This is a genomic window from Microbacterium oxydans (assembly GCF_000956405.1).
In the GTDB taxonomy this organism is placed as follows: Bacteria; Actinomycetota; Actinomycetes; order Actinomycetales; family Microbacteriaceae; genus Microbacterium; species Microbacterium oxydans_C.
In genome coordinates this window covers 1-113779 of record NZ_JYIV01000024.1, presented here as the reverse complement: position 1 = coordinate 113779, position 113779 = coordinate 1, and the positions used below count along the sequence as shown (strand labels likewise).

The 113779-nt window shown below is 65.9% G+C and carries 114 protein-coding genes, 3 tRNA genes and 1 pseudogene (1 of these 118 cut by a window edge); 42 read left to right on the top strand and 76 right to left on the bottom strand.

The features are described from left to right. From RN51_RS08415 to RN51_RS08400, 4 genes are all read left to right on the top strand, one after another. Positions 1-1387, top strand: the 3' portion of a protein-coding gene (locus tag RN51_RS08415) for a helicase C-terminal domain-containing protein (protein WP_045263600.1). The gene continues 1214 nt to the left of window position 1, outside the view; the window shows 1387 of its 2601 coding nt (coding positions 1215-2601); its start codon lies beyond the left edge, outside the window; it ends in the stop codon at positions 1385-1387. 95 nt (positions 1388-1482) lie between these two features. Next, positions 1483-1833 (top strand): helix-turn-helix domain-containing protein, encoded by a 351-nt coding sequence (locus RN51_RS08410; RefSeq protein ID WP_045263599.1) that lies wholly within the window; start codon positions 1483-1485, stop codon positions 1831-1833. Positions 1834-1904: 71 nt separating this feature from the next. Beyond that, positions 1905-2492 carry an RNA polymerase sigma factor gene (locus tag RN51_RS08405; RefSeq protein ID WP_045263598.1) on the top strand — a complete coding sequence of 196 codons (588 nt, stop codon included), beginning with the start codon at positions 1905-1907 and terminating at the stop codon, positions 2490-2492. Between the two features lie 8 nt (positions 2493-2500). After that, a complete protein-coding gene (locus tag RN51_RS08400; RefSeq protein WP_156149144.1) occupies positions 2501-2974 on the top strand; it encodes a hypothetical protein in 474 nt (157 codons plus the stop codon). A 2-nt stretch (positions 2975-2976) separates the two neighbouring features. On the opposite strand, the gene RN51_RS08395 is transcribed toward RN51_RS08400, so the two are convergent. Further along, positions 2977-3540 (bottom strand): hypothetical protein, encoded by a 564-nt coding sequence (locus tag RN51_RS08395; protein WP_156149143.1) that lies wholly within the window; start codon positions 3538-3540, stop codon positions 2977-2979. Positions 3541-3781: 241 nt separating this feature from the next. After that, on the bottom strand, positions 3782-4015 hold the full coding sequence (locus RN51_RS08390) for a hypothetical protein (protein ID WP_045263595.1): 234 nt from the start codon (positions 4013-4015) through the stop codon (positions 3782-3784). 45 nt (positions 4016-4060) lie between these two features. Between RN51_RS08390 and RN51_RS08385 the strand changes: the two genes are divergently transcribed. Beyond that, positions 4061-4468 (top strand): hypothetical protein, encoded by a 408-nt coding sequence (locus RN51_RS08385; RefSeq protein ID WP_045263594.1) that lies wholly within the window; start codon positions 4061-4063, stop codon positions 4466-4468. A gap of 42 nt (positions 4469-4510) precedes the next feature. Next, on the top strand, positions 4511-5002 hold the full coding sequence (locus RN51_RS08380; RefSeq protein ID WP_045263593.1) for a hypothetical protein: 492 nt from the start codon (positions 4511-4513) through the stop codon (positions 5000-5002). Between the two features lie 52 nt (positions 5003-5054). Here RN51_RS08380 and RN51_RS18205 read toward each other — a convergent pair whose 3' ends face one another. From RN51_RS18205 to RN51_RS08355, 4 genes are all read right to left on the bottom strand, one after another. Further along, positions 5055-6071 carry a DUF4236 domain-containing protein gene (locus tag RN51_RS18205; RefSeq protein ID WP_082066520.1) on the bottom strand — a complete coding sequence of 339 codons (1017 nt, stop codon included), beginning with the start codon at positions 6069-6071 and terminating at the stop codon, positions 5055-5057. A 59-nt stretch (positions 6072-6130) separates the two neighbouring features. Then, positions 6131-6481, bottom strand: coding sequence for a hypothetical protein (locus RN51_RS08365; RefSeq protein ID WP_045263590.1), 351 nt, complete (start codon positions 6479-6481; stop codon positions 6131-6133). A gap of 119 nt (positions 6482-6600) precedes the next feature. Continuing rightward, the gene (locus RN51_RS08360) at positions 6601-8004 is read right to left on the bottom strand and encodes a hypothetical protein (RefSeq protein WP_045263589.1); all 1404 of its coding nucleotides are present in this window, start codon (positions 8002-8004) and stop codon (positions 6601-6603) included. A 131-nt stretch (positions 8005-8135) separates the two neighbouring features. Beyond that, positions 8136-8218 (bottom strand) — tRNA-Leu (locus tag RN51_RS08355). 145 nt (positions 8219-8363) lie between these two features. On the opposite strand from RN51_RS08355, the gene RN51_RS08350 reads away from it, so the two are divergent. From RN51_RS08350 to pknB, 7 genes are read left to right on the top strand one after another with little or no spacing between them, the layout of a single operon-like run. Continuing rightward, positions 8364-9089 carry an FhaA domain-containing protein gene (locus RN51_RS08350; protein WP_045263588.1) on the top strand — a complete coding sequence of 242 codons (726 nt, stop codon included), beginning with the start codon at positions 8364-8366 and terminating at the stop codon, positions 9087-9089. Continuing rightward, on the top strand, positions 9086-9610 hold the full coding sequence (locus tag RN51_RS08345) for an FHA domain-containing protein FhaB/FipA (protein WP_045263587.1): 525 nt from the start codon (positions 9086-9088) through the stop codon (positions 9608-9610). Before RN51_RS08350 ends, RN51_RS08345 begins: the two co-directional genes overlap by 4 nt. Before the next feature lie 7 nt (positions 9611-9617). Then, complete coding sequence (locus RN51_RS08340; protein ID WP_045263586.1) at positions 9618-10919, top strand: PP2C family protein-serine/threonine phosphatase; 1302 nt, start codon at positions 9618-9620, stop codon at positions 10917-10919. Beyond that, positions 10916-12301 carry an FtsW/RodA/SpoVE family cell cycle protein gene (locus tag RN51_RS08335; protein ID WP_045263585.1) on the top strand — a complete coding sequence of 462 codons (1386 nt, stop codon included), beginning with the start codon at positions 10916-10918 and terminating at the stop codon, positions 12299-12301. The genes RN51_RS08340 and RN51_RS08335 overlap by 4 nt, the downstream gene beginning before the upstream one ends. A gap of 1 nt (position 12302) precedes the next feature. Then, positions 12303-13757, top strand: coding sequence for a peptidoglycan D,D-transpeptidase FtsI family protein (locus tag RN51_RS08330; protein WP_045263584.1), 1455 nt, complete (start codon positions 12303-12305; stop codon positions 13755-13757). Continuing rightward, positions 13754-15487, top strand: coding sequence for a protein kinase domain-containing protein (locus RN51_RS08325; protein ID WP_045263583.1), 1734 nt, complete (start codon positions 13754-13756; stop codon positions 15485-15487). Before RN51_RS08330 ends, RN51_RS08325 begins: the two co-directional genes overlap by 4 nt. Before the next feature lie 46 nt (positions 15488-15533). Next, on the top strand, positions 15534-17222 hold the full coding sequence (gene pknB, locus RN51_RS08320) for a Stk1 family PASTA domain-containing Ser/Thr kinase (protein WP_045263582.1): 1689 nt from the start codon (positions 15534-15536) through the stop codon (positions 17220-17222). A gap of 34 nt (positions 17223-17256) precedes the next feature. Here the strand turns inward: pknB and RN51_RS08315 are convergent, their stop codons facing one another. The 3 genes from RN51_RS08315 to RN51_RS08305 are packed head-to-tail and all read right to left on the bottom strand — an operon-like array spanning position 17257 to position 18861. Next, positions 17257-17889 (bottom strand): anthranilate synthase component II, encoded by a 633-nt coding sequence (locus RN51_RS08315; RefSeq protein WP_045263581.1) that lies wholly within the window; start codon positions 17887-17889, stop codon positions 17257-17259. Further along, on the bottom strand, positions 17886-18041 hold the full coding sequence (locus tag RN51_RS18525; protein ID WP_045263580.1) for a hypothetical protein: 156 nt from the start codon (positions 18039-18041) through the stop codon (positions 17886-17888). Before RN51_RS18525 ends, RN51_RS08315 begins: the two co-directional genes overlap by 4 nt. Positions 18042-18069: 28 nt before the next feature. Then, positions 18070-18861, bottom strand: coding sequence for a class E sortase (locus RN51_RS08305; RefSeq protein ID WP_045263579.1), 792 nt, complete (start codon positions 18859-18861; stop codon positions 18070-18072). Positions 18862-18965: 104 nt separating this feature from the next. Here RN51_RS08305 and RN51_RS08300 point away from each other — a divergent pair, with 104 nt between their 5' ends. Further along, positions 18966-19205, top strand: a complete 240-nt coding sequence (locus RN51_RS08300; RefSeq protein ID WP_045263578.1) for a cell division protein CrgA — start codon at positions 18966-18968, stop codon at positions 19203-19205. A gap of 144 nt (positions 19206-19349) precedes the next feature. Here RN51_RS08300 and RN51_RS08295 read toward each other — a convergent pair whose 3' ends face one another. Together RN51_RS08295 and RN51_RS08290 are read right to left on the bottom strand one after the other, a co-directional pair. Further along, complete coding sequence (locus RN51_RS08295; protein ID WP_045263577.1) at positions 19350-20240, bottom strand: rhomboid family intramembrane serine protease; 891 nt, start codon at positions 20238-20240, stop codon at positions 19350-19352. A 21-nt stretch (positions 20241-20261) separates the two neighbouring features. Beyond that, entirely contained in the window at positions 20262-20819 is a 558-nt protein-coding gene (locus RN51_RS08290; protein WP_045263576.1) for a peptidylprolyl isomerase, read from the bottom strand. Between the two features lie 147 nt (positions 20820-20966). On the opposite strand from RN51_RS08290, the gene RN51_RS08285 reads away from it, so the two are divergent. Both RN51_RS08285 and RN51_RS08280 read left to right on the top strand, forming a co-directional pair. Next, on the top strand, positions 20967-21473 hold the full coding sequence (locus RN51_RS08285; protein WP_045263645.1) for a hypothetical protein: 507 nt from the start codon (positions 20967-20969) through the stop codon (positions 21471-21473). 56 nt (positions 21474-21529) lie between these two features. After that, positions 21530-21985, top strand: a complete 456-nt coding sequence (locus RN51_RS08280) for an aminoacyl-tRNA deacylase (protein ID WP_197073214.1) — start codon at positions 21530-21532, stop codon at positions 21983-21985. Positions 21986-22010: 25 nt separating this feature from the next. On the opposite strand, the gene RN51_RS08275 is transcribed toward RN51_RS08280, so the two are convergent. After that, positions 22011-22433, bottom strand: coding sequence for an NUDIX hydrolase (locus RN51_RS08275; RefSeq protein WP_045263575.1), 423 nt, complete (start codon positions 22431-22433; stop codon positions 22011-22013). A gap of 159 nt (positions 22434-22592) precedes the next feature. On the opposite strand from RN51_RS08275, the gene RN51_RS08270 reads away from it, so the two are divergent. From RN51_RS08270 to RN51_RS18685, 6 genes are all read left to right on the top strand, one after another. Continuing rightward, entirely contained in the window at positions 22593-23039 is a 447-nt protein-coding gene (locus tag RN51_RS08270; RefSeq protein WP_045263574.1) for a DUF1801 domain-containing protein, read from the top strand. A 45-nt stretch (positions 23040-23084) separates the two neighbouring features. After that, entirely contained in the window at positions 23085-24209 is a 1125-nt protein-coding gene (locus RN51_RS08265; protein ID WP_045263573.1) for a M24 family metallopeptidase, read from the top strand. 103 nt (positions 24210-24312) lie between these two features. After that, positions 24313-24597 (top strand): HNH endonuclease signature motif containing protein, encoded by a 285-nt coding sequence (locus RN51_RS08260; protein WP_331454209.1) that lies wholly within the window; start codon positions 24313-24315, stop codon positions 24595-24597. 31 nt (positions 24598-24628) lie between these two features. Beyond that, positions 24629-25075, top strand: a complete 447-nt coding sequence (locus tag RN51_RS08255) for a GNAT family N-acetyltransferase (RefSeq protein WP_156149141.1) — start codon at positions 24629-24631, stop codon at positions 25073-25075. Between the two features lie 280 nt (positions 25076-25355). After that, positions 25356-27032, top strand: coding sequence for an N-6 DNA methylase (locus RN51_RS08250; protein WP_045263570.1), 1677 nt, complete (start codon positions 25356-25358; stop codon positions 27030-27032). Continuing rightward, positions 27019-27750, top strand: a complete 732-nt coding sequence (locus RN51_RS18685) for a hypothetical protein (RefSeq protein ID WP_045263569.1) — start codon at positions 27019-27021, stop codon at positions 27748-27750. The genes RN51_RS08250 and RN51_RS18685 overlap by 14 nt, the downstream gene beginning before the upstream one ends. Before the next feature lie 7 nt (positions 27751-27757). Here RN51_RS18685 and RN51_RS17965 read toward each other — a convergent pair whose 3' ends face one another. The 27 genes from RN51_RS17965 to RN51_RS08120 all read right to left on the bottom strand — a co-directional run bounded on the left by RN51_RS17965 (position 27758) and on the right by RN51_RS08120 (position 50952). Then, entirely contained in the window at positions 27758-29002 is a 1245-nt protein-coding gene (locus RN51_RS17965) for an RES domain-containing protein (RefSeq protein WP_052674639.1), read from the bottom strand. Between the two features lie 24 nt (positions 29003-29026). Next, a complete protein-coding gene (locus RN51_RS08235) occupies positions 29027-30499 on the bottom strand; it encodes a HEPN domain-containing protein (protein WP_156149140.1) in 1473 nt (490 codons plus the stop codon). 30 nt (positions 30500-30529) lie between these two features. Beyond that, entirely contained in the window at positions 30530-30787 is a 258-nt protein-coding gene (locus RN51_RS08230; RefSeq protein WP_045263567.1) for a hypothetical protein, read from the bottom strand. Beyond that, a complete protein-coding gene (locus RN51_RS08225) occupies positions 30784-31134 on the bottom strand; it encodes a hypothetical protein (protein ID WP_045263566.1) in 351 nt (116 codons plus the stop codon). The genes RN51_RS08230 and RN51_RS08225 overlap by 4 nt, the downstream gene beginning before the upstream one ends. After that, positions 31134-31652, bottom strand: a complete 519-nt coding sequence (locus RN51_RS08220; protein WP_045263565.1) for a hypothetical protein — start codon at positions 31650-31652, stop codon at positions 31134-31136. Before RN51_RS08220 ends, RN51_RS08225 begins: the two co-directional genes overlap by 1 nt. A gap of 82 nt (positions 31653-31734) precedes the next feature. Continuing rightward, positions 31735-32076, bottom strand: a complete 342-nt coding sequence (locus tag RN51_RS08215; RefSeq protein WP_045263564.1) for a hypothetical protein — start codon at positions 32074-32076, stop codon at positions 31735-31737. Next, positions 32073-32462 carry a hypothetical protein gene (locus tag RN51_RS08210; protein WP_045263563.1) on the bottom strand — a complete coding sequence of 130 codons (390 nt, stop codon included), beginning with the start codon at positions 32460-32462 and terminating at the stop codon, positions 32073-32075. Before RN51_RS08210 ends, RN51_RS08215 begins: the two co-directional genes overlap by 4 nt. A 187-nt stretch (positions 32463-32649) precedes the next feature. Beyond that, positions 32650-33846, bottom strand: a complete 1197-nt coding sequence (locus RN51_RS08205) for a hypothetical protein (protein ID WP_045263562.1) — start codon at positions 33844-33846, stop codon at positions 32650-32652. Between the two features lie 287 nt (positions 33847-34133). Then, positions 34134-34886, bottom strand: coding sequence for a hypothetical protein (locus RN51_RS08200; protein ID WP_156149139.1), 753 nt, complete (start codon positions 34884-34886; stop codon positions 34134-34136). Further along, positions 34867-35421, bottom strand: coding sequence for a hypothetical protein (locus tag RN51_RS18405; RefSeq protein ID WP_156149138.1), 555 nt, complete (start codon positions 35419-35421; stop codon positions 34867-34869). The genes RN51_RS08200 and RN51_RS18405 overlap by 20 nt, the downstream gene beginning before the upstream one ends. Further along, entirely contained in the window at positions 35418-36002 is a 585-nt protein-coding gene (locus RN51_RS08195) for a hypothetical protein (protein ID WP_045263560.1), read from the bottom strand. The genes RN51_RS18405 and RN51_RS08195 overlap by 4 nt, the downstream gene beginning before the upstream one ends. A 66-nt stretch (positions 36003-36068) precedes the next feature. After that, positions 36069-36509, bottom strand: a complete 441-nt coding sequence (locus RN51_RS08190; RefSeq protein ID WP_045263559.1) for a hypothetical protein — start codon at positions 36507-36509, stop codon at positions 36069-36071. A gap of 68 nt (positions 36510-36577) precedes the next feature. Then, positions 36578-38368, bottom strand: coding sequence for a hypothetical protein (locus RN51_RS08185; RefSeq protein WP_045263558.1), 1791 nt, complete (start codon positions 38366-38368; stop codon positions 36578-36580). Between the two features lie 361 nt (positions 38369-38729). Continuing rightward, positions 38730-39497 (bottom strand): hypothetical protein, encoded by a 768-nt coding sequence (locus RN51_RS08180; protein ID WP_045263557.1) that lies wholly within the window; start codon positions 39495-39497, stop codon positions 38730-38732. 65 nt (positions 39498-39562) lie between these two features. Further along, positions 39563-41143: an FtsK/SpoIIIE domain-containing protein gene (locus RN51_RS08175; RefSeq protein WP_045263556.1), complete on the bottom strand. Its 1581-nt coding sequence runs from the start codon at positions 41141-41143 to the stop codon at positions 39563-39565. Positions 41144-41227: 84 nt separating this feature from the next. Then, the gene (locus RN51_RS08170; protein ID WP_156149137.1) at positions 41228-42136 is read right to left on the bottom strand and encodes a hypothetical protein; all 909 of its coding nucleotides are present in this window, start codon (positions 42134-42136) and stop codon (positions 41228-41230) included. After that, positions 42133-42300 (bottom strand): hypothetical protein, encoded by a 168-nt coding sequence (locus RN51_RS18400; protein ID WP_156149136.1) that lies wholly within the window; start codon positions 42298-42300, stop codon positions 42133-42135. Before RN51_RS18400 ends, RN51_RS08170 begins: the two co-directional genes overlap by 4 nt. Then, positions 42297-43403 (bottom strand): hypothetical protein, encoded by a 1107-nt coding sequence (locus tag RN51_RS08165; RefSeq protein WP_045263554.1) that lies wholly within the window; start codon positions 43401-43403, stop codon positions 42297-42299. The genes RN51_RS18400 and RN51_RS08165 overlap by 4 nt, the downstream gene beginning before the upstream one ends. Positions 43404-44056: 653 nt before the next feature. After that, on the bottom strand, positions 44057-44323 hold the full coding sequence (locus RN51_RS08160) for a hypothetical protein (RefSeq protein ID WP_045263553.1): 267 nt from the start codon (positions 44321-44323) through the stop codon (positions 44057-44059). Continuing rightward, entirely contained in the window at positions 44320-44589 is a 270-nt protein-coding gene (locus tag RN51_RS08155; RefSeq protein ID WP_045263552.1) for a glutaredoxin domain-containing protein, read from the bottom strand. Before RN51_RS08155 ends, RN51_RS08160 begins: the two co-directional genes overlap by 4 nt. A gap of 362 nt (positions 44590-44951) precedes the next feature. Then, entirely contained in the window at positions 44952-47375 is a 2424-nt protein-coding gene (locus tag RN51_RS08150) for a hypothetical protein (protein WP_045263551.1), read from the bottom strand. A gap of 79 nt (positions 47376-47454) precedes the next feature. Then, on the bottom strand, positions 47455-47706 hold the full coding sequence (locus tag RN51_RS08145; RefSeq protein ID WP_197073210.1) for a hypothetical protein: 252 nt from the start codon (positions 47704-47706) through the stop codon (positions 47455-47457). Between the two features lie 8 nt (positions 47707-47714). Continuing rightward, positions 47715-48446: a hypothetical protein gene (locus tag RN51_RS08140; protein ID WP_045263549.1), complete on the bottom strand. Its 732-nt coding sequence runs from the start codon at positions 48444-48446 to the stop codon at positions 47715-47717. 89 nt (positions 48447-48535) lie between these two features. Beyond that, positions 48536-49516 carry a hypothetical protein gene (locus RN51_RS08135; protein WP_045263548.1) on the bottom strand — a complete coding sequence of 327 codons (981 nt, stop codon included), beginning with the start codon at positions 49514-49516 and terminating at the stop codon, positions 48536-48538. Further along, complete coding sequence (locus RN51_RS08130) at positions 49509-49808, bottom strand: hypothetical protein (RefSeq protein ID WP_045263547.1); 300 nt, start codon at positions 49806-49808, stop codon at positions 49509-49511. Before RN51_RS08130 ends, RN51_RS08135 begins: the two co-directional genes overlap by 8 nt. Positions 49809-49957: 149 nt before the next feature. Further along, positions 49958-50587 carry a recombinase family protein gene (locus RN51_RS08125; RefSeq protein WP_045263546.1) on the bottom strand — a complete coding sequence of 210 codons (630 nt, stop codon included), beginning with the start codon at positions 50585-50587 and terminating at the stop codon, positions 49958-49960. Further along, on the bottom strand, positions 50587-50952 hold the full coding sequence (locus RN51_RS08120; protein ID WP_045263545.1) for a hypothetical protein: 366 nt from the start codon (positions 50950-50952) through the stop codon (positions 50587-50589). Before RN51_RS08120 ends, RN51_RS08125 begins: the two co-directional genes overlap by 1 nt. Before the next feature lie 180 nt (positions 50953-51132). Between RN51_RS08120 and RN51_RS08115 the strand changes: the two genes are divergently transcribed. Further along, entirely contained in the window at positions 51133-51606 is a 474-nt protein-coding gene (locus tag RN51_RS08115; protein ID WP_156149135.1) for a hypothetical protein, read from the top strand. 7 nt (positions 51607-51613) lie between these two features. Here the strand turns inward: RN51_RS08115 and RN51_RS08110 are convergent, their stop codons facing one another. The 3 genes from RN51_RS08110 to RN51_RS08100 all read right to left on the bottom strand — a co-directional run bounded on the left by RN51_RS08110 (position 51614) and on the right by RN51_RS08100 (position 54414). Then, the gene (locus RN51_RS08110; RefSeq protein ID WP_045263543.1) at positions 51614-52129 is read right to left on the bottom strand and encodes a hypothetical protein; all 516 of its coding nucleotides are present in this window, start codon (positions 52127-52129) and stop codon (positions 51614-51616) included. A gap of 477 nt (positions 52130-52606) precedes the next feature. Continuing rightward, positions 52607-53278 carry a hypothetical protein gene (locus tag RN51_RS08105; RefSeq protein WP_045263542.1) on the bottom strand — a complete coding sequence of 224 codons (672 nt, stop codon included), beginning with the start codon at positions 53276-53278 and terminating at the stop codon, positions 52607-52609. Positions 53279-53475: 197 nt separating this feature from the next. Beyond that, positions 53476-54414 carry a hypothetical protein gene (locus RN51_RS08100; RefSeq protein WP_045263541.1) on the bottom strand — a complete coding sequence of 313 codons (939 nt, stop codon included), beginning with the start codon at positions 54412-54414 and terminating at the stop codon, positions 53476-53478. Between the two features lie 53 nt (positions 54415-54467). Here RN51_RS08100 and RN51_RS08095 point away from each other — a divergent pair, with 53 nt between their 5' ends. Then, a complete protein-coding gene (locus RN51_RS08095) occupies positions 54468-55127 on the top strand; it encodes a hypothetical protein (protein ID WP_156149134.1) in 660 nt (219 codons plus the stop codon). 1 nt (position 55128) lies between these two features. On the opposite strand, the gene RN51_RS08090 is transcribed toward RN51_RS08095, so the two are convergent. From RN51_RS08090 to RN51_RS08050, 8 genes are all read right to left on the bottom strand, one after another. Further along, a complete protein-coding gene (locus RN51_RS08090) occupies positions 55129-55701 on the bottom strand; it encodes a GIY-YIG nuclease family protein (RefSeq protein WP_156149133.1) in 573 nt (190 codons plus the stop codon). Positions 55702-56125: 424 nt separating this feature from the next. Next, positions 56126-56989 (bottom strand): hypothetical protein, encoded by an 864-nt coding sequence (locus RN51_RS08080; RefSeq protein WP_045263538.1) that lies wholly within the window; start codon positions 56987-56989, stop codon positions 56126-56128. Between the two features lie 31 nt (positions 56990-57020). Next, positions 57021-58859 (bottom strand): tyrosine-type recombinase/integrase, encoded by a 1839-nt coding sequence (locus tag RN51_RS08075; RefSeq protein ID WP_045263537.1) that lies wholly within the window; start codon positions 58857-58859, stop codon positions 57021-57023. 151 nt (positions 58860-59010) lie between these two features. Then, positions 59011-59083: transfer RNA gene (locus tag RN51_RS08070), tRNA-Ala, on the bottom strand. Positions 59084-59108: 25 nt separating this feature from the next. Continuing rightward, positions 59109-59182 (bottom strand) — tRNA-Ile (locus tag RN51_RS08065). Between the two features lie 85 nt (positions 59183-59267). Beyond that, the gene (locus RN51_RS08060; protein ID WP_045263536.1) at positions 59268-60185 is read right to left on the bottom strand and encodes a hypothetical protein; all 918 of its coding nucleotides are present in this window, start codon (positions 60183-60185) and stop codon (positions 59268-59270) included. Beyond that, entirely contained in the window at positions 60182-60871 is a 690-nt protein-coding gene (locus RN51_RS08055; protein WP_045263535.1) for a LuxR C-terminal-related transcriptional regulator, read from the bottom strand. Before RN51_RS08055 ends, RN51_RS08060 begins: the two co-directional genes overlap by 4 nt. Beyond that, entirely contained in the window at positions 60859-62127 is a 1269-nt protein-coding gene (locus tag RN51_RS08050; RefSeq protein ID WP_045263534.1) for a sensor histidine kinase, read from the bottom strand. Before RN51_RS08050 ends, RN51_RS08055 begins: the two co-directional genes overlap by 13 nt. A 127-nt stretch (positions 62128-62254) precedes the next feature. Here RN51_RS08050 and RN51_RS08045 point away from each other — a divergent pair, with 127 nt between their 5' ends. From RN51_RS08045 to RN51_RS08035, 3 genes are all read left to right on the top strand, one after another. After that, complete coding sequence (locus RN51_RS08045; protein ID WP_045263533.1) at positions 62255-62965, top strand: VIT1/CCC1 transporter family protein; 711 nt, start codon at positions 62255-62257, stop codon at positions 62963-62965. Positions 62966-63053: 88 nt separating this feature from the next. Then, on the top strand, positions 63054-63338 hold the full coding sequence (locus RN51_RS08040; protein ID WP_045263532.1) for a hypothetical protein: 285 nt from the start codon (positions 63054-63056) through the stop codon (positions 63336-63338). Between the two features lie 147 nt (positions 63339-63485). Continuing rightward, on the top strand, positions 63486-63821 hold the full coding sequence (locus RN51_RS08035; protein ID WP_045263531.1) for a hypothetical protein: 336 nt from the start codon (positions 63486-63488) through the stop codon (positions 63819-63821). 1152 nt (positions 63822-64973) lie between these two features. Here RN51_RS08035 and RN51_RS18680 read toward each other — a convergent pair. The 8 genes and pseudogenes from RN51_RS18680 to dnaA all read right to left on the bottom strand — a co-directional run. Next, positions 64974-65087, bottom strand: a pseudogene (locus RN51_RS18680) (IS481 family transposase); the annotation flags it as partial. Positions 65088-65259: 172 nt separating this feature from the next. Further along, complete coding sequence (locus tag RN51_RS08020) at positions 65260-65664, bottom strand: DUF3566 domain-containing protein (RefSeq protein WP_017829919.1); 405 nt, start codon at positions 65662-65664, stop codon at positions 65260-65262. After that, on the bottom strand, positions 65661-68216 hold the full coding sequence (gyrA, locus tag RN51_RS08015) for a DNA gyrase subunit A (RefSeq protein ID WP_045263528.1): 2556 nt from the start codon (positions 68214-68216) through the stop codon (positions 65661-65663). Before gyrA ends, RN51_RS08020 begins: the two co-directional genes overlap by 4 nt. 43 nt (positions 68217-68259) lie before the next feature. Beyond that, complete coding sequence (gyrB, locus tag RN51_RS08010) at positions 68260-70329, bottom strand: DNA topoisomerase (ATP-hydrolyzing) subunit B (protein ID WP_045263527.1); 2070 nt, start codon at positions 70327-70329, stop codon at positions 68260-68262. A gap of 118 nt (positions 70330-70447) precedes the next feature. Continuing rightward, positions 70448-70966, bottom strand: coding sequence for a DUF721 domain-containing protein (locus RN51_RS08005; RefSeq protein WP_045263526.1), 519 nt, complete (start codon positions 70964-70966; stop codon positions 70448-70450). Beyond that, positions 70959-72152: a DNA replication/repair protein RecF gene (gene recF / locus RN51_RS08000; RefSeq protein ID WP_045263525.1), complete on the bottom strand. Its 1194-nt coding sequence runs from the start codon at positions 72150-72152 to the stop codon at positions 70959-70961. Before recF ends, RN51_RS08005 begins: the two co-directional genes overlap by 8 nt. 36 nt (positions 72153-72188) lie before the next feature. Next, the gene (gene dnaN, locus RN51_RS07995; protein WP_045263641.1) at positions 72189-73331 is read right to left on the bottom strand and encodes a DNA polymerase III subunit beta; all 1143 of its coding nucleotides are present in this window, start codon (positions 73329-73331) and stop codon (positions 72189-72191) included. Positions 73332-73827: 496 nt separating this feature from the next. Continuing rightward, complete coding sequence (dnaA, locus tag RN51_RS07990) at positions 73828-75099, bottom strand: chromosomal replication initiator protein DnaA (protein ID WP_419865795.1); 1272 nt, start codon at positions 75097-75099, stop codon at positions 73828-73830. Positions 75100-75537: 438 nt separating this feature from the next. On the opposite strand from dnaA, the gene rpmH reads away from it, so the two are divergent. From rpmH to RN51_RS07935, 11 genes are all read left to right on the top strand, one after another. Beyond that, positions 75538-75675, top strand: coding sequence for a 50S ribosomal protein L34 (rpmH, locus tag RN51_RS07985; RefSeq protein ID WP_013584598.1), 138 nt, complete (start codon positions 75538-75540; stop codon positions 75673-75675). 6 nt (positions 75676-75681) lie between these two features. Beyond that, the gene (gene rnpA, locus RN51_RS07980) at positions 75682-76038 is read left to right on the top strand and encodes a ribonuclease P protein component (RefSeq protein ID WP_045263523.1); all 357 of its coding nucleotides are present in this window, start codon (positions 75682-75684) and stop codon (positions 76036-76038) included. Beyond that, a complete protein-coding gene (gene yidD / locus RN51_RS07975) occupies positions 76035-76385 on the top strand; it encodes a membrane protein insertion efficiency factor YidD (RefSeq protein ID WP_045263522.1) in 351 nt (116 codons plus the stop codon). The genes rnpA and yidD overlap by 4 nt, the downstream gene beginning before the upstream one ends. Positions 76386-76388: 3 nt before the next feature. After that, a complete protein-coding gene (gene yidC / locus RN51_RS07970; protein ID WP_045263521.1) occupies positions 76389-77459 on the top strand; it encodes a membrane protein insertase YidC in 1071 nt (356 codons plus the stop codon). Continuing rightward, positions 77456-77947 carry a protein jag gene (locus RN51_RS07965; RefSeq protein ID WP_045263520.1) on the top strand — a complete coding sequence of 164 codons (492 nt, stop codon included), beginning with the start codon at positions 77456-77458 and terminating at the stop codon, positions 77945-77947. Before yidC ends, RN51_RS07965 begins: the two co-directional genes overlap by 4 nt. A gap of 36 nt (positions 77948-77983) precedes the next feature. After that, on the top strand, positions 77984-78607 hold the full coding sequence (gene rsmG / locus RN51_RS07960; RefSeq protein ID WP_045263640.1) for a 16S rRNA (guanine(527)-N(7))-methyltransferase RsmG: 624 nt from the start codon (positions 77984-77986) through the stop codon (positions 78605-78607). Positions 78608-80039: 1432 nt separating this feature from the next. Beyond that, the gene (locus tag RN51_RS07955) at positions 80040-80915 is read left to right on the top strand and encodes a ParA family protein (protein WP_231579254.1); all 876 of its coding nucleotides are present in this window, start codon (positions 80040-80042) and stop codon (positions 80913-80915) included. After that, a complete protein-coding gene (locus RN51_RS07950) occupies positions 80915-81886 on the top strand; it encodes a ParB/RepB/Spo0J family partition protein (RefSeq protein ID WP_082066519.1) in 972 nt (323 codons plus the stop codon). Before RN51_RS07955 ends, RN51_RS07950 begins: the two co-directional genes overlap by 1 nt. A 60-nt stretch (positions 81887-81946) precedes the next feature. Beyond that, on the top strand, positions 81947-83395 hold the full coding sequence (locus RN51_RS07945; protein ID WP_197073209.1) for a sugar porter family MFS transporter: 1449 nt from the start codon (positions 81947-81949) through the stop codon (positions 83393-83395). Between the two features lie 9 nt (positions 83396-83404). Next, entirely contained in the window at positions 83405-83740 is a 336-nt protein-coding gene (locus RN51_RS07940) for a hypothetical protein (protein ID WP_021201393.1), read from the top strand. 1 nt (position 83741) lies between these two features. Continuing rightward, positions 83742-84272: a GrpB family protein gene (locus tag RN51_RS07935; protein ID WP_052674637.1), complete on the top strand. Its 531-nt coding sequence runs from the start codon at positions 83742-83744 to the stop codon at positions 84270-84272. Positions 84273-84362: 90 nt separating this feature from the next. Here the strand turns inward: RN51_RS07935 and trxA are convergent, their stop codons facing one another. The 4 genes from trxA to RN51_RS07915 form a co-directional block, all read right to left on the bottom strand. Further along, a complete protein-coding gene (trxA, locus tag RN51_RS07930; RefSeq protein ID WP_021201395.1) occupies positions 84363-84686 on the bottom strand; it encodes a thioredoxin in 324 nt (107 codons plus the stop codon). A gap of 65 nt (positions 84687-84751) precedes the next feature. Then, positions 84752-85732 (bottom strand): thioredoxin-disulfide reductase, encoded by a 981-nt coding sequence (gene trxB / locus RN51_RS07925; protein ID WP_045263516.1) that lies wholly within the window; start codon positions 85730-85732, stop codon positions 84752-84754. A gap of 119 nt (positions 85733-85851) precedes the next feature. Then, positions 85852-87468, bottom strand: a complete 1617-nt coding sequence (gene murJ, locus RN51_RS07920; protein ID WP_045263515.1) for a murein biosynthesis integral membrane protein MurJ — start codon at positions 87466-87468, stop codon at positions 85852-85854. Then, positions 87461-89665 carry a DUF6049 family protein gene (locus tag RN51_RS07915; RefSeq protein ID WP_045263514.1) on the bottom strand — a complete coding sequence of 735 codons (2205 nt, stop codon included), beginning with the start codon at positions 89663-89665 and terminating at the stop codon, positions 87461-87463. Before RN51_RS07915 ends, murJ begins: the two co-directional genes overlap by 8 nt. Before the next feature lie 97 nt (positions 89666-89762). On the opposite strand from RN51_RS07915, the gene RN51_RS07910 reads away from it, so the two are divergent. The 3 genes from RN51_RS07910 (at position 89763) to RN51_RS07900 (ending at position 93133) form a co-directional block, all read left to right on the top strand. Beyond that, positions 89763-91274, top strand: coding sequence for a DUF7059 domain-containing protein (locus RN51_RS07910; protein ID WP_197073208.1), 1512 nt, complete (start codon positions 89763-89765; stop codon positions 91272-91274). A gap of 28 nt (positions 91275-91302) precedes the next feature. Beyond that, positions 91303-92358, top strand: coding sequence for an LLM class flavin-dependent oxidoreductase (locus RN51_RS07905; protein WP_045263513.1), 1056 nt, complete (start codon positions 91303-91305; stop codon positions 92356-92358). A gap of 124 nt (positions 92359-92482) precedes the next feature. Continuing rightward, a complete protein-coding gene (locus RN51_RS07900; protein ID WP_045263512.1) occupies positions 92483-93133 on the top strand; it encodes a dihydrofolate reductase family protein in 651 nt (216 codons plus the stop codon). Between the two features lie 47 nt (positions 93134-93180). Here RN51_RS07900 and RN51_RS07895 read toward each other — a convergent pair whose 3' ends face one another. The 10 genes from RN51_RS07895 to RN51_RS07850 form a co-directional block, all read right to left on the bottom strand. Then, a complete protein-coding gene (locus tag RN51_RS07895) occupies positions 93181-94947 on the bottom strand; it encodes an alkaline phosphatase family protein (protein ID WP_045263511.1) in 1767 nt (588 codons plus the stop codon). Between the two features lie 40 nt (positions 94948-94987). Further along, positions 94988-96031: an ABC transporter ATP-binding protein gene (locus tag RN51_RS07890; protein ID WP_045263510.1), complete on the bottom strand. Its 1044-nt coding sequence runs from the start codon at positions 96029-96031 to the stop codon at positions 94988-94990. Continuing rightward, positions 96031-96831 (bottom strand): ABC transporter permease, encoded by an 801-nt coding sequence (locus RN51_RS07885; protein ID WP_045263509.1) that lies wholly within the window; start codon positions 96829-96831, stop codon positions 96031-96033. Before RN51_RS07885 ends, RN51_RS07890 begins: the two co-directional genes overlap by 1 nt. A gap of 2 nt (positions 96832-96833) precedes the next feature. Then, the gene (locus RN51_RS07880; protein WP_045263508.1) at positions 96834-97661 is read right to left on the bottom strand and encodes an ABC transporter permease; all 828 of its coding nucleotides are present in this window, start codon (positions 97659-97661) and stop codon (positions 96834-96836) included. Continuing rightward, positions 97658-98740: an extracellular solute-binding protein gene (locus tag RN51_RS07875; RefSeq protein WP_045263507.1), complete on the bottom strand. Its 1083-nt coding sequence runs from the start codon at positions 98738-98740 to the stop codon at positions 97658-97660. The genes RN51_RS07880 and RN51_RS07875 overlap by 4 nt, the downstream gene beginning before the upstream one ends. A gap of 42 nt (positions 98741-98782) precedes the next feature. Next, the gene (locus tag RN51_RS07870; RefSeq protein ID WP_045263506.1) at positions 98783-99253 is read right to left on the bottom strand and encodes a DUF3830 family protein; all 471 of its coding nucleotides are present in this window, start codon (positions 99251-99253) and stop codon (positions 98783-98785) included. After that, a complete protein-coding gene (locus RN51_RS07865; RefSeq protein ID WP_045263505.1) occupies positions 99250-100008 on the bottom strand; it encodes a gamma-glutamyl-gamma-aminobutyrate hydrolase family protein in 759 nt (252 codons plus the stop codon). The genes RN51_RS07870 and RN51_RS07865 overlap by 4 nt, the downstream gene beginning before the upstream one ends. Then, positions 100005-101495 (bottom strand): aldehyde dehydrogenase family protein, encoded by a 1491-nt coding sequence (locus tag RN51_RS07860; RefSeq protein ID WP_045263504.1) that lies wholly within the window; start codon positions 101493-101495, stop codon positions 100005-100007. The genes RN51_RS07865 and RN51_RS07860 overlap by 4 nt, the downstream gene beginning before the upstream one ends. A 115-nt stretch (positions 101496-101610) precedes the next feature. Then, positions 101611-102636 (bottom strand): Lrp/AsnC family transcriptional regulator, encoded by a 1026-nt coding sequence (locus RN51_RS07855; RefSeq protein WP_045263503.1) that lies wholly within the window; start codon positions 102634-102636, stop codon positions 101611-101613. 248 nt (positions 102637-102884) lie between these two features. After that, on the bottom strand, positions 102885-105449 hold the full coding sequence (locus RN51_RS07850) for a purple acid phosphatase family protein (protein ID WP_045263502.1): 2565 nt from the start codon (positions 105447-105449) through the stop codon (positions 102885-102887). 284 nt (positions 105450-105733) lie between these two features. On the opposite strand from RN51_RS07850, the gene RN51_RS07845 reads away from it, so the two are divergent. Continuing rightward, on the top strand, positions 105734-107161 hold the full coding sequence (locus RN51_RS07845; protein WP_045263501.1) for a CCA tRNA nucleotidyltransferase: 1428 nt from the start codon (positions 105734-105736) through the stop codon (positions 107159-107161). A gap of 27 nt (positions 107162-107188) precedes the next feature. Here RN51_RS07845 and treZ read toward each other — a convergent pair whose 3' ends face one another. The 4 genes from treZ to RN51_RS18520 all read right to left on the bottom strand — a co-directional run. Further along, positions 107189-108940: a malto-oligosyltrehalose trehalohydrolase gene (gene treZ / locus RN51_RS07840; RefSeq protein WP_045263637.1), complete on the bottom strand. Its 1752-nt coding sequence runs from the start codon at positions 108938-108940 to the stop codon at positions 107189-107191. A 76-nt stretch (positions 108941-109016) separates the two neighbouring features. Further along, a complete protein-coding gene (treY, locus tag RN51_RS07835; RefSeq protein ID WP_045263500.1) occupies positions 109017-111365 on the bottom strand; it encodes a malto-oligosyltrehalose synthase in 2349 nt (782 codons plus the stop codon). Continuing rightward, entirely contained in the window at positions 111362-113536 is a 2175-nt protein-coding gene (gene glgX / locus RN51_RS07830) for a glycogen debranching protein GlgX (RefSeq protein WP_045263499.1), read from the bottom strand. The genes treY and glgX overlap by 4 nt, the downstream gene beginning before the upstream one ends. After that, positions 113533-113779 (bottom strand): hypothetical protein (locus RN51_RS18520; RefSeq protein WP_045263498.1); only part of this gene is annotated, 247 nt, incomplete at its 5' end. The genes RN51_RS18520 and glgX, both read right to left, overlap by 4 nt.

Below are 113779 nucleotides of genomic sequence, written 5' to 3'. Positions count from 1 at the left end.
CCGGTACGACGGCATCGACCTGCCTGGTGACGCCTGCCGAGCGGTGACCCTGTACGGATTCCCCGGCACCACGAACCTGCAGGAACGCTTCTACAAGTCCCGTGCACGTTCCAGCTCGGTCACGGACGAGCGAGTGCGCAGCCGCGTCGTGCAGGGGATCGGCCGCTGCACCCGACACCGCAGCGACTGGGCTCTCGTCGTCATCGCAGACTCGGAGACCACCACCTACCTGTCCCGGCCGGAAGTGACACGCGCGTTCCCTCCGGAGCTGCAGGCCGAGATCCAGTTCGGCCTTGAACAGTCGGAGACAACACCCGACGAGGTTCTCGAGAACGTTGATGCGTTCCTCGAACAGGGCACCAATTGGCGAGACAACGCCGAGAAGGACATCACCACCAACCTCACCTCCGTTCGGCAGGTTGTGCCGGCGGCCGCTGATGCCCTCGCCCGCGCTGCGCGCTTTGAGGTGGAGTCGCTGGAAAGCCAGTGGCACGAGGACTGGAAGACTGCAGCTGACAAGCTGCACGACGCGGCCACCGCGCTTGGTAGCGCTCGGGACGCTCGCGGCTACCGCGCGACGCTGCTGTTCCGGGCGGCTGTGCTCATGGACAAGGCAGGCAGGCTGAGGGAGGATCCCGCACTGGCGAGCGCCGCCGACGCCCTCGCAGATCAGGCAGTCCGCGCAGCGACCCCGGCCACCTGGATGAACTCGTATCTGCCTTTCGCGGGGAGAACCGCGATGACGGCGAGCCCGGCGTTCACCAGCGCCGTGGTGAGACTGTCGGCGTACATCGGCGATGTCGGCACCCCCGCCCGGCTGTCGCAGATCATCTCCGAAACCATCTCCGGTCTCGGCGCCATCGACCACGGCACGTATGAGCCGGCACTGAGCGCTCTCGGAAAGCTCGTGGGCGCCGACGCCAGCAAGCCGACCGGTGATGCTCGAACGGACTCGCAATGGTGCTGGGATGACCATCTGTGGCTCAGCCTCGAGGCGAAGAGCGAGCACGTTCCGGAGGGACTCATCGGCGCGGAGGACGTGCGGCAGGTCAACGGACATCTGGGGCTTGTCGCCCACGACCGCGACGTCGCAGCGATCCCCACGGGAAGCGCCGCAGTGATGATCTCCCCGCGAACTCTCGTGAACCGGACAGCCATGGCTCTCGCCGAGCCCGGCACATGGCGAGTCACGCCGGCAAACGTGCTCGCGCTGGCCGTCGACGTGGAGCGTTTGTGGTCTCACCTCCAGACGCTGCGAACCTTGGACGTCAAGGCGCGGCGCGCGCCGGTTGCCGAAGCATTGAAGAATGCTCGGCTGACACCGGAGGACATCGTTGACCGCCTGACGCTGACGCCGCTGGGCGACGAGAACAGCGCCAGCGAATAGCCCCACCACTGTGGCCCCGACTGCCTCGCAGCCGGGGCCACAGTGTGTCTGCGTCGAATATGGAACCAGCCTGCGACTGCCGGACATCTCGAAGTATGGGGTCCACTGATCTAGTAGCTCTTCGGGAGCAGTGCTTCGCCCTCATCGAGGCGCACTTCAAGCGACCGGATGTCAATCCGGTCTGGCTCGCCCAGGAGTTGTTCGTGTCCCGACGGCAACTGGACCGGGCGTTCGCGGGAGGTCCCGGAGTCGCGGAGATCCTCGGGCGCCGCCGCCTGAAACAGGTGGTGATCATGGCCGCCCGAAACCCCACAGTGGCGATGTCGGTCATCGCCGTCCATTGCGGCTACGGCACGTACGAGACGTTTCGTTCGCAATGCCACCGGTACCTGCACCGGAGCCCGCGTCAAGCGCGCCGCGACCTCAACGTCACCCTCGCCGCCTGAACCGTGCTTCTCACACGCGTCATAGACTCGATGAAGGTCTGGATGTCGACCGGAGTGTGTGAGGTGAGATCGTGTCGGAGTCGGGTGGATCCACAGACGGCGAGCTCCTCTTCCGACTATCCCGCGGTGACGAGCCGGCGTATCGGTTACTACACGACCGCCATCAGGCGCCGGTGTTTCGGATGTCGCTCGTGCTGATGCAATCCACGTGGGACGCCGAGGAGGTCGCCGCCACCGCATTCTTCGAACTCTGGCGCAAACGCGACAAGGTCCGCGTCGTGGACGGCTCGGTCTTGCCGTGGTTGCTCGCGACGACGTCGTTCGCCGCAAAGAACAGCCAGAGAAGTCGCCGCCGATACCAACGCCTGCTTCATCGGATCCCCCATGACGACCACGTGCCCGACCATGCCGACGAGGTCGCTCAGGCGATGGATTCCCTGAAGATCTCGCAGAGCGTGCGCAACGCGCTCTTGCAGCTGAACAGCCGCGAAGCGAGCGTCGTGATCCTCTGCGTCATCCAGGAGATGCCGCTTGCAGACGCCGCCGTCGTCCTCGGTGTGCCTGAAGGGACAGTGAAATCGCGGCTATCTCGAGTGAAGACCCGACTGCGAGGAGCGCTGGAGCAGTACGCTCCGACATCAGAGGAGGCCCGCGCGTGACAGACCGCATGCCGCATCATCGCGAAGTTCAAGATCTGCTCATCGAGCAGATGCGCCGCGACCTTTCCCGACCTAGATGGTGGAAGACCATTTGGGGCCGTGCTGCCATCGCAGGCGGTGTTCTCGCTGTCGCCGGCGCAGGTGTCGCCGCTGTGGTGCTGCTCGAGGAGAAGCCTGTGAGTGAGACCAGCGTCGTTCACTGTCTCGAAGGCCCGTACCGCAACTCCGACGGCACGCTGTCTGGTGCAGCAGCGAGCATCGCCACACCAGACGGCGTTGTAGCCATCACAGATGCTGAGGCAGTTTGTGTGCAGATGTGGGAAGGGGGCGCCTTCGAAGAGCATGACCCGTTGGTCGCCACCCCTTCCCCTGCAATCGCGCCCACGGAGTTCACCATGTGCGTCACCGACGAAGGCGAAGCCGCGGTCGTGCCCGGGGTCATCGAGTGCTCAGTGCTGAGACTGCATCCGTTCCAAAGCTGACATCATCCCCATGTTCCGGTGGGGCGATAGACGATGGATGAGGTCTTCGCAGCGAAAGATCCGAGGGTGGCGCAGTACGGCGTGCAGTTCAGCAGCGCGCCCGTGTAGCTGGTCCCGTCGTATTGCGTTGACCAGCAGTTGTTGAGACCCTCCGCGGAGCGAACGTTGTTGTTCCAGGTCGATGCGATGGTCGGGAAACCGAACGAGACGCCGTAGCACCCGGTGCCAGAGCCGTAATGGATGAGTACGGTGCCCGAGCGTGACGTGCCCGTCCACGCTTTTCCGACGATGACTGTCGCAGCTGCCGCGCGTGCAGCGAGGTTCGTCTGCTCAACCTGCTCGAGGTCGCCGGGCGCACCGTCTTCGATGAACTGTTCGGCTTCCTCGACAGAGTCGAAGCACGAGATCACCGTCGGGATCTCCTCGGGCAATGGATTGCCTTCTGGAACAGCGACGCCGGCGACGGTGCAGGCATCTGGTTCAGCTGTTGCGAGGGCGGAGGTGGGGGTGGCGAACGCAAACGTTGCGATGATTGCAGCGGTCGCGAACCATGGGCGTAGGGACACGGGAAGCTCCTCCGATAGGGGTTGGATTCGCTTCGGTATGTCCAACCCGTGTTCGGGGGTTCCGGCGTGACCGGAGGGTTCTGCTGTGGTGCCGCGGAATTACGCGGGAACGTCAGGTAAACCTGGCGGGATTCCTGCATTCCCGAGGCTGACGGAGACACAGAGTTTGAGACAGCTCTTCATGTGTTCACGCGGGCCACCACTCCTGCTGCGCATCGCGTGCCACGATGACGTGGCAGCGTCACTCGAATCGGCGGTGCCACTCTGCGATGGCGTCGAAGGTGTAGTAGACGACGCCCTCGAAGAGGATTGCGCTCGGGGCACATCCGCTCCAGCGGAGAAGACGCAGACGCGCTCGGCTGATCCCGAGATCGTCCGCGAGCATCCACTCCGTGCGGGCATTCTCCGCGAGGCGCAGACGCTGTGCCGCAGGATCACGGACGACATAGGCGTTCGAGTTGAGCAAGTGAGGCATGGGACTCCTATCTGTGAACGGAAGCCCTATGCGCGAGGAATCAGGATGAGGGATATCAATACCGGGGGCAACCTGTACGGGGGAATCCACGTGCATGACCAGCAGCAGCAGTACGTCCCGTACGAGCAGTGCAGCGACGAGCAGCTTGACGTCGAAAGCGCTCGTCTCCGTGGGAGCCGCAGCCATCTGCAAAAACGGAGACTGATCAAGCTCGGAGTTTTCGGCACGCCAGGCATCGGCGTCGGGTTCTTTGGTCTGTGGCTCCTCAACGGCGTCGATACATCACTCCCGGGGATCGTCGGCGTCGTGATCGCCGGACTCACTCTCTACTTCTCCTATGACGCGTGGGCAAGGCCCAATGACCAGGAGGCGGGGTATACAAGTTCGCTTCGACACATTCACCAGATCCAGCAGCACCGCGAGGATCCGAGGAAGAAGCGAAAGAACAGGTAGAGCGCGGCCAGCGCTTCGGTCCTCCCGGAACCCTATGAACCAGTGACATCCGACGTCACCCTGTGGCGCGACGCTCTCATCGAGCTCTCCACTCTCGAGAACGTCCGACCCGAGAACGGTCTGCTGCAACGGATCGACCTCGGGCCCGTTGAACTGGGCGTGACGCTGACAACCGGGCAACAGTTGATGGTGCGCGCCACTGCATCACGGGATGAGATGGCAAGCGCCATCTCGGCGGTGCTGGGTGAAACAGTCGACGCGAACGCCAGCCCGGAGTGGGCGCCACCGTTCAAGACGGAGAACTTCTGGTGGGCGGAGACGTTGTACAACTTCGGTGTTCTCGCACCGAACGGCATCGTCATGAAACCCGATGTGCTGTTCCACCACATCTCGCGGCGCAATGGTGTGGCGACGATTGAGGCCAGTGACAACCGCCGGCGAGTGGCCGTCCACTTCGACCTGATGGCCGACGCTCCACCGGTCGACGTTGTCACCGACGTGCTCGAGGCTCTGACCAGCTCTCCGTCGGCTTGATGCGAGCGATGGGTGCCTCGGTACTCACTGAGGTGCCCACCGCTTTCGCGACTCAGCTGGCAGCGGCTTCGAGCATCTCCTTGAGGCCCGGGTATGCGGCGTTGTCAGCCATCACCCGCTCGTAGTCCTTCCGTGCCATCGCCTTCTTGCCTTCCGCGAGATACGTGTGCCCGCGCGCGACCAACGCGAGGTGCCTCAGCTCGACAGGTCGTGACCGTGGCCGCAGCGCCTCTTTCAGCGCCTCGCGTGCAGCCTCGAAGTAGCCCTGCTCTCGAAGCGCGGTCCCGCGCTGGATAAGAAGGAAGGCCGCAGCGACATCGTCGTTGCTCAGGCCGTTGGTGAGATCGACGACATCAGCCCACCGCTCAGCTTCGGCATAGAGCTCCGCCAGTGACACGGCGGCGACCGTGGTCGGGTCCAGGCTCTCGACGACCGCGATGGCACGTGGGAGGTTCCCGCTCGCCTGTTCCAGTTCTGCGACGAACAGTCCCATCGCCTGCCGGTCCCAGGGCATCTCTGCGGTCACTCCCGTCGCCACCGGAATGCTGATCTCGGGGCTTTCGAGGTACTTGATGATGAACGGGTCCCGGGACGGGTCATAGCCCGTATCAAACAGCCATCCGAGGAGCACGCGGGCACGCCCTGCATCCTTGTTGGGTCCCACGACCCGAAGAATTTCCACCATCGCTGCGGTGGCCACAGCAACAGGGTGTTGCTGCCCAACGGCGTGAATCGCAGTCGTATCCGGGGTGCCCGAGAGCTGTTTGAACAGCTGCTTCTCCCACGCCGGAGCGGTGAGCCCGGGTTTGATCTTCTTGGGCACCGGCGGGCGAACGGGCTGCGGTGCGCGTACCGGCTGTCGAGCGGAGGAAGCGCGCTTCTTCGTCGATGTCGTGGACGTGTGCGAGATGCCGGTGCCCGGAATCCCGACGGTGCGCGTCGTGCGCCCATTGGTATTCACGCTCACGCGCGCTCCCCGCACACCTGCCGATAGCCCGACGTTCTTGCTCGAGACGTTCAAGCGCACGCCGGGCGCGATCTTGATGGATTTACGGACCTTGAACCCCATGGTCACCCTCACTGGTTGTCATGTCTTCAGATGCACCCTACTGGCGGTCGACGGGTCGTCTAGAGCGCAGTGATTGGCAGCGTCATCTGGACTCGCGCGGTCTCCACGTTGCAGTCCACGACGATGTGCGTCGCAGCATTGCGAAGAAGAACAGCTACGGCTCCGTGCCCGCCCATGTACTCCTGCAGATCACCGTCTGCCGTGACCGTCATGTCCGTGGGGCGGACGTTCCGCGGCTTCAACACCACAAGCGCTGCGTCCCCGTTCCAAAAGGACTCAAGGTGCAGCGCCTGCCACCGGTCCGGGTGCGACTCCTTCGCCGCCCGGATCTCGGGGAGTCTCGCTTCCACCGCATTGACCGCGGCCCGAATGGTCGGCTCGAACGGGTGCATGTTTCCGTTGTCCGTCATGCGCCAAGGCTATCGAGGCGTGCGGCGGGTCCAACTACAGAATCATGGACCGATGCGATGTGCCGCAAGGTATCCGTCGACGGCCCGCCTACGAGGACCCCCAAAACCGCCGAACGTAACTACTGGTGTGCCGGGACTCGCGCGAGGGAGCGCAGAGCATCATCTCTAACAGCTTCCGGAAGCAAGACTGACCGCTCAGCCTGCGCACGCTCCGGCAGGCGGCGAAGCAGCGCCGTCAGGATGTCATCGACCGAACGGAGCATCCATGGCAACACGAACTCATAGAAGATATGTGGGTCAATCAGATGACCGTCGGTGAACACCTGCCGGACTCCGTAGTTCCGCTGATCAACGAGCGTGTCCAGCGACGCCCGTACCCGCGACCCGACGTCGAAATGGAAAGCCAATCCCACTTGGGCAGCTCCGTGCTCATCTCTGAAGGGGACGATGGACGGCGCGACATCGTGAATCTCGTTGCGTATGACCCGCATGGCGTGATTAAGGCGCTTCGCGTACCCGTCCGCACTCCAGAGAGCCCGGAGCTCAGGGAACTGATCAATAGCCCGCTCGCACCACGCATGGTTCTGCCACTTGATCCGCTGAGGTTCGGTCTCTGGCTGCTTCAAGCACTCGTTGACGACACGTGCGAGAACATCATGGAACGCGACCATATCCACGAGGGCGTGGGTGAAGGTGAGCGAGATCTCCTCCGCGATGTCCTCCGTCGCCGGCTCGCTCGTCAGAAGGGCGATGCGATCCCGGGCCGCAAACAGCGAGCGTGCACGACTCAGCACAGTCAGGAGTCGGGCTGCAGTTACACGACCATCCCCGCGACGAACGAAACCCGCGAATGACGGAATGTGCGCCTCCGCCATCTGCTGGTAGAAGCGTGTCGGTGTGGCCGTGAAGCTCCATGAATCGAGCTTCGCGGTGATGAACTCTCCGGAAGCCCGGAGGTAGAGGGCGACCAGCGCCAGTGCGTCGGCCGGCCCTGCGACCTGACAGTTCCCCCTCTCCAACAGTCGAGTGTCGAGGAGGGAGGCGCGTTCTGTGATCAGCAGATCGGCGCCGACCTCCTGAGCCACGGTAATGAGTAGAGCATCGCGTTCATCTGCCGCATCCCGCTCTTGTCCAAGAATCATTCTCGCTTCGAAGACCTGGCCCTCGAAGAGAGCCCCACCCGCAACCCGCTTGGTGGTGGCTGTCGTGATCTCGTACGGGACCGTCTGGTCGTCTGTCTTCGTGACGACTGTCCAGCCGATTGCTTCCCCGCCGCCGAACAACGAATCCATCGGCCGACGCTCGACCCCATCCGGCGGGCCATCGTCTCCATAGAGGGTCATGGTTATCCGCTCGCTCAGAACCAGCGTTCGAAGCAGGATGTCGGGAAGGTCGTCGCTCTCTTGGACCCTCACCCAGACTGATGCGTCCACGAGCACCCTCAGTGCTCGCGCCGCACGGCCATCGCGAAGCAGCGGGTCGTCACTGGCGTGGTGTGCCCGAAGCTGGAACGGCGGGTTCACTGTCTCCGCATGCCTCTCGCTCGATCACGACCAACTTCACCGGATACAGAAAAAGCCGGTCAGATTCTCGACCTGACCGGCTCTTTCATTCACGAACAGATTGCCCTGTAAAAACGAACAGGGCCTCGCTGTGCGCGAGGGGGGACTTGAACCCCCACGTCCATAAGGACACTGGCACCTGAAGCCAGCGCGTCTACCATTCCGCCACTCGCGCGAGTCGTCTCGTTCCGAAGAACTCAACTTCCCAAAGATATCATGCGTTTTCGGGCTCGTTGCACACTCGACGGGGGTCTTCGGCGGCGTTCCCCCAGGACACCTGGCTACGATGTCCCTACCAGCCGGCATGCCAGAGGAGCCCAGTGGGACTACTTGACAGCTTTGAGAAAGGTCTCGAGCGCGCAGTGAACAGCGCGTTCGCCAAGACCTTCCGCAGCGGCATCCAGCCTGTGGAGATCGCTTCGGCGCTGCGGCGTGAGGCCGATACGAAGGCTGCGGTCGTGAGCCGCGACCGCATCATCGCGCCCAACAGCTACATCGTTCGCCTCAGCGCCGACGATGCGGAGCGGATGCGTGGACTCGGCGGCGCTCTCACCGACGAGCTGCACGCTCTGCTGACCAAGCACGCCTCGTCGCAGGGGTACAGCTTCGCCGGGCCGCTCTCGATCACCCTCGAGGCCGACGAGAAGGTCGCCACCGGCACGGTGCGCGTCAGCTCCGGAACGGTCGAGGGCCGCGTCAGCTGGCAGGCCGTGGTCGACGTCGACGGCCGCCGCCACTCGATCTCGCGCGCCCGTACGGTGATCGGACGCGGTTCGGATGCCGACATCACAATCGCCGACGCCGGTTCCAGCCGCAAGCACATCGAGATCCTGTGGGACGGGGAGCGCGCCATGATGCGCGACCTCGGTTCCACCAATGGCACGAAGGTGAACGGTCAGAAGCTGCGCGAAGCCGCGCTCCCCACCGACACCACGATCACGATCGGTCGCACCGATCTGGTGTTCCGCATCGTCCCCGTGGCCGCACCGTCGCGTCCAGCCCCCAGGGACGACGACGCCACCCGAGCGTTCGGAGCCCTCGGTTGAGTGAACTGATCCTCCTTCTGCTCCGCATCGGGTTCCTGCTCCTGATGTGGTTCTTCGTGTTCGGGGTGGTGTACTCGCTCCGGGCAGACCTGTTCGGCGTGCGCGTGCGCAAGCTCCCGGCCGAGGCGGCGGCGGGAGCCCCCGCTGCAGCGCCGACGGCGGCACCCGCGGCACCCGCCGCGAAGCCCGCCTCCGCCCGCCCCTCCACAGGCCCGGCGACGGTCGCGACCGCCAAGCGGCTCGTGATCACCTCGGGCCCCAAGGCGGGCCTGGAGCTGCCGCTGAGCGCCGACTCCCTCACGATCGGCCGCTCCAGCGAGTCCGCCCTCGTGATCCGCGACGACTACACCTCCAGCCACCACGCGCGCCTGATGCTGCGCGGCGACGCCTGGGCGATCCAGGACCTCGACTCGACCAACGGCACCTTCGTCGCCGGTCAGCGCGTCTCCGGCTCGCCGGTCGCCCTCTCGCTCGGCACCCCCATCAAGGTGGGCGCCACGACCTTCGAGCTGCGAGCCTGACGCCGGCATGGTCTTCGAGGGCTCGAGCGTCGCGATCTCCCATACCGGGAAGGTCCGCTCCAACAACCAGGATTCCGGCTATTCCGGGGCGAATCTCTTCGTCGTCGCCGACGGCATGGGCGGGCACGCCGGTGGTGACGTCGCCTCCAGCATCGCGATCCAGCGCCTCGAGCCCCTCGACCAGGCCTATGCGACGACGGAGGACGCGCAGGCCTCGCTGCAGGCCGCGGCGACCACGGCCGCGGGCGACCTCATCCGCGCCGCGAAGGACCGTCCGGAACTGGCAGGTCTCGGCACCACGCTGAGTGCGATCATCATGGTCGACGAGTACGCCGTCATCGGCCACATCGGCGACTCGCGCATCTACCTCTATCGCGACGACGCCCTGACGCAGATCACCGCCGATCACACCTTCGTGCAGCGTCTGGTCGACTCGGGCCGAATCACCCCGGAGGAGGCGCGCTACCACCCGCGCCGCTCCGTGCTGATGCGCGTGCTCAGCGACATGGACTCCGACCCCGAGCTCGACATGTTCGTCATGCACACGCAGCCCGGCGACCGCTGGCTGCTCTGCTCCGACGGACTCTCAGGAGTCGTCGACGAGCCCCACATCCTCAAGGCCATGCAGCTCGGCCTCGCCCCGGGGCGCACGGCCGACATCCTGCTCAAGCAGGCACTCGACGGCGGCGCACCGGACAACGTCACGATGGTCTTGGTCGACGTCGGCGGGCAGCACCCGATCCACTCGGGAACCCCCACCATCGTCGGCTCCGCCTCGAACCCCGACGGCGTGTACGTGCCTCCGGTCCGGGCTCCGCGCAGCAACTGGCTGCACCCGGTGCGGCAGGCCGCGAACGAACCCAGCCACTTCGAGCCGGCACCCGAGTACCTCGAGGAGCTCATCGAAGAGGATCGCCGCCGCGCCAAGCGCCGCCGTCTCGGGTGGATCGCCGGCGCTCTCGTGGTGATCGTGATGCTCGGCGTCGCAGCTTTCGCCGCCTACAGCTGGACCCAGACCCGGTACTTCATCGGAGCCGATGAGGACAGCGTCGTGATCTTCCAGGGCGTGCAGCAGAACATCGGCCCGATCACGCTGTCGACTCCGATCCAGGACACCGACATCCTGCTCGCGAACCTGCCGCCGTATCAGCGGGCATCGGTGGAGCGCACGATCACCGCACGTTCGCTGTCCGACGCGATGGCGATCGTCGACCGGCTCAAGGCCGGTGCGGACGCGAACGTCATCGAGACGCCGCTGCCCTCGCCCATGCCGACTCCTGTCGACACCCCGGCGGGGGGTGAGGGATGAGCACCGACGTCGCGGCCGACACCAGCGTCATCAAGGCCCTCAAGCGCATCCGGATGCCGCAGAGCCAGCGCAACCGCGAATTCTGGCTGCTGCTGTTCGCGTGTGTGATCAGCGGTGCCGCGCTCACACTCGTGCAGTTGGGCGCGCTCGGTGTGATCGACCCGATGATCCTCGCGATCGGCGGTGGCCTCGCCGCCCTCGCGTTCGCCCTGCACATCGTGCTGCGCTTCGTGGCGTCGGACGCGGATCCGTTCGTGGTGCCGATCGCGACGCTGCTCACCGGCCTCGGCATCGCGATGATCTACCGCATCGACATCGCCTTCAAGAACACCGGCTGGAACGCCTACTCGACCAAGCAGCTCGCGTGGACGGCGATCTCACTCGCCGGTGCGATCGTGGTCGTCATCCTGCTGCGCAACTACCGCGTCCTCTTCCGGTACACGTACATCTTCGGCCTCGCCGGAATCCTGCTCCTGCTGCTGCCCTTCGTCCCCGGGCTGCGCATCCCCGACGCGAACGCGGCCGTGTGGGTGTCGCTCGGCGGAGCTTTCGCGTTCCAGCCCGGCGAGCTGGCCAAGATCTGCCTGGCCATCTTCTTCGCCGGGTATCTGGTCCGCACGCGCGAGAGCCTGACATCGGTCGGCAAGCGGGTGCTGGGCATCACCTGGCCCCGGATGCGCGAGCTCGGCCCCGTGCTCGTCGTCTGGCTCATCTCGCTGGGGATCATCGTGTTCCAGCGCGACCTCGGCACCGGAACCCTGATCTTCGGGATGTTCGTCGCGATGCTCTACGTCGCGACCGGGAAGACCAGCTGGGTACTCATCGGCCTGGCCCTCGTCGTGGCCGGTGTCGCACTCGCGACGCAGATCCTCAGCTACGTGCAGGGTCGCTTCACCAACTGGCTCTTCCTCTTCGATGCGAACAAGGTCGACCCCGATGGCGCCGGCTACCAGCCCATGCAGGGTCTCTTCGGTCTCGCCCGTGGCGGTCTCATGGGCACCGGTTGGGGTCAGGGCCGTCCTGAGGTCACCCCGCTGGCGCACAGCGACTACATCATCACCAGCCTCGGCGAAGAGCTCGGACTGATCGGACTGTTCGCGATCCTCTGCCTCTACATGGTGTTCGTCAGCCGCGGCATGCGCATCGGCCTCGCAGGTCAGGACGACTTCGGCAAGCTGCTCGCCACCGGACTCTCGTTCACGATCGCCCTGCAGGTGTTCATCATGGTCGGCGGTGTCACCCGCCTCATCCCGCTGACCGGTCTGACCACCCCGTTCCTCGCAGCGGGTGGATCCTCCCTCGTGGCCAACTGGCTCATCGTGGCTCTGCTGCTGCGTATCTCCGACGGTGTGCGGCGCCAACCCCGGGTGGTGATCGGCTGACATGACGAAGGAACTCCGCCGCCTCAGCATCATCATGCTGTTCATGTTCATCGCACTGTTCGCCGCGACCAGCTGGATCCAGGTCGTCGAGGCCGATGCTCTCGCCCAGAACGGCAACAACAAGCGCACCCAGCTCGACAGCTACGAGATCCAGCGCGGATCGATCATCGTCGACGGCGTCGCGATCGCGAGCTCGGTGCCCAGCGACGACCGCTACCAGTTCCAGCGCACCTACGCGGATGCCCCCATCTGGGAACCCGTGACGGGATACTTCAACCCGGCTCTGGGATCGAGCACCGGCATCGAGAAGGCCATGAACGCCGAGCTCTCCGGCACGGGATCGAACGCCTTCCTCGGCGAGGTCGAGCGCATCCTCTCCGGTCAGCCGCAGCGGGGGTACAGCGTGGAACTCTCGCTGAACACCGCGGCGCAGCGAGCGGCCTATGAAGCCCTCGGCGGCCTCAAGGGCGCCGTCGTGGCGATGGACCCGAAGACCGGACGAATCCTCGCCATGGTGTCCACGCCGGGATTCGACACCAACCTGATGGCGACGCACGACGCGGACGCCGCGAATGCCACGTACGACCAGCTGGTGGCCGATGCGAACAAGCCGCTGTCCAACCGTGCGATCGCCGGAGATCTGAACCCTCCCGGTTCGACCTTCAAGGTCGTGGTCGCGGCTGCGGCATACGCGAGCGGCAAATGGACGCCGGAGTCGACGCTGCCCAACCCGGCCGTCTACACCCTTCCCGGGTCGTCCAATCGAGTCTCCAATGCCTGGGGCAGTGCCTGCGGCCCCGGCGAGACGGTCACGATCGCCGAGGCGATCCGCCTCAGCTGCAACATCCCCATGGCCGAGCTCGCGGTCGAACTCGGCGACGACGCGATCCGCGAGATGGCCGACAAGCTCGGCTTCAACCAGTCCTTCGACACGCCGCTGACGTCGACGCCCTCCAGCTACCCTCGTGCTCTCGACGACGCACAGACCGCACTGACCGGCTTCGGTCAGGGGAAGGTCACCGCGACCCCGCTGCAGATGGCCATGGTCTCCGCAGGTCTCGCGAACGACGGCATCGTGATGAATCCGCGGATGGTCGATGCCGTGATCGGCAACGACCTCTCTGTCATCAAGGCGTTCCAGGACAGTGAGTTCGGACGCGCGATGGAGGCCGATGTGGCCAACGACGTGACGGCCGCGATGGTCGCGAGCGTCGCAACGGGCGCGGCCCAGGGTGCAAGAATAGACGGGATCGACGTGGCCGGTAAGACGGGCACCGCAGAGAACGGAAACAGGCCGCACACGTTGTGGTTCACCGGCTTCGCGCCGGCGAACGACCCCGCGGTCGCAGTAGCGGTCGTCGTCGAAGACGGCGGCGGACAGGGACAATCAGGCAGCGGCGACACCATCGCCGCTCCGATTGCGAAGAAGGTCATAGAGGCGGTGCTGGGCAGATGAGGCCGACGCAGGGTGTGTCGTTCGGTGGTCGTTACGAGCTGCAGTCGCGTATCGCGATCGGTGGCATGGGCGAGGTGTGGGAAGCGACGGATCACGTCATCGGACGTACCGTCGCGATCAAGATCCTCAAGGACGAGTACATGGGGGACCCCGGGTTCCTCGAGCGTTTCCGTGCCGAGGCCCGGCATGCCGCTCTCGTCAACCATGAGGGCATCGCCAGCGTGTTCGACTACGGCGAGGAGAACGGCAGCGCCTACCTCGTCATGGAGCTCGTGCCAGGCGAAGCGCTCTCGACCGTTCTCGAACGCGACGGAGCGCTGAGCGCCGACAAGACGCTCGACATCGTCGCTCAGACGGCATCCGCTCTGCAGGCTGCGCACGCCGCCGGCCTCGTGCACCGCGACATCAAGCCCGGCAACCTGCTGATCACCCCGGACGGCCGCGTCAAGATCACGGACTTCGGCATCGCCCGCATCGCCGACCAGGTTCCGCTCACCGCGACCGGACAGGTCATGGGCACGGTGCAGTACCTCTCCCCCGAGCAGGCATCCGGTCATCCGGCATCCCCCGCGACAGACACCTACTCGCTCGGCATCGTCGCGTACGAATGCCTGGCGGGCAAGCGTCCATTCACGGGCGAGTCGCAGGTGGCCATCGCGATGGCGCAGATCAACGAGCAGCCGCCGCCGCTGCCTCCGACCGTGCCGATCCCGGTGCAGAACCTCGTCATGGCGATGATCGCCAAGAAGCCCGGCGATCGCCCCTCGTCGTCCGCGACCGTGGCACGGGCCGCCCAGGCTCTTCGCCGAGGCGACCTGAACTCGGCGGCCATCGCCGTGCCTGCGATCGCGACGGGCGGCGTCGCCGGTGGAGACGACGCGACCCGGATACTGACCGCGACGGGCGACGACGGCACCACGCGCATCCTTCCCACGACGGCGCAGCTTCCCACCGAGGAAGAAGCGGAAGAAGAGAAGAAGAAGAAGAAGCGCAGCCCCTGGACGTGGCCGCTGATCGCTCTGATCGCACTGCTGGTGATCGTCCTCGGCGGAACATTGTGGGCGATGCTGGCGAACCAGGGCGGCGACGCGGATCCGACGAAGTCCCCGAGCAACACTCCCACGGTGACGCAGACCACTCCCCCGCCGCCCTCGCCGACGCCGGAGGTGACCCGAGTCAACGTCACCGCTCTGGGCCTGAACGGCATGGACTGCGCGACCGCCACCTCCACGCTCAAGGATGCGGGCTTCGACAGTGAGATCACCTGCGTGGACGGCGACCCTGCGCCGAGCGACGCGGAGGTCGGCCAGGTCTACCGTGTGGCCCCTTCTGGCAACGTGGAGACCACTCAGGCGATCACTTTGACGACCTACGCCGCGCGGGCCGGGGTTCCGACTCCGACCGATGCTCCGACGATCACCGGCAACCCGGTCGCCGGCTCCACCGTGACGATCTCCTGGGGAACCGGCTTCACGTGCCCCAGCGGAACGACGCTCTCCGGCTACGTCGTCTCGGTCCAGAACGGCACCTTCGTGTCCGGCGGGCCGAACTTCCAGCCGACGCAGCGCAATGCGCAGGTGAAGATCGCCGATGCCGAAGGGCAGCAGCTCATCGTCACCTACCAGGGCATGTGCTCCGGCGGCGACCAGCGCACTTCTGCCGCATCGCCCCCGCTCTCGGTCACGATCACGGCGGCTCCGGGAAACGGGGACAGCGGCACCGACGGGTAACCTGTAGTTCAGTTCAGCAAGCGACGTTTTTTCCAGGGGGTCATCCGTGTCCACAGAGCCACGAGTCATCGCGGGCCGGTACCGCGTCGACGAGCTCATCGGGCATGGCGGGATGGCGAAGGTGTACCGCGGGTACGACCTGACACTCGGTCGCGAGGTCGCGATCAAGATCCTCGACGCCGAGCTGGCCCGCGACACGACGTTCCGAAACCGGTTCCGACTCGAGGCGCAGGCCGCGTCGCGCATGTCGCACCCGTCGATCGTCCGCGTGTTCGACGCCGGTGATCCTTCCACGAGCGACGGCGGTTCCGACGAGCCGCCCTACATCGTGATGGAGCTCGTCAAGGGCACCCTGCTCAAGGACATCATCGCCGCCGGTCCGGTTCCCGCGGCCGACGCCGTGCGCTACGTCGACGGCATACTCGAGGCGCTCGACTATTCGCATCGTGCGGGAGTCGTGCACCGCGACATCAAGCCGGGCAACGTGATGGTGACCGACAAGGGTCAGGTCAAGGTCATGGACTTCGGCATCGCCCGGGCCGTCTCCGACTCGTCCTCCACTGTGGCCGAGACGACCCAGATCATCGGCACCGCCGCCTACTTCTCGCCGGAGCAGGCGAAGGGCGAGCCTGTCGATGCGCGAGCCGACCTCTACTCCACCGGTGTGGTCCTCTACGAGCTGCTCACCGGACGCCAGCCGTTCCGCGGCGAATCGCCGGTTGCTGTCGCCTATCAGCACGTCAGTGAGACGCCGGTCCCTCCGACCGAGGTCAACGAGGACGCTCCCCGTACGCTCGACCCGATCGTGCTGCGCGCACTCGCGAAGGATCCGTACCAGCGGTACCCGGACGCCGCGCACTTCCGCGCAGCCCTCGACTCCGCCATGACGGGAAACGCCCCGACGCGCAAGGAACTCGGAGCGCTGACGAGCGAGCTGTACGGCGCGAGCCCGCGGCAGGCCCAGGAGACCGCGCGGTCGCTGCGTCAGCTGAGCACGGACACCACCATGACCAGGACCCAGTCAGGGCCACCGGTCGCGTGGATCTGGGCCGGAGTGGCGCTTCTCGCCGTGCTGCTGGCATCGGTGCTGTTCTGGGTGGTCACGATCAGCATGCGCCCTCCCGAGGTGTCGAGCACGTCGCGAACGGTCCCGAACCTCGTGAATGTCTCGTCCGAGCGTGCACAGGACGACCTCGCTGATCTCGACCTGTCCTCGAAGATCGTGATCGAGACGAGCTCCGAGGTCGCCGAGGGCAACGTCATCCGCACCGACCCCGAGGCGGGAGTGTCGGTCGAGGAGGGTTCCACGGTCACCCTGTACGTCTCCAAGGGTGAAGAGACGGTCGTGATGCCGAAGATCGAGGGGATGGCACTCGACGACGCCACCAAAGCCCTCGAAGCGGCCGGCCTCGAACTCGGAACGGTGATCCAGCGCAACGACAAGTCGTTGGCTACGAACACCGTCATCTCCGCCAGCGAGAAGGCTGATGCCGAGCTCGATCCGGGAACCGTCGTCAACCTGGTCGTGGCCAGCGGCAAGGTGACGCTCACCGACCTCGTGGGGTGGACGGTGGATGCCGCCACGGCCAACCTCACCGATCTCGGGCTCGTGGCCGTGCCGACCGAGACAGCGGAATGCCCCGCCACGGAGCCGCGGACCGTGCACTCCATGTCCGTCGCGCCTGGCGATGTTCCCGTCGGCTCGTCCGTCCAGATCTTCTTCTGCACCGGTTGACGGTGGCGGGTCGCTGAATCTGCGCGCCGCCGCCTCAGCGTGACAGCGGGTGCAGGGTCTCGGCGCGCGCGACGGCGTCGACGTCACCGCACAGTTCCAACCAGTTCGCCAGGAGTCGGTAGCCTCCCTCGGTGAGCACGCTCTCCGGGTGGAACTGCACGCCCCACAGCGGCAGGTCGCGATGGGCCAGCGCCATCACCGTCCCATCCTCGGTCCAGGCGGTCACGACCACCTCGGGCGGCAGATCGGACCCCGCGAGCACGAGCGAGTGGTAGCGACCCGCGTCGAACGGCGACGGGATTCCGGCGAACAGCGCGGAAGAATCGTGCGTGACGGCCGAGACCATGCCATGCATGAGTGCAGTTGCGGGAGTGACAGGAGTCCCGAACGCCTCACCGATCGTCTGATGCCCGAGACACACTCCGAGGGTCGGCACCCGCAGCCGCGTGGCGATGCGGACGGCATCGATCGAAGCCCCGGCGTCGACAGGCGAGCCAGGTCCCGGCGAGAGCATCATCGCGTCGTACTCCGACACGATCCTCTCCAGTTCCGCCGCGTCCGTTGCATCCGACTCGATCATCCCGGTGTCGGCTCCGAGCTCACGCAGGTATCCGACCAGGGTGTGCACGAAGCTGTCGTGGTTGTCGACCACGAGCACCCGGGTCATTCGACGTCGACCTCGCCCGGGGCGATGATCGGGCTCACCCAAGGGAACACGTACCAGAAGAGTCCGTAGAGGACCGCGGCGACCACGATCACGAGGATGAGCACGCGCAGCCACCACGGACCGGGCAGCAGGCGCCAGAGGGCGGCGTACATCAGTCTTCTCCCTTGCAGACGTCCATGATCACACCGAAGGCGCGGCCGGGGGAGGCGGCGGGTCGGTCAGCGCGGTCGGCGGGCCCTCCGCGCGCGGCTGGAAGCCCTCGAACACCCCGTAGGCGACGATGCGCTCCGCCAAGGAGTACAGAGGAGAACAGGCCGTGAGCGTGATGTACTGCTCCCCGGTCTGCTGCTCCGGCATCTGCGGCACGTCGGCGAGCACGTCGGTCTGACTGGGCTTCACGTACTCGAGCGTCCGGAAACGGTAGGTGTACCAGCCGTCGGGGGTTTCCACAACGATCGCGTCGTTCAACTGCAGCTTGTCGAGCTGATTGAACGGCTTTCCCCACGTCGTCCGATGCCCGGCCAGCGAGAAGTTGCCGACCTCGCCCGGCATCTTCGAGTTCGTGTAGATCCCGATGCCCTGCTGGTCGAGCGTGCGCGCACGGCTCGTCCCGCCGAAGATCCCGAAGTTGTAGTCCGCGCCGAAGCGGGGGATGTGCATCTGTCCGAACCACTGCGCATCGGCAGGAGCTGCGGGCACAGGGGGCACGTACGCTGTGGTTCCGTCGTCCCCTTCGACGACGGGCGGGAGCGCTGGGGGATTAGCCTGCGCGAGCGCCTGCGACACAGCGGCGCCCTCGTCGTTCTTCTGGGCGCTGATGATGATGTCGCCGATCCACATCTGCCATGCGACGAAGAGCAAGACGATCACGCCGGCGGTGAGGAGCAGCTCTCCGAGCACGCTCGCGAACGTGGCACGCGAGCGCGGTCGCTGTCGCCGCGGACGCCCCCCAGGCACGACGGATGCACTCATGCGGTGATCATATCCGGGAACACTGAGCGCGTGCCGTGGCTTCGCCGTTCGCGAGGGGCATCCCCGCCTCGGCGGGGGACAGGTCTCATGGGTACAATGACGGAATGGCACGTGACCGCAAGACAGAAGAACCCGCCGTCGAGCGCGCCGAAGGCGACGCCGCTCCCAACGCCGTGTGGTTCAAGCCGGTGATGATCGGCTTCATGCTCCTGGGGCTCGTGTGGATCCTGGTGTTCTACATCTCCGGCATGCAGTACCCGATCCCCGGTCTGTCGAACTGGAACCTGGCGATCGGCCTCGGCATCGCGCTGATCGGCTTCCTGATGACCACACGCTGGCGCTGACACCTCTCTCTTTCTAGAAAGGCCCCCTCGCATCGCGAGGGGGCCTTTCTCGTACCTGGAGTTATCCACAGGTCCATCCACAGCCTGGGGAGAATTACACCGGTGTTATTCACAGGGGTTAACAACCCTGTTAACAACTCGCGATCAGGACAAAAGGATGAGCGGCGGCACGAAGGCCACGACGACGATCAACAGGACGACCAGCGCAGACAGCAGAACGATCTGCAGGGTCCGCTGGTCGCGGCGCTTGGTCTTGACCAGGATGAGGGCGACGAGGGCGCCGACGATGGCGCCGCCCAGGTGCGCTTGCCAGGAGATTCCCCCGGCGAAGAAACCGAAGGCGAAGTTGATGCCGAGGATGACGAGGATCCCGGTGACGTTCGCACCGATGTGGCGCCCGATGATCAGCAGCGACGCCAAGAGTCCGAAGATCGCCCCGGATGCTCCGACGGTCAACGAGCCGGGCGCCAGAATCGCGACCATCACGGAACCGCCGAGGCCGCTGATGAGATACAGCGCGAGGTAGCGGACGCGGCCGAGCATGGGCTCGAGGCTCTGCCCGAGCATCCACAGCGCGAGCATGTTCAGCGCGAGGTGGACGAACCCTCCATGGACGAAGAGCGCGGTCAGCAGACGCCAGGGCTCGAAGGGGAGCCCGAAGAGATTCGGGTACAGGTATGGCGCGTAGAAGCCCAGCGCCTGCGCGATCGGATCATTGAGCCCCGGGATCAGCTGAACCAGCCCGATGAACGACGTGACCGCGAGAAGAGCGTAGGTGACGACCGGCTTTCCACCGCGCCCCAGCGCCATGGTCGCGCCGCTGCCACCCCACCGACGAGCGGCCTTCTTCTGGGCAGGGGTACGGTTCTTCCGATCCTCGTTCATGCACTCGGGACAGATGACGCCGACGGCCGCCTGCGTCTGGCACTCGGGGCAGATGGTGCGCATGCACCGCTGGCAGAGCACGAAGCTCTGCCGATCCGGATGGCGATAACAGAAGTTGTCGCTATTGCCCGTGAACTCTGGCGTGGTCATCCGGATCGGCCGCAGCTGTCGTCAGGCCGCGACGATGTCGATCGACTGCAGCACGACGGGCTCGACCGGACGGTCGCCCGGGCCGGTCTGCACGGCACCGATCGCGTCGACGACGGCGCGGGAAGCGTCATCCGCGACCTCGCCGAAGATCGTGTGCTTGCCCTGCAGCCACGGGGTGGGGTCCGTCGTGATGAAGAACTGCGAGCCGTTGGTGCCCTCGGGCTTGCCGGTGATGGCGTTGCGGCGCAGGCCGGCGTTGGCCATGGCGAGGATGTACGGCTTGTTGAAGTCGAGCTCCATGTTGATCTCGTCGTCGAAGTTGTAGCCGGGGCCGCCGACGCCCTGTCCGAGCGGGTCGCCGCCCTGGATCATGAAGTTCGGGATGATGCGGTGGAAGATGACGTCCTTGTAGAGGGGTCCCTCGCCGGGCTTGCCGGTGGCGGGGTCGGTCCACTCCTGGGTGCCGTCAGCGAGGCCGACGAAGTTCTTGACCGTCTTCGGTGCGTGATCGCCGAAGAGGTTGATGACGATGTCACCGTGGTTGGTGTGCAGGGTTGCGACATGAGAAGCGTGAGCCATGCCTTCATTCTCGCAGAGCTTCCGGTGAGTTGGCCGAGGCCTGTACCCCTGATCAGGCGAAGAAGCAAGGGTCGGGCGATTCCCTCCCCCCTTCCAGCCTGTCGTGGCAAGATGGGGAACCCGTACTCCAATGGACAGGAGAGCATCGTGAGCCTCAGCCGCAAGCGGAAGAAGGAACTGCGTCGTCTTCAGAAGGAAGCGAACCAGCTCTGGGAGAACCAGCAGGTGCTCGTCGGCCACGCCGCCGATGTCGCCCGAGAGGCCGGACGTCAGCTCGGCAGCATCAATCGCGAGCAGGTCGTCCCGGTCATCCAGGACACGTACAACCGTCGCGTCGCCCCCGTCGTCGACCGCGGCGTCAAGATCGGCAAGCACGTCGTCGATGACAAGGTCGTCCCGATCGTGGGCGGGGTCGTCGGTTCCGCTCTCACCGCGTGGGACGTCGCCAACGCCAAGCGCCACGGTGTGGCCGTCCCGGCACCCCGCGGTGCCTTCGGGAAGAAGCAGAAGTCGGGCCCGGGTCTCGGCTCCGTCATCGCTATCGTCCTCGGCGCCGCCGCGGCCGTCGGCGTTCTCTACGCCGCCTGGCAGGCACTGCGCGCCGATGACGAGCTCTGGGTCGCGGACGACCCGCTCGCCGCACCCGACGCGTGACCCCGTCCGATATCGCCTCCGTCGCCCCGGGTGACGGAGGCGATCGGCATGCGCGGGTGCGTGAAGCCGCCGCAGCTCGCGGTCTCGAGATCGAGATCCGGGAGCGCCCGGCGGCAGGCAGCCTGTTCGAGGCAGCCGAGCTCCTCGGCATCCCGCCGTCGGGCATCGTCAAGACACTCGTCGTGAAGCGCTCGGACGACACGTTCCTGTTCGCGCTGATACCGGGTGGCCGCTCGATCTCCTGGCCGAAGCTCCGCGCTCTCGTCGGAGTGAACAAGCTGCGGCTTCCGGAGGCCGAGTTGGCCCTCGCAGCGACCGGATACGAGCGCGGCACCATCGTTCCGATCGGCAGCACCACCGACTGGCCGATCTACGCCGACGAGTCCATCGTCGGTCAGCGCATCGCCATGGGCGCGGGTGCTCACGGATACAGTCTGTTCGTCGATGCCGACGACCTGATCTCTGCCTACGGAGCGACCGTCGCCGACATCTCCGTTCCCGAAGAGCGCTGATCTCCTCCGCCGGCGATGGTCCGGTTCAGAGGATCCCGGCCATCCGCATGGCGATGTCGACCAGTCGCACCCGTTGCAGCTCGGCGACCGCCTTCACCGGAAACCACTCGGCCATGTCGGTGGAGCCGCCGGTCTCGAAGCGCAGCTTCCCGCCGGTGACCTCGGCCCGGTACAGGATGCGCAGCGTGTGCAACGGCTCCGCGGCCTTCTGCACTCGTCGCCCTGCGGGGATCACCCGGGAGTGGATGCCGAGGAGCTCGCCGACCTTGACCGTGTAGCCGGTCTCCTCGCGGAGCTCCCGACGTACGGCGTCTTCCGGTGCCTCACCCGCCTCGAGTCCGCCACCGGGCATCGTCCACGCGACTCGGCGCCCCTCCGTCCAGCGCGCCAACAGCAACCGTCCGTCGTCATCGGTGACGACCGCGTACGCCGCGACACGCAGGTCCATGGATCACACACTATCCGTCGGCGGGGATGCTCGATGACCGTGCGTCACCGTCGGAACACTCGATGGTCCGCCCCGATCGATCAGGAATCGAGAAGCGCACCGTGGCGCGGTATCCGTAGTGTGATCTGCACACCGGACAACACCTCGAGAGGACGGATCATGGCCGAGAACGAGAAGAACTTCAGCGCCGAAGAACGTGAGGCCATGCAGGCCGCCGCGAAGGAAGCGCGCACACGACGCTCCAGGGCGAAGAAGTCCCCGGAGGAGCTTCGAGCCGCGGGGGAGGCCGACATCAAGGAGGCGATCGGCAAGCTCGTCGCCGAGGATCAGGCGCTGGCGAACAAGCTGCACGCCCTGGTCTCCGACGTCGCCCCCGACCTGGTTCCGCGCACCTACTACGGGATGCCGGCGTGGGGGCGCGACGGCAAGGTGCTCTGCTTCTTCCAGCCGGCCAGCAAGTTCAAGGTCCGCTACGGCACATTCGGCTTCGAACCGATCTCGAACCTCGACGACGGAACCGTGTGGCCGACCGCCTATGCGGTGACCGACCTCACCGAGGCCGACCTGGAGTTCCTGGCCGACCGCATCCGTCAGGCGATCAGCTGACCACATCCTGATACCTTCTGGCCACTCGCGCAGTAGCGTTGATGCGTGAGCACACTGCCGTTCCCCGCCGCCATATACGCCGCCCGCCTCGCCGCTGCCGCATCACGCGCGCGTGAAGCAGGAATGGATGCCGTCGTCGTGGGCCCAGGGCCCGACCTGCAGTACCTGCTGGGTGTGGAAGGCGACACGATCGAGCGACTCACCGCACTCGTCCTCGGTCCCGACCTCACGCCGACGGTCGTCGTGCCTCGGATGGAACTCGCCAAGGTGCGCACCACCTCCGTCGGTGAGCTCGGCCTCCGCGTCGCCGACTGGGTGGACGGCGAGGATCCCTATGCGCTCGTCGGCGAGGCTACGGGCTCCGTGACGCATGTCGGTGTGTCCGATGCCCTCCCCGCACTGCACGTCATCCCGATCGGTGAGCGCCTGGGCGTGCGTCTCGAACTCGCCACTCCCGTCCTGCGTGAGGGCCGCATGTTCAAGGATGCCGTGGAGGTCGCCGAGCTGCGTCGCGCCGGAGACGCCATCGACGCGGTGCACCGGCGCGTGCACGAGTGGCTCCGCTCCGGGCGCACCGAACGCGAAGTGGCAGCCGACATCGCCGAGGCCATCGTCGCCGAAGGACACCGCACGGTGGAGTTCGTGATCGTCGGATCGGGCCCGAACGGGGCAGACCCGCACCACGAGGTCTCTGACCGTGTGATCGAAGAGGGCGACGTGGTCGTGGTCGATATCGGGGGAGCGGTGCCGAGCGGCTACAACTCCGACAGCACCAGGACGTACGTGGTCGGAACCCCCGACCCCGTGGCAGCGGAACGCATCGAGGTGCTGGTGCGCGCACAGCAGGCGGCGGTCGATGCCGTGCGCCCCGGAGCCACTGCCGCCGAGGTGGACGCCGCCGCGCGAACCGTGCTCGAGGAGGCCGGCCTGGGGGAGGCCTTCCTGCACCGCACCGGCCATGGCATCGGGGTCTCGGTGCACGAAGAGCCGTACATCGCCCCGGGCAACGACCTGGTGCTCCGTGAGGGCATGGCGTTCAGCATCGAGCCGGGCATCTACTTCCCCGGCGAATGGGGTGCCCGCATCGAGGACATCGTCGTCGTGACGTCCGACGGCGCGGAGCGGCTGAACGTCGCACCGCACGAGTTGACCTCGGTCGGCTCCGACTGAGACGCGCCCGGGCATGCAACGTCGTCGCAAGGTCTCTTCCGCCAACGCGTCACCAGCCACTCGCGCCCGCTATGCGAAGCGCCGACAGAATCGGCTCGCCCGCGTGGACAACGATCTCACCGACGAGCAGTGGTACGCGCTGATGGATGCCTGGGGCGGGTGTGCGTACTGCGGCGGAGACGGTGCCGCGCTGCAGCGTGACTGCATCCAGCCGGTTTCTCGCGGCGGCCGCTACACGCTGGAGAACGTCGTCCCGGCATGCGCCTCCTGCAATGCGAGCAAGCACAATGACGAGGTCACCGGCTGGCTGCGCCGCAAGAAGCTCGACGAGCGGAGCTTCCTCGTGCGGCATGCCACGATCCTCCAGGTGCTTCGACCGGTTGAGTGAAGCGGGTTCGCACACTCGCTACTCTCGACTCATGACGACGATCGCTGCGATCACTGCCGAGGACCGCCCCGAGTGGGAGGTGCTCTGGAAGGGGTACCTGTCCTTCTACGAGACGGACCTCGATGACGCGACCACGGCGGCGACCTTCCGAAGGCTCGTCGACCGCGGGTCCGGCATCCACGGCGCGATCGCCCGCGACGACAGCGGTGCGGCGGTAGGCATCGTCCACTGGCTCACGCACCCCGGCACCTGGACCGTCGCCGACTACTGCTACCTGGAAGACCTGTTCGTCGCCCCGAACCTGCGCGGAGGCGGCGTCGGCCGAGCACTCATCGCTCACGTGCGCGCCTGGGCGGAGCGACATGGCTCGTCGAAGCTCTACTGGCTCACGGCGGAGTCGAACACCACCGCGCGCGGCCTCTACGATCGTGTCGCCTCGCGGTCGGGCTTGATCCACTACGAGATCGACCTCGACTGAGCGGGCATGGAAACGAAGAAGCCCCCGGCAGGTGCCGGGGGCTTCTTCTTCCTGTGGAGCCTAGGAGATTCGAAGCAGTCTGACCAGATGCCCTGTTGTGCCGCGTATTTACGCGGTTTCAGCTCAACTTCATCGCCTCAGGGATGCCAAGTCACACCTATGGTCACACCTATAGGCACCAAATCCGCCCCACAAGATGTAGGGGTCTGATGCCGTCCGGACCACATGAAGGGGCGCGGCGCTGGTCCCCCGTGTCAGACCTTCACCCCACAATAGGAACATGCGTCCGAACCTTGCCGTCGTCCCCGACACCGCGACGCTACGGAAGGCTCGCGGAGCCTTCTTTACCCCCGACGCCATCGCCGAGTTCACGACGAACTGGGCTGTCCGCTCAGCCGACGACCTCGTCCTGGAGCCGTCCTGCGGTGAAGCCGCATTCCTGACGCAGGCAGTCCGACGACTCACTGAGCTTCAGCTCGCCACCAGCGCGCTCCCCATGCCTCCGCGCGTGGACGGCGTCGAGATTCACGAAGCCAGCGCCGCCGAGGCTGAGCGTCTGGTGCGCGCTGCTGGCGGCGACCCGAACATCACGGTCAGCGACTTCTTCATCGTGAGGCCGGAGCCGAAGTACACGGCTGTCATCGGCAACCCGCCGTATATCCGGTACCAGGATTTCTCCGGTGAAGCCCGGACCCGCAGCCGGGAGGCAGCACTCCAGGCCGGTGTGAACATGAGTGGCCTGGCCTCGTCGTGGGCCGCATTCACGGTTCATTCGGCGCTCATGCTCCGCAAGGGCGGACGCTTGGCGCTCGTGGTTCCCGCCGAGCTGCTCAGCGTGAACTACGCGGCCGAGGTACGGCGCTTCCTCTTCGACCGCTTCGCGCATGTAGACCTGGTCCTGTTCACCGAGCGGGTGTTCGCTGAGGTGCAGGAAGAAGTTGTCCTGCTGCTCGCGGACGGGTATGAGGAGGGGAGCGCGAAGCACGCCTCCATCTACCAGGCGCAGAACGCAGCAGCGCTCTCCGAGACGCTCGCGGCGACCACGTGGACGCCGACCGACCCGGCCGAGAAGTGGACGCCCTCGCTGCTCTCCGCTGATGCGCTCGGTGTGTATAGCGGCCTGCTGTCCAGCGGTGACTTCACCACGCTGGAGACCTGGGGCGACACGACCCTTGGCATGGTCACCGGGAACAACAAGTACTTCGCGATGTCGCCCGAGAAGGTGGCTGAGTTGGGGTTGGCTGAGTCGGACCTGCTGAAGCTCAGCCCTCCCGGAAGCAGCCACCTGCGTGGACTCGTGTTCTCGTCTGACGCTTGGCGGGCGCTGGGCAAGAAGGGGAGCGCGACCTACCTGTTCCGCCCCAACGGGGAGCCGAGCGCGGCGGCGTGGGAGTACATCAACGCTGGTGAGACCGCCAGCGTGAACACCGCGTACAAGTGCCGGGTCCGCAAGCCCTGGTGGCGCGTGCCGCTGGTGAAGCCTGCCGACCTGTTCTTGACGTACATGAACGCGGACACCCCGCGCATCACCACGAACGAGGCGAAGGCTCTGCACCTGAACTCGGTACACGGTATCTACCTGCGGCCGGAGCACAGCAAGGTCGGACGCAAGTTCCTGCCGCTCGCTGCGCTGACCTCGATGACGCTCGTCGGTGCTGAGACCGTGGGCCGCTCGTACGGCGGCGGGATGCTGAAGATTGAGCCGCGTGAGGCTGACCGCCTGCCCGTGCCGTCGCCTGAGGTTGTCGCTGCCGCGAGTGACCCTCTGACCGCGCTTCGGCCGCAGCTTGCCACGCGGCTGCGGTACGGTCGGCTGGTAGAGGCGGCCAAGCTGGTCGATGATGTCCTCCTCATTGGAGAGCTGGGTATGAAGAGAAGTGAAGTGAAGGCGCTCCGTGATGCGCACGCCGAGCTGACAGCCCGACGCACCGCACGGGGTCAGCGTGTCGAGGTTTGAAGACCGGCTGTTAGCCGCCATCAAGGCGACCGGGCCGAAGCCTGCTGACACCGATACCCAGGCGAACAAGAAGAACTGGAACCAGCGCCTCTCGGACGGGCTTGCTCTCGCCATCGCGGCTGAGCTTCGGGACCGTGGAATGTCTGGCGCGCTTCCAGCTGAGCCGGGCCAGCTCGGGCTGAGCGGCGCTGAGCGGCGGCTGGCTGGCGGCATCGGCGCTAAGAAGGTCGATGTCTCCTGGGCAACCGAGGAGAGCGGCCTCATCTTCGCGGTGAGCGTGAAGACCATCATGTTCCGCGACAACAGCACGAAGAACTACCAGAAGAACCTCACCAACCGGCGTGGTGACCTCCTGGTCGAGTCAGTCACGCTGCACCGCCGGTTCCCGTACGCAGTGCTCGCAGCGTTCCTGTTCCTGGATGCTGGCGCTGAGCACGACGGCACGGCCCGAAGGAAGAGCACGTTCGAGAACGCGTTCCCGCGTCTGCGCCTGTTCACGAAGCGCCCCGACCCTTCTGGCCGTGAAGAGCAGTTCGAGCGGTTCTACGTGTTCCTGCTCGACTCGAACAGCTTCCAGCCGTCACTGCGTGCGTTCGAAGTGGACGATGAGACCGTGCAGGTAGACCTGGACAGTGCGCTGGACGACCTCATCGAACTCATCGGCGAGCGGAACTTCGACCTGTACGACGGCACCGACGGCGAAATCAAGAAGATTTAGCTGACGCTCACCATCGCGAAGCCGTGACAGCAACCGTCCGCTCCGCGCGGTAACGCTTCACCGACTTTGGGTCGATGAGGAACACGGCCTTCTTCTCACCGACCGTTCGCTTCCACAGTTCGTGCACTTCCGGCTCTGGCTCCTCCGTCGAGCGCATCGCAGTGTCCGGACCGAAGAACAACACCACGTTCTTGCCGCCAGGTGCGACCTGCGACTCCCAAGCGATGCCATCGAACTGCACCCCGGTACCCCATCGGAGGAACTCGGTGACCATCTGCGTGGGCGCGTAGTCCACGGGATGCTTGTCATCCAGGATGACCGGCTGCGTAATGGCGTCACGGAAGTAGTCGAAGAAGGCGATGAACACGAATGATGCCCTCACCGACTCGTCGAACAGGCTCGGGCGAATCGGCACGCGGGTCAGGTCAAGCACGCGCATCGGACGCTGAAGCACGAACTCCCCAACCACCGCTTCGCTGTAGGGGCTGTGTGCCACCACTTCGGCGCAGGCTGTCTCCGGGTCGCTCGCGGTGTAGAACAGAGAGATTCCCTGCGCGTTCATACGACCGGCCGACGCGCTGCCAGCCGGTGCGGGACCAAGCTCACCAGCGGGGTCTTTCAGTACCTTCGTCTCCAGTTTGCGGGCTTCTCGCTCAATGCGAGCGCGGTACACCGGAGTGCCCTGCGGCAAGGTTTCCATCAGTCCGGTTTCGTCCCGCACGAATCCCGAGAGTGCATTGAGGAATGAGAACAGCCGCTCCGGCGGCGTGAGGCCAGACTTGCTCCCTTCGGCGCGGGGAAGTGCGAACCGAGCTTCATGCTTCACCGTCTGAGCGAAGCTCTCCCACCCGAACTCCACATACGACATGTCGTCTCGCTCGACCCAGTAGGACGGTTCGCTGATGAGTCCCGACACTTCCTCGGCGATGGCGTCGAGCATGCTGCTCGGGACTGCATCGTCTATCAAGTTGTAGACGACGGTCAGGGTATCCATCTCCTCGCTGAGGGTCTCACCGTCGATTCGCGGAGCGTTGTTCGAGTCTTCATAGAGGTCGCACGCCACTTCGTAGATGACCTCAGTGAACTGTTCCAGGTTCACCGCGAAGGGGACCGCGTCCTCAGGAGAGGTCCGCCCGCAGAACGAGCACTCGCGCTCGTTCGCTTGCCCCTGCACTCGCTTCAGCAGGTGCTCGTCTTCGATGTGGTCAAGGCAGAGCGCCTTGTCCGTCCAGCCGATGATGGGGAACTCCATGTGCACATCATGGCATCGCCACCCTTACTCGACCGCGTTGTCGGGTACCGCAAAGTGCAGTCGCGCAAGCCGTCGAGCGTAGTTGACTTCAGGATGGTACTTGACTGCATCAAGCAATCGTTCCTCGCTCTGTCCGAGCTGGCGCAGAAGTACCAAGACGACGACGGCTGAGGACACTTCGATGACCGCGTGCAACTCCTCCAAGTCGAAGTCAGCCGCCCCAGTGTGCGCCAGATGGTTGCGTGCTTTCACGCTCCGCTCAGCCCAGACCTCGGCGCTCGGGAGCAGCGCATCCCGAACAGCCTCCCCCATCAGGTCTGCCAGAGCGACAAGTCGGTTCATCAGCTTCGGCTTGTTGTCGGCGATGCGTTCGCTGACCCACAGCTTGCGCTCGGCCGGGACGACATCCAGGATGGCGCGGCGAAGGTTCCTGTGCTCAGCGCGAGGCATCTCCGTCGTCTTGTCAAGCGATTGATGGAGCGCCTCAGCCGCCCCGACCGCCGTGACAACCCTAGGTTCGACAAAGCCATCAGGCAGGTAGCGCAGCCCGAGCACCATCCCGATGACCGGTTCGAGTGACCGATGAAGCGCCAACCAGCGTGGGATGAGCTCTTCGAACGGGATGTCGTCGAGGTCTAGCAGGAATCTCGGTCGTCCCTTCGCCACGCCAAGCGGGGGCACGATGTGCTCTCGATACACCTCAACCCGGCGCACCTTGTCCTGGAGGAGATGGCCGTCCGGCCACAACTCCGGCGCTGGCGGCAGTGTCAGCGATTCGGAGACGATGCCGCAGTTCTCCAGGGCTGAGAGCGAGACGAGGTGCGACAGACTCGCCAACGGATGCAGAGCGTCGGTGAACGACACGGGCGCGGGGAACGACGCGGTTGCGCTCACAGCTTCCCATGTCCGCGCGAACGTCCGGCTTGGCTGCGAATCAAAGTCCGGAACCATGAAGGTGTGGAACAGGCCGAAGCTTGTCTCCCCTGTCCTGACCGAGAGGCTCTGAACGGAACGCGTCGTGATGGCCGTAGAACCCGTCAGGCGGTTGGTCTCGGCATCAGATTCCTCAGTGATTTCGTATGCCGTGAGGCCGGACCATGCCGTCAGCCAGTCCACCTGAGTGACTGCCCCAACAAATACCGTCTCATCGAAATCATCGAGGTGGCACCCGACGAGGAGGACGGACGCCTCCGCTTCAACTTCAGCCGCTGCGGAACTGAGGGTGGTCTGCATCCGGCTGACCCACACGTTGTGCAGAGTGAGCCTGATTCCCTTCGCCACGCCATGAAGCACGGGCCACTTGGGCAACCCCTCGTCACGGCGGCCAGTCGTTCGTCGCGCTCCGCCAAACGGAGCATCGTTTCCGGTGCGAATAAGACGTAGATGAAGACCCTTCGCGGGGTCATACGTCAGAATGCCTGCCTCGGTCGCGGCCTCCCCCGGTATCCGCCACTCAGCGACCCATTCTTTCGACTCCGCCAACGTACCCAAGCTCATGAGGGGATGGTATCGGCAGAGCGCTCCCGCTCAGCAGGCCAGCTCCAACACCCAGTCCGGGCGAGGCCGAAGCGACTCGCGCTGCGCGCGCTTCACCGCCCGTACGCTGCACTCGCCTTCCTGCCATCCCGGCGCGTACGCATCCAGGAACTCCGCCTCGATGCAGAACGCGAGCCGTTCGATGCGCTCGGCCCGACGCACGGCACGACCCCGCCACCACTGCCACAGGGTGACAGCCCCGACGATGTTCAGGGGTGCAGACGCTGCTGCAATCACGAACTCGGTCATGCTCGCACCACTTTCAGCTCATCGGGCGGGGTGAGCAGCGGGACGCCCGTCTCCCGCTCAACCATGTTCAAGTGCCTGCGAAGGTCGCAGACCTTCTTCGCGCGGTGCCCGAAGCGCTCGACCAGCTCGTCTGGGAGTTCATCCGGTACCCGAACGGTCGCGGTCTCCGTGAGAACAAGCCGTCCGCCCTCCGCGCTCAGCGTGGCGCTGGTGGTCTGACGGGCAGCCTCCGGCCAGACTGCAACCAGGGCGTCGCCGTCGGCGTGGACCGTGGCTCCGAGACGGATGGCCTCAGCCATGAACTCGTCGCGCATAGCCTCGCGGGCCTGTCGAATGAGCTTCTCCATCACTCTGCCTCCTCGCTCTGAGCGAAGAGAATGCGAATCGCGGTCTCGATGTCGCCAGCGGCAACCGCCGCACGAACCGTGTCGGTGACCTCGCCGAAGCCGTCACCGATGTTCGTCCAGATGGAAGTCGCAGCCTCCACCTTCGTGACGTAGGCCTGGCCGCGCTTGCCCAGGTCAGTGCAAGCGCCCGTGATGCTGTCCATGGCTTCACCTGAACCGGTGCCTGCCACTAGTGCGAGACCCTCGTCCCAAGCAGGGTCGGAGCAGATGGCCACGTACTCTGCGTCCAACGTCTTCGCTTCATCGGCGATGGCGTCAGCGGCCGTAACGGTCGGGGCCACGGCTGCGGCCACATGCGCCTTAGCGTACGGAGCGATGAGGATGCCGCCGATGAGCAGCACGAGAGCCGCGAGCGGGAGTCCGATGCTCCATCCGATGATGCGCTTCTTGCTGGCCTTCGGCTTCTTGCGAGCCTGCTCGGCAGCGAACTGTTCTGATGTTTTTGTGTAATCGGTCATACCCATTACTGCGGCGGCTCCGAGCCAAACTCATACGCCCTCGCAAGACTTTCTTGCGAGGGCGTATGTAGATGGACGGGTGTCACTTTCCGGGCGGTGCATCACCGGTCAGCGCAGCGGCCCCGGAGGCGAACCACAGCCCGAGCGCGCCGTACAGCAGCAGTGTTGCGGCGGTCATCGGACTGCCGATGAGGAGCCAGATGAGCACCGCGACATCGCCGAGGACGAGCAGCGCGATGGCTGCCAGCCGACGGCTACCCCAAGCGCGCCCCGCAAGCAGCCCCAGCACCACCGTGACGACAAGCGCGATGACCGGCCAGGCAACGGTCGTCAGCCAACTCACCGCCATCGAAGCGACCGAGCCGGTGAAGATGAGCAAGCACATGCCGACGAAGGACAGACACGCCAGGACGAAGCGAATCACAGGGTCACCCCCGCAACTGCCGCAGCCTTGCGGGCGACCTTCTCGATGTCCGCGTTCGGCGCTGTGACTGTGTTCCGGTCCCGGTCGGTGACCGTCGTCCGTCGGGCGTGCCAGATGAACCATCGGCCTGCGCTGCCACGCCGCAGGTGAATGACCGTAGCCCCCTCGCGGTAGTGGGAGCCGCGCGCCACACGTGAGTATCCGGTCCATTCGGCCCCACGCTTCTCGACCTCGGGCAGACCAAGTGCGTCGAGGCGCGCTTCGGCATCGCGTGCGTCCGCCTGCACCGCCTCGGCGTCGTAGAGACCAGCGCGAGCGTTCGCCTGCGCACGGTCAAGGTAAGACTGGACAGAGTCCAGGTTCTGGGTATTGATTTCATTCTTCATACCCCCTACTGCGGCGGCTGAACAACAAACTCATACGCCCCGGATGCGACATCCGGGGCGTATGAGTAGGACCGAAATCCTTTCCAACCAGAAGAACGGGAACCAACCGCTATTCACTCCCTACTGCGGCGGCTAAGGGATGAACTCATACGAGAACACCAAATCCACGACTTCGCCGTGGAGCCGGTCAGATAGCGGCCAGTTCGCTGGCCAAGGCAGCGCGAACCGCGTCGATGCTCAACGCTCGGGCGCGGGCCAGAGCCGCGTGGTAGGGACGGCTGTTTGAGGTTTCGAAGAACGTGCTGAGCGCCTTCGAAGCCTTGGAGCCGTCGGTAGCCCACTCGACGGCGGCGGCCAACTCGGCCGGGTCCGCGTAACCGAACTGTGGGGCGATGGCAGCCCACGCGGCACCCAGACCGTCCGCCAGAACTGCCTCTCGACGCGCATCGCCCAAGCGCGCGGCGTACTGCGCGCCATCCTCAGCATCCATCGACACGCTGATGTCCACAGCGAGCACCTCCGCAGCGTCTGCGGCGGCCGACGCCTTCGCACGCTCGGACTTGTTCTTGGAAGCGGCCCACTCGGCAATCTGCGCTTCGCGTGCGAGCCAAGCGTCAGCCTGCTCCTCGGCGTCAAGACGCTCAATGCCCTTCGTGAAAGCCGCAAGGTCGCGAGCGGCGCGAGCCTGCTCGCGACTGACGCCGTAGCAGTAGCGCAGAGAGTCGAGAGCATCAGTCGCTTCGTAGCGAAGCTTCTTCGCGGAGAAGCCGATGTCACTCCGCTCCGCCTTCGCCAGCGGCTCAGCAAGGTCGTGGAGGTAGGCGACCAGTGCCTCGATGCCCGCCAGGATGCGGTACGCGGCGACCGGGGAAGCATTGAACGGAGTCGTCGCGCCCTTGGTGTACGTGGCGCTCATGGCGCGGGCGGCAGCCACGCGGGCCAGGGACTCGGTGTCAGCGCGGTGAACCGCTGTCGCGCCGACAGTGATGCGGTTCGCGGCCTTGCGGATGGAGCGGATGGCGTGCTCGTTCTTGGCGGCAGCCTCGAACGCAGCGTTGATGGTGAAGCCCTCAGCCAGCTTCTCGACCTCGGCGTCCGCCTTGATGAGCGCGGTGGCCTCCTCGACCAGACGCTGCACGCGGCGCTCACGCGCGTGGTTGACGAGGCCGATGCCGAGTTCTGCGGCTGCCTCTGCCTCCCAGATGCCCTGGCCGTACACGGCGCGGCGGGCGGCGAAGGTGACCATGCGCTCGAAGGTCTCGGGGCAAGCGGTCATTTCGAAGGCGGTGTCAGCGCCGGTCGCCTCGGCGTATGTCGTGCGGTGTGCCTGCATCTCGGCAAGCTCGGTGTGGAGTTCTGCTGCGGTGAGGGTGAAGGTTCCCATCTCTTGTCCTATCGGTGGTCCCGGTGTCAGCCGGTCGAACTTTTGTTCTTATCTCAATCATAGCATTCGGGCGTTGTGGAAGTGAGCGAGGTATGCTATAGGTCATCCACACATTTGTGGGTTGACCTGGGATACGAAGAAGCCCCCAGGCTCTGACAAGCACTGGGGGCAGTGAAACCGATAGGACATCGCTTCGATACTTAGTCTACACTGTGACAGGTTCCGGGCTGAGCGCGGCCAGGAACACGAAGACCCCCACACCCACGGATGGGTGCAGGGGTCTTGTGTCAGATGATGCCTCGGGCGCGCAGGGCCTCCTCCTTCCGCTCCAGGCGCTCCTCCTCGGCCAGCTCGGCAGCAATGCGGCGGCTGATTTCCTCGGACTCGACGCGGTCGCGCTGAATCTGCGCCTCCACCTCCGGTGTCCGCCACGAGATGTGGTTCAGCCAGTACTGCTCGACGGTCTCCCCGTTGAAGGTCTTCGGCGGGTTGCCCGGCGAGAAGATGGTGTTGGTGAGCACGTTGACGCGGCGGCCCTCCGCGTCCGGCCGCAACCATCCATCCTGGTCCGCGCCATCCGGCCCATACGGTGTGCCCGTCTTCGCGTGAGTTCCGTCGCGGAGGAAGCCGGTCGGTGCCCAAGGCTTGCCAGTGAGAAGGTTCACCGGACGGCTGAGCTGCTGGCCCTTGATGCCGCCCCACGCGTCCACGCCCAACTCGTTGTAGCCCGTATCGGGGTCGAAGCCGTTCTCCTGGAGCCACTGCCGGTAGCCGATGCGGGCGCGGCGCTGTTCCTCAACCGACCGGTCCATCGGCTCCTTCGCCGCCGCTGGCTCCGGCGTGATGCCGACGCTCTCGTACCAGCGCTTCGCAGCGGCGAGGCGTGAACGGTGAGCTGTCGTGTCCTTCAGCCATGTGGTGCAGCGCTGCCAGAGCGACGCCGGTACCGGGTTCTCCCCCACATAGTGCCATCGTCTGGGGCCGCCGGGGCGAGCAGCCTTCAGCTCGTATCCCGGTCGTTCAGAGATTTTCGGTGTCATCAGTGTCTTCCTTCCGTGGAATATTGAGGGTGCGGAGTGCATCCAGAGCCGCGCCAAGCTTCGAGGCACGCGTAGTACGGCGAACGGGCGCAGGACTCGTTCTAGGGGCCACAGGGGCCGTCTGCTGAGCTTCTGCGGGTGGTGCTGAGCCGAACCGACGGTGCAGCCCGCCCTTCGACCAGCGTTCCGCCCAGAGCATCTCGACCTCTTCGACCGTCGCCCCGTGACGGAGGCCTTCAGCCGCGTAGTCAGCGGGGATACTGCCGCTGTGGAGTCGGGTCACGTCCGCCTCGGTGATGGTCGGCGAGGCCTCGCGCAGCGTCTGCGAGTACGCGAAGGGCACACCTTCGGGGCTGACCGCCGTGTTCGTCTTCCGATGCGTACCGTTCGGCTGCCACCCATGGGCATCCCACAGCGGACCGCTTGGGATGGCGACCGGCGCGGCAGCAGGCGACGTACCCGTCCAGCGGCGCGGTCCAGTGCCGCCGTTCGATGGAACCAGGCGCTTGCCTGGCTGATGCGCGACGCGCGTCATGATGCCTCCTTGGCGATGAGAATGAGGTTGTCCGTGGCGCGCCCCTCCCAGCGGGGGACGCACGTGATGAGCACGAGCGTGCCGGGGCCAGCGCCGAGGATGCGCTCCTCCAAAGCCGGGTCATCCGTCGGCCAGCTCTTCGGGGCCTCGACGCGCTCAGTGATGTGCCAGTTCGAACCCAGCGCCTCGATGCCGTCACCGACAGCCAGCTCCTGCCAGAGATTGCCGGGGGCCGGTGAGTTGCCGAGGCTCATGGCGTGCGTGAGCAGGAAGCGCGGGCCAAGGGCGGTGTTCGCGAAGTAGCCCTCATGCTCGTCACGAATCTCGAAGATGTCGGTGTAGTTCGGAGGGTCCAGGGTGGGCGAGAAGCTCATCGGCTCCACCTCGTTGATGATGAGGGTCGGGGCGACGGGCGCAGGCTCAGGTGCTTCAGCGGGCCGCTCCACCGGCGCTGGCGTCTGCGTAGACGCGGCGGCGGGGCGTTCGATGGTCTGCGGTCCGGTCTCCGTCGGCGCGGGAGCGCAGGAGGCCAACAAAACAGTGAGCGCAAGGGCGGCGATGGCCGAGAGAAATGTCTTCATGAAAGTCTCCAGATACGAGAACAGCCCCCGCACGCGCGGGGGCTGTTCGAGGTTGAGGTGGTGCTGTCAGCAAGGCAGCGCGTTCGTCCACGTGGCGATGACGACATGGAAGTTCAGGCCCGTACGGGCGCTCGTCCCGATGGCTGCCCAGTCGCCTTGCTGGCCGACCCATGCCTCGCCGTTGCGGCGCACCCGGTTCGCGGGCGCAGGTTCTTGCGGCCACGTCGAATCGGCGACCTGCGCCGCACTCCCATCCATGTGGTTCGCCATCTGCGCACGGGTCACAGCGACGCCAGGACGAACGAACAAGGTCGTCATGGTGGCGCTCTGATGGCGGATGCAGGAGCCGGAGGGAATCGCCATCGGGGCGATGTTGGCGGCCTGCGCCTGCGAACCAGCGGGCAGGATGCGTTCCGGCGTAGCAGCGTGCGCGGCGGTGATGCCGACGCCGGTCGCCAGGGCGAAGAGTGTTACGGCCGTGACTGCGATGTGTGTAATGCGTTTCATGGTTGATGCCTCCAGAAGCATGTAGGCGGCGGGGTGCAGAACACGATGTCCCGCACCCCGCCAGGGTGTTACTTCGCCGCGCCCTCAGGACGGCGGCGGTAGGCGGCCAGCCCACCGATGAGCGCCAGCACAGCCGCTGCGCCGGGCAGGGCCTGCCAGAACGGTGAACCAGCGTCACCGGTTTCCACGCGCTTCGGCGGGGTCGGCTTGCTCGGTTCCGGCTTCGCAGGCTCATCCGTGACCGGTGGCTCCTCCTCAGCGGGAGGTTCCGTGACCGGCGGTTCCGGCTCCTCGGTGACAGGCGGTTCCGGTTCCTCGACAGGCGGTGTGACCGCGTCCTCGAAGACCTCGATGCGAACCTCACCGGGCGCGCGAACCGCGTCCGGGCGAACCGGACCGAACGGCGTCTCGAAGGTCTCGGTGACCTCGAAGCCGAAAGCGAGAGCCGTCGGTTCAGCAGCGCCCGCGAAGAGGAAGCCATCCTCGACCCGCTCGATACCCTCCGGGAGAGTCATCGCGCGAACCTGGCGGATGGTCGGCTCCAGGCCCGAGAGGCGGGAGGCCTCCAACATCTCGGCATCGGTGATGAGCACCTCGGTGTCAGTGGCGACGCGCTTCTCGACCAGTCCGGCAGCAGTGTCCGCAGGACGGGCCTCGACTCGCAGCTCCACGGCCTGCACGCCTGCGTCCGTGAGGACGAAGACGGTCACGCCGACGGCGTTGGTCCATTCCGCCGAACCGAACTCACCGGTGATGGTCGTGCCATCCACGGTGAGAGTCAGCCCGTCCGCAGCCTGGTAGTCCAGACCACCGACACCGTACGGCTGTACCCAAACGGGTGCAGCGTCCAGCGACAGCGTGCCGTCTGGCGCGCCAGGCAGAGCGACAGCGGTGATGCCCAACTCCGGCAGACGCTCAGCGAGGTTCACCTCGAACGATGTGACCGGCTCGCTGCGCGCCTGACCAACGCGCGCGGCTGTACGGATACCGAGCGGTTGGATGTGGCCGTCTGGCCACCGCTCCAGGCCGAAGCCTGCGGGGGCCATGATGGGTGCGTTCGTGCGGCCGGAAATCGGCACCTCAACCCACGGACGAACAGAGTCGCTCCACGCGGCGGGGCTGGCGAGAGTGGTCTCCTCAGGCTCGCTCCAGGACAGGAACCTCCCCTCCGCGAAGCCCCGCTCCGAGGCCTTCCACATCGCGGCGTTCCCGTCACCACCGGCGCGGTCGGCCGTCGTCAGCCAGTCAGCGGCCGTGCCGTTGGCCCCGGACTGACCGGTGATGGTGATGGGTGCGGACTCGGTGCCTGTTGCGGTGTGCACGAGCTTGACGGTTGCGCCGAACTCGGCGTTCTCCCGCAGCGGGACGAGCGTGAGGGAGCCATCGGCGTCAGCGAGGTGGTCCACGACGCCAGTGCCCTCCAGGCCGCTGATACGCCAGGTGAACGCGCTCCAGTCGATGTCGGGGATGAACGGCGTGCGGCCAGCGGGGTCCACGACCGTCTCAGGCGCACGGTCAGCCGAACCGGGAGTACTGATGAGTTCGCCAGTCTGAGCGTCGTACTCGAAGCCACCGACCAGTGAACGCAGGTCGATGGCGACCTCGTCGCCGGGGCCGGAGGTCTCTGGGATGGCGATGCCCTGAATGCGAGCATCGCGCAGCTCCGGCATGAAACGCTCGATGCTCACGGAGCCGAACGCCGTCTCGACGGTCTCGGTACCGAGAGTCTTCAGGCCAGTGCTGGCAGTCTGCTCGATGCCGGTGTCAGCCGCGAAGGCTGGCGTGACCAGCAAGAACGGCGCAAGGCCGAGGGTGATACCCACGCCGAAGGCGCAGGTCTTCTTGATGAATGAGTTCATGATTAGCGCCCCTCCCTGGGACGTGGGTTGATAGGCGGGAGCGGTTGCTCCCTTGGTCTTGCGACCCGCGCGCAGCGCCGAATCGAACGGCGGCAAAGCCCCACCAGGGACTGCGCTGGCACCTCGGTGCCGTAGATGTGATGCCTCCTCTCCTGCCAAGAACGGACGGACCAGCGTCAGCGCAAGAACACGCTGAAGGCGCGTATGCGACGAACTCACGCCGCGTGGACGCTTGTTGCTGGGCGCGGTGAAGAGCGCTCAGAACGCAGCCAGAGGCCGCAGAGCCATGCGTCGGATGCCAGCGCCAGCGTTACTGACAGCGCACAACGCTTTGACCAGCGCTGTCAGTAACGGACGTGTGTCAGCCCAAGAAGTAGGTCTCCCCCAGCCGGTCCAGAACGAACTCAGAGCCGCCGACCACCAGGGTGACCTTCGTCGCTGACGTGGCCCCGAGCAGGACACCCCAGTCGCGAAGACCGCGCTCGATGCCATCGCCCTCAGCCGCGTACGGTGCCTTCCAGGTGTACCCCGCAGCCTCCAGTGCGGCGAGCAGCGTGGAACCAGTGAACTCAGTCTGTGGGGCCTCACCCGTGTTCGGGTCGTTCTTCGGCTGGTCCTCCTCCAGCAGAATCTGGAGGTAAGTGCCGCCCTTCAGGACGTTCGACTCGTCCACGGCCAGCCAGTAGGTTTCTCCACCCGCTTTGAAGGTCACGGTGTCACCCTCTTTGAGGTCGCTATTCCAGGCGATGAGAACCATGTCCCCGCGTAGCGGCTCCTGCACCCGCCCGCTCTCCGGGTGGATTTCATCGGGCGCATGTTCAGCCTTCGGGCCAGCGAAGAAATCAGCCGGACCCAGTTCCGTCCAGATGGCCTGCCCGAGCGGAGACTCCGGCTCACCGATTTCGACATCCGGCTTCGGCTCCGACGGTTCACCGTCGTCCGACGGCTGGTCGGCCGGTAGCTGGGATGCGGGCGGCTGCTCGGCAGTACCGAAATCAAGCAGGGGCTGAACAGCCTGGTTACCGACCATGCCCAAGAATCCCAGGACGATGCTGACGACGGTCAGCGAGAAGAAGTGTGTAGTGCGGAAGCGGACAGCACCGCCCGCCTTGCTCAGAATGCTCATCATGACGAGTCCTCTCAGTAGTAGGGACCGCCCCCGCGCCGGTCAGGACGCGGGGGCGGGATGCTGGCTCAGAGGCCAGCGAATCGGTCCGAAGAATCCGAACCGGATGGGGAGGCAGTCGCTCGGGTAGGGGCCGCCATCGACAGCGGTACCGGTGACGGCACACCCATCGCGCGCAGCAAGTCCGGGAACGAAGCGTGCTCCTCATCCGGCGCGAACCCGCCACGGAAACCGGTCGGACCGTCCTTCTGAGTCATCACGCCCAGACCCTGAGACTCGCGGTCATCCAGGATGGAGATTTCCGTTGCCGCCAGCGCCGAGGAATCTCCGGGGAACAGGAACTTCAGCACTTCAGGTGCGAAAGTCTGACCCGGAATCACGTACTGGATGCGAGCAGGGAGGTTCTCACGCAAGTCCCTGCCGAGAGCATCCTGCTCGGCCTTCTGCAAGGCCAACCAGATGTAGATGCCCCAGGCGCGAAGCTCACGCGCAATCTTCCCGGCGTAGACGCTGATGCTCAGCTTGGCCACGTCGAACTCGCGAAGCTCCGCGATTTCCGCTTCCAACTCAGGGTCGTTGACGCCCTTCGGCATCGTCGGCACGGTGTCGCGGTCAGTAAGCGACTTGTACTCGTCGATGACCAGGAGGAACGGACGGATGTCCTCGCGTTCGCGAACCTCGGCGGGCAGCTTGGCCCAGAAGTTCACATCATGCTCCAGACAGAGCCGCTTCCTCCGCTGGCCCTCTCGGTAGAGCGCCTTCAGAATCGCTGCGGTGTCCTGTGATGCTTCGAGCTGGGTTGCGCCCTCCAACTCCATACGGGGCCGAGCGGCCAGGAAGTCGTTCAGGAACTTGTAGTCAGCACCACCCTTCATGGGGTCGCAGATACCGACCTTCCAGCCACGCGTCAGGCAGCCGATGACAAGGGCCAGGAGACCCTGCGTCTTACCGGAACCAGTCGTACCGGCAATCAGGCCGTGCGGGTGGAGCTGCGGCTGCCAGATGACCTGCGACCCGTCAGACGCCAGACCCATCGGGATGCGGTTCCAGGCGGTCGGCTCGAACGCGCCAGGCATCAGCGAGCGAATCGGCACGATGCCAGGCAGTATCCGCTGCGGACCCCAGGTGAAGGCGGTGAGGCCGGTCCAGGTGTCCTGCTCGATAGTCCAGCCGGAAGACCAGCCAGGAATCAGCGGCCCGACCTTCTCGGGGTCAGCTTTGCGAGGCAGACGCATGAGCACGCGCTCGGCACCGGAGCGCTGCGCACTCCACTCGACGTGGACGCCAATCTCGTGCGCGTCCTTGCCCTGCTCCTCAGCTACCAGCTCACGCAGCCGGTGAGTTGCCGGAAGCATCGTGGTGAAAGTCGGCTCGCGCATCAACTTGTCCCAAGCGGTGAGCGTCACCTTGTTCTTGCGTGCGTACCGGGCCGAAGCAGCCAGAGCAGCAGCATCGTTCAGTGACGGGTCGATGACCTCCGGGCTGACCGCGTCCGGCAGCGTCATCACGTCATCCGAGATGATGGCCGTCCCGTCGGCGCGGAGGCCGATGAGCTGGAAGCCCTTCTGCGCGATGGACTGCGCAATGGTCGCAGTCTCGTCCCACGAACCCGTGTCGAACTGTGGGACAGCGGTTGCCTTCTGAGTCATGGTTTCTCCTAAGGGTCAGTGAGTGCGGTGCGTCGAATCGAACGACGACCAAGCCCCACCAGGGGCACCGCGACCGCTGAGCGGTCAGTTGTTCCAGATGCCGAGGTCGATGACCTCGTCGTCGGTGTGGTGCTGCACCGTCTGGCCGAACAGGCCGCCAGAAGCGTCCTGAGCTGCACGGCGTGCGAGCGTCTCCTCGGAGGCAGGCTCCAAGATGAGCCAGCGCTTCTCCAGGTTGACCATCGCGACCTCCCACGGAGCGTGACGGTCAGCAAGGCGCTTCTCGATGGCCGCCTCGTCCTCCAGCAGGCTGTCCATCCCGACCGGGAACGCGGCCTGAAGCTGCTCACCTTCGCGAGCAACCTGGACGCCGCCCTTCGCGAACTGTGCCTCGGTCATCTTCGTGATACCAGCGATGAACTTCAGGTCATCGTCGTTGACCGGCCGAGCAGCGCTGTCCTTGTTGAGGCGCAGCGCCGTCAAAATCGCGCCGAGCGTTGCAGTGAGCACCGCGACCGAAGCGAAGATGAGCGGCAGCCAAGCCAGCCACGGGAACGGCGGCGGAAGCAGCCGCTGCACCATCAGGGTCAGCGGCGGCAGCACGCTTAGACCCACGGTGAGGAAGCCGCTGCGACCTGCCGGGGCCACCTCGCCGTCCACCTCGCGGGAGAACATCTTCCGAGGCGAAGCCGACCCGCGCGGCCAGACGATGCGGTTCACCAGCAGCAGCCAGCCGACCGGGATGAGCGGCGCAAGCCAACCGCCAGAAATGACGGTGGCCAGGCCGATGACGCCCAGCCAGAACAGCGTGGACAGCCACCGCCAGCCGGAAGCCGCGATGGTCTTCGCGCGCTTAGCGTTCACCGAATCGGACAGAGTCGAGTCAGGTTCACGCCGAGGGGCGAAGTCCAGCAGGACACCGAACAGTGCAGCGCCGAACCAACCCCGGAAGAACCCGACGGCCAGCAGTGAGAACACGAAACGAACCATCATGCACCTCCTTCAGGGTTGCTGTTCAGGCGTTCGCGAACTTCTTCACGAACGAGGCGGCGGTCCTCGAACCAGTCCAGGAGCGCCTGCGGAGCCGCTGCGAGCAGTGCGCTGGCAGCGGCGATGGTGAGCACTGCAACGAAGAGCAGGGCCATGAGTGCGTTCATGCGAAAACGTCCTCTCGGATAGCGGCAAAGATGCCCTTCGCCTTGTCGGAGTAGCGGTTCTTCAGCGCCCTCTTCAGGACGCTGTCGAACGCCGTAGTCAGTTCCGGTGCGACCGGGCGTGAAGCCAGCGAGATGCGAACCTCACGAATCCAGGGGCTGAGCTGACCCTTGGCCGGTGGCCAGTTGCGGGACCGCAGGTCAGCCATCGCCTCATCGTTCAGCGCGCGGTGGGTGGCCACAGCCTCCTTGCGTGCGGCCGCCTCCTCCTCCCGGCGCTCCCACGCATCAGAGAACTCGGCGACCGCGTCCAGGCAGAGGTCCAAGTCACCGGGGAACGGAGCCAGAGCAACCTCGGCCGCCCAGCGCTTGCCCCGCATCCGTCGGATGCCCGCAGCGTTCAGAACACGGCGTTCCCACACGGTGTGCGTCAGGTACGGCTGGCCGGGTTCATCCGGCTTCGCGCTCCACGCCCATGCGGGATGTGCGGCGCTGAGAATCCACTGCGCGACCTCGTTCGGTGCGCCACGGTCGATGGAAGCGGAAGCAAGGCACTCCACCTCCGTCGGCGTGTGGGCCGTCGGCCACTCACGCAGGAAGAACCGGAGCTGCCCGTTCTTGGCGCGAGCACGTGGTGCAAGCACGCCCAAATCAACAGCCGCCTGGAGCATCTTCCGAACCGTCGGACGGGAGACACCGAGCTTGACCGCAAGGTCGTGCTGGTTCACCAGCCAGGTATCCCAAGCCTCCGCCGCCGCAAGCATCTCAGAGCCAGCGACAGCGGCGATGAGACGAGCCTTGCGAGCACGAAGAGGCTTGATGTCGGGATACGAGCGAAGGACGTGAGAAACCATGCGGCGGTTGGTGTTCTGACGGATGGTCTTCTGAGAGGTAGCGCGATGCTTACGGGCTGCCTGCACAAGGTGCAGCCACTTGGTGTCATCGTGAGCAATCTGACGGTGGTCGAAGGAGCCGTTTGCGAGAAGCCAGGAGCGGACCTTGTGAGCGTCATTCTTGGGTGTGCAGAGCAGCGCCAGAATCTGAGCCTCAGGCGACTTGTCAGCATTACGCTCCAGCGTCTTGGCGTAGCTGGTCTTAGTGTGCATTTTTTGCCTCCACTGTTGTCCTCTAGGCCGCAGGCCGTAGAGGACATGCAGTAGGGGGAAGAAACTGATGGGTTCGCGAAGGAACCTCGCGGCAGCCGCAAGACGGGTGAGCGGCTGACGCAGAACGAAGAACGCTGAGAGGCGTCACAAATGCGGTGCGACAAGCGGTCACATAACGTCAGGAATGGGACGCGAAACGGTGACCGCGACGGGTGCTTGATGATGCAACAAGGCGACGTGTAGAACGGCGTTCAGAGTGCGTTGCGCAGGCCGCCAAGAAGGGCAGTGAACCGGGTGCTGGTAAGCGGTGAAAGCAGGAGCTGCGAACAGGGTCAGAGAGACGTGTTCGGATGGTTACATCAGGCTGTTCGTGATGGGTTCAGAACGGTCACATCATGGTCAGTATTCAGAGGTACATCACGTCATTCATAGGGTCACGGTGAGAACCTCTTTGTTCTTCATCATGACTGACTTCTCGTAGACCGTTATGACCTAGTCATAACTCATAGCCGATGTTGTTGCTGTCATGCGTTTTCTCCTTAGGTCATGACGCCCACCGGCCAGTCCGGCGGGATGAGCTGTGAGGCTCGTGCCTGCGCCGGTCATGAACCGGCAGCCGTCTGAGGGCGGGCGACCGGTCGAACCGGTGAGAATCAGCGCCGCAGGTGGATATGAGTGGCGTCAGCGGAGATGATTTCCGCTCCGAGCCGGCTCGCGAAGTCGGTAGCGCTGACCGTGATGAACTGGCGCTGTGTGAGCAGCACTTCGACCGCGCGGCCGTCAGCGTTGAAGGTGAGCGTCACCGTGCAGCCGCACCCCTGAGCATCCTCTGCGGAACGTCCAGAAGCCGCTGCGAGGGCTTCGAGCACCGCCGCGTACTCGCGGTCGCAAGCGGCGCGGTAGACGCGGGCGGCCCTCATGCTGCCACCGGGACCAGGACGCCTGTGAGGGCGCGAGACCATCGGTCGATGGCGTCAGGGTTGAAGCCAGACCAGTGCTCGACGACCTCGCCGTTCTTACGGACGACAACGACCGGTGCCGAGCGGTACCCGAGCGCGGCAACCTCAGCAGCGGCCGAGGAGTCGGCAGTGACATCTGCGACCTCGTGCGGCGTCGAACCAAGCCATCGCTCGGTAGCGGTGCACTGGACGCAGCCAGGCTTCGAGTAAACGGTAATGGTGGGCATCGGCAGCCTCCAGAGAATAGGAGCAGCCCCGCGCGGTTATGAGACCGAATACTTTGCGCGGGGCTGCTGGATTAGGGTGATGAGGCGATGGCCGAGGCTAACTACTTAGCGCCGTTTCTTGCCCCCTCTGTATATGAAGAGGGCACTTTTCCGCGATTTAACAACCTCTGAACCTGAGGATTGGCTGTGAACCCAAAATAGTTACATGACTTACATGACTTACATGGTTTCTAACTCGTGGCGGCCCGGAAATCCTGTAGCTCCGGCGGCTGGATTCCATGTAAGTCATGTAAGTCATGTAACTAAAACACCCTCCAGACCCGGTATTTCGGGTACCTGGAGGGCGTTTTGGGTGGTATTCGTTAGTTGGCGAGGTTCTCGACTCGGAAGTAGACCCCGTTGCCGATTTTCTTCCGACGAAGAGCGAAGCGGTCTGTGCCGTCCACCATCGGTGTGTCCTTGACCGTCGCCATGACCTTGGACCACCCACGTGCGACGTTCGACTCGTTCCCGAAGAACTCGTTCAGGCTCACTGGCAAGTTCGGCTTCGCCGCGTCGTTCGTCTCCCGGTAGGCGCGGACGATGTCCACGGTCTTGTGCCATCCCTCAGGCATCTCGGTGTGGATGAACCGGTGCAGCTCGGCCCAGTCGTCGGCCAGCTCGTCCTCGGTGTCAGCAGCCTCCTGCTGAGCGTCCAGCACCAGGTCAGACACCGCAGCGTCACCGATGGTCACGGCCGTCAGGCTACCCAGGACGATGCTGCTCCAGTCCTCGTAGGAGCCGAGACGGCCGTTCGGACGCGCGTTGTTCTGGATGCCGTACCGGACGATGGTGTGGACGGCCGCCAGCAGCTCGGGGCGGTTGTCGGCGACCCAGCGGAGCAGGTTGTCGTGGCGGAAGCCCGTGCGACGCGCTGCGGTACCGGAGCCGGTGTAGTGAAGGCGCGCCTTCAGGATGCGGCGGACGAAGTCGAGGCCGACCTGGACGTTGTTGCCACAGATGGTGAGCATCAGCCCTTCGACCGCGATTTCCGCGTTCTGGCCAAGCAGGCGGGTCTTCACAACCGGGGCGGTGAGCAGTTCGGACAGCGCCGTCGAGGTGAGCTTCTCCTCACGCGGCAGTTCGTCGATGTGGGCGTGGCGGCCAGCCGCGATGGCAAGGGTTCCGAGCTGCTTCCAGGTCTCCGCGTCCTGACCACGTCGGTGGCCAACGGACTGGTACCCGCCGTTGCCCTGGCCGATGATGCGGCCAACGGTGGCAACCAGCGACTTCCCAGAACCGCGCTCAGGCGCATCGAACGCGAAGCCCGGCGCGGTCCCGCACAGGTGACGTGTGGCAGCGGTCACGAAGTAGGTGAGCACGATGGCGCGGTCAGCGTCCTCTGCGAATGGCACGTCGGAGAGCAACTCGGTGTTGAGGTAGTCCAGCGCGGCCTGTGCATCGGCGACCGTTGGCGTCTCCGTGACCGAGTAGCGACGCCAGGCGGCGCGCTGCCCACGCGGGATGGTGACAAGCACGCGGTTCGTACCGTTGTAGCCCGGCTTGGACACGATGTTGCCGTTCGGCAGGATGACCGGCTCGGTGGCCATGATGCGCACAGCGGGAATGCTGTCCGCGTAGAGAGCGGCGTTGAACAGGGCTGCGGCGACATCGCGGGGGAAGCTGGTGGAGTAGTCGTACTCCTTCTGGCCGGTGACCGCGTTGTGGAACTCGCGCTCAGCGGGCTGGAGGATGGTGAACCACAACTTGTGCGCATTCGCCTCAGTCCACAGGGACGAGGTGCCGTCCGGGGCGACGGTGACCAGCGCGGTTGCCTTCCCGTCGGACGCCACCTTGCGGAACACAAACGGCTCGCCGCCACGGGTCGCGGAGGCTGCTGCCTGGACGCCGAAGGCAATGGCTTCGTTGAGGGAGACCTTCTTCAGCAGGATGGTCGGGCGCACGTCGGGGAGGAACGAGTCGTCTGCGTCGTCCTCATCCGCCTCCACAGCCTTGTCGAGTGTGGGCGTGGCGGTGCGGATGAGGTTCGCCAGAGCGGCGGTACGCTCGGCCGCTGGAATGCTGCCGAGGTAATCATCAAGGCCTGTCTTGGCTCCGGCGACGGCGGGGATGCGGCCGAGGGTCGCTGTCGCGCGGATGCCCTTCAGCTCTTCCCACAGCCACGTGGCGGCTTTGAGTACCTGCTCGTTGGTGTGGACATCGGCGTCGGGGATGACGGTGATGGGAAGCGCGCGGTGGTCTGCACCACAGAACTCGACCAGGGCGGCGTTGAGGCGGTCATCGACCTTCCACCCCATGATGCCGAACATGCCGATAACGGCCACGTCTTCGGGTGCCCAGATGTCAGCCGCGATGCTCTGCTTGGTGCCTTCGACGAGGGCGATGCGGCGGGCGGTCCCGTCAGCGAGACGCTTTTGGGCGTTCAGGCCGATGGAGAGGTTGGTACCGGAACCTTTCGGGAACACGTACTTCGGTGCCTTCGGGTTGTCGAGCATCGTCGGGGAGTCAGCGTCCGGGCGGTACTGCGGCAGACGCGTGGGCGCAGGCCGTGCACCGTTGAGGATGGTGTGCTCGAAGATGAGGCCGGAGTCTCCTTCGTCCGTGGCGGCCCATGCGAGTTCTGGCCAGTTGGCCTTCAGTTGCTCTTTGGCGACGCGGAGAGAGAGCACCCCTCGCTCGTACGCGGCGGTCGGGGAGATACCACCTTCGGCGAGCATCTTCACCTGCTGCGGGCGGAACATGCTGGCCATCGGGTCGTCGGAGTATTCGTTGGTGTAGTCGGTCATGCCCTGTACTGCGGCGGCTCGGAGCCGAACTCATACGCTCTGCAAAAAGGAAATCCCCCGAGCACACTCGGGGGATTTCTCAGTCGGCATCGACGTGTTCAGGAGGCGGTGGGTTGCGTACATCGAGCGCATCTTCGAGGAGCATTTCGAGGGCATGCCCGACGACCGGTGTCGGCATGGGCCGCCAGACCGCCTCTGCCACCAGTCGCCTGATGACCGGCCCGTCCAGCCGCATCGGTGGCCCCTCACCGGTAACCAGGGTCAGGCCCTTGTCGTTGAGTTCAAGGTGGCCGAGGCTGCTGATGATGGCGGCGATTTCTTCCGCTTCCATCCGGCGGTTCATGCTTCGACCAGCAGCTTCTCGACGGTCTTCGCTGCGCCCTCATCGTCCCCGCAGAGTTCACGGATGGCGATAGTCAGAACCGGGTACAGTTTCGCGTTCTCGCGCGCTGCCGCAATGTGGCGGGAAACTGCCTGCTGAGAGATGCGCAACGTCTTGGCGACCTGTTCTTGCGTGTTCATCTCCGGCAGCGCGTTGTCCTTGTGGAGGTTCGCGTATGCGAGGATGACCTGCACCTGTCGCTCGGTGAGGACGCCTGAGGCAACCTGCGTGAAGGCTTCGCGGAGGTCACGGATGCGGGCGCGTTCGTCAGCTTCGACTTCCTCCAAGGTGCGGGTATCAGGGGTCGGCGCGGCGAACTCCCACCCGTCTGCGCTGAGGGCCTCAATGGAACTGGCACGCGTGCCATACATCGGGTCGTTGCGCATGCGCTTTTTTCCGGCGAGACCAGCGGTGCGGACCTCGTCACTGCGGGCGACGCCGTACGAGTACTGCGCAAGGCCGGTGCGCCACTTCTCGAGGAAGTAGGCAACACCGGCAGGGCTAACGATGATGTTGCGCGCCTCGTAGTAACCCACTTCAGCATCGGGGAGGAAGCGCGTGGCTGTCTCCAGAATCGGGGCGATGCGGCGCTCCACTTCACGGATGAGCCTGTTCTTGCCAGGGTCTGCGTCGAGACGCTCCATGAGTTCGCGGTCGGTGATTTCGGAGAGGGGAGTGAATGTTGTCATGCCCTCTACTGCGGCGGCCCAGGACGCAACTCATACGCGCACACGAAAATGCCCCCAGGCGGTCACCTGGGGACATCAGTGTTCGGCCGTCAGAAGGGTTCGGTGTTCTCCCGCTCAGCAAGGATGGCTTGCAGGTTTGCGGCGTGTGCTGCGGCGTCTTTCTCGCTCCAGAACATCGTGACGTGTCGTTCGAGCAGCCCGAGCTGTGGGTCCACGGCGATGATTTCGACCCGCGCCTCGTCGAGCATCCAGGCTGCGCGGCTCAGCGCATCCTCCACGAACTCGGCGTCCTCGCGGACAACGATGATGATGCGCTCAGGCCCGCGTCCACCGCGCGCCTTCGCTGTCTCGACGACGCGCGCCGCGTCGTTGATGATTGCATCGCTCGTCCACGCTTCGCCCAGCGTGTGGCGTGCGCGCAAGCCTCGGTCAGGTACGGCGTTCAGCATCCGCGTCGCAGCGCGGTGCATGGGGCGGACGCCGGGTTCAGCGAGGATGACGGTCATGGCCGGTCGCAACGCAGAGTGCAGCATTACGAGTCGCCGCTCCCAGCCGTTCACCGCTCGACACTGCTCGATGGCGCGCTGTTCCCAACCGCCTGCTTCTTCGAGGACTAGCTCTTCGAAGAACCCAAGCTCGCAGACGGGCGTGAAGATGGCGTCGGCCGCAACCATCAACAACGTACTGGTGGTGAGCGGTCGGCGTTCGCGCGCTTCGGTATCCCAGGGGACTCCCCCGAGGTCGTGGAGCAAGATGCCCGCTTCGCGGCTGAGGCCGATGCCGATGCGCGCCAAGTCCCAGTGGCGAGGGTCGGCGCGCAGCTCGATGCGCTCCGCGCCCCGCTCGCGCAGCCATAGCGCGGCTTCAGCGAGCGTCTGCGGCGTGAAGCTCTCGCCGACGCTGCACTGCCCGTCGGTACCAAAGGCTTCGATGCCTTCCGCTACAACAGCGGCGACCTTGGCGTCCACCTTGACGGCGGGAAGGAGGACAACGGCACTCGCGTGGGTTGCCGATGTCTCCCAGTCCATCTGGGTCATCTCATCCACGATGATGATGAGGCCGTCAGGCATAGAAGTCCCCTCTCAGCATGGCGGCGACGGCGTTCACGGCACGCGGTGGCAGGCTCAGGACTCCCCCGGTAGTCATCTTCTTCCTGTAGGTGGGCAGAGCACGGTGCTTGTTGTTCGGGGTGAGCACGAACGCGGCTCGGTGATGCTGCTGCTCCACGGTGCCACGCAGCGAGCCTCGGAAGACCACCAGTTCCTTGGTGCGCCAAAAGGTGATGTCCTCGGAGCGTTCCCCCTCAGGTCGCCAGACGCCGACACGGTATCCGGCCTCTTGGAGCGCTTCCACCTCGGCCATCGCCTCGGTGTTGAAGATGACGCCGCCCTGTTCCCCGAGCTGGCCGTGCGCGGTGAGCGCGGCAATGCGGTGGAGCTGGCGCGGCTGCCACTCTGCGAGGGGCCGAGCCGCGAGGGCGATGACGGTGCTCTCGATGATGACCAGACCAGTCAGACCGGCATCGCCTCCTTCTTGCCGTGGACCTTCTCGCGGGTCGCCCTGGCATCACGGATGGCGCGCCACACGGTGCGCTCGGACACGTTGAGGGTCTCGGCGATGTCGATGGGCCGCTCCCCCGCCTGCTCGTACAGACTGAGTGCTTGCTTCTTCTGGCGCGGGGTGAGAGATGGCTTGCGTCCACCGACGCGGCCAGCACGCCGAGCGGCCGCAAGGCCAGCGAGGGTGCGTTCGCGCGTCAGCTCGGCTTCCATCTCGAAGACAACGGCGAGGATGCCGATGAAGGCGCGGCCGGTGGGCGTGGACGAGTCGAGCGCTTCGGTGACCGAGCGGAGGATGACGCCGCGTCCGCCCTGCTCGACGGGGCGGGTGAGGTCTTGCACGAGGCGGATGACCTCTGCGCTGGACCGGCCGAGGCGCGACAGGGAGTAGACCACCAACTCATCTCCGGCGCGGAGTGCGTTGAGGCAGGCATCGAGTCCTTCGCGCTGCATGACTCGGCCAGACACGCCCTCATCGACGAACTCCCGCTCCGGCTTCTCACCGAGCGCCTTCTCGATGGCGAGCCTCTGCGAGGCGATGGACTGGTCGGCTGTGGATACGCGGAGGTAGGCCATGCGCATCAGAGGCTCTCCTCCCCGAGTCGCAGAACAGGAACCCGCAGCGCAGCCGGATGACCGCCGTCGCGGTACTCGGGGAGGACGACCACGTCGGCATCCTTCACCAGTGAGTCGAGCGGAGTGCGGCCGATGGCGAAGCCCTGCTCCCGGAACCACTCGGCTGCGTGGGCCTGTCCGGCGGGCAGGTAGATGACCACGTCCTTGGTCTCCCGGAGGCGGCGGAGCTGGTCAAGCGCGGCGGGCGCGTAGTGGACGCCGTCCTCCTCCACGGTCTCGGCGAGCATCGGCAGCGCTGCGGGCAGCGTCAGGTGACCTCGCGCCGCGACGGCGACGGTGGTCGAGTCGATGAGCATTCTGGTGCTCTGCATCCCCTGCCTCTTTCCTTCGTTCCTGGCTGGATTTCGTCGAGCCGGTTCCGTGCCGCCGCTGCGTCTGACGTTTACCGCCGCCACAAAGAGCTGGCTAAACCGTCCGTCTGTGGCTGAGTTGACTATGTACCGTTTTACACGCAAAGCGGTACATAGTCAATCAGCCGATAGTCTTGCTTCATGGCACGGACTGCGCTGGATGAGGGCGAGTGGGGAGCTATTTCCACCCACCAGGCCCCAGATGGACGTTGGGCTGCGCAGGCACGACTGCATGACCCTGTTCGCAAGAAGGTGGTGCAGGTCCGTCGCTTCGGAGAGTCGCCTGAGCACGCCGAGGAAGTACTGACGGCCGAACTGATGAAGCGCTCGGCGGCAGTGCCGCTCACGCAGCCCGAAGACGCTTCGACGTTTGGCGATGTCCTGGCGTGGTGGTGGACGGAGGCAAGGCCTCGACACAACTGGTCAGAGACGACCAACGAGTCGATGGCATACGCGCGAAAGCAACTTGAACGCTACGCCGACCGGCCGTGGTCCCACCCCGACGATGCTTACGCGCTGGCTGAAGAACTCGACGACAACAGCCGCACCACGCAGTTGGCGGTGCGGCTGTTGTGGCACGTTGCGCGGGACGTTCAGAACGCTGTGCCGTCCTGAGCGCCATTCAAGATAGCCACGTTGCCACCTCGTGGTCCGTCAACCCCAGACGCCGAAACATTGCGGCGTAGTCGGCCCCTTGTCCGGCCAGTTCGAGTGCAAGACGCTTGCGCTGCGTTACGGCTGCGGTCATCCGTCGATGCGGGTTGAACACATGAGACTTGAGCGGGGTGTGCTGACCCTCCGGGTTCACCACGAAAAAAGCGCCGTCCTTCCGGACCAATACAGCGAGCAACGCACCGCCGACAACGTTCGAGTACTGCTGCGCCGCGCGCGCTTTGGCGCGGACAATGGGCAGGTCCGCTGAATCAGCATCGACCACCTCAACCATGAACAACTCGCGGCCGTCCAGCTGTCTGGCGGTGGTTCCCTGGTACCGGAGCATGCCCATGAACGTCGGCACCCATTCGGTAACGCGCAGTTGTCCGTCCTTCACGAAGCTCACCGGGATGGCGAAGGCGTCGTCCAGGAGGCTGTTGTATTCGTACCAGGCGTCTGCCAGCAGATGTTCAATCTCATACATAGGGCAGACCTCCCGCCCGAGGTAGTCATGGAACGATTCGTCCCAGTGCTCTCCCGTCGCGTGATGCAGGTTGTGTCGGTCGAACCCTCTCGCGTCGAGACCGTCATTTTCGGGCCGCGCGATATCGAAGAATCCACGCGACTCGTGGAAGACGCGAAGCTCACTCTGTTCGGTGGTGGCTTCTGATGCACTGCGCTCATCAAATACCCTCAGGTCTTCCAGGGTGGCCGGCCGCTGATTCCCTTAGGGGAACAGTGCGTGCTTACCATCGGCGCTCTTATACATGCGGTCCATGAGGAGTTCCTATCTTCACTAGTAGCGCCGCAGGCTGTTGCCTCATGAGACCCAGGTCGGGTGGCGGCTGGCGGTTGTCGGGCTGGTTGCCCGACACCTCATGCAGAGGTGCTTTCACTAGGAGTGGGAGGTCTGTGTCGCTCGCCCAGTGCTGAATCAGCCGGACGAGCGACACGCGTCGCGCTAGACGCGGACGAGTCCCCCTCGTTGCCCCGCTGCGTATGCATCAGCGATTCGAGCGAACGATTCGTCGATGAAGTCGCTGTCGTAGCCCTCAGCGACCAGTCGGTCGCGGACGCTGGACGCGCTCGGCAGACGCTGCGCGATGGCATCCATCTCTTCAGGAGTGACGACGAGGCGGGCAATGGGGTGCGAGCTACTCAAGACCGCATCGACCTCGTCGGGGTTGTTGCCCTGAGCCACGAGGCGACGGCGGGCGCGAGCCTTCTCCCAACGCGGCTTACTACGGAGCACATCGTCGCCGTACTCATCGCATACGGACGTGATAATGCTGACATCGTCAATCCGTCGTGCAGCGGCAGGGACCAGCTTGCTCTCAATCTCGCGCTCTGCCTCGCCCTCCGACATTCCCTCGGCCATGAGGGCGGCGCGGACCGGCAGCGCCAGGTGTCCCATCTGCCGGTTCTGCTGGTTGATTGCGAAGAACTCACGAACCAGCTGGACGAAACCCCGGCGGCGGAATGGCACACGAACGTTGAAGAGACTCTCGATGCATTCATCGACTGCCTCGACTACTTCGTTCTCCCAGTCCGACACGAGGTTCTGGATGAACCATTCGCGGGCGTCCTGAGTAACGGCAGTGCTGTTGTTGCGGGTGTTGCTGTTCGTAGCCATGTGGCTACTCCTCTCTGATAGAGGTCGCAGGCTGGTGCCTCATGAGACCCGGTGTTGGGTGGCGACTTGGCGGTTGTCAGGCTGATTGCCCGACACCTCATGCAGAGGTGCTTTCCACCAGAGAGTGCTGTTGAGTTGTTATTTGACACAGTACCGGTTCGGCGGTACAAAGTCAAGCCGAAACTCAAAGATATTTGTCAGTGCTTTGAAAACTCCAGGACACGCTTGGTTTCTGAGAGCAGGAGGTCAAGCGCTGTGAGTGTCGCGGCGTAGTTCCGGATGGCATCCTGACGCGGATTCACCCCTGGCACGTCCACGTTGATGTCGGCACCGGCAACGCGGACGCCGCTTCCCCGATAGAGGAGAATCTGGTCCCAGGCCTGCGAGTAGTGACTGTCCGACGAGAGGCGGTACCAGGCTGCGACAACGTCCTCGTCGAATAGTGAGCGCGCACGGTCGGCACGGCCCGGCAGCGGCTTCTTCGCGCGCTCACGGGCTACTGCTCTCGCCTTGTCGTTGCGGATGCCGACCGTACTCCGAGCCACGTACCTCTGGACCAGCTTCTTCTTCACGTCATCGAGGTCAAAGTCGGCGGGGAGCTGCGGGTCGCCCTTGATGCTGTCCAGGTCGTCGATGAGGAGCTGCGCGAGACGTATGAACCGCTCCGCGTCGTCCACCTTGCTGTCGAGTACCCAGCACACGCTCAGCGCGTTCTCCATGATGGCGCGCTGATGAGGTGCCATCGACGTGTATGGCGGTCCGCCGGGATGCGACGCGATGATGCACAGCGTGTGCGCGTGCGCGGAGGCGTGGTCGAGCCGACCGGTGAGGAACGCGCTAAACAGTCCAGCCCCATCCTCTTTGCCCGCCCGCAGTTTCTTGTTCGCCTTCGCCACCAAGCAACCCTCGTGCGGGTCTCGCGCGTAGTGAGCAAGGACGGTGAGCGCTCGCGCCTTCTCCAGTAGCTCACGGATGGAGTCGGTCTGCCCAGCCGCTTCGATATCGTTCACATGTTTGGGCCGATATCCGGCGGGAAGGTACTGGTTGGTCACCTCCCGAGCGTATCGAGCGAAATCCCCACGGGTAGCGTTGAAGTATGAGTGGACGACGAGCCAAGGCAGAACGGCGAGCAGCACGGCTGACGCCGTTGCAGGAGCAAGCAGCGCGCATCATCGCGACGGCTGACCGGATGCTCGCCTTGGACCTGTCGTACATCCCGGCGGCGTACGACTCGCAGTTCATCATCGGCTGGATGCGCGCGGCCTACGAGCAATCGAAGGTGATTGCCACGCTGACCACACAGGGGCTGGCGCACGCGGCTGCGCCGAACCGTCGTGCCTTCGTCGAGATTGCGTTCCGGCTGTTGTGGCTTCGCACCTTGGATGTGGAGAAACGCGGTCCTGTGCTCGAAGCGATGGTTGCGAACGAGAAACGTCTGACCAAGAACTTCTTCAAGACCGCGAAGGAGATGGGCTATGAGTACGAGTTCGACCTGAGCGCGATGGATGAGGTCGTCGCTGAGATGACGGCGGACAAGATGCTCAATGAGCAGGTTCAGGTGCTGACGAAGGCAGCGAAGGCCACCCCCATCACGCTGGGTCTCTTCACGGCTTGGCGTGAGGAGACTCAGTACACGCACGCGACGGGCCACCTGGCAGTCGCCTACGCGCCGAAGACGGACGATGACCGGGTTGGTCGGGACCAGCCACCGACTCAGCATGGTGACCTCGACACGCATCACATGGTGACGTTCCTGGTGGGAACGCTGGTCGCTGAGCTGCTGAAGGATGCGGGCCTGTCACAGAAGGCGGTCGAGCCGATTCTGTTCACCGCCTGGAACGCGGTCTGATTCAGAGCGCGGCGGCACGAGCTGCGGCCAGCGCCACCCTCCTCCGGTCCGAGACGGAACGGGCGAACGCATCCGTTCTGCCGTCAAGGTTGAGGGCGAGGGTCGCGTCCGCGAGCAACTCATCCTCTGACTTCCACGGTTCGGGGTCTACCGCCCATGCAACGCGGGCGTTCTCGATGAGCCAGCGGCTGATGAGGGCTTCACCCTGGGCACCGTAGTGTTCGCGTCCCCCGTGCACGCCAAGGGTGAGGCCGAGTTCGTCAGTGAGGAGAACGCCGAGGGTGCGCCGGAGCGTGGACTGTGAGGCGTTCTTGGTGGCGTGCGTGACCAACCGCTTGCGCAGGTTCCCGTTGGACACACGCCCCGCGGCGCTTGGCTTCCGGGGCGAGATACCCACGTATAGGAGCTGATGTCCGTCCTGTTCCTGGTACGGCGCTTCGGGAACGTCCAGCGCACCCTTTCGCATCCACCAGCCGTAGATACCGGGGCTAGCGGGCGCGCCACTAACGTCGGCAGCCGAGTGCAGCGTGAGCGGGTTGAGAATGCGCTCAGCGGTGAGCGAGTGGTCGGGCATGATGCCCACGATATCGAGGGGACAGCGCACGCACTCCACTAGCGTTGCGTAGAGTCTCACGCATGGACTTCGGTGAGGCAGCGGCCGCCATCACGGCGGCTCTGGTCAGTGGTATCGAGTTCGAGGCCGTCACCATCGCAGCGGATGGGTCGGTGACTGCTCCTCCGCCGCATGATGCGCTCGTCGCGCCAGAGCATCGAGCTGGCGCTGAGCGCATCGCCACAGGACTACGGATGCTCACGTCGCAACTCCGCCCAGCGGATGAGTCGGCGACCGTCACACGCGCCGAGCTAATGGCTTGGTTCGAGGGCCGGGATGGCCTGGAGGAGGCTACGCCCCGTTGCGGGGAGTGTCTGGTACCGCTGGAGCTGCATCAGACCGCCGAGGCGTGGGTTTGCCCGAGCTGTGGAACAGCGAGCGTGAGCTAGCCCTGCTGCTCTGCCTGTGTCGGTGGCTGGAAGTCCTGCCAACGGTTTCTCTCCGAGGAGTACACCGAGATGCTCGGCCCGTCACCGCGACCTGCGTAGCTGATGCGGTAATCGACCTGGTCGCCGTTGGTTCGCCGGAACGTGAGAATCCACGGCACTCCGGTGAGCTTCCCCTTCGAGTTGTACTTCCTGTAAGCGCCCAGGAGGTTGGCGACTGTCCACCTCGTGGGCGCAGGCTTTGGGAACCAGTTCACGAGGTCGGCGATGACGTACAGGGGTACGGCTGACGGGTACCGGTACTCGCCGTCACCTTCGACCTTCACGATGTCGCCAGCGTCAGTCGCCGACTCTGATGGCGATGACTCATCCGAGGTGTCGTTCACGTCGGTCTCAGGCTGTACTTCAGGACGAAGCTCTTCGAGCTTCTGGAGAATCATGTCCTTCGTTGCCTGCTCGGTCTCCTGGTCAGCCAAGCGTCGTGACCGCTGTAGCTGCTCCACGATGTTGTGCGCCTTCTTCGAGTGGTCGGCAGCATCCTTCGCATGCGCGGAAATCTGGTTCAGCATCAGGTCTGCCCGCTGACTGTCCTGTACGGACTGGTCGGCCTGGACCCGGAAGATTGAGAGCGCGATACCCGCACCGACGATGGTGACGCCCAGTCCAGCGAGGCCGACGCCGTTCCACAGGCTGTCACCGCCAAACATCGCGACGACTACGCCTGTGATGAACGCAAGGCCACCGAACCCGTAGAGGATGGCCTCGATGACTCGGAACATCTTGCTCCGACGAGCGCGGACGTTCATGAAGATACGGACGAGCCGGAGGTCGATATCTCCGGTGGCGGGGCGCGTGTCGGTCACGCCCTGACACTATCGGTTCCGCAAGACGCGGTCAGCCGAACGTCGCCCTGGCAAAGTCGTCGGGAAGGCCAGTTACCTGACGCACCTCTGCGGGGTCTATTGCACCGAAGGGCGCGAACCGCGTGATTTCCGCCATGGTCAGGTCGCCGGTGAACAGTCGCAACGCCTCCGGCTTCACGCCAGACTGGCTGAGTGCTGCCGCGACCTCATCGGGCATCCACCGCGTCTCCCAGAGTGGCAACGGCGGGTGGGGGTCGGTGCGGGGGTCGAAGCGAATGATGCCGTCCTCCCCCGTCCGGTCTGCCTTCCAGGCGGCGTATGCGCTCTGCGCGGCTTTCTTGGCGTCTTCCGCCTCCTGACGCTTCGCCTCCCGTGCATCGTCGGCGCGCTCAGACTCCATGGCGCGGTAGGCCTTCACGCTCTCCTCACCGAGCGCTGTCAGCGCGTCACGACTGTCCTCGGCCTTCAGATGCAGATACAACTCGGTCGTGGCCTGGTCCATGTGCCCGACGATGCGGCGGACGAGCGCTTCGTTCATCCCAGCCAGCGCCATGCGAGTGATGGCGATGTGCCTTGCACCGTGTGGTGAGAACTCAGCGTTGATGCCCTTTTCACGTAGCTTCGTGAGGATGTCCGCCAGCGCCTTGGAGTCGGTCTGCTGCCGCCGGGGAGCACCGTTCGGCATCGTGAAGACGAGGTCCGCAAGGTCAGGGCGCTCGGTTGCGTGGCGCGCCCACGCCTGCGGGTTCGCATCACGCCACTCGTCCTGTCGCGCGCGTTGCTCACGGAGCAGAGTGATGAGCGGTTCGGCGAGCGGGATGACGCGCACGCGGCTGCTCTTCGTTGTTTCTTCCAAGTAGATGCGCCCCTTACCGGCTTCAGCATCAGCGCCTTCGGGCCAGAGCGTGCACTTCGCCGAGGACTTGCCGCAGGTCCAGCGCTTCCCGTCCGCTAGGCGCTGGCACGCCGGGGCGTGCGTGGCAGGCTTCCATTTGAGCTGGCGCTTCACCCGGAGGAACGGCCGCTCGTCGTCGAGCACTCCTGTGATGGCGCTCCAGCAGAGACCTAGCGCCTCGCCGGGTCGAAGGCCAAGCTCGAAGGAGACCATCCAGCGGGCTTCCTCCTGCGTCCCCGCTACCTCGGCGCGGAACGCACTGACCAGCCCTACAGGTGCTTCCACCTTGCGCTGTTGCGGCTTCGCCCCGCGCCACTTGATGCGCGCCATCGGGTGTGCGACGAGCTTGCCCTCAGTCAGCGCGTCCTCCAGCACCGCGCTCAGAGTCTTGCGGACGCCCGCAATCATGTGCGCGCCCAGACCTTTGCGGGGGAGTGTGACCTCGACAAGCGTCTTGATTTCGACGGGAGTGATTTCGCGCAGTGCCTTGGAGCCGAGCGCGGGGAGCGCATGCATCTCCATCCGCCGCCGCGTGGAGTCCAGCCCGTCGGCGGTCTTGTACCTCTCACTGCTCATCGCAGCGGGAAGCCAGTTCTCGCGGTAGTAGGCGTTGAGCGTCAGCTCGCGCAGCTCGCGGGGGAGTAGCCGCTCTTCTGCCGCAAGCTCGTAGAACCGGTCCATGTTCTTGCGGAGGTTCTTCTTGGCTGCGGTGACCGTCTCACCCTGGCCGCTGATGTACTTGGGCCGCCGGGTCGGGTTGCCTTCAGCGTCGATGGTCTGCACCAGCCCGACGTACCGCTTCGCCCGCCACACCGTCTTGCCTTTCACGAGCGTCTGGCTGAGGCCGCCGTCGCCGCGTTCGGCATAGTCCGCGTAGGGCTTGTGCACCCGGTCAACCGCCTCATCAGGCTGCGGCGTCGAGGTCATGTTGCCAGCATAGGTGTGAACCAGCGGCCCAATGTGAAAATCGGTCACACCGTGATTCTGAGCGGTCTAGGCGGTCACACCTATGGTCACACCTATCCACAGTGTTAACAATCCTGTTAAGAACTGTCAGATGGATGCAGAAAACCCCCGGTAATCCAAGGATTCCGGGGGTTCTAGTCAGCAGTTGAAAACTGCATCGTGGAGCCTAGGAGATTCGAACTCCTGACATCCTGCTTGCAAAGCAGGCGCTCTACCAACTGAGCTAAGGCCCCGTAAGGGATTTCTTGAGTTAAGGAGTGGGGCTACCAGGACTTGAACCTGGGACCTCTTCATTATCAGTGAAGCGCTCTAACCGCCTGAGCTATAGCCCCGTCAACCTCCAAGACTTTACCGGAGAAACACGGAAAATCCGAATCGAGGGGGAGCACCCGGGAGTGTCTTCCCCCTCGATCGTGTTCAACGGCCCGGTCGGATGGTCGCGGTGCCGGCCGAGAGCGAGACGTCGATCGTCCTCCGCGAGCTCGACGACTCATCCACCTCGGCGTTGAGCGTGCCCGCGCTGATGTCCTGCGAGATCGCGTAGGCGACATCGGGAACAGTCAGATCGAGGGTCCCTGCACTGACATCCAGGGCCGTCTGCGTCGGAGGTGTGCCCGTCAGCTCGACGGTGAGATCACCCGCGGAGACGCCGAGGTCGGCCTGGGTGACACCGTCGAGCAGGATGTCGGCACGGCCGGCGTTCATCTGCACGTCGAGCTCTTTCGCGGCTCCCTCGATGTCGAGCGCACCCGCATTCACGCTGACATCGAGGATCCCGAAGTCTCCGGCCACATCGAGACTGCCCGCATTGAGGTTCAGGTCGGCATCGAGACCCGCGTCGCGAAGACTCTCCGGGAGCGTGAGCACCGCGATCTCCTCCTCGCCGAACCAGCCGCCGATCCACCATCCGAAGACTCCCTGCGGGCTCCGCACGACCAGTTCGTCACCATCACGTTCGAATCGCCACGGGGTTCCGCGACCGTTCGTGATGGCGAGTGTGGCCTCGTCGACGTCGCCGAACTCGACCCGCATGCTGCTGGCGTCGGCGGAGAGATCGATGCTCTCCAGTCCCGCCACATCCACGCTCTGCACGGAGTCAGCACGGTTCGAGGTGACGATGGTGCCGGCGGCGGCCGCAGCCGCTGTTCCTCCGGCGCCGAGAAGTGCGAGGCCTCCGACCACCGCCGTCACGATCATGACCGCGGTCGCACCGGAGGAGCGCCCGGCGGGAGGCGGGGTCGGTGCCGCGTGCGGGGCATCCGGCTGCGCGACGGAGGCGGGCGGCGGGGTGAGTGGCGTGTGTCCGCCCTGGTCCCCGTTGTTGTCGGTGGTCATCGTGCCACTCCTGTCTGGCCGGTCGGCGGCGTACTGCCACCGGAGTTCTCGATGTGGGCGAGAGCGGCGAGCACACGGCGGTTGCCCGACTCGTCCTGTTCGAAGCCCAGTTTCTGGAAGATGGAGGTGATGTGCTTCTCGACGCTGGCTTCGGAGAGGAACAGCAGTCCGGCGATCGCCTGATTCGACTTGCCCTCGGCGATCAGGGCGAGCACGGTGCGCTCACGCTCGGTGAGCCGCAGCATCCGATCATCGCGGTTTCGTCGTGTCAGAAGCTGCGCGACGACCTCGGGGTCGAGCACCGTGGCTCCTTCGGAGATCCGCCGCACGGAGGCGAGGAACTCCGAGACGTCGGCGACCCGATCCTTCAACAGGTAGCCGAGAGGGCCACCCTGCGCCGCGATCAGATCGGAGGCGTAACGCTCCTCGACGTACTGGGAGAGCACCAGGATCGCGAGCGACGGGTGGGTCGAGCGCAGACCGAGTGCGGCCCGGATCCCCTCGTCTGTGAAGGTCGGCGGGAGACGCACATCCAGGATGCACAGATCGGGTGCCTCCGTGACGACGGCCTGGTCGAGACCCTCGGTGTCGGGAAGAGCGGCGACCACCTGGTGACCGGCGTCTTCGAGCAGACGGACCAGGCCTTCGCGCAGCAGGACCGAGTCCTCGCAGATCAGGATGCGCACGGGACACTCACCTCCAGGCTGGTCGGGCCGCCCTGCGGACTGTCGAGGCGGAAGGTACCGCCGGCGGCGAGGATGCGGTTCGCGATCCCGTCGAGTCCACCGCCCGGCTGCACCTGCGCGCCTCCGATGCCGTTGTCCTCGACCCGCGCCCAGAGCGTGTTGCCGTCGCGCAGTCGCACGACCACACGGGCTTCACTGGCTCGGGAGTGCTTCGCCGCGTTGGTCAGGGACTCTGCGATCGAGAAGTACACGGCGGCCTCGGCCTCGCGACTGCACCGACCGTCCATGCGCACGTCGAGGTGCACGGGGATGTGGGAGCGTCCCGCGAGTGCCGACAGGGCGGCGTCCAGGCCGCGGTCGTCCAGCACGGAGGCATGGATGCCGCGTGCGAGCTGACGCAGCTCGGTGATGGCCGCCTTGGTCGAGGTGTGGGCCTCGTTGATCAGCTCCTTCGCGGCACCGGGATCGGTGTCGATCTTCTGCTGGGCGAGCCCGAGGGTCATGCCCACCGAGACGAGACGGGGCTGGACGCCGTCGTGCAGATCACGCTCGATGCGAGTGCGCTCGACATCGGCGGCGCGCACGGCCCCCTCGCGCTGGGCCGTCGAGGTGCGGACACGCTCGGTGAGCTCGGTCTCTCTGCTGCGGATCACGATCGCGAGCGACAGGGTGCGATGCAGCAGCGCGAGGCCGATGATCCCGACGACGCAGGCTGCGATGCCCAGGATTCCGACGAGCGGGGCCCACTCGGCCGGAATACCCCCGCCGCCGAACGGCCCCATCACGGAGTCGACTCCGGTGAGCGGTGCGAACGAGATGACGATCGACCAGATCAGGCCCCAGAACAGCCGGAGCACGACCCACCCGAGCACCGCGGAGATGGCGAAGTTGGCGACGGCACGCCACATGCGTCCGTCGATGGCCTGACGACCGAGGGCCCGCAGCCATCCGACGAAGCCGGGACGGTCGCGTGGCTGCAGGCGCAGGGGGCCGACCGGTGTCCGATACAGCGAACTCACGCGAGCGATCTCGAACCAGCCGAGGCCGTAGAGGGCGTAGACCAATCCGACGAGCAGGACCAGACCGATACCGGCGACGAAGAGGAGTCCGAGTCCGGTGCCGAGCAGGCCTCCGAGCGTGCCGAAGATGGCACCGCCGAGGACGCCGACTCCTGCCAGATGCAGGATCGTGAGGAAGATGCGCAACGGCGGCTTCACCGCTGTCGCGGGAGCCGGGGTCGCAGTCTGAGTGGTCATGGTTCCAAGGTACGGGCGGTGGGGGAGACCACGACAGCGAGCCAACCGGACACTCCGATTCGGGTTTTCCGTAAGAGTCCCGGTGGTCGTCACGACCAGACCACGAAGGGTCTGCTTCACTGAGGGCATGAGTACGCATGAAGGGGAACCGCACGGCACCGGTCTCGGTCAGCGGCTGAACTGGCTGCGCGCAGGAGTGCTCGGAGCGAACGACGGCATCGTCTCGGTCGCCTCACTCGTCGTCGGGGTGGCCGGCGCCACGACCGACAACGCCGCACTTCTCACCGCAGGAATCGCCGGCCTCGTGGGTGGAGCGATCTCGATGGCACTCGGGGAGTATGTGTCGGTGAGCAGTCAGCGTGACAGCGAGAGGGCATTGATCGCGAAGGAGCGCGAAGAACTCCGCACGATGTCGGCCGTGGAGCTCGACGAACTCACCCAGCTCTATCGCGACCGCGGGCTCTCGCCGGAGACAGCGCGCCAGGTGGCCGAGGAGCTCACCGCGCATGACGCCCTGGCTGCGCACTTGGAGGTCGAGCTCGGCATCGACCAGGACGACCTGGTGAATCCCTGGCACGCGGCGCTCTCCTCCGCGGTGGCCTTCACTCTCGGAGCACTGCTGCCATTGCTGGCCATCCTGCTCCCGCCCCCGGAGTGGCGGGTCCCCGTCACCTTCGTGGCCGTCCTCCTGGCTCTGGCAGTGACGGGCACGCTGTCCGCGAGGATCGGAGGTTCGGCGCCGGTGCGCGCATCGATCCGACTGGTCGTCGGCGGCGGGCTCGCTCTGGCCGCGACCTGGCTCATCGGCACCCTTCTCGGCACCACGGGCGTCGTCTGACTGTTGTTCCGTGTGAGGTGCGGACCCGACCAGCCGTCGTCGACGATCAGAGAAGCCAGCGGGCGACGCCGTGTCTTAGATTAGGTTCGTGGCCAAGGTAAAGACTCGTCTTGCGACTGGGATCTTCTGGGCGACCGCGGCTGCGGTCGCGGTCGCGGTCGCACTTGCCACCTACTTCCTGTCCGTGCAGGTACTCACGGAAGCGAACAGGCGAGCCTTCGCCAATCGGCCTGAAGTAGAGAACTGGGCGCTCCCTCAAATGGGGACCGAAGGCCCTTCTCTGATCAACGCGCTTGGCGTAGTCGCCATCATCATCGCGGTTGCCGCGATCTTCTGGGGCATTCGCGGAGCGCGTCAGCCGCGGCATGCCTGAGCACCAGCGGACTGGGCGAATACCCCGCGCAATGCGCATCAGCCCGTCATGGCTGATGCTGTCCACAACTCGTACGCGCAATACACGGACCTCGGTCGCCGGCTGGATCACCCACGAGTTGACGGACCCAATCTAGGCCCTAGGAGCATGATGAACGACCAGCGCAGCGCACGATCGCAGCTCGGTGGCAACCTGGTGTGGGTGAGTCTCTTCGTCGCGACCGTGTCTGCGTTGGTCGTTCTGGCCCGGATACTTGAGGTCGCCGCCTGCTCCAAGCAATGCGATTACCCGATGTTGGAAACCGTCACCCGCGGATTCTGGATGTCCGCCTTGGTCATCTTCATCGTCACCACAGGCGCATACTTCTTCACAAGATCTCGACTCCGTTTGGCCTGGCTCCTCCCGGCGGCCGGCATCACGATCACGCTGAACGCCCTACTCGTTACGAATCTCGTGATGAACGGCGCGCTGAACGTCGGGTAGTCACCGATTCTTGCCTCGCTCGACTTCCGCTGATGCGGACTCGAGTGCGTGAACGAGCGTCTTTTTCGAGAGCAGTCGTCGTTCGTAGTCCGAGATGACGGTGACGGGTTCGAGGGTGAAGGGCCAGCTCGCGGTTCTGTGCAGTGATTGCTCACCGCGTCATGAGATCAGACAGTTCTTTAGCCGCACTGGAGCTTGTAATCACCGGAGCTGAGCTCAGCTTCCGCAGCGATGACATCCTTGGCCCCAGAGGCTTTGAAATACGAGACAACGCGGAACGTGTGCTGCCCGGTCCCATTGCATGCGTACTGGACACTTTTTTGCACCATGTTCCACGTGCCAAAACTCTCGAAGGCTTTAGTAACGGGAACCCAGAGCCACCCGTTATGCATGAAAACGATGGACCTGATGTACGTCTTGGTGACGGCTCCCCAACAACTAGAGATTGCTGGCTTCGCGCCCACTGAACCGGAGGGGAGCCCGTTTCCGGATGATCTCTTCCACATTTGTCCCACCGCAAAATTGCAGTTTCCTACTACCGTCGCTCTCGTGGTCGCACCCGGCGTCGATTCAGGAGCGCCGATGATCCAGCGATCATAATACCGAACCTGCGGTGGTGACGGTGTCTCATCTTTGAGTACCTATTTCTAGTCAACTAGAACTTCTGCTGGACACTCGAGCCGCTTGACGCGCGATAGGAGATTTGTAGCGTCTACTGCGAATAAAGAGCCCCATCTGTTCCTGCGACCCGATAAGGCACAGAGACGGGGGTAAGCAGAACGGAGAGTCCGCTATCAGCCGCATACTCTTCCTGGAATTCGTACGCGTCGCTTTCGACGTCAAAAACGCCGATGAAACCAGGGGTTTCCTCCAAGTACACGATCCACACCATCATAAATGAAATGTAGCACTTTCGACCTGGTGACCGTCCTCGGCTATCAGCGCTTTTGCCCCGCGTGACGATGCTGTCAAGAACTTCTTCGTCATGAGCTATCTCCCTGAGTAGCTGGAAGCTACAGCATCGCCGACCCGCAAGCTCCGTGTCTGTAGGACGTTCGGTCGACAGACAAAGCCCTGCCAACAGACTGAGATCTCTTGGCTGCTCCGTCCATCGATCGAAGTCAGCCTGATGCACTGGGCGCGGTCGCTGGCGGAACTTTGGAACCGTCCGTCGGCCGACCGACGTACCCGACCACCGTCGTCGGCGGTCGGAGAAGCCAGCCGGCGACGCCCTTCCGGCGTCAAAGGCGCGTTCATGTGAGTCACAAAGACCTCCGTGGACTCCGATGTGAGGGTGGTGGTAGCCACATCGCCCCGGAGGTCTTCGTCTACCTCAGCAGCTTCAACCTGTCGGGGAAGAACAACGAGCGATCCCGCGCCGAGGAACGACGAAGGGCGGGTGCCGCAGCACCCGCCCTTCGTGAATCCGCTCTGCGGCTCAGTTCGACATGAAACCGACGAGCAGTCCGCCGGTCACCTTCACCGCGAGGTTGTAGATTCCGGCGACCACGGCGCCGAGCACCGTGAAGACGATCAGGTTCAGGATCGCCACCACGGCGGCGAAGGCCATCACCTGCGGCAGCCCCACGACCTCCGACAGCACGAACGTGTTGTCGGTGATGCCGAGCAGGAAGCTCTCCGCCGTCGTCATGATCCCCGTCGCCTGGAACACCAGGAAGATGAGGAAGAACGAGACCATCGTGACGACCGCGAGGGCCACAGCCCCGAGGAATGAGAGCTTCACGGCCGACCAGAAGTCCACGTACACCAGTCGGAGGCGTACCTGCTTGCCGCTGGTCTTGCGGGTCGACTTCTTCGCCAGCTTGTCGGCCACTGTGCTCATGCGTCTGTATCCTCAGGGGTCTGGGTCGTCTCGGGGGCCTGGGTCTCTGCGTCCTCCGCATCGGCCTCTTCTTCGGCGAGGCCGCGCTCACCGTTACGGGCGATGGCGAGGATGCGGTCGGCCTCCGTCGTGCGGGCGAACACCACTCCCATGGTGTCTCGACCCTTGGCGGGGACCTCGGCCACGGCAGAGCGTACCACCTTGCCGCTGGACAGAACCACCAAGACCTCGTCGTCCTCGGACACGATCAGACCACCCGCGAGAGTGCCACGGTCGTCGTTGAGTTTGGCGACCTTGATGCCCGTTCCGCCGCGTCCCTGCACCCGGTACTCCTCCACGGCGGTGCGCTTCGCGTAGCCGCCGTCGGTGACGACGAAGACGAACTTCCCCGGTGCGGCGACGGATGCCGAGAGCAGACAGTCCTCGTCGATCTTGAACTTCATGCCGCGGACACCGGCCGTCGCCCGACCCATCGGACGCAAGGCCTCGTCGGTCGCTTCGAAGCGCACGGACATGCCACGACGGCTGATGAGGAGGATGTCGTCCTCGGCGTTCACCAGCAGCGCGCTGACGAGCTCGTCGTCCTCGTTCAGACGGATCGCGATGACGCCGCCCTGGCGGTTGGTGTCGTAGTTGTCGAGGCGGGTCTTCTTGACCAGACCCTCGCGCGTGGCGAGGACGAGGTAGTCCGCCACCTGGTAGTCGCGGATGTCGAGCACCTGGGCGATGTTCTCGTCGGGCTGCAGGGCGAGCAGGTTCGCGACATGCATGCCCTTCGCGTCGCGACCCGCTTCCGGCACCTCGTAGGTCTTCGCGCGATAGACACGGCCCTTGTCCGTGAAGAACAGCAGCCAATGGTGCGTGGTCGTCACGAAGAAGTGCTCGACGATGTCGTTCGCCCGCAGCTGGGCACCCTTGACGCCCTTGCCGCCGCGGTGCTGCGAACGGTAGTTGTCGCTGCGCGTGCGCTTGATGTAGCCCTCGCGCGTGACGGTGACCACCATCTCCTCTTCGGCGATGAGGTCTTCCATCGAGACGTCGCCGTCGAAGCCGTGCAGGATGTGGGTGCGGCGCTCGTCGCCGAACCGCTCGACGATGCCGGTCAGCTCTTCGCGGATGATCGTCCGCTGGCGACCCTCATCGGCCAGGATCGCCTTGTAGTCGGTGATCTGCGCCTCGAGCTCGTTCGCCTGATCGATGATCTTCTGACGCTCGAGGGCGGCCAGTCGACGCAGCTGCATCTGCAGGATCGCGTCGGCCTGGATCTCGTCGATGTCGAGGAGCTTCTGCAGGCCCTCGTTGGCATCGGCCGTGGTCTGCGAACGACGGATCAGCGCGATGACCTCGTCGAGGGCATCGAGCGCCTTCAGATACCCGCGCAGGATGTGCATGCGCTTCTCGGCCTCGCGCAGGCGGAACTCCGTGCGTCGCACGATCACGTCGATCTGGTGGGAGATCCAGTGCGTGATGAAGCCGTCGATCGCGAGCGTGCGCGGCACCCCGTCGACGATCGCGAGCATGTTCGCGCCGAAGTTCTCCTGCAGCTGAGTGTGCTTGTACAGGTTGTTCAACACGACCTTGGCGACCGCGTCGCGCTTGAGCACCACGACCAGGCGCTGACCCGTGCGGTCAGACGACTCGTCGCGGATGTCGGCGATGCCGGTGATCTTGCCGTCGCGGGCCAGGTCGCCGATCTTCACCGCCACGTTGTCGGGGTTGACCTGGTACGGCAGCTCGGTGATGACGAGGCAGGTGCGACCCTGGATCTCCTCCACGTTGACGACCGCGCGCATGGTGATCGAGCCGCGGCCGGTGCGGTATGCCTCGTGGATGCCCTTGTTGCCCAGGATCTGCGCGCCGGTCGGGAAGTCCGGGCCGGGGATGCGCTGGATCAGGCCTTCGAGCAGCTCCTCACGCGAGACGCCGGGGTTGTCGAGGGCCCACAGAGCGGCGTCGGACACCTCCCGCAGATTGTGCGGGGGGATGTTGGTGGCCATTCCGACCGCGATGCCGACCGAGCCGTTGACGAGCAGGTTCGGGAAGCGGGCGGGCAGGACCGTCGGCTCCTGCGTCTGACCGTCGTAGTTGTCCGTGAAGTCGACGGTTTCTTCTTCGATGTCGCGCACCATCTCGAGCGCGAGCGGAGCCATCTTGGTCTCGGTGTATCGCGGAGCAGCCGCACCCATGTTGCCGGGGGATCCGAAGTTGCCCTGCCCGAGGGCCAGCGGGTACCGCAGCGACCACGGCTGCACCAGCCGCACGAGGGCGTCGTAGATGGCCGAGTCACCGTGCGGGTGGTACTGGCCCATGACCTCGCCGACCACACGGGCGCACTTCGAGAACGACTTGTCGGGGCGGAATCCGCCGTCGTACATGCCGTAGATCACCCGGCGGTGCACGGGCTTGAGACCGTCGCGGACGTCGGGGAGCGCGCGGCCGACGATGACCGCCATGGCGTAGTCGAGGTAGCTGCGCTGCATCTCCGACTGCAGGTCGACCTGGTCGATCTTGCCGTGGTCGTGTTCCGGCTCGGTACGTTCTTCGTCAGTCATCAATCAATCTCTCTGTCACACATCTGGTCTGAGCCCGCGGGCATCAGATGTCGAGGAAGCGGACGTCCTTGGCGTTGCGCTGGATGAAGCTGCGCCGGGACTCGACGTCTTCACCCATCAGCACGCTGAAGATCTCGTCGGCGGCTGCTGCATCTTCGATGGTGATCTGCTGCAGGGTGCGCGTGGTGTGATCCATCGTCGTCTCCCACAGCTCCTTCGGGTTCATCTCGCCGAGACCCTTGTAGCGCTGGATGCCGGCGTCCTTCGGGATGCGCTTGCCGTTTTCGATGCCGTGCTTGAGCAGGGCGTCGCGCTCGGCGTCGCTGAACACGTACTCGTGAGCCGAGTTCGACCACTTGAGCCGATAGAGCGGCGGCATGGCGAGGTACACGAAGCCGGCCTCGATGAGTCCGCGCATGTAGCGGAAGAGCAGCGTCAGCAGCAGCGTGGTGATGTGCTGGCCATCGACGTCGGCATCGGCCATCAGCACGATCTTGTGATAGCGCGCCTTCTCGATGTCGAACTCTTCGCCGATGCCGGTGCCGAAGGCCTGGATCATCGCCTGGACCTCCTTGTTGCCGAGCGCCTTGTCGAGACGTGCGCGCTCCACGTTGAGGATCTTTCCTCGGAGAGCCAGGATCGCCTGGGTGTGCGGGTCGCGACCCTGCACGGCGGAACCGCCTGCCGAGTCACCCTCGACGAGGAAGATCTCGCTGATCGACGGATCCTTGCTCGTGCAGTCCTTGAGCTTGTCGGGCATTGCCGCCGACTCGAAGACGCTCTTGCGACGCGCTGTCTCACGGGCCTTCCGCGCGGCGAGACGAGCCGTGGCGGCGTCGATCGCCTTGCGGATGATGTTCTTCGCCTGGTTCGGGTTGCGCTCCAGCCAGTCACCCAGCTGGTCGCCGACCACCTTCTGCACGAAGGCCTTCGCCTCGGTGTTGCCGAGCTTCGTCTTGGTCTGCCCCTCGAACTGGGGCTCACCGAGCTTGATGGAGATGACCGCGGTCAGCCCCTCGCGCACGTCGTCGCCGGAGAGGTTGTCGTCCTTCTCCTTGAGGAGGTTGTTCGCTCGCGCGTACTTGTTGACCAGGGTCGTCAGTGCCGCACGGAAGCCTTCCTCGTGCGTTCCACCCTCGTGGGTGTTGATGGTGTTGGCGTAGGTGAACACGTTCTCGGTGTACGAGGTCGTCCACTGCATCGCGACCTCGAGCGAGATCTTGCGCTCGGTGTCCTCCGACTCGAAGGCGATGATCTCGTCGTTGACCACTTCGGCGTGGCGCACCTTGTTGAGGTACTCGACGTAGTCGACCAGCCCGCGCTCATAGAAGAACACGTCACTGGGCTGCTTGGTGACGGTCGCGCCATCCTCCTCGACTTCATAGGTCGAGGACTCGCGCTCGTCTCGCAGCTCGATGCGCAGTCCCTTGTTGAGGAACGCCATCTGCTGGAAGCGCGTGCGGAGCGTGTCGTAGTCGAACTCGATCGTCTCCTGGAAGATCTCCGCGTCCGGCCAGAACGTGATGCTCGTTCCGGTCTCGTCGGTCGCCTCGCCCTTCTCGAGCTTCTGCTGGGGGACGCCGCCATCGGCGAAGCTGTGTCGCCAGACGAATCCCTTCTGCTTGACCTCCACGTCGAATCGCGTCGAGAGCGCGTTGACGACGGAGGATCCGACGCCGTGCAGACCGCCGGAGACGGCGTAGGCGCCACCGCCGAACTTTCCACCGGCGTGCAGGATCGTGAGCACCACCTCGACCGTCGACTTGTTCGGGTCGGAGGAGTGCGGATCGACCGGGATGCCTCGACCGTTGTCGACGACGCGCACGCCACCGTCGGCGAGCATGGTCACGAGAATCGTGTCGGCGTAGCCGGCCAGCGCCTCATCGACCGAGTTGTCGACGATCTCGTAGACCAGGTGGTGCAGACCTCGCGGACCGGTGGACCCGATGTACATACCGGGGCGCTTGCGCACAGCCTCGAGGCCCTCGAGGATCTGGATCGAATCCGCGCCGTACTCTCCGGGCTGCTTCGGCTTGGGTGCAGTGGTGCCCTCGGTTGCGGGGGTTCCCCCGGTGTTCGATTCCGTCTCGTCAGCAGGGGATTCAGGCGTCATCAGAGGGCATTCTCCACATCGATATCACGAACTCCCATTCTAGCGGAGTTTCGTGGAGAAATGCCGCTCAACGGCCGTGTGTGCGCCTCTGAGCGTGTCGACCCCCTCGCGTGGTGCCCTACCCGTAGGTATCGCGTGGGCCCCGTCCTGGAACGGCTCTGGGACCCCATTTCCAGGAGGGGACGTCCGGTCCGATGAACCGGAGGTTCTCCACCCCCGCGTCCGGATACCGGCGACCGATCTCGGTGAGGATCGTCGCGCGCATGAACTGCAGGTTCTTCGCCCACGCCGTCGAGTCGCACTTGACGGTCAGCAGACCGCGCTCCAGAGAGACGGGCTCCGAATGCTTGGCGGTGTCAGCACCCGCGAGATCAGCCCACTGCCGCACGAGGTCCTCCCTCGCGAGGGTGATCTGCCACCCCGAGTCCCGACTCAGCTTGTCGAGCACAGCGCCCAACGCGCCGGGATCGCGCCCCGGAGTGAACGGAACATTGTCTTCGTCCGTGGAGATACGCCGTTTGCGCTTCCAGCTCTTCGAACTCGGCTGCAGACCGCGCAGGCGCAGGTACGTGCCGACCGTCTCGGGAACCTCAGCGATCGGGGTGGAGGCCGGGGGAGTCGATGCCGGGTCAGTCATCCGCGGCCTCCCTTTCATCGCTGATCGTTCCGGCGCTGATCCGCACCACATGGGCGTGCAGCACCTCGGGGATATCCTCCTCCACCGCTGCCGTCACCACCACCTGCTCGTACCCGGCCGTGAGTGCGGCGAGGCGTCGACGGCGATCAGCGTCGAGTTCTGCGAAGACATCGTCGAGGATGAGCACGGGATCACCGGCCGGAGACTCGCTGCGCAACAGCTCGGCCGATGCGAGTCGGAGTGCCAGGGCGACCGACCAGGACTCGCCGTGCGAGGCATAGCCCTTCACAGGGAGGTCGCGGACACGCAGCACCAGATCGTCGCGATGAGGGCCGGTGAGAGTGAGGCCCCGCTCGAGTTCACTCGATCGCTTCGCCGCGAGCGAGGCACGGAACAGCTCAGCGATGTGGAGAGGATCGCCGAACCTGTCGGCCGAGGATCCGGCCTTCACGCCGTCCGAGGCATCCTCGCCCTCTTCCGGATCGGCCCCGCCGACCGAGAGCGCCCACTCCAGCTGGGGGCGATGGTCGGCTCCCGCGATCGCCTCGTACGCATCGGCGACCGGCTGCTGCAGATCCGCAGCCAGACGCTGTCGTGCGGTGATGATCTCCGAGCCGAGGGACACCAGCTTGTCGTCCCACACATCGAGGGTGCTGAGTGCTTCGCCGCGGATTCCTCGGGCCCTCGCGGACTTCAACAGCGCATTGCGTTGCTTGAGAACACGGTCGTAGTCGCCGAGGACGGCAGCGAGTCGCGGGGTGCGCTGGATGAGCAGCTGATCGGTGAAGCGGCGCCGAGCAGAGGGATCACCCCGCACGATCTGCAGGTCTTCCGGAGCGAAGAGCACCACGTGCGCATAGCGGGGGAGCTCGTTCGGCTTGGAGGGGGAGCCGTTGATGCGGGCCTTGTTCGATCCCTGCCGGTTGACCTGCACTTCGGCGAGCACGCGGCGCTCACCGTGGGAGAGACGAGCCCGGATGACGGCGAACTCCTGCCCATCGCGCACCATCGGCGCATCGGAAGAGACACGGTGCGACCCCAGCGTGGCCAGGAAGACGACGGCTTCGGCGAGGTTCGTCTTCCCCTGGCCGTTCCGACCCACCAGAACGTTCGGGCCCCGATGGAGAGTGAGCTCGGCGGTCGCGTAATTGCGGAAATCGACCAGACTCAGGTGCTCCACAATCACGGAGCCAGCCTACCTTCGGGGGCTGACACCGAAGGGTCAGCGCAGGAGGAGGTTGGGCTGCAGCAGGTACTTGAAGGAGTCGAGGCCCGCCTGGTCGACCGAAGTCTGACTCGTGATGAGAACCGGGCTGAGCTTGTTGGCGTTGTCGCTCGAGGTGAACGTGACGCGCACGAACTCGCTCTTCACCGCGCCGAGCGCCTCGATGAGGTACTGCGGGTTCAGCCCCAACGTGACCTCGTCACCACCGGAGAGGATCGCGTCGACCGACTCCGAAGCGCGCGCGTGGTCTCCGCCGGACGCGTCCATCGTGACGCTGTCGTGCGAGAACGTGAAACGCAGGGGAGCGGCACGATCGAGGACGAGCGATACGCGGCGGACCGCTTCGACGAGGTCGGCGGTGTTCACGACCGCGTAGTGGTCGGTCTGTTCGGGGAACAGGCGGCGGACCGGAGGGAAATTTCCCTTGATCAGGAGCGAAGTGACGGTCTTGTTGCCCGCGGTGAAGGCGATGATCTCACGGTCGCCTGCTCCGGAGAACGCGATCTGGATCGTGCCGGCATGCCCGAAGGTCTTCCCGACCTCGAGAAGTGTCCGCGCAGGAACGAGCGCGGTGGCGTCGACGGCTTCGCCGTCCCACGGCACATCGCGCAGCGAGACGCGGTAGCGGTCGGTGGCGACGAGGCTCAGCGTCTGTCCGGACACTTCCAGCTGCACACCGGTCAGCACCGGGGTCACATCGTCACGAGATGCGGCGAATCCAACCTGAGCGATCGCGGTTCCGAAGTCGTCGGCGGGGACGACGCCCGACGAGCCGGTCACCTCGGGGATCGACGGGTATTCCTCCACGGGCATGGCTGCGAGGGTGAATCGTGCGGACCCGCAGGTGACCGCGATTCCGCCGTCCTCCTCGACCGCGATCTCGATCGGCGCGTTCGGCAGGCGGCTGGCGATGTCGGAGAGAAGGCGGCCGTGGACCAGGATCGTGCCCGGTGTCTCCACCGTGGCCTCGATCGTGGTGCGCGCAGATGCTTCGTAGTCGAAGGCCGAGAGGGTGAGGCCGGAACCGTCCGCCTCGATCAGCACTCCGGCGAGGATCGGCTGCGGGTTGCGCTGCGGCAGAAGCTTGACGACGAACGAGACAGCCTCGCTGAACACATCGCGGTTGACCTGAAACCTCACGGGTGCTCCCTTGTCGTCGAACTGTGACGCGTTGTCGTCGGCCTGCCGGTGCAGGGCTTCCCATGCTAGCCCCACTGTCCGGCGTATCCCTACGCCGAGGTTCCTGTCATTCGCCGGGTGGGCTCTCCACACCGTCTGGTGATCGGATCGCACCCTGAATGACTTAACTCCTTAACGGTGTTAACAGCTGTGGATACTGTGGATAAGTCGGTGGATATCAGACGCGAGTAGGGAACTACACAGTTGTCAGTTGTGGAAACCCTGAGGAATCCGCGGGTTACCGGGGGTCGCGTACGGGAAGGCCCTCCCGGAGTTATCCACAGGTTTGCATGATCGACCCACATTCGTCCCGACCGAATCCACGGTCATCCACAAGTTATCCACATGTGCATAGAGGCATCTATCGCAGCACCAGAACCCCTGTCGGGGTCACAAAAAAGAGGAGGCCGGCACCCGATCAGGCGCGGACCTCCCCCTTTTTCGAAGACGCGGCGTGTCAGCGGCGTCCGAGCTGGGTCGTGATCTCGGTGACCTGGTTGTAGATGGAGCGACGCTCCTTCATGAGCTCACTGATCTTCTTGTAGGCGTACATGACCGTCGTGTGGTCGCGGTTGCCGAACAGCTGCCCGATCTTGGGAAGGGAGAGGTTCGTCCGCTCCCGGCACAGGTACATGGCGATCTGGCGTGCGGTGGCGATCTGCTGCGAACGGCTGGAGCCGTACAGATCGTCGACGGTGAGCTTGAAGTACTGCGCAGTCGCGGTGATGATGTCGGTCGGCGAGATGACGTTGTCCTCTGCCGTGTCGATGATGTCGCGGAGCACGGTCTGAGCAAGCGCGATGTCGAGAGGCGATCGATTGAGGCTGGCGAACGCGGAGACGCGGATCAGTGCACCCTCCAGCTCGCGGATGTTCGAGGAGACGACCGTGGCGATGTACTCGAGCACCTCGTCGGGGATGTGCAGCGATTCGCTCTGGGCCTTCTTACGGAGGATGGCGATACGGGTCTCGAGGTCGGGGGCCTGGACGTCGGTGATGAGGCCCCACTCGAAGCGGCTGCGCATCCTGTCCTCGAAGCCGGTCAGGAGCTTGGGAGCGACATCGCTGGTGATGACCACCTGCTTGTTGTGGTCGTGCAGGGTGTTGAACGTGTGGAAGAAGGCTTCCTGGGTCTCGGCTCGTCCCTGCAGGAACTGGATGTCGTCGATGAGGAGGATGTCGACCTCCCGGTAGCGCGCCTGGAATGCGGCGCCGCGGTTGTTGGCGATGGAGTTGATGAAGTCGTTCGTGAACTCCTCGCTGGAGACGTACCTCACCTTCACCCCCGCGTAGAGCGATTGGGCGTAGTCGCCGATGGCGTGGAGGAGGTGCGTCTTGCCGAGTCCCGAGTCGCCGTAGATGAAGAGAGGGTTGTACGCCTTGGCCGGTGCTTCGGCGACCGCGACGGCTGCTGCGTGGGCGAAGCGGTTCGACTGGCCGATCACGAAGTTGTCGAAGGTGTACTTCGGGTTGAGGCGCGACTCATGGCGCGTGGGTGTGGGGGCCGGCTCCATGGGCGACTCTGCGCGCGTCTGCTCCTGACGGCCGAAGTCACCGACGGTGATCGGCGCGGTCTGCTGCTCCGCGAGCTCGTGGTTGACCACGACCCGGTAGGAGGTGACCTCGTCGCCGATGTGGGAGAGCGCCTCCATGATCGGCAGACGCAGCCGCTTGTTGATCTGCGCTGCAGTGAGGTCGTTCGGGACCTCGAGATAGAGCGTGGCCGACATCACACCGGCCGGAACGGCCAGGCTGAGGAAGCCCTGCAGCTGGGGGGTCACCCGGTCATCGTCGACCAGAAGCTCCTGCACCGTGGTCCAGATGGGGACGTCGGGCTGGGCAGGTGAGGACATGACGCTCCGGGCGGGTGATCGAGGCGGGGTCTACGTGCCGTGTCCCCTGTGGATAACTTAGGATGCCACGGTAGTCATCCCGGCTGTGAACGGCAACCTGCCCTTGGAATCACGCGGGCGTGTTGCACCGGCGCGACGTTCGGGGGTTGTGGATAATGGCTGTGCACCTGGTTCCGCGCGATGACCCGTGAGCGCCCAGATTTGCTCTGTGCGCCGGTAAGACGTACCCTTACTTGGTTGACTTATGCCATTTTTGGCAGTACCCCATGTCTCCGGTCGAAGTGAACCCGGTGGCAGCATTCCCGGAGTGATTCCATGAGCAAGCGCACCTTCCAGCCCAACAACCGTCGTCGCGCCAAGAAGCACGGCTTCCGCGCCCGCATGCGTACGCGTGCCGGCCGTGGCATCCTCGCCGCCCGCCGCGCGAAGGGCCGCACCGAGCTCTCTGCGTAGTCCGCTGTGCTCGCCCGCCCGTATCGACTGACTCGCGGGAGCGACTATCGTCTGGTCGTTCGTCGCGGCTCCCGTTGTGGTGGGGCACGGGTCATCACCTCGGTGCTGACCACGGGCGAGAACAGAGCCGCAAGGTTCGGATTCATCATCAGCAAGCAGGTGGGCACCGCAGTAGTGCGCAACTCCGTGCGTCGTCGGCTCAAGGCCGTGTGTGCGGAGGCGCTCCCGCGAGTCCCCGAGGGCACGGATGTCGTCATCCGTGCCCTTCCTGCGTCTGCGACCGCTTCTTTCGCCGAGCTCCGAGCCGACGTCGATCGGTGCCTCCGCCGCCTGGAGCCGGTGCCCGCCGCGGTGTCGGCATGACCGCCCTTCCGGCATCGTCCGTCGGCACCGCGCATCTGCACTCGCGGGACCTGGTCCGAAGTATCCCGGTGATCCCCCGCAATCTCGTGCTGGGTTTCCTCACCGCCTACCGCAAGGTCATCTCTCCGATGTATGGAGATGTCTGTGCGTATTACCCCAGCTGTTCCGCCTACGCTGTAGGTGCGGTGCAGCAGCACGGCGCAGTGAAGGGAGCGGCGCTCTCGGCATGGCGCATCCTCCGCTGCAACCCCTGGACCACCGGCGGCGTCGATGACGTCCGTCCGCACGAACACTTCCGCTACGACCTGACCGCACACGGTTTCGTCGTCCCTTCCCGAAAGGACTGATCGGTGGGTCTTGACCTTCTGCTCGCCAGCGCGACTCCCAGCCCCGAACCCGCGGGAGGTGGATTCGATCTGATCGGCACCATCCTGTGGCCGCTCAAGTGGGTCGTCGAGCTCATCCTCGTCGCCTGGCACTGGCTGCTGACTGCTGTCGGGCTGCCGGCTGCCTCCGGCCTCACCTGGGTGCTGTCGATCGTCGGACTCGTGATCGTCGTCCGCGCCGCGCTGATTCCGCTCTTCGTGAAGCAGATCAAGAGCCAGCGAAAGATGATGGAAATCGCTCCTGAACTGCGAAAAGTTCAGGAGAAGTACCGCGGTAAGAAGGATCAGCTCTCTCGTGAGGCCATGAGCCGCGAGACCATGGCGCTGTACAAGAAGCACGGTACGACACCGATGTCGAGCTGCCTGCCTCTCCTGGTGCAGATGCCCATCTTCTTCTCCCTCTACAGCGTGCTGAGCGACGTGAGCAAGCACGCGCGGGACAACATCGGCGGTGTCGGTCTCCTCAGCCCGGAGCTGACGAAGGAGTTCTACGACGCGAAGCTCTTCGGCGTTGCGTCGCTGCACGAGAATCTGGGCAATGCGATCGATGCGCAGAACACGACGGCCATCATCATCCTGGTCACGCTCGTCGTACTCATGATCGGCTCGCAGTTCTTCACGCAGCTGCAGATCATCTCGAAGAACCTGTCGCCCGAGGCCAAGACGGGCCAGGCGTACCAGATGCAGAAGATCATGCTCTACGTGCTTCCGCTGGGCTTCATCTTCTCCGGTGTCTTCTTCCCGCTCGGTGTCGTCGTGTACTGGTTCATCTCGAACCTCTGGACCATGGGTCAGCAGTTCCTCGTCATCCGCGAGATGCCGACGCCCGGTTCTGAAGCCGCCAAGGCTCGCGAGGAGCGTCTCGCGCGCAAGGGCAAGGCGATCGACTCTTCCGGCAAGGTCGTCCCGATGGCTGCCTACGAGGCGGAGCAGCAGCGTCTGCTCGAAGAGGCCGAGAAGGCCAAGGCAGAGGCACCGAAGCGTCAGCAGCCGGTCGGCAAGAAGCGTGCGAAGAAGAAGGGGAGCGGTTCATGAGCGAGACCATGACCGACAACACGGAGCCGACGGTGGCTCAGCTCGAGCATGAGGGAGACGTTGCGGCGGACTACCTCGAGGAGCTTCTCGACATTGCAGACATCGACGGCGATCTGAACCTGGATGTACGCCAGGGCCGGGCCTACGTGTCGGTCGAGGCTGAGGGCGATGCCCTTGCACTGCTCTCCGCCCCCGAGACGGTCCAGGCACTGCAGGAGCTCACCCGTCTTGCGGTGCAGAGCAAGACCGGCTCGTTCTCGCGACTGATCCTCGACATCGCCGGCTCTCGTGACACCCGTCGCCGTCAGCTGGAGACCCTGGTCGATGCCGCGGCAGCGAAGCTCGACGAAGGTTCTTCGCAGGCATCGCTGCCCTCCATGTCGAGCTATGAGCGCAAGCTCGTGCATGACATCGCCGCGGACCGGGGCCTGGTCTCCGAGTCATACGGTGAGGGCGCTGACCGCCACACGGTCCTTCGCCGTCGTTGACGTTTCACGTGAAACATCGCTGGAACGGGGATGCCCATGAGTGACCTCGAGCAGGAGCCGTCTGTCGCCACCGATCTCTTCGGGGATCGCATCGACGTCGCACGCGCATTCACTGATGCTCTTGCCCGGGAAGGGGAGGAGCGCGGTCTTATCGGGCCTCTCGAGCTGCCGCGCCTGTGGACGAGGCACATCCTCAACAGTGCGATCGCGGCTCCACTGTTCCATGGTTCGGTGGCCGATGTCGGTTCGGGCGCGGGCCTCCCGGGGTTGGTTCTTGCGATTGCCCGCCCTGACGTGCAGTGGACGCTGATCGAACCGATGGAGCGACGGACCACCTGGCTGAATGAGCAGGTGGGTGCACTGGAACTCTCCAATGTCACGGTGCTCCGAGCTCGTGCCGAGGACGTTCGTCCTCCCGACGGTTTCGATGTGGTTACTGCTCGCGCAGTGAGCGCACTTCGCACGTTGATCCCCTGGACCGCACCGTTGGTTCGTGACGGCGGGGAACTCACCCTCCTCAAAGGCTTGAACGCAGCGAACGAGATCGATGCCGCGCAGAAGCAGATCAAGAAGTTCCGGCTCTCCGACGTTCGCGTCGAGGTGCTGGGCGAGGGAGTCATCCCCGAGACGACTCGGGTGGTACGGGCTCGCGTGCGATAGTACAGGGCTCTCTGAAGTGGGGTGTTTCACGTGAAACACCCCACTTTTTTGTGAGCTCGGTCTGTCGGAGGGCCTGCTCCGCCCCGTGGTGCGGGAGGGGCAACGGAGTCCACGCTCACACCGACGACTCGGGTGAGGGGACCGTGGGTAAGCGTGCTGCCGATTCTGTGCGGTTGTCGCGAGTCCTGGGGTCGCGCGTATCGAGGCGAGGGGATAGTCGCAGTGTTTCACGTGAAACATCCCACGCCCCTGCACGGTGTGATCGGAGGCTCTCCCTTCGGTCTCGGGAGGGTTCGCTTCTCGCCTCGCTGAACCAGAGCGTCCGATGGACGCGGGAGCGTGCAGTGTGGTACTGCCGAGAGACGAGACGAGCCCGGTACGGCGCCGGCAGGGGTACCTGCCAGCGCGGGCGGGCCCGCCGCCGGCGTTTCACGTGAAACGGTGGGCTGCTCCGGCGGGGTGCGTGCTTCCGCACCTCAGGACATGGCGCGGGATTCTTCTACTACAGGGGAGGGCGCGCCTTGGCCTGAATGGGACAGAGTCAACCAAGCAGTCCGCCTACCGTCCGCATCGAGCACGGACCCCCTGAAGGGCGCCGTGCCATGGGGTGCGGCATCGCGGTGCGTTTCACGTGAAACGAGCCATGAGAGGGGTAGGTGCGCCGAACCCGCGTGTGTGGGAGCAGCCTGGAGAATGGCCGCGGCAGTGCGCACCTGAACCTCGATGACAGAGCGCCGGATGGGCCGCCATGGGGTAGGTCATTCCGGGCGACTTGCGATGAAGGCTGATGGCGCCATGAGGCTGGGTCACCGCGCCGGGTGGAGCTCCGACAACGTCGCGCTGAAGAAGGTAGGGATCTTCGCTCCGGGTGATGTTTCACGTGAAACGCCCTGACCGCGTGCGTGGAGCTCGGGACAGATGGGAGCCGCAGAAGACCTATCGTCCAGACACGCCCGCATGCACAGAGCACCGCCGCGCAGTGGGTCGCGAGGTGTGTGAAAGGCAGGAGGCTAAGTGGCGCGCGCATTGATCTTGGCCGTGGCGACCAGAAGATTCCCTCGGTGACTTGTTCTCGCTTGCGATGGAGTGTCCTTGGGATGGTGCAGCCACGGTCGGCACTCGATAGTGGACGAAGCTGGAGCCGGGAGTTCAGCAGGAGAGTTCATGAATGCAGCCACGACGGGTGCGGCACAGCCGGGCATACTCACGCCTTCGTTTCACGTGAAACATCCCGTGTTGAGACAGCAGCATGAGCGAGGTCACTGCCGGTGTGCCACCGGAAAAGCGGCAATGAGCACCGCCGAAGGATCCGTGAGGCACCCTCCCGTCATTCAACGTCGCTCCTTACGATTAGAGTGGAACGCGGCCCCGAAAGGAGTGGATGTTTCACGTGAAACCATCCGAGAAGACATCCTCGAACGAATCGTTCGGGATGGATACGCCGCTTGCGCGGGAACTCGCTGACCTCTCCGCCCGCAGGCGCGCACTCGAAGGTGTAGCCGTGGACTTCACGGGGGAGACCCGCGTTCTCACGGTGTCGAACCAGAAGGGCGGGGTGGGGAAGACCACCACCGCAGTGAACATCGCTTCCGCGCTGGCGGGGCTGGGGGCGAAGGTGCTGGTCGTCGACCTCGATCCGCAGGGGAATGCTTCGACCGCCCTGGGGGTGCCCCACAGCGCTGAAGTCCCCAGCGTCTACGACGTGCTGATCGACGAGCTTCCGCTGGCAGACATCGTGCAGCAGAGCCCGGAGGATCCGAACCTCTTCTGCGCACCGAGCACGATCCACCTCGCGGGGGCGGAGATCGAGCTCGTTGCCCAGGTGGCGCGAGAGCACCGCCTTCGTCGCGCGCTCGAGGTGTACCTCACCGAGCACCCGATGGACTTCGTCATCATCGACTGCCCGCCTTCGCTGGGTCTGCTCACGATCAACGCCTTCACCGCCGCGACGGAGGTGTTCATCCCCATCCAGTGCGAGTACTACGCACTCGAGGGACTGAGCCAGCTGCTCGGCAGCATTCAGATGATCCAGAAGCACCTGAACCCGGTGCTCCACCTCTCCACGATCCTGCTGACGATGTTCGATGGACGTACACGCCTGGCGCAGCAGGTCGCGGAAGAGGTGCGAACGCACTTCCCCGAGCAGGTCCTGGAGACGGTGATCCCTCGATCCGTGCGAGTATCCGAGGCCCCGAGTTTCGGCCAGACCGTGATCGCCTACGACGCCCAATCCGCCGGCGCGATCGCGTACCGTGAGGCCGCTGTTGAGATCGCGTCGCGTCCAGCGACGCAGAGCAAGGAGAAATGATGGCGAAGCGCACTGGACTGGGTCGGGGTATCGGTGCCCTCATCCCCACGGCGGATCAGACTGAACGTCCCGTCGACGTCTTCTTCCCGGGTGCGAGCCTGCGACAGACGAACACCGAGGAGGCTCCTGCGGCCACCGTCGAGGTGCCGGAGCTCGAGAACGTCCCCGGTATCCACCTGATCCAGGTCGATCCGAACGAGATCGTCGCGAACCCGCGTCAGCCCCGAACGCACTTCGACCCCGAGGATCTTGCCGAGCTGGTGCACAGCGTTCGTGAGTTCGGGGTGCTGCAGCCGGTCGTCGTTCGGAAGAACAGCGACGGCGAGTACGAACTCATCATGGGGGAGCGGCGTACGCGCGCTGCGCGCGAGGCCGGCCTCGACGTCATCCCCGCGATCGTTCGCGACACTGCGGACGAGGATCTGCTGCGCGACGCTCTGCTGGAGAACCTTCACCGTTCGGAACTGAACCCGCTCGAAGAGGCCTCGGCCTACCAGCAGCTCCTCGAGGACTTCGGGATCACCCAGGAAGAGCTGGCCACGCGCATCGGCCGTTCCCGCCCACAGATCAGCAACACGATCCGGCTGCTGAAGCTTCCTGTGCCGGTGCAGCAGAGAGTGGCGGCGGGAGTGCTCACGGCCGGTCACGCGCGAGCGATCCTGAGCCTCGAGAACCCGGAATCGATGCAGAGGCTTGCGGACAAGGTCGTGAATGAGGACCTCTCCGTGCGCGCCACGGAGGAAGCGGCCAAGGCGCAGCCTCGAGCAAGCTCTTCCGCGAAGCCCACGCCCGGAGCGCGACGCGCGTACCTGGATGAGGTTGCGGGCAAGCTCGGGGACCGCCTCAACACGCGGGTGAAGATCGCGCTGGGAGCGCGAAAAGGCCAGGTCACTATTGATTTCGCTTCGATCCAGGATCTCAACCGCATTCTCGAGGAGCTCGGAGAGGGCGGTTACGGCTCGTCGAAGTGAGGTCCCGGCAGCGACAGCGTTAGCCTAGACTCGCGTCATCGTGACGACGAGGGGGATGTCATGTCGAGAACAGCCGGTCCAGCAGCCATCAAGCGCCGTGTGATCGCGGTCAGTATCGCCGCAGCGTTGGGTGGTTTCCTCTTCGGATTCGACACGGCTGTGATCAACGGCGCCGTTGACGCGCTCGCGGGGGATGTCTCCGGGTTCGACCTCGGCACGGCGTTGAAGGGCTTCGCCGTGTCGTCGGCCCTCATCGGATGCGCTGTCGGTGCGTGGTTCGCCGGGCCCGTCTCCAACAAGTACGGACGTATCCCGGTGATGGTGGTCGCCGCCACCATGTTCTTCGTCTCGGCGATCGGGTCCGGTCTCGCTTTCAGCGTTGTCGACCTCATCATCTGGCGCGTGATCGGGGGACTGGGCGTCGGCGCCGCATCCGTGATCGCGCCGGCGTACATCGCCGAGGTGTCACCTGCAGCGATTCGAGGGCGCCTGGGCTCGCTGCAGCAGCTGGCCATCGTCACCGGTATCTTCGCCGCACTGCTCTCCGATGCGCTGCTCGCAGGCATCGCCGGCGCGGCGGACCAGCCGCTGTGGGGACTCACCGCGTGGCGCTGGATGTTCATGGTCGCCGCGATCCCTGCGCTGGTCTACGGCCTCGTCTCACTCCGTCTCCCGGAGTCTCCGCGTTATCTGGTGCGCAAGGGCGAGCTGAAACGGGCGGCAGACGTGCTCGAGACCGTCACCGGGACGGTCGACGTGCAGGGCAAGATCGAGGAGATCACCGGGACCATCAACACGGAGCGCTCGGAGTCGTTGCGTGATCTGCGTGGCAACCGTCTGGGGCTGAAGCCCATCGTCTGGATCGGCATCCTGCTGTCGGTGTTCCAGCAGTTCGTCGGCATCAACGTTATCTTCTACTACTCGACGACACTCTGGCAGTCTGTGGGCTTCGATGAGTCCAGTGCTCTCCTGACCTCCGTCATCACCTCGGTCACGAACATCGTGGTCACGATCGTGGCGATCCTGCTCGTCGACAAGATCGGTCGCCGGATCATGCTGCTGGTGGGCTCGGTCGGCATGACCGTGACGCTCGGTCTCATGGCGGTGGCCTTCTCGTTCGGCACGCTGGACGCGCAGGGGACGGCCACTCTCCCCGATCCGTGGGCGACGATCGCCCTGATCTGCGCGAACGGCTTCGTGGTGTTCTTCGGCGCGAGCTGGGGCCCGCTGGTCTGGGTCCTGCTCGGCGAGATCTTCCCCAACTCCATCAGGGCCGGCGCCCTCGCGGTGGCCGCAGCGGCACAGTGGGTCGCCAACTTCTTCATCTCCACCACCTTCCCGGCCTTCGCCGAGATCGGCCTCACGTTCGCCTACGGGTTCTACGCGTTCTTCGCCCTCCTGTCGTTCTTCTTCGTGTTCTTCAAGGTGCCGGAGACCAAGGGCAAGGAGCTCGAGGACATGACGGAGAACATGCGGGTGGAGCGCCGGAGGGGTCCGCAGCCGACGTAGGCTGGGAGTATGACCGAGTCCGTACAGCGCCGCGCCAGCCTGGAAGTGCTGCGTGCCGAGGCTGCGGACGAACTCGCGGTGCTCATCCAGGAGCGGCTTCTCGGGGGAGAGGATCCGTGGGAGTTCATGGAAGAGCTTCCGAGTGTCGATGAACTCGTCGTCTACCTGCTGCGCGCAGACAACATCAATGCGAACGACGGTGTGCGCCCCAACGCGGCCAGACACTACCGGGTGCTGCGGCAGATCGCTCTGGAATACCCGGAGCTGACTTCGGCCGTCTGGGGCCTCCTCGACGAGAAGCAGCGCCATCGCCGCTGGGATCCGACCGTCGCCGACGCCTCCTGACGTGGAGTTCGTGCTCGTTCCGCATGACCCGACGTGGTCGGAGACCTTCACACGGGTCGCGGCGGATCTGCGCCGGCACGGGAATCCGGACTGGATCATCGAACATGTCGGATCGACCGCGATCCCCGGGATGAGTGCGAAGCCCATCATCGATGTCGCTGTGCGCATCGCTGACGACGCGGATCTCGACCTGCATCGACCTGGACTCGAGGCCGCAGGGTGGGTGATCGGGAGCAGTGTGCGTAGCCATCGGGTGATGGTCTTCGAGGAGAACGGCGTCCGCACGCGAATCGCCCACTTCTTCGAGACGGCCGATTGGGATCAGGTGAATCAGCGCATCCTTCGCGACTGGTTGTTGCAGAATCCGGAGGATGCCGACCTCTACGAGCGGGTGAAGTACGCTGCGGCGGACGCATCACGCATGGGTGAGGAGTCCTACAACGCGGGGAAGACCGCGGTCGTTCAGCTTCTCATCGACCGTGCACGTGCCGCTCGCGGTCTGCCGTCGGTCTCCGTGTACGACAAAGACTGAGAGGATCGGTCCGGGGGGGGAAGACTCGGGACGTGGATACGAGAAAGGGCCGCACCTCCCCGGGAGGTGCGGCCCTTCGTCTTGGGGGACTCAGCCGATGAACGCGGCCAGGTCCTTCTCCAGCGCGAACTTGGGCTTCGCGCCGATGATGGTCGTCTTGACCTCACCGCCGTGGAAGACCTTCATCGCCGGGATCGACGTGATCTGGTACTTCATCGCCAGCTCAGGGTTCTCGTCGACGTTGAGCTTGAGGATCGTGATCTTGTCGGGGTTGTCCGCCTGGATCTCATCCAGGACCGGCGCGACCATACGACACGGACCACACCACTCAGCCCAGAAGTCCACCAGCACGGGACCGTCGGCCTGCAGAACGTCCTGCTCCCAGGTCGCCTGGCTCGTAGCCTTTGCACTCATCAGAGTTCTCCTTGATTCGAGGTTCGCCTGCTACAACAGCGGGCGAGGGGAAAGTGTTCCCGCCCCTACGCGGTGGCGGTGAGGATCTCCGCGGCCTCGGCGGCCGGAACCTCCACGGAAGGGTCTTCCAGGTCGGCCAGGAAGTGCTCCGCGTCGAGAGCAGCCACCGTGCCGGAGCCGGCCGCCGTGATGGCCTGACGGTAGGTGGGATCGATGACATCACCGGCGGCGAACACACCGGGGACCGACGTCTTCGACGAGCGGCCGTCGACCCAGATGGTGCCCTCCGGCGTCAGTTCGAGCTTGTCGTGCACGAGGTGCGTGCGCGGGTCGTTGCCGATCGCGATGAAGAGTCCGTCGAGCGGAAGGTCGCTGAGCGTGCCATCGACGGTGGAACGCAGCTGCACGCCGGTCACGGAGTCGCCTCCGAGGACCTCGGCAACCTCGCTGTTCCACACGAACTCGATCTTCTCGTTCGCGAAGGCGCGCTCCTGCATGATCTTCGAGGCCCGCAGGGTGTCCTTGCGGTGGATCACGTAGACCTTGTCCGCGAACCGGGTGAGGAACGTGGCCTCTTCCATCGCGGAGTCGCCACCGCCGACGACCGCGATCGTCTTCTCGCGGAAGAAGAATCCGTCGCACGTGGCGCACCAGGAGACTCCGTAGCCCGAGAGGCGCTCTTCGCCCTCGATGTCGAGCTTGCGGTACGCCGAGCCGGTCGCGTAGATGAGGGACTGCGTCTCGTGCTCCGCACCGCTGCCGAGGATGACCTTCTTGACGGGCCCATCGAGCTGGAGCTCGGTGACGTCGTCGTAGACGACCTCGGTGCCGAACTTCTCCGCCTGCTCCTGGAACTTGGCCATGAGCTCGGGTCCCTGGATCCCCTCGGGGAACCCGGGGTAGTTCTCGACCTCCGTGGTGTTCATCAGCTCTCCGCCGACTTCGACGGAGCTCGCGATGAGCAGCGGCTTGAGGTTCGCCCTGGCCGCATAGATGGCAGCCGTGAATCCGGCGGGGCCCGAGCCGATGATGATGACCTGACGCATGTGATCTCCGTCTTAGAAACTGCAGTCGAATGACCTTCGAATGCTTCAACCCATGGTAACCGCGAGGCATTCCCTGCGCAGGGTGGGGCTCAGGCCGCGGAGCGGGCAGGGTAGGTGGATCAGCGCCCGGGGAGGAACCGGCGGACGAGAGCGGTGCCGGCCTTCAGCTCGGGGGCGCGCATCACGGCGAGGATCGCGACGTAGACGACCACCACGACGAGGCCGATGACCGCGGTCGCGAGGGTTCCGGCGATGACGCTTGACGTGGCCCAGCCCGTCGTTCCTCCGAGGAGCAGGAAAATACCCCATCCCGCGAGGCCTGCGGGGACGCCGGCTACCGAGAACCGCAGGATGGACAGCACCCACGATCCGACGTGGAGTCCGCCGATCTTCTTGTGAAGCAACCACGTGGCGACGATCGTCTGCAGAGTGCTGGCGATCGATTGCCCGAGCGCCACAGCTGCGGCCAGCTGCGTCAGCTGCAGTGCGCCCGCCTGCAGGAAGGCCCATGCGGCGAGTGCTGTCCCGACGATGAGGACGCACTGGAAGATCGTGAACCAGAACGGCGTACGTGTGTCGTCGTACGCGTAGAACGTCCGCTGGACGATGAAGAGGATCGTGAGAGGAATGAGCCCGATCAGATAGCACAGCAGCACGAGGGCAGCAGCCTGTGCATCGTCGGCTGACGTCGTGAAGACACGGGACGCGGGGATCGCAGCGGCCCCCACCGCGGCCACGGCGGCGACGATGAAGAAGAGCAGAGTGCGAATGCTTCGCGTGATGTCGGAGCGCACCTCGTCGTGGCGTGCCGCGGACGCATGTTCACTGATCTGCGTGAAGTACGGCGTACCGATGGACAGGACGATGATGGAGTACGGCAGCATGAAGATGAGCCACGCGTTGCCCGTCACAGCGGTGGAAGCGCCCACGCCGGAGGCTGCCGCGACGATCCGCCCCTGGACGATCCCGGCCGCGAGGCTGGCGAAGGCCATGAGGAAGGTCCAGCCGGCCAGGCGCCCGACCTTTCCGAGGCCCACGCCGCGCCATTGGAAGTCGGGTTTGAGTGAGAGCCCTGTTCGTCGCCAGAACAACAGCAGCACGACGGCCTGCAGCACGATTCCACCGGTCGCGACTCCACCGAGCGAGTTGATCATCTCGGGCGTCCACTCGGCCGCCTTGGTCGGAACAGGCGCGAAGAGAGCGCCGATGAGAACGAACCCGATGATGGAGACGATGTTGTTGACGACTGGTGCCCACGTGAAAGGGCCGAAGATACGGCGGGCGTTGAGCGCCTCGCCGAGAAGCGCATACAGGCCGTAGAAGAGGATCTGAGGCAGACACCAGTAGGCGAGTGCAGTCGCCATCGCCTGCACGGGGAGCGGGGCCGTGCCGGCCACGATCGCCACCAGCCACGGTGCCGCCGCCGTCGCGATGGCTGTCACCGCGACGAGGACGACGGTACCCAGCGTGAAGAGTTTCGAGATGAAGGCGTTCCCGCCATCCGCATCCGCAGTCGCTTTGACGATCTGGGGAACGATGACCGCCGTGAGGATGCCGACGGAGATGAGGGCGAACACGCTGTTCGGAAGCGTGTTCGCCAGAGCAAAGGCGTCGGCTGGACCCGAGCCGACAGCGCCGATCACCGCGACGAGGACGATGCTGCGCAGCAGCCCGGTGACGCGGGAGACGAGGGTGCCGGCGCCGATGATGGCGCTCGCCCGGCCGAGGCTACTCATTCGGGTCTTCGGTCGAGGACGTGCGGTCGTTACGCGTCGCATCCGGTCGGGTCGTCACGGCGTCCTCTTCCAATGACTCGATCTCCGCTTCCACAGCAGCCTCCTCGGCGGCTTCGCGGCGCTTGCGGCGGACGGTGCGGATCACACCGAGTGCGATGAGCACGGCGGCGAGACCCCCGAAGACGACGAGGCCGATGGTCTCCCACTCCGCTCGCACGGCGACGCGGATCTTCTGCTGGTCCTGGATCTGCACCCCGGTGGGGCTGTAGAGGCTGAGGCGCAGGTCGACCTCACCGCTGCCCACGCGCGCGGACACCGGCACCTTGACGCGCTTCGTGGAGTTCGCCTCCACGATCGTCTCCGTCATCGGCGTCACCTCGAGACGGGGATCGGTGGGGGAGACGAACAGCTGCACGGTCACGGGCCACGGGAGATCATTGCGCACGGCGATGGGCAGGTCGGCGTTGGCCGTCAGCAGCTGGATGGTGCTCGACGGCGGGATGCTCACTGCTTCCAGTGTCTCGGAGGTGCGCTCGCGGTGCTCCGAGACCTTCTTGGTGAAGGCCTTCGACGACGATCCGACAGCCAGAGTACGGAGGATCCTGATGCGTTCCGGACTGAGCAGCACCTGCGGGTCGGTGAGAATCGACGAGAAGGCCGTGAGCGTTCCTTCGTCGGCCAACAGGTCCGTCACCGCTGCTGCGCGCGCGGGATCGACCTCAGACGTGAGGGAGGCCGATACGGGCGCTGTGGCACGCACAGCCGAGAGCTCGAATCCGATCGAGTCGGCCGTCGAGATGGCGTCGCGCAGGGCGGCGGCGTCCCGCTTCTCGTCGCGGTCGAGTCCGATCAGCAGCGGTGCGCCTGCGACGCGGCTCTCGGCCAGCGTCAGCAGGGCGGCGGCTTCGGCGAGGAGACGTTGGCGGTCGACGGGGTCGGCCTCCGCGGCGACCTGGGAGAGGGATTCTGACAAGCCGCTGTCCGTGACGAGGAGGTCGTGTCCACCGACGGCGGCGTGCGCTGCGCTCTGTCCACCGAGCGCGGCGGAGGAGATCACAGTGCTTGTTCCTTCACCGAGGTAGCTCGTGAAGGAGTCGAGATCCTCTTCCCGCAGCCCGTCCTCCGGCCACAGGATCTGAGGAAGCGCGCCGTCGATCGCGGTGAGTTGCGCGTCGTCGGGAAGTTGAGGTGTGCCGGTCGGGCTGGGCGTGGGGCCCGGTGTCGCGGTCGCTCCTGGCGTGGGCGGCGACGTGGCCGGACCCTTCGGAAAACCCGCGACATCGAGGAACGGTGCCAGCGTCGTCGGCTGCAGCAGTTCGGGCAGACCCGCCTGCGCCTGCGCCGTCGCATCCGCATCGCCGAACTGCAGCGCGAACCGTGTGTTCGGGAGGGCGTCGAGCCGGTCGAGCCAGTCCCTGGCCGTCTCGGGAGCCGCGGAGCCGAGAGCGCGGATCGCAGCGAGGATCGCGGGATCGATGGCGAGCACGGCAGTCGTACCCGCCACGCCGTCGAGCTGCGCGGTGAGAGCACCCTCAGGCCCGGTGAGGGCGGCGAGCTCTTCCGAGCTCAGCAGCACGCCGTTCTCGGGAGTCGCCGTCAGGGGCACCAGCACACCGACCTGAGCCGTCTGGGAGTCGGCCACGACGAGCACGCTGGTCGCGGTGGCCTCGACCGTCGCCGAACGATCGTCAGCCGAGTCGGCGGACTTCGCACCCGTGAGCTCCGCTCGAATCGGGTAGACACCGGGGGCGAGGGCGCCCAGGGTCTCAGCGGGGACGAACACCGTCGTCATGGCGGAGGCTCCGGCATCGAGCGCGCCCGTCGTGTCGGAGCCGATCGCGTCGAAGTCGCCCGGAGCCTCTCCGTCATCGAGCCAGCTGGTGACGGAGGCTTCGTCGGTCAGGGGAGTCCGGCTGAGCTCCACCTGCACCTGGCCGCTCGACAGCTTGGACTCCGTCTCGTTCTGCACTGTGAGCATCGCCGTGGTCGAGGATCCGGGAGCGACGAGGCCGCGCAGACCCGCAGAGAGGTGGAAGCCGACGCTCGCTTCATCGGTGGAAGCAGACCCACCGGCGGCGAGGGCCGTGCTCGGAACCGCAACGGCGCAGGCGCCCAGTACGATCGCGAGAAAGGCGGTCCTGCCGGCGAGCCTTCGCAGGCGCGCACGGAGGCCGTGCTCAGGGGTGATCGCGGTCATGAGGGTCTTCCTCGAACGCCCGGAACGGGGCTGCTCGTGAGTACTGACCTCCTGATTCTAGGAGGCGCAGGGAAGGAGAACCCTGAAGACGCGTAGAGTGACGGCCGTGTCCGACACCCCCGCACCTCACCCAGACCCTCTCCGCACCTCCGCGCTCGCCGCTGATCTCGATGCCGCCGACTTCCGGTCCGCGCCCCTGCGCCGGCTGTGGGGCGAGGAAGCTGACGATGCCCTCGCTCGGGGGATGCGCGAGCCGATCCTGCGAGCCATCGCCGAGGACTCCGGAGTCCTGGCCACCCTCGGCCGTCTGCTGGTGCTCGGCATGAGCCAGCCGCGAACGGCGGCCGCTGCCGCACTGCCGAACCTCGGGGTCGACGGACTCGTAGCCCTCGGCCTCGCCACCGCGGATGCCGAGACAGTGACCCCGACCGACCTGCTGCGTCCGCAGTCGTTCGTGGATGCAGAGGGCGTCGGCGAGTGGTGGATCGCGAGCGACCTCGACGAAGTCGCGCTCGACGGCGCTCTCCCCGCCGATCATGTGCTCGGCGTCGGCGGAGCCTCGCGCACCCTGGCCGAGACGATCGTGCCCATCCAGGTCGATCGGGCGCTCGACCTGGGTACCGGATGCGGGATCCAGGCGCTGCTCGTCGCACGTCGCGCCGGGACCGTCATCGCGACGGACATCTCGGTCAGAGCCCTGGCGTTCGCTGAGCTCAACGCCCGGATCAACGGGGTGACCAACATCGAGTTCCGACACGGCAGCATGTTCGAGCCGGTCGCGGGTGAGGCGTTCGATCTGATCGTCTCCAGTCCGCCGTTCGTCATCACCCCGCGGGCAGAGGGTGTGCCCGCCTACGAGTACCGAGACGGCGGACTGGTGGGTGATGCCCTCGTCGAGCAGTTCGTGCGGAGCGCCCCAGCGCATCTGACGCAGAACGGCATCGCGCAGCTGCTCGGCAACTGGGAGTCGCGGGCAGGGGTCACCGGTCTCGCCCGGCTGGAGGCGTGGGTGCCGAGCGAGCTCGACCTGTGGGTCGTCGAAAGGGAGGAGCTGTCGCCGCTGGGGTATGCGGAGCTGTGGATCCGGGACGGCGGAACCACCCCGCGTGACCCGGCATTCACTCCGTTGCTGACGGCCTGGCTCGACGACTTCGCCGCCCGCGGCGTGACCTCGATCGGCTTCGGCTACGTGCTGATGCGTCGAGGTCTGTCGTCCCCTCCGTTCCGGCGCACGGAGCGGATCTCCCAGCAGGTGTCGAACGTCGGCGCCGCCCTGGCGACCGGGCTGGCCGCGCACGACGCGCTCGCCGAGCGGAGCCCCGCGACCCTGTTGACGGCGCCCGATGTCACCGAGGCCCGCCATCTGCTGCCCGGCAACGACGACCCCAGTGTCATCGAGCTGCGGCAGGGCGGTGGGTTCGCCCGGACGGTGAACGTGGATCCCGCGCTCGCCGGATTCGTGGGGGCGTGCGACGGAGACCTCACCGTGGTGCAGATCGTCTCAGCCCTCGCCGAGCTCTTCGAGGTGCCTCTGGCGGACCTCTGGGCCGAGCTCGAACCCCGCATCCGGTCGCTCGTGCTCGACGGCATCCTGGTGCCCGGGGAATAGTCGCGGTTTCCATGCGTTGGAATAGATCATGAAGGCTTTCGGATTCCTCTCCTTCGGGCACTATGCGGATGTGCCCGGCTCAGCGACCCGTACGGCGGGCGACATGCTGAAGCAGACCATCGAGATCGCCGAGGGTGCGGACGAGGTCGGTGTGAACGGCGCCTACGTGCGCGTGCATCACTGGGCACGTCAGGCCGCCTCGCCGATGCCCCTGCTGACCGCCATGGCCGCGCGCACGAAGCGCATCGAGGTCGGGACGGGCGTGATCGACATGCGCTACGAGAACCCGTTCCAGTTCGCCGAGGAGGCCGCCGCCCTCGACCTGATCTCCGACGGCCGCATCGCCCTCGGCGTGAGCCGTGGTTCACCCGAGACCGCCCTGCGCGGCTACGAGACCTTCGGGTACGTCGACGAGGAGGACACCGAACGGGGCAGCGTGATCGCCCGGGAGAAGTTCGACCTGTTCCTCCGTGCGATCGACGGCGAAGGCGTCGCGCCGGGAGACCCCCGCATGGTGGGTGCCGGCCGTTATCTCGCGATCGAGCCGCAGTCCCCGACGCTGCGTGATCACATCTGGTGGGGATCCGGCTCGCGCCCGACGGCGATCGAGACCGGCCGCAAGGGACTCAACATGATGAGCTCGACCCTGGTGACCGAGGCCACAGGGCAGCCGTTCCACGAGTTGCAGCGCGAGCAGATCGACCTCTTCCGTTCGGCTTACAAGGAAGCAGGGCACACGGGCACGCCGCGCGTCTCCGTGAGCCGCAGCGTGTTCCCCCTGGTGTCCGACATGGACCGGGCCTACTTCGGCCTGCGCAGCGAGGAGAACGCCGACCAGATCGGGATCATCGACGGGTTCCGTTCCACGTTCGGCAAGACCTACGCCGCAGAGCCCGACGTGCTCATCGAACAGCTCCGACAGGACGAGGCGGTGATGGCGGCCGACACCCTGATGCTGACCATCCCGAACCAGCTCGGCCCCGAGTACAACCTGCACGTGCTGGAGTCGTTCGCGAAGCATGTGGCGCCCGCGCTCGGGTGGAAGCCGAACACGGAAGGGCCTGTCCAGGGCGATCCGGTCTGAGTAGATCGCAACTTCTTGCCACGGGCCGCTTGACACGAGTTGCTTGACAAGGAGCGTTGGAGCACTGACGCTGGGGAGGCTGCGCCGATCGACGCAGCCTCCCTTCACGCCTCCGGAGGCAGACATGACCCGTGTTCGCGTCGATCTCAATATCTCGCTCGACGGCTTCGCCACGACGACCGACCAGACCCCGGAGAACCCCTTCGGTGAGGACTGGGGCCGGTTGACGGCGGCGTACACGGCCACGCGAACGTTTCACGAGCGGGTCTTCCTCGACACCAGCGGGGCGGGGACGACAGGCGTGGACGAGAAGTACGCCGCGCACTACTTCGAGAACATCGGCGCCGAGATCATGGGCGCCGGGATGTTCGGGCTGCACGCCAACCGGGATGACCCGGACTGGCGCGGCTGGTGGGGGGAAGAGCCACCGTTCCAGGCCCCGGTGTTCGTACTGACCCACACTCCGCGTCCGTCGATCGAGTTCGCCAACGGCACGAGTTTCCACTTCCTCTCGGCATCTCCCGAAGAGGCGTTGCGGAGAGCGGTCGAGGCGGCGGCCGGCGCAGACGTGAGGATCGGGGGAGGAGCGAGCACCGTGCGCGAGTATCTGCGCGCGGGACTCGTCGACGACCTGCACGTCGGCATCACCCCGATCCTGATCGGCAGCGGGATCCGACTCTGGGACGACCTGCGCGGCCTCGAGTCCGGCTACCGCGTCACCTCGGAGGTCGCGGAATCGGGCGTGACACACATCACCTTCTCCCGCGAGGGCTGATCCTGCCGCAAGGATGTCGGTGACGTGCGGGTGGTCCCGTGGCGGGCTCAGCTGCCCGTGGGCGGCCCGAACAGCTCTTCGCCGTGCTCATGCAGCAGCTTGTAGGCGTCCGCGAAGGTCTCCGGTTCCGGCTCGCCCGGCTTCCCGTAGCGCGCGAGGAGCAGGCCGAGCAGTCCGCGTGTGGGCGGGGTGAGCGGCTTCAGCTGATCCTTCTCACCGGGCTGGGGTGCCGTGTCCTCAGGGTTCGGAGGCGTGTAGGCGGGCGTGGTCACCGGCCAGTCGGACGGGTGCCGGGGTTTGTCGAGGTTGACGACGTTCAGGAGCGTGTTCGCCGACGCGTCCCGGTCGTTGAGCGGCTGGAGTCCGTGCAAGCGCGAGAGCGTGGCGGTCACTGAGCCGTGATGCATCTCGTCGTGGATGATGCTGCCCCGCTTCGTGTAGGCCGACACGGCGATGGCCGGCACGCGGCATCCGAGTCGATCGAACGTGAAGCCCATCTCGCCCGGCCCCGTCTCGGGGGTGGGCTTCGTCACGGCGGGCGGCGGCACATGGTCGTAGCAGCCGCCGTGTTCGTCGAACGTGATCAGCAGGAGGGTGTTGACGGCGTTCGACCCCTTCGGGGAGGCACTCGTGCGCACCGCCTCGTAGATGTCGTGGATCAGCCGGTCGCCGGCTCGCACGTCCGAGATCGCGCTGTCGTACACGGGTTCGCCGTCGACCTCGCTCTCCCGCGGCGACCCGAACGGCGGATGGAAGTCGTTGTGGTCGTAGACCATCCGCGGCTCGATGAACGCGTAGGCGGGGAGGGTGCCGTTCTTCGCGTCGGCGTAGAAGTCCTCCATCGTGCCGAAGTGCTCCGTGCGCCAGTACTTCTCCAGCACTGCCGCATGCAGCATGCCGGTGAACGAGACGAGTTGGAGCTTGTCGATGTAGATCTTCCAGCTGACCTTCTCGTCTTCGAGCCGGTTGAACACCGTGGGCGCGGCCGGCGCATCCAGCCACTTCCGATAGCCGCCGCCCGCCTGATTGGTCACGAATCCGTGAGACGTGGAGGCGTGGAAGAACGAGCGGTTGCAGAACGTCTGCGATGGCACTCCGGCATACCAGTGGTCGAACACCGCGAACTCCGCGGCGAGCGTCGACAGCACGGGCAGCATCTCGGGCGAGAACGAGCCCATGATGTGCGCCGCCTCTGCGGGCTTCGGGTCGACGCCCTTGCGCAGTCGCCGGAAGTTGATGATGTAGTCCTCGAGAAAGCCCGACATCGTGGCCTTCTCGCCGTGCGTGGGGGCGTTGAAGGGCGCGGTCATCTCGTCGACGAAGAGGTCGGCGTTGGTCTTCGGGTCGACCGTGCCGAAGATCTGGGTGTTGACGTGCGGATACTCCTCGCCCGGATCCGGGTCGGGAAGGCTCATGATCCGGTCGGTGTCGCCCTGGTACACGTGCGCATCGACGACCGTGCCGTCGGACGAGGTGTTGCTGTACGAGCCGAAGTCGAGCCCCTCGAAGGTCTCGCCCTGCGGCAGGGTCTGCTTCGAGTAGAGGTAGCCGAGCAGGTTGTCGAACGAGCGGTTCTCGCCCATCACGACCACGAGGTGGTCGAAGCCCGGCTCGCTCCGCGGTGTCAGGGCGGCGAAGGGATCGGCGTCGGTGGCGAATCCGTCACGTGCATTGCCCGCGACCGACGCCCCGATGGCGGCCCCGCCTGCACCCCCGACCACGGCGCCCGCGAGAGCGGCTCCACCGACCTTGAAGAATCCCCGGCGGGAGGCATCGCGGGGAGCATCGGGGCTGGAGGATTCGTCTTCGGCCATGCCGCGATCCTACGACCGTGCGGTGGCGGCCGCAGGACGACTAGGCGGCGGCGATCCAGAGCACGGCGCCGTCGCGCCAGCCGAGGCCGGCCGTGCCCTCGGGGATCGGCTCCTCGTGCCGCGGGCGGACGACGCGCATGCGCGTGCCCGCGAGCTCCACGATGTAGACGATGTCGGCCCCGCGGTAGACATGCGCGACCACCTCGACGCTCACCGGGGCATCCGCACCCACGACGGGGGAGAGGCGCAGGTCCTCCTGACGGAGCACGATTTCGCCTGCTCCGTCGGGACCCGCGCCGGTCATCGGCACCCGGATGGCGGTGCCGTCGAGCGTTGCCACCGCTCCGGACCGGGTCGCCGGAAGCAGGTTCGCCGCACCGATGAAGTCCGCTGCGAAGGGAGTGCGGGGAGCGCCGTAGAGCTCGGCCGGAGCGCCCTCCTGCTCGATCACGCCGGCGTTCATGAGCACGATGCGGTCGGAGAGGCTCATCGCCTCCTCCTGGTCGTGCGTGACGAACACGGTCGTGAGTCCGAGCGTGCGGTGCAGTTCCTTGAGCTCGACCTGCATGTCCTCGCGCAGACGCGCATCGAGGTTGGACAGCGGTTCGTCGAGAAGCAGCACGCGCGGCTCGAACGCGATGGCACGGGCCAGGGCCACGCGCTGCTGCTGTCCGCCCGACAGCTGCGCGGGCATCCGATCGGCGAGGTGGCTCATCTGCACGCGCTCCAGCGCGCGGACGGCGAGCTCCTTCTGCTCGGCCTTCGACTTCTCGCCCGACATCCGCAGCCCGAAGCGCACATTCTCGGCGACGCTCATGTGCGGGAACAGCGCATAGCTCTGGAACATCATGCCGAGGTGCCGCTTCTCGGGCGGGAGCTTGGTCACATCCTGCCCCGCGATCTCGATCGTGCCGCTCGTCGGCGACTCGAGGCCGGCGATGCAGCGCAGCAGCGTCGTCTTCCCACACCCGGAGGGGCCGAGCAGAGACACGAACTCTCCGGACCGCATGGAGAGGTCGATGCCCTTGAGCACCTTCGTCCCCTTGAAGTCCTTGGTGAGTGAGGTGATGGTGAGTGTTGTCATCAGACGAACAACCTTCCCAAGCCGATGATGCGTTCGAGGACGATCATGAGGACGACGGTGAGCAGGACCATCAGAGTCGAGACGGCCGCCACGGTGGGCGACGTGCTGAACTCCAGCTGGCCGTAGATGGCGATGGGCAGCGTCTCCAGCTGCGGGGTGCGCAGGAAGAGGGCGATGACCGCATCGTCGAACGAGATGTTGAAGGCGAAGAACGCACCGGCCGCGATGCCGGGGCGGGCGATGGGGAGCACCACGAGCCGGTAGCGGTTCCACGTGCTGGCACCCAGGGTGCGCGCTGCCTCCTCCGTGAAGTGGTCGGCCCTGGTCATCACGCCCGTGACGGTGCGCATGACGTAGGGGATCGCGATCACGACATGGATCGCGATCAGCACACCGACGTTCGGTGCCCCGATCGTGAGCGAGGAGATGGACAGTGCCCCGATCGCGAGGATGATCGTGGGGATGGTCAGCGGCGACATCAGCAGGCCCTGGATGGCGGCACCGCCGGGGACCTTGAAACGAGTGAGCGCGAGCGCGGCCGCGGTGCCGATCGAGGCGGCGACGATCGCGACCGTGATGCCGACCAGCAGGCTCAGCCGGAACGGCTCGAGGTAGGTGTCGGAGGTGAGCGCCTCGACGTACCAGTCGAGCGTGAATCCCTGACCGGGGAAGGTCAGGAAGCGGTTCTCCCCGATGGAGGCGCCGGCGACCACCATGAGCGGCACGAGCATGTAAAGCGTCACCACGACGCCGAGGATGATGGCGAGGATCCTGCCGAGGACTGGAACGGAACGGACCATGGTCACACCTTCTGCTTCCCGAGTCGGGACGTGGCCGCGAGCACGAGCATGACACCGGCGAACAGCAGCACCGCCTGAGCGGCCGCGAACGACCAGTCGAGATTCGTGGTCGCATCGATGTAGATCGTCTGGGCGAACACCGGGATCTGCGCTCCGCCGATGAAGCGCGGGGTGATGAACGAGCTCACCGAGAGCACGAACACGAGCGAGGCGCCGGCCACGATGCCGGGGATCGCGAGGGGCAGGACGACGTGCCACAGCGTGCGCCAGAATCCGGCGCCGAGCGTGCGGGCGGCCTCTTCGAGCTGCGGGCGGATACCCGAGATCACGCCGAGGATGCTGAGCACGGCGAACGGCAGGAGCACCTGCACCATCGCGATCACGACGCCGGTCTCGGTGCCGAGGAAGCCTTGCGTCCCGCCGACGAGGAGCTCGGCCCCGGGGATCTTCATCAGCAACCCGGACGGGCCCATCAGCACGACCCAGCCGAACGTGCGGACCACGACGCTGGTCATGAGGGGGAGGATGACGACGATCAGCAGGAACGAGCGCACCTTCGAGCCGGCGCGTGCCATGACGTAGGACAGGGGGATGGCGATGATCAGCGTGATCACCGTCTGCATCACCCCCAGGCGGAGCGAACGCAGCGCCGCCTGGAGGTGATACTCACTCGTGAACAACCGGGTGAAGTTGTCGAGGGTGAACCCGCCTGCCGACGACTGCACGCTCATCAGGAGCATGCCGGCCACCGGGGTGATGAAGGCGAGCGCGAGCAGCACGATCGCCGGCAGGAGCAGGAGCCAGGGCTCCCTACGGGTTCGCACACTCATTTGGTGATCAGCGCATTCCACTCATCGGTCCAGGCCGGTCGCGAAGCCGCGACGTCGCCCGGAGCGTAGACGACGACCGTCTCGAGCTCGTCGCCCGTCAGCACGTTGTCAGCGGCGTCGTCGGAGAGCTCGGTCTTGGTGTTGACCGGCGAGTACCGCATGTTCTCCGCGAAGACGGCCTGCGCTTCGGGGCGCAGCTCGAAATCGATGAAGAGCTTCGCGAGGTCGGGGTTGTCCCGGCCCTCGACCACGTTCGCCGTGATGAGAGAGGCGGTGACGCCCTCTTCCGGGACGATGAACTCTACCGGAAGGCCCGCATCCTGCAGCGTGCCGGCGTAGTCCATCGCGTACGGTGCGAGCCACGTGTCGCGCTGTGCGAACGCGGTCTGCAGATCCGGCGAGGTGGGCACGACGATCGCGTCTCCGGACGACGCCAGCGCGCCCAGGTCGGTGATCGCCTGCGAGGTGTCGTCGATCCCGCCGCCGAGTGCGTCCGCGACCCGGAGCATCGACAGCACTCCGTACGTGTTCGAGAAGTCCGTGAGCGCGATGTGACCGGCGTAGGCGTCGTCGAACAGGTCGAGCCAGGACGTGGGCGCGGGGGCGTCCGCCTCGGTGTTGTAGACGAGTCCGATCGGCGCGAGCTGGATGACCGGGCCTTCACCGCGCTCGAGTCCGGCGGTCGCCAGGTCGATCAGATCGTCGGTCTCGGAGAGCTCGTCGGCCGCGATCGGGGCGATGAGCCCCTGCTGCGCGGCGGTGAACTCCTGCCCACCGGAGAAGTGCACGACATCGATCTGCGGGCTCGCCTTCTGGGCGGTGACCTGGGCGAGGGCGTCTGCGCTGTACAGCGTGATCAGTTCGACCTTGGCGCCGGTCTCCTCCTCGAAGGGATCGACGACGGCCTCGATGAAGGCCTTCTCCCAGTCGCCGCCGAACGACGTGACGATGATGGTCTCGCCGGCGAACTCCTTGTCGCCGCCTGACGCTGCGGTGTCGTCACCGGTCGAGCAACCGGCGAGGACGAGGGCGCCGGTGGCGACGAGCGCTCCGGCGGTGAGGATTCTTCGGGTATTCATGCACTGCTCCTTCGGGATGGGTCCAGCACTGAGTTGGGCGCCTTAGACCAGGCGTCCGATGGTGAGCTGCTTCGCTCCGTCGATGCGGGTGGCCGCGCTCTCCTTGGCGAACTCGGCGAGTCCTTCGGTGATGCCGCCCCAGATGTTGACGGGTGTCCATCCGAGCGGGCCGAGAGTACGGGCACCACGATCGTAGAAGACGCCGATCTCGTACCACTCGAACGGCAGGCCGCCCATCTGCATGGGACGCTGCCAGTACCACTGCAGGTCACCCGGCGCGGGCACGACCTGCTGGTTCTCGAACGGCACCTTCTCGGGGTCGAAGTTCTGCGCCTCCTCGGGAAGGCCGACCATGACCTCGGGTCCGGCGTACATGGCGTGCATCGCCTGCATGGTGACCGGCTTCTCCAGCGCACCCCACATGGCCTCGCACGTGCGAGGGGCGAGATCCTCGAACAGGGTGGCGACGGCGCGGACGCCGTTTTCGTACTCGAGGAAGACCTGCTTGGTCATCGTGTTCCTTTCTCTGCTGCGGGGTGTTCCGCTGCTCTTTCACGGGCGGCCGAGACGAACGCCGCGAACAGCGGCATCTCCTCTGCGGCCTCGTCGGGGGCGATCATCTTCTCGGGGTGCCACTGCACCGCCCAGAACGGCCACTCGCCATCGGACTCCACTGCTTCGACGATCCCGTCCGGGGCCCAGGCGACGGGGCGGAGGCCGGGCGCGGGGGTGTCGACCGCCTGGTGGTGGATGGTGTTCACGGTCCGCTGGCGGGTGCCGTACAGGGTGGCGAGGCGGCTGTCCTCGGTGAGGAGGATCGGATGCCTGGCCGCGAGCTGCTGATCGGCTCCGCGCATCGGCTCGTGGTGCTCCGTGGTGGGGATGTCGACGACGAGCGTCCCGCCGAACGCGACGTTGCTCACCTGGAGGCCGCGGCAGATCGCCAGCACGGGGATCCCCCGGCGCCTGGCACCGAGTGCGAGCGCGATCTCATAGCCGTCGCGGGAGGGATCGTAGTTCTTCCCTTCCTGCGGCTCGGCCCCGTAGCGGGAGGGGTGCACGTCTTCGCCGCCGGAGAGCACGAGCCCGTCGAGACGGTCGAGCACCTCGTCGACGCCCGCCGTGGGAGGGAGCAGCACGACCGCACCGCCGGCCGCCTCGACGGGCGCGGCGTACTCGGTGCCGAGGGTGTGGGCCGGACGTCCGCTGCCCAGATCGGTGTCGATGGAGCGGCGCCACGTGGTGATGCCGATGAGGGGGCGGATCATGAGAGCTCGATCCAGGTGGTCTTCAGATCGGTGAACTTCTCGAGGGCGTGCAGGCTCTTGTCGCGTCCGAAGCCCGATCCCTTCACGCCGCCGAAGGGGATCGTCATGTCGCCCTCCTCGAAGCAGTTGACCCAGACCACGCCGGCCCGGAGTCGCCGCGAGAGGGCGTGGACGGCGTTCAGATCGGTGCTCCACAGCGCCGCCGCAAGACCGAACTCGGTGCCGTTGGCGATCTCGAGCGCGTGTTCCACGTCGTCGTACGAGATCACGGAGAGCACAGGGCCGAAGACCTCGCGCTGTGCCACCTCGTGCTGGGGAGTGACACCGAGCACGACGGGTGCGAAGTAGCTGCCGCCGTCGACGGCCTGGAATCGCTCGGCGGTTCCCGCGGCGAGCTCGGCGCCCTCGGCTTCGGCGCGCTCGACGAAGCCGGCGATGCCCGCGAGCTGCCTCTCGCTCACGATCGCGCCCATCGAGGTGGACACGTCGAACGGGTCTGCGGGAAGGCTCGTGCGGGCGACCTCGGCGGCGATCTCCAGGGCGCGGTCGCGCTGGGAACGCGGCACCAACAGCCGAGAGGATGCCGTGCACATCTGCCCCTGGTTGTAGAAGCAGCCGTCCGCGGTGGCGCGGACGGCGCGCTCCAGGTCGGCATCCGGCAGCACCAGGCTCGCAGTCTTGCCGCCCAGCTCCGGCCAGACGCGCTTGCCGTTCGATGCGGCCGAGTAACCGAGGAACATACGGCCGACCTCGGGTGAGCCCGTGAAGGTGACGACGTCGACGTCGTGGTGCTCGCCGAGTGCGCGACCGGCGACCTGGCCGGTGCCCGGTGTGACGTTGAGCACCCCGGCGGGGATTCCGGCCTCGTGGGCGAGCTCGGCCAGGCGGAGCGCGGAGAAGGTGGTGTGCTCCGCCGGCTTGAGCACCACGCTGTTGCCGACGGCGAGTGCGGGCGCGAGCTTCCAGGCGGTCATGGTGAGGGGGAAGTTCCACGGCACGACCGCCGCGACGACGCCTGCCGGTTCCCGGGTGACCAGCGCGAGGCTGTTCGGGGCGGTGACCGGGATCTCGTCGAGCACCTTGTCGACCGCCTCGCCGTACCAGCGGAAGCAGTTGACGACGGCACGGAGCTCGGTCTGCAGCGCCTCGCGCACGGGCTTGCCCATCTCCAGCGAGATCGTGAGGGCGAGTTCTTCGGCGTTGTCGTGGATCTTCTGCGCAAAGGCGATCAGCAGCTGTCCGCGTTCCCTGGGCGCGATGCGCGACCAGACGCCGGAATCGAAGGCCGCCCGTGCCGAGCGGACGGCGCGGTCGACGTCGGAGGCCGATGCGGTGCTGATCGGCGGAAGGGCACGACCGTCACGGGGGCTCACCGGAATCAGAGGCGCGGCAGAGCCCTCCTCCCACGCGCCGTCGATGAACATGCGCGTGCGCAGGGGCAGCGTCGCTGCGCGATCCGCCCAGTCGTCTCCAGTAGCCGTGAACACAGTCGTCCTCTCCAGGGGTGATGGCCCTGGAGAGGATACTTGCTCTATTTCGCCACTAGGTCAAGCTATTAAGAACGATCTCGCCATTTCGTTACACGCCAGTAACAGAATCAGACTACAAACGGATGGCTCCGGTGGGCACGTCGTTGGCCAGCGCTTCGGGCGCCTCATCCACGATCAGCGACCCGCGCAGCACCGGGGTGATGACCACCAGCGACTCCACGACCTCGAGCCCCTCATGCCCTGCCACGGCCGGCCCCGTGAGGAAGTCGTAGAACTCATCGGCATCCTTCACGAGCACGTTGGCGAGCAGCTGCGATGTACCCGTGGTCGCGGCGATGAACTTGACCTCGGGCGCGGCAGCCAGAGCCGTGCCCACCTTCTCGAGGCGCGCCATCGGCACCCGAAGCCACACGAGCGCCTCGAGGCCCAGTCCGAACAGACTCGGCACGACCTCGGTGCGCGGATGCATGAGGCCTCGACGGCTCAAGGACTCCATGCGACGCCGCGTGGTCGTCACGTTCAGCCCCAGGGAGCGGGCGAGCTGAGCCACCGGCATCCGCCCGTCCTTGAGCAGCAGTCGGATGAGGGCCTCCTCATCCTCGCTCAGGGAATCGGCGGGATCGACCTCGGAGCCGGAGGACTCGTCGAGCATGCGGGCCTGCTCGTCGGTGAGAACCCCTGCACGCCAGTCGTGCCCCGATCGGAAGAACTTCAGCACCGTCGTGACGTTGATCGAGTCGATGCCCTCGAGCTCGGGGAAGTCGGTGAACAGCAGCTCGCGGATCGAGGCATCGTCGTGGGGGAGGAGCATCCCGGCGATGTCACTGCTGCCCTCGAGCACGGAGACCGATGAGGCGTCCGCGCGCCGGGCCAGGGTGCGCGCGACCTGCCACAGCGCATGCGGTTCGGTCGTGATGCGGAAGAGCACCGCGCGGGCGTGCAGCACCCTGGCGGGGTCGACGTACGTGGAGACCCGCACCAGCCCGCGGTCGAGCAGCCGCTGCCCTCGACGCGCGACCGTGCGCTCGGGCAGATCGACCACGCGGGCGATCTCGCCCCACGACGCACGGCCGTTCACCTGTAGAGCCGCGGCGACGATCCGATCGGTCTCGTCGGCCATCACATCATTCGCGGGCACGTGCTCTCCTTCACCGGGGACTCGGTGGAAGGCTATCTCAGTCGGCGCTACCGGGGTGCGGGCTCGGTGCTGGGGGCTGGGTTAGGTCGTCGCTGGGGAGGCCGGTGCGAAAACGGAGACCATCCGTGCGGCGCAGGGCGTGTCGCGGAGCGACGCGCCGGATGCAAGCCCATGAATCTGGGTTTTCGCCTGGGTCGCGTGCGGGAGAGTGGGCGCCGCCCGGGGTCGGGGCGACGCCCACTCTCGGATCACTCCGCCTCGGTCGTCTCCACCGTGGCGTGCCGGCGACGACGGCGCATCGCGAACAGGCCGAGGCCCGCCGCGAGGAGCACGACGGCAGCGGCGACGTACGGCAGGCTGTCGGCTCCCGTGGTGGCGAGGTCGCCGCCCGCTGAGCCGCCGTTACCCGCGGAGCCGCCGTTGCCCGGCGCCACAGCTCCGCCACCGGACGCGGCCGTGACGCTGAGTGCCGCGGTGACCTCGGTGCCGTCGGGCAGGATCACCGCGAGCGTGTGCGCGCCGGCTGGGGTGTTCGCCGGGATGGTCACGGTGCGCTGGAACGAGCCGTCCGCACCGGCGGTCGCCGTGCCCAGCTGCACCGGGTCCGAACGCAGCTCGAGCCGAAGCTGAGCTCCCTCCGCGAAGCCGCTGCCCGACACCGTGACCGTGCCGCCTGCCTGCACGGATGCCGTGCCGAGCTCGACCTTCGCCGGAGCCTCGGGCTCGGGCGTGATCGGAGGCGTGACACCGGCCTCGGTGACCCACTTCTCGCCCGCATCCGACTTGGTCACCGTGAACGTGTCGTAGACCGCGCCGACGGGAAGGGTGGTCGTGGCGTCCGGCTGCTTCTCTGCGAGGTACGAGCGGTAGACGAGCTGGTTCTTCGAGACGTCGATCACCTGGTACGTCGTCACGCCCTGACCGCGCAGCACCTGGGTGGCGCCGTTGTTGGTCCAGACGTTCTTCTCGGGCGTCTCCAGGTCGTAGTGCTTCGCGCCGGAGTTCGAGACGACGTAGACCGGACCCGTGGTGAGGCCGGGGGTCTCGGTCGCATCCGTGTTCACGTATCCGCGCGCGTACGTGTGGTCGTGGCCCATGAGCACCAGGTCGATGTCGTTGCGCTGGAAGACCGGCAGCCACTCGGCGCGGAGCACCGGCTCATCGCGCCCGGACGACGCGGAGAACACGGGCTGGTGGAAGGTGACGACGTTCCACTTCGACGGGCTGTTCTGCAGCAGCAGGTCGAGCCAGGCGCCCTGGAAGCGGGTCCACAGGGTGCCGATCTGCGACGCGGGGCACTCCGCGCCCGTGCAGGACGGGAGGCCGCCCGGGGTGAGGAACGTCGTGTCGCGGGTCGCGTTCAGGGTGATGAAGCGCACGCCCTGGTAGTCGGTGTAGTACGCGGTCTCGGCGGCGAAAGAGCTCCAGTGGTCGAAGAACGCGCGGTACTGCTGCGCGACGGCGGAGTCGCCCTTCGCGAGGTTCGCGAGCTCGCCGATCGAGCTGGTCGACGGGTTGTTGTGCGGGTACTCGAACGCGGCCTTCCATGCCGTGAGCAGCTTGTCGCCCGAGTATTCGTGGTTGCCGGGAGCGGCCATCACGTTGGTGCGCACGGCCGAATCCTTCATGCCCTTGAACCAGTTGACCCACTCGTTCTCGTTGCTCGACGTGTTGATCAGGTCGCCCGCGTGCACGGAGCCGATCGAGCGGGGAGCCTGCGCCTCGGCCTGCTTCACGACGCTCGGCCACGTGGTGTCGAGGCCGATCTGGGCGTCGCCGTAGTAGATGAACTGGAAGTCTGTGGCTGACGGGTCCGCGGTGCGGAAGGTGAACCAGTCGCTCCAGCTGCCGGGGAGACCGACGCGGTATCGGTACTCGGTCGCTGCCGTGAGTCCCGTGACCGTCGCCGAGAAATGCTTGTTCGGGTTGCCGTTCACGACACCCGCGTCGTAGGCGTCGACCGTGCGGGTCTCTCCGCCCGCCGACGGGGCGATCTCGACCTGCCCGACCGTGTGCGAGGCGTCACCGGCGAGCCAGGAGAACGACTGCGAGACGGCCGACTGCTCCGTGGGGGTGAGGATGACGCGCGTCGGGGGCGCGACGACGGGGGTGCCGGGGGCTGAGGCCTTGACGAGGGTCAGCGACGACATGTCGAAGAAGATGTCCGAGCTCGACGCCCGGTCCTGGAAGAGCGATACCGCGATCGTGTTGGTGCCGTCGTGCAGCAGAGTGCCCTCGGCGCTGAACGAGCTCGTGAGCGGGTCACCGTTGCCGTCGCCGGCGTACTCGACGTTCGCGGTGTCGGTGATCCTGCCGTCGACGTAGCGGGCCACCTCCTGGCCGTTGATCCAGACGATGAGGGCGTCGTCGTAGGTGACGGTGCTCTGCAGGGCGGCGACCTGCTCCGCGACACCGGCCTCGAGCTCGAACGTCGTGCGGAAGAAGTAGGTCGGCACGGTCGGGGCCGCCGTGCCGTCGAGGTAGTGGTTCAGCAGGGTCTTGGGCGTCTGGGGCCCGACCGGGGCGAGCTTCCCGCCCTTGGCGCCGAACGAGCCCGGAGCCGTCTTCCACGCGCTGTCGTCGTAGGCGGGCAATGTCCAGTCGCGGAGGGCTGCGGGTGCGGGAGACGGGTCGGAGCCGTCGTCGAGGTAGTGCCAGGCGGTGTCGCCGGTGATCAGCGAGCCCGTCGGCACTTCGGGGTCGGGGGCGGCAAGGGCCGCGGGGGCGACGACGGCGCCGCCGAGCAGGGCGAGGAGCGCGACGGATGTCAGTCCGCGACGCCGCCACCGCACCGCAGGGGTGGGGGAGGTCATGTCAGTCCTTCGAGGTGGGGTTTCCGTGCTCAGCCGCACGGGGCGCCTCCACCCCATCGAAGCGGGATGACCGGCGTCTGACCTCACGGCGACAGGAGGGTGAACTCCGCGACCGATGCGTGCTGGGCCGAAACGGAGACCAACTGTGCGGGGAGCGGCGTGTCGAGGGGCGGCGCGCCGGGGCGCGGGCGGTTGGTCTGGGTTTCGGCAGAAGAGATTGCAGAAGAGTTGGCAGAAGAGGTGGCAGCCCCGGCGCGGACGGCCGCCCCGCTACGCTGGAACCCATGCTCAACATGGCTGACGGCCTCGCTCGTCTCGGTGCGCTCGCCGAGAATCCGGTCGTCCGCACCCTGGCGACGGCCTTCGAGGAGGCGGGCTTCGACCTCGCGGTCGTCGGCGGTCCGGTGCGCGATGCCCTGCTCGGCCGCGACACGCATGACCTCGATTTCACGACGAACGCGTCCCCCGACGAGATCCTGGCCATCGTCACGCCCATCTCGACCGCGCAGTGGGACATCGGTCGCGCGTTCGGCACGATCGGCGCGCGCGTGCAGCGGGAACAGGTCGAGATCACGACCTATCGCGCGGACAGCTATGACGGTGTGACCCGAAAGCCGACCGTGGAGTTCGGTGACACCATCGACGGCGACCTCGTGCGCCGCGACTTCACCGTGAACGCCATGGCGCTGCAGGTGCCGTCCGTGAAGCTGGTCGACCCGACCGGCGGGGTGGAAGACCTCATCGCGGGTGTCCTGCGCACGCCGGCCGATCCCCGGGTGTCGTTCGGCGACGACCCGCTCCGGATGCTGCGGGGCGCCCGCTTCAGCGCCCAGCTCGGCTTCCAGGTCGAGGACGCGACGGCCGCGGCGATCACCGAGCTGCGCGAGACGCTGAAGATCGTCAGCCCCGAGCGCATCCAGTCCGAGCTGGTGCGCCTCATGCAGACCGACGACCCGGTGCGCGGGATTCGCGTGCTGGTAGACACCGGTCTGATCGACGAGTTCCTCCCCGAGGTCACCGAGCTGCGCCTCGAAGTCGACGAGCACCACCACCACAAGGATGTCTACGAGCACTCGCTGACCGTACTCGCCCAGGCCATCGAGCTCGAGCACTCCCGTCACCCCGGGGCTGCTCCGGATGTGCCGCTGCGCATCGCCGCACTGCTGCACGACATCGGCAAGCCCCGCACGCGCAAGCTCGAGGCCGGGGGAGTCGTCACGTTCCACCACCACGACGTCGTGGGCTCGCGCATGGCGCGCAAACGGCTGCAGGCGCTGCGCTTCGACACCGAGACCACGAACGCCGTCGCCACGCTCATCGAGCTGCACCTGCGCTTCTTCGGCTACGCCGAGGGGGCGTGGACGGACGCCGCCGTGCGTCGCTACGTGCGCGACGCCGGCGACCTGCTGGAACGCCTGCACATCCTCACCCGCGCGGATGTGACCACCCGGAACAAGCGCAAGGCGGGCCGTCTCGCGAGCGCCTACGACGACATCGAGTCTCGCATCGCCGCGCTCCGCGAGCAGGAGGAGCTCGATGCGATCCGTCCGGAGCTCGACGGCAATCGCATCCAGCAGGTGCTCGGGATCGCACCGGGGCGCGAGGTCGGCGAGGCCTATCGGTTCCTGCTCGACCTGCGCCTGGACGAGGGCGTGCTCGGGGCGGACGTCGCCGAGCAGCGCCTGCGCGAGTGGTGGGCTGCGCGCGACTGATCGCGCACGTCACCGCACTGCGGTGGCTCAGACCAGGGGCGAGGTCACGACCGCTGCACTGTCCGACGGCAGCGTCACGAGTGAGTCCTCCCGACGGAACCCCGACGTGGACAGCAGCACTCTGGTTCGGGCTCCTACATCGAACCCCTGCGACGTCGACGCGAGGTTGACCAACACGGAGAGGTCTCCGCGGTCGATGCGGTACACCCTCCGTTCGGGCGTGCCGTCGGTCTCTCGAACCTCCACCGCGGTGTGCGTGGAGTCGGGGTCGGTGAGGGCGGGGCACTGTTTCCGCAGCATCACGAGGTCGCGATACAGAGCCAGCATCCGCGCGTGCTGTGGGTCATCGAGCTCGCTCCAGTCGAGGTGGGAGCGCGCGAACGTGTCGGGGTCCTGCGGATCGGGCACCGCGTCGCGGTCCCATCCCATCCGCGCGAACTCGGCGGTCCGCCCCTCCGCGACGGCGCGGCCCAGCTCGGGTTCGGGGTGCGAGGTGAAGAACTGCCACGGCGTGGACGCACCCCACTCCTCGCCCATGAACAGCATCGGAGTGCCGGGGGCGGTGAGGGTCAGGACCGCGGCGACGGCCAGGCGATCCGGGGAGAGGGTGGCGGAGAGGCGGTCGCCTGCCGCGCGGTTGCCCACCTGGTCGTGGTCCTGTGCGAAGGTCACGAGTCGCCAGGTCGGCACGTCGGGTGGGATCGGCGCACCGTGGGGATGTCCGCGGAAGGACGAGAACGTGCCGTCATGGAAGAAACCGTGCTCGGTCACCTTCACCAGAGCGTTCTCGGCGGCGAAGTCGGCGTAGTAGCCGGTGGTCTCACCCGTCAGTGCGACATGCACGGCGTGGTGCCAGTCGTCGGACCACTGCGCGGTCAGACCGTAGCCACCGGCCTCACGAGGCAGGATGAGCGTCGGATCGTTGAGGTCGGACTCGGCGATCAGGGAGAGCGGACGATCCAGCAGCACCGACAGCGCGTCGACCCGCTCGGTGAGTTCGCGGAGGATGTGCACCGGTCCTTGATCATGCAGCGCGTGCACGGCATCGAGGCGCAGCCCGTCGACGTGGAAGTCCCGCAACCACATCACGGCATTGGCGAGGATGTACTCCCGCACGGCAGGTTCGTCGAGGTTGACGGAGTCGCCCCACGCAGTGCTTTCGCCCTCGCGGAGATAGGGGCCGAACAACGGCAGGTAGTTTCCGCTCGGACCGAGATGGTTGTAGACCACGTCCTGCATCACGGCGAGCCCGTGCGCGTGCGCGGCGTCCACGAAGCGCTGGTACGCGGCGGGACCCCCGTACTCCTCATGCACCGCGTACCAGAGCACTCCGTCGTAGCCCCAGTTCCAGGGTCCATTGAAGGCGTTGACCGGAAGCAGCTCGACGTGAGTCACTCCCAGCTCCACCAGGTGCGGCAGCCGAGTGATCGCGGCGTCGAGCGTGCCCTCCGGTGTGAACGTGCCGAGGTGCAGCTCGTAGACCAGACCTCCGGCGAGCGGCCTTCCCGCCCATCCCGCATCGGTCCAGGTGAAGTCGCCGACGTCGAACGCCGCCGAGGCCCCGTGCACACCGTCGGGCTGTCGGCGAGAGCGCGGATCCGGCCGCAGTTCAGGGTCGTCGTCGAGGAGGAAGCCGTAGCGCTCGCCGGATTCCGGTTCGTCGGCGGCGCGCCACCATCCGTCCGACGCCGGTTCGAGGTCGGTCTGCGTGGTGTTGCCGTGTCGAGGGGTACGCCGCAGCTGCACCCTGCTCGCCTTGGGAGCCCAGACCTCGATCACCGCCACCCCTCGATCATCGCCACCCCGCTGTCACGGTCATCCTCGCCGTCACGCCACCCACGCCGTCACCGACAGCTCATCGAGCGAGTTCGAGCAGAGCCACCGGATACGTGTCCAAGAGTTCGGCCATCCGAACCGGTCCCGGTCCGATGCGTCGACCGGTCAGCAGGTCGGTAGCGGGGATGTCGGGACGCATCATGACAGTGTCGCCCCATCCACCGCGACGCGCCAGACCCATCGGGAGACGTGTGGCCACGGAGGTGACCCCTCCGCGGTGAGCCGCGACGGCGTGGTCCGACGCCTCGCCCTCGACGACTGCCGGACGGTAGAAACGGAACAGCTCGGGGTTGTCGCGACGCGCCCGCAGCGCTCGCGACGTGACGAGCAGCTTCGCCCGTGCCGAGTCGTCGATGGCAGGGAGGATGCCCCGCGCGACGTCGGCATCGAGCTCCGCGAGCATCCGCCTCCGCAGCTCGAAGTCGACAGGTCGACGGTTGTCGGGGTCGACGAGGGAGAGGTCCCACAGCTCCGTGCCCTGATACACGTCGGGGACGCCGGGCGCCGTGAGCTGCAGCAGTTTCGCGGAGAGCGAGTTGGAGCGGCCGGACGCCAGGATCTCGCCCACGAAGCGGTCCAGGATCGGTGCGGCCCGGTTTTCGAGTGCCTGCGCGATCGTCGCGACGCCCTCCTCGAACCGCGCATCCGGATGCTGCCAGGTCGTGGCTTCCGCCGCCTCCCGCGCCGCCTTGGTCGCATAGGCGAGGAACCGCTCGGACGAGAGGGGCCACGCTCCGACCGCCGCCTGCCACAGCAGGGCATCCAGCGGACCGTGGCCCGTGGTCGCGACCGTGCGGAGTTCAGCCAGCACCTCGGCCCAGCGCTCGGGGATCTCGGAGAGGACCGAGAGTCGGGCGCGCACATCCTCCGAGCGCTTCGTGTCGTGCGTCGACAGCGTCGTCATCGAGTGCGGCCAGGCGGCGAGCCTGGCGTTCTGCAGTCGATGGAAGTCGTCGACCGTCACCGCGGGGATCGCGGGGTCGGCACCCACCTCGGTGAGCGTTCCCAGCCGGGTGAGGCGGTAGAAGGCGGTGTCCTCGACGCCCTTCGCCATCACCGCCCCGCTCACCTGCGGAAAACGCTGCGCGACCTCGAGGTGCGGGTCGGACAGCAACGGCTCGAGCTCCGCGAAGGTCGCCGCGAGGTCGGGACGGCGCCGGCGGGCATCCGTGAACGCGGTGCGCAAGTGCTCGCGCCCCTCGGGGAGATAGGAGCGATACACCGGGAAGCACGCCACGAGTTCTGCCAGGGCGTCGTCGGCGTGCACGATCCCGTGGGGGAGCGTGCGCACGAGCCGGCGCACCTCAGCCTGCAGCAGCCCGTCGGCGATCATGCGCTTCGTGTCGTGGATCAGGTCCGGCCACGCAGGGGCGGCCGGGAGTCCGGTCTCCGCTCGCAGTCTCTCGTCGAGCCTGTCGAGGGCGTCGACTCCCGCACGGTCGACGAACAGCCGATCGATGTCCGCGAGAGCGTCATACCCGGTCGTCCCGTCGGTGCGCCACCACGCGGGCAGGGCCTCGCCCGGCTCGAGGATCTTCTCCACCAGCGTGTACGCCCGCCCCGTCGCATCGGCCAAGCGCTCCAGGTACCCGGTCGGGTCGACGAGGCCGTCCGGGTGATCGACCCGCAGTCCGTCTGCGAGCCCTTCGCGGATCCATCGGATGATCTCGCGGTGGGACTCCGCGAAGACGTCCGGCAGCTCGACTCGGAGGCCGGCGAGCTCGGAGACGGCGAAGAACCGGCGGTAGTTGAGGTCGGTGTTCTGCTCCTCCCAGTAGCGGAGGTCGTAGTGCTGGGCGGCCAGCAGCGCGGGAAGGTCGTCGGCCAGCTGCGCGGTGTCGGGGGCGAGAGGCAAGACGTGCTCGAAGTACGTCAGCACCCCGTCCGGCGCATCCGGTGCCGGGGTCGTGTCGACGGTGAACTGGTGCTCGGCGATCGCCTGTTCCGTCGAGGAGCCCAGGATCGGCAGCACCAGCCGTCCGCCGTCGGCTGCCCAGTCGATGTCGAAGGCTGCAGCGACACGGGTCTCCCTTCCCAGACGCAGCACCTCCCACCACCAGGCGTTCTGGCGTGGGCTGCCGACTCCCATGTGGTTGGGCACGATGTCGGCGAGGATCCCGAGCCCTGCGGCCCTGGCAGCGGCGGCGAAACTCGCGAGTCCTTCCTCGCCTCCGCGCTCGGGGTCGACGCGTCCGTGGTCGACCACGTCGTATCCGTGGTTCGAGCCGCTCACCGCTGTGAGCAGGGGGGAGAGGTATGCCCAGGAGACGCCGAGGTCGGCGAGGTAGTCGGTCACCCCGGCCGCGGCGTCCAGCGGGAAGTCGGCGGTGATCTGCAATCGATAGGTGGAGAGCGGACGCAGGGTCACGACGACGCCTGCCCGCTCTGGGCGCGGAGGGAGGCGTCGACCGAGTCGTCGGCGGATTCCGGCACGCCATCGACCTCCTGCAGCACGAGTGTCGACTTGCCGTCCAGCGGCACACCGTCGCCCGGCTGCAGCGTGCGATCGCCGGCCAGCTCACCCGCGGTGTCGACCACGATCCGCCATTGCGCACCGTGGCGCTCGTCGGGGATGACCAGGTCGATCGGCTCGTCGCCGCTGTTGAAGAAGACGAGGAAGTTCACGTCCGTGACGGGGCGCCCTCGCGAATCGTTCTCGCGGATGCCCTGTCCGTTGAGGAACATGCCGACGGAGCGTCCGAATCCGGAATCCCAGTCCTCCGGTGCCATCGGCCGACCATCGGGGCGCAGCCAGACGACGTCGGGGATGCGGTCGTCGTCGGACCGGCCGGGGCGACCGTCGAAGAAGCGGCTGCGGCGGAAGGTGGGATGCTCGCGGCGGAGTCGGGCCACGGCGGCGGTGAACTCGACGAGAGGCAGGTCGGCCGCCTCCCAGTCGATCCAGGTGAGCTCGTTGTCCTGCGCGTAGCCGTTGTTGTTGCCGTGCTGCGTGCGGCCGAGCTCGTCGCCGTGGGAGATCATCGGCACGCCCTGCGAGAGCAGCAGCGTGGCGAGGAAGTTCCGCTGCTGACGCGCGCGGCGCCGGTTGATGTCGATGTCGTCGGTCGGTCCCTCCGCGCCCATGTTGTCGGAGCGGTTGTGGGATTCGCCGTCGTTGTTGTCCTCGCCGTTCGCCTCGTTGTGCTTCTCGTTGTACGAGACGAGGTCGCGCAGGGTGAAGCCGTCGTGCGCGGTGACGAAGTTGATCGAGGCGACGGGTCGTCGGCCGGAGTGCTCGTACAGGTCGGCGGACCCGGTGAGACGGGAGGCGAACTCGCCGAGCGCCTGCGGCTCGCCGCGCCAGAAGTCGCGCACGGTGTCACGGTACTTGCCGTTCCACTCCGTCCACTGCGGAGGGAAGTTGCCCACCTGATAGCCGCCGGGTCCGATGTCCCACGGCTCGGCGATGAGCTTCACCTGCGAGACGATCGGATCCTGCTGCACGAGCTCGAAGAACGCCGCGAGGCGGTCGACGTCGTAGAACTCGCGGGCGAGGGTCGCCGCGAGGTCGAAGCGGAAGCCGTCGACGTGCATCTCGGTCACCCAGTAGCGCAGCGAGTCCATGAGCAGCTGCAGGGCGTGCGGATTGCCCGCGTTCAGGCTGTTGCCCGTGCCGGTGTAGTCCGTGTAGTAGCGCTTGTCCTCTTCGAGCCGGTAGTACGCCTCGTTGTCGATACCGCGCATCGAGAGCGTCGGACCGAGATGGTTGCCCTCCGCGGTGTGGTTGTAGACCACGTCGAGGATCACTTCGATCCCGGCCTCGTGCAGGGTGCGCACCATCGCCCGGAACTCCTGCACCTGCTGGCCGTGCTCGCCCGTGGCGGAGTAGGTGTTGTGCGGGGCGAAGAAACCCAGGGTGTTGTATCCCCAGTAGTTCGACAGCCCCTTCTCCTCGAGCACGGAGTCGTCGACGAACTGGTGCACGGGCATGAGCTCCAGCGCCGTGATGCCGAGGCGCTGGAGATGCTCGACCACGGCGGGGTGCGCGATGCCGGCGTAGGTGCCTCGGAGCTCTTCGGGGATGTCGGGGTGTCGCTGGGTGAGGCCCTTGACATGCGCCTCGTAGATCACGGTCTGGGCGTAGGGGGTCTTCAGCGGTCGATCGCCCGCCCATTCGAAGAACGGGTTGACCACCACGCTCTTGACCATCGCGGCCGCGGAGTCTTCGTCGTTGCGCGAGTCGGGGTCGCCGAAGTCATAGCCGAAGAGGGGCTGGCCCCAGTCCATCCGCCCGGCGACGGCCTTGGCATACGGGTCGAGCAGCAGCTTGTTCGCGTTGAACCGCTGCCCCTGGGCGGGGTCGTACGGTCCGTGCACGCGGTAGCCGTACAGCTGCCCCGGCTGCACCGTGGGGAGGTAGCCGTGCCAGACGAACGCGTCCACCTCGGTGAGCGGCACGCGGGTCTCCGTGCCGTCCTCGTCGAACAGGCACAGCTCGACGCGCTCGGCGCCCTCGCTGAAGAGGGCGAAGTTCGTCCCCTGACCGTCGAAGGTCGCTCCGAGCGGATATGCGGTTCCCGGCCAGATCTCGCCGCTCATCCGGCGAGGGGGTGGGTGCGGGTGCCGGCTGCCATGGCATCGACGATACTCACTGCGCGTTCGAAATCGTAGACCTGCGCGATCTCCACCGAGCGAGGATACGGGTGGCCCAGATAGCAGACGAAGAGCGGTGGCACGACGTCGATGTAGCCGACCGGATCGTCGTGACTGACGACGTAGCGGTCGAAGCCGACGCGCTCGCACACGGCTTCGACGGCGGGCCGGTGCAGGGGGGTGTCGGCG

Coding starts and splice junctions, on each gene's coding strand:
- RN51_RS08410 (WP_045263599.1), top strand. CDS start 1,483: ATGGGGTCCACTGATCTAGTAGCTCTTCGGGAGCAGTGCTTCGCCCTC.
- RN51_RS08400 (WP_156149144.1), top strand. CDS start 2,501: ATGCCGCATCATCGCGAAGTTCAAGATCTGCTCATCGAGCAGATGCGC.
- RN51_RS08390 (WP_045263595.1), bottom strand. CDS start 4,015: ATGCCTCACTTGCTCAACTCGAACGCCTATGTCGTCCGTGATCCTGCG.
- RN51_RS08385 (WP_045263594.1), top strand. CDS start 4,061: ATGAGGGATATCAATACCGGGGGCAACCTGTACGGGGGAATCCACGTG.
- RN51_RS18205 (WP_082066520.1), bottom strand. CDS start 6,071: ATGGGGTTCAAGGTCCGTAAATCCATCAAGATCGCGCCCGGCGTGCGC.
- RN51_RS08365 (WP_045263590.1), bottom strand. CDS start 6,481: ATGACGGACAACGGAAACATGCACCCGTTCGAGCCGACCATTCGGGCC.
- RN51_RS08340 (WP_045263586.1), top strand. CDS start 9,618: ATGGTCTTCGAGGGCTCGAGCGTCGCGATCTCCCATACCGGGAAGGTC.
- RN51_RS08335 (WP_045263585.1), top strand. CDS start 10,916: ATGAGCACCGACGTCGCGGCCGACACCAGCGTCATCAAGGCCCTCAAG.
- RN51_RS08330 (WP_045263584.1), top strand. CDS start 12,303: ATGACGAAGGAACTCCGCCGCCTCAGCATCATCATGCTGTTCATGTTC.
- RN51_RS08325 (WP_045263583.1), top strand. CDS start 13,754: ATGAGGCCGACGCAGGGTGTGTCGTTCGGTGGTCGTTACGAGCTGCAG.
- RN51_RS08315 (WP_045263581.1), bottom strand. CDS start 17,889: ATGACCCGGGTGCTCGTGGTCGACAACCACGACAGCTTCGTGCACACC.
- RN51_RS18525 (WP_045263580.1), bottom strand. CDS start 18,041: ATGTACGCCGCCCTCTGGCGCCTGCTGCCCGGTCCGTGGTGGCTGCGC.
- RN51_RS08305 (WP_045263579.1), bottom strand. CDS start 18,861: ATGAGTGCATCCGTCGTGCCTGGGGGGCGTCCGCGGCGACAGCGACCG.
- RN51_RS08300 (WP_045263578.1), top strand. CDS start 18,966: ATGGCACGTGACCGCAAGACAGAAGAACCCGCCGTCGAGCGCGCCGAA.
- RN51_RS08295 (WP_045263577.1), bottom strand. CDS start 20,240: ATGACCACGCCAGAGTTCACGGGCAATAGCGACAACTTCTGTTATCGC.
- RN51_RS08290 (WP_045263576.1), bottom strand. CDS start 20,819: ATGGCTCACGCTTCTCATGTCGCAACCCTGCACACCAACCACGGTGAC.
- RN51_RS08275 (WP_045263575.1), bottom strand. CDS start 22,433: ATGGACCTGCGTGTCGCGGCGTACGCGGTCGTCACCGATGACGACGGA.
- RN51_RS08270 (WP_045263574.1), top strand. CDS start 22,593: ATGGCCGAGAACGAGAAGAACTTCAGCGCCGAAGAACGTGAGGCCATG.
- RN51_RS08255 (WP_156149141.1), top strand. CDS start 24,629: ATGACGACGATCGCTGCGATCACTGCCGAGGACCGCCCCGAGTGGGAG.
- RN51_RS08250 (WP_045263570.1), top strand. CDS start 25,356: ATGCGTCCGAACCTTGCCGTCGTCCCCGACACCGCGACGCTACGGAAG.
- RN51_RS17965 (WP_052674639.1), bottom strand. CDS start 29,002: ATGGAGTTCCCCATCATCGGCTGGACGGACAAGGCGCTCTGCCTTGAC.
- RN51_RS08235 (WP_156149140.1), bottom strand. CDS start 30,499: ATGAGCTTGGGTACGTTGGCGGAGTCGAAAGAATGGGTCGCTGAGTGG.
- RN51_RS08230 (WP_045263567.1), bottom strand. CDS start 30,787: ATGACCGAGTTCGTGATTGCAGCAGCGTCTGCACCCCTGAACATCGTC.
- RN51_RS08225 (WP_045263566.1), bottom strand. CDS start 31,134: ATGGAGAAGCTCATTCGACAGGCCCGCGAGGCTATGCGCGACGAGTTC.
- RN51_RS08220 (WP_045263565.1), bottom strand. CDS start 31,652: ATGACCGATTACACAAAAACATCAGAACAGTTCGCTGCCGAGCAGGCT.
- RN51_RS08210 (WP_045263563.1), bottom strand. CDS start 32,462: ATGAAGAATGAAATCAATACCCAGAACCTGGACTCTGTCCAGTCTTAC.
- RN51_RS08205 (WP_045263562.1), bottom strand. CDS start 33,846: ATGGGAACCTTCACCCTCACCGCAGCAGAACTCCACACCGAGCTTGCC.
- RN51_RS08200 (WP_156149139.1), bottom strand. CDS start 34,886: ATGACACCGAAAATCTCTGAACGACCGGGATACGAGCTGAAGGCTGCT.
- RN51_RS18405 (WP_156149138.1), bottom strand. CDS start 35,421: ATGACGCGCGTCGCGCATCAGCCAGGCAAGCGCCTGGTTCCATCGAAC.
- RN51_RS08195 (WP_045263560.1), bottom strand. CDS start 36,002: ATGAAGACATTTCTCTCGGCCATCGCCGCCCTTGCGCTCACTGTTTTG.
- RN51_RS08190 (WP_045263559.1), bottom strand. CDS start 36,509: ATGAAACGCATTACACACATCGCAGTCACGGCCGTAACACTCTTCGCC.
- RN51_RS08185 (WP_045263558.1), bottom strand. CDS start 38,368: ATGAACTCATTCATCAAGAAGACCTGCGCCTTCGGCGTGGGTATCACC.
- RN51_RS08180 (WP_045263557.1), bottom strand. CDS start 39,497: ATGATGAGCATTCTGAGCAAGGCGGGCGGTGCTGTCCGCTTCCGCACT.
- RN51_RS08175 (WP_045263556.1), bottom strand. CDS start 41,143: ATGACTCAGAAGGCAACCGCTGTCCCACAGTTCGACACGGGTTCGTGG.
- RN51_RS08170 (WP_156149137.1), bottom strand. CDS start 42,136: ATGATGGTTCGTTTCGTGTTCTCACTGCTGGCCGTCGGGTTCTTCCGG.
- RN51_RS18400 (WP_156149136.1), bottom strand. CDS start 42,300: ATGAACGCACTCATGGCCCTGCTCTTCGTTGCAGTGCTCACCATCGCC.
- RN51_RS08165 (WP_045263554.1), bottom strand. CDS start 43,403: ATGCACACTAAGACCAGCTACGCCAAGACGCTGGAGCGTAATGCTGAC.
- RN51_RS08160 (WP_045263553.1), bottom strand. CDS start 44,323: ATGAGGGCCGCCCGCGTCTACCGCGCCGCTTGCGACCGCGAGTACGCG.
- RN51_RS08155 (WP_045263552.1), bottom strand. CDS start 44,589: ATGCCCACCATTACCGTTTACTCGAAGCCTGGCTGCGTCCAGTGCACC.
- RN51_RS08150 (WP_045263551.1), bottom strand. CDS start 47,375: ATGACCGACTACACCAACGAATACTCCGACGACCCGATGGCCAGCATG.
- RN51_RS08145 (WP_197073210.1), bottom strand. CDS start 47,706: ATGGAAGCGGAAGAAATCGCCGCCATCATCAGCAGCCTCGGCCACCTT.
- RN51_RS08140 (WP_045263549.1), bottom strand. CDS start 48,446: ATGACAACATTCACTCCCCTCTCCGAAATCACCGACCGCGAACTCATG.
- RN51_RS08135 (WP_045263548.1), bottom strand. CDS start 49,516: ATGCCTGACGGCCTCATCATCATCGTGGATGAGATGACCCAGATGGAC.
- RN51_RS08130 (WP_045263547.1), bottom strand. CDS start 49,808: ATGGCCGAGGTGGAAGCGCTCCAAGAGGCCGGATACCGTGTCGGCGTC.
- RN51_RS08125 (WP_045263546.1), bottom strand. CDS start 50,587: ATGCGCATGGCCTACCTCCGCGTATCCACAGCCGACCAGTCCATCGCC.
- RN51_RS08120 (WP_045263545.1), bottom strand. CDS start 50,952: ATGCAGAGCACCAGAATGCTCATCGACTCGACCACCGTCGCCGTCGCG.
- RN51_RS08115 (WP_156149135.1), top strand. CDS start 51,133: ATGGCACGGACTGCGCTGGATGAGGGCGAGTGGGGAGCTATTTCCACC.
- RN51_RS08110 (WP_045263543.1), bottom strand. CDS start 52,129: ATGTATGAGATTGAACATCTGCTGGCAGACGCCTGGTACGAATACAAC.
- RN51_RS08105 (WP_045263542.1), bottom strand. CDS start 53,278: ATGGCTACGAACAGCAACACCCGCAACAACAGCACTGCCGTTACTCAG.
- RN51_RS08095 (WP_156149134.1), top strand. CDS start 54,468: ATGCTCGCCTTGGACCTGTCGTACATCCCGGCGGCGTACGACTCGCAG.
- RN51_RS08090 (WP_156149133.1), bottom strand. CDS start 55,701: ATGCCCGACCACTCGCTCACCGCTGAGCGCATTCTCAACCCGCTCACG.
- RN51_RS08060 (WP_045263536.1), bottom strand. CDS start 60,185: ATGACCACCGACAACAACGGGGACCAGGGCGGACACACGCCACTCACC.
- RN51_RS08050 (WP_045263534.1), bottom strand. CDS start 62,127: ATGACCACTCAGACTGCGACCCCGGCTCCCGCGACAGCGGTGAAGCCG.
- RN51_RS08045 (WP_045263533.1), top strand. CDS start 62,255: ATGAGTACGCATGAAGGGGAACCGCACGGCACCGGTCTCGGTCAGCGG.
- RN51_RS08035 (WP_045263531.1), top strand. CDS start 63,486: ATGATGAACGACCAGCGCAGCGCACGATCGCAGCTCGGTGGCAACCTG.
- RN51_RS08020 (WP_017829919.1), bottom strand. CDS start 65,664: ATGAGCACAGTGGCCGACAAGCTGGCGAAGAAGTCGACCCGCAAGACC.
- gyrA (WP_045263528.1), bottom strand. CDS start 68,216: ATGACTGACGAAGAACGTACCGAGCCGGAACACGACCACGGCAAGATC.
- gyrB (WP_045263527.1), bottom strand. CDS start 70,329: ATGACGCCTGAATCCCCTGCTGACGAGACGGAATCGAACACCGGGGGA.
- RN51_RS08005 (WP_045263526.1), bottom strand. CDS start 70,966: ATGACTGACCCGGCATCGACTCCCCCGGCCTCCACCCCGATCGCTGAG.
- dnaA (WP_419865795.1), bottom strand. CDS start 75,099: ATGTCGGCCACGCTCTATCTCGAGGTCCCGAACGACCTCACTGCAGCG.
- rpmH (WP_013584598.1), top strand. CDS start 75,538: ATGAGCAAGCGCACCTTCCAGCCCAACAACCGTCGTCGCGCCAAGAAG.
- yidD (WP_045263522.1), top strand. CDS start 76,035: ATGACCGCCCTTCCGGCATCGTCCGTCGGCACCGCGCATCTGCACTCG.
- RN51_RS07965 (WP_045263520.1), top strand. CDS start 77,456: ATGAGCGAGACCATGACCGACAACACGGAGCCGACGGTGGCTCAGCTC.
- rsmG (WP_045263640.1), top strand. CDS start 77,984: ATGAGTGACCTCGAGCAGGAGCCGTCTGTCGCCACCGATCTCTTCGGG.
- RN51_RS07955 (WP_231579254.1), top strand. CDS start 80,040: ATGGATACGCCGCTTGCGCGGGAACTCGCTGACCTCTCCGCCCGCAGG.
- RN51_RS07950 (WP_082066519.1), top strand. CDS start 80,915: ATGGCGAAGCGCACTGGACTGGGTCGGGGTATCGGTGCCCTCATCCCC.
- RN51_RS07945 (WP_197073209.1), top strand. CDS start 81,947: ATGTCGAGAACAGCCGGTCCAGCAGCCATCAAGCGCCGTGTGATCGCG.
- RN51_RS07940 (WP_021201393.1), top strand. CDS start 83,405: ATGACCGAGTCCGTACAGCGCCGCGCCAGCCTGGAAGTGCTGCGTGCC.
- trxA (WP_021201395.1), bottom strand. CDS start 84,686: ATGAGTGCAAAGGCTACGAGCCAGGCGACCTGGGAGCAGGACGTTCTG.
- trxB (WP_045263516.1), bottom strand. CDS start 85,732: ATGCGTCAGGTCATCATCATCGGCTCGGGCCCCGCCGGATTCACGGCT.
- murJ (WP_045263515.1), bottom strand. CDS start 87,468: ATGAGTAGCCTCGGCCGGGCGAGCGCCATCATCGGCGCCGGCACCCTC.
- RN51_RS07915 (WP_045263514.1), bottom strand. CDS start 89,665: ATGACCGCGATCACCCCTGAGCACGGCCTCCGTGCGCGCCTGCGAAGG.
- RN51_RS07905 (WP_045263513.1), top strand. CDS start 91,303: ATGAAGGCTTTCGGATTCCTCTCCTTCGGGCACTATGCGGATGTGCCC.
- RN51_RS07900 (WP_045263512.1), top strand. CDS start 92,483: ATGACCCGTGTTCGCGTCGATCTCAATATCTCGCTCGACGGCTTCGCC.
- RN51_RS07895 (WP_045263511.1), bottom strand. CDS start 94,947: ATGGCCGAAGACGAATCCTCCAGCCCCGATGCTCCCCGCGATGCCTCC.
- RN51_RS07890 (WP_045263510.1), bottom strand. CDS start 96,031: ATGACAACACTCACCATCACCTCACTCACCAAGGACTTCAAGGGGACG.
- RN51_RS07885 (WP_045263509.1), bottom strand. CDS start 96,831: ATGGTCCGTTCCGTTCCAGTCCTCGGCAGGATCCTCGCCATCATCCTC.
- RN51_RS07880 (WP_045263508.1), bottom strand. CDS start 97,661: ATGAGTGTGCGAACCCGTAGGGAGCCCTGGCTCCTGCTCCTGCCGGCG.
- RN51_RS07875 (WP_045263507.1), bottom strand. CDS start 98,740: ATGAATACCCGAAGAATCCTCACCGCCGGAGCGCTCGTCGCCACCGGC.
- RN51_RS07870 (WP_045263506.1), bottom strand. CDS start 99,253: ATGACCAAGCAGGTCTTCCTCGAGTACGAAAACGGCGTCCGCGCCGTC.
- RN51_RS07865 (WP_045263505.1), bottom strand. CDS start 100,008: ATGATCCGCCCCCTCATCGGCATCACCACGTGGCGCCGCTCCATCGAC.
- RN51_RS07850 (WP_045263502.1), bottom strand. CDS start 105,449: ATGACCTCCCCCACCCCTGCGGTGCGGTGGCGGCGTCGCGGACTGACA.
- RN51_RS07845 (WP_045263501.1), top strand. CDS start 105,734: ATGCTCAACATGGCTGACGGCCTCGCTCGTCTCGGTGCGCTCGCCGAG.
- glgX (WP_045263499.1), bottom strand. CDS start 113,536: ATGAGCGGCGAGATCTGGCCGGGAACCGCATATCCGCTCGGAGCGACC.